General features: G+C 37.2%; 125 protein-coding genes, 1 other RNA gene, 1 pseudogene and 2 other annotated features (2 of these 129 running past the window's edge). Of the genes and pseudogenes, 94 read left to right on the top strand and 33 right to left on the bottom strand.

Annotated elements, in window-relative coordinates; genetic code table 11:
• The 4 genes from glnA to CSE16_RS14575 all read left to right on the top strand — a co-directional run.
• Positions 1 to 1,047 carry the 3' portion of a type I glutamate--ammonia ligase gene (gene glnA, locus CSE16_RS14590; RefSeq protein ID WP_099424581.1) on the top strand. It extends 288 nt beyond the left edge of the window, so only the last 1,047 of its 1,335 coding nucleotides appear in the window; the start codon falls outside the window, past its left edge; the stop codon is at positions 1,045 to 1,047.
• A 211-nt stretch (positions 1,048 to 1,258) separates the two neighbouring features.
• Entirely contained in the window at positions 1,259 to 1,801 is a 543-nt protein-coding gene (locus CSE16_RS14585) for a 5' nucleotidase, NT5C type (RefSeq protein ID WP_099424580.1), read from the top strand.
• A gap of 145 nt (positions 1,802 to 1,946) precedes the next feature.
• Entirely contained in the window at positions 1,947 to 2,699 is a 753-nt protein-coding gene (locus CSE16_RS14580; RefSeq protein WP_099424579.1) for a prepilin peptidase, read from the top strand.
• A gap of 78 nt (positions 2,700 to 2,777) precedes the next feature.
• On the top strand, positions 2,778 to 3,470 hold the full coding sequence (locus CSE16_RS14575) for a gamma-glutamyl-gamma-aminobutyrate hydrolase family protein (protein ID WP_099424578.1): 693 nt from the start codon (positions 2,778 to 2,780) through the stop codon (positions 3,468 to 3,470).
• A gap of 47 nt (positions 3,471 to 3,517) precedes the next feature.
• Here CSE16_RS14575 and lexA read toward each other — a convergent pair whose 3' ends face one another.
• Complete coding sequence (gene lexA / locus CSE16_RS14570) at positions 3,518 to 4,138, bottom strand: transcriptional repressor LexA (RefSeq protein WP_099424577.1); 621 nt, start codon at positions 4,136 to 4,138, stop codon at positions 3,518 to 3,520.
• 169 nt (positions 4,139 to 4,307) lie between these two features.
• Between lexA and CSE16_RS14565 the strand changes: the two genes are divergently transcribed.
• The 7 genes from CSE16_RS14565 to CSE16_RS14535 all read left to right on the top strand — a co-directional run bounded on the left by CSE16_RS14565 (position 4,308) and on the right by CSE16_RS14535 (position 10,316).
• Positions 4,308 to 4,646 (top strand): cell division suppressor protein YneA, encoded by a 339-nt coding sequence (locus CSE16_RS14565; RefSeq protein ID WP_253896274.1) that lies wholly within the window; start codon positions 4,308 to 4,310, stop codon positions 4,644 to 4,646.
• Positions 4,633 to 5,289 (top strand): YneB family resolvase-like protein, encoded by a 657-nt coding sequence (locus CSE16_RS14560; protein WP_099424575.1) that lies wholly within the window; start codon positions 4,633 to 4,635, stop codon positions 5,287 to 5,289. Before CSE16_RS14565 ends, CSE16_RS14560 begins: the two co-directional genes overlap by 14 nt.
• Before the next feature lie 331 nt (positions 5,290 to 5,620).
• On the top strand, positions 5,621 to 6,349 hold the full coding sequence (locus CSE16_RS14555; protein WP_099424574.1) for a glycosyltransferase: 729 nt from the start codon (positions 5,621 to 5,623) through the stop codon (positions 6,347 to 6,349).
• A gap of 235 nt (positions 6,350 to 6,584) precedes the next feature.
• On the top strand, positions 6,585 to 6,821 hold the full coding sequence (locus tag CSE16_RS14550; RefSeq protein WP_099424573.1) for a DUF896 domain-containing protein: 237 nt from the start codon (positions 6,585 to 6,587) through the stop codon (positions 6,819 to 6,821).
• A gap of 139 nt (positions 6,822 to 6,960) precedes the next feature.
• Positions 6,961 to 8,955 carry a transketolase gene (gene tkt / locus CSE16_RS14545; protein ID WP_099424572.1) on the top strand — a complete coding sequence of 665 codons (1,995 nt, stop codon included), beginning with the start codon at positions 6,961 to 6,963 and terminating at the stop codon, positions 8,953 to 8,955.
• Between the two features lie 138 nt (positions 8,956 to 9,093).
• Positions 9,094 to 9,657, top strand: a complete 564-nt coding sequence (locus CSE16_RS14540) for a DNA helicase (RefSeq protein WP_099424571.1) — start codon at positions 9,094 to 9,096, stop codon at positions 9,655 to 9,657.
• Between the two features lie 11 nt (positions 9,658 to 9,668).
• Positions 9,669 to 10,316, top strand: coding sequence for an alpha/beta hydrolase (locus CSE16_RS14535; protein ID WP_099424570.1), 648 nt, complete (start codon positions 9,669 to 9,671; stop codon positions 10,314 to 10,316).
• Between the two features lie 162 nt (positions 10,317 to 10,478).
• On the opposite strand, the gene CSE16_RS14530 is transcribed toward CSE16_RS14535, so the two are convergent.
• Entirely contained in the window at positions 10,479 to 12,653 is a 2,175-nt protein-coding gene (locus CSE16_RS14530) for a putative bifunctional diguanylate cyclase/phosphodiesterase (RefSeq protein ID WP_099424569.1), read from the bottom strand.
• A gap of 220 nt (positions 12,654 to 12,873) precedes the next feature.
• The gene (locus CSE16_RS14525) at positions 12,874 to 13,386 is read right to left on the bottom strand and encodes a 23S rRNA methyltransferase (RefSeq protein WP_099424568.1); all 513 of its coding nucleotides are present in this window, start codon (positions 13,384 to 13,386) and stop codon (positions 12,874 to 12,876) included.
• Positions 13,387 to 13,593: 207 nt separating this feature from the next.
• Here CSE16_RS14525 and CSE16_RS22075 point away from each other — a divergent pair, with 207 nt between their 5' ends.
• The 13 genes from CSE16_RS22075 to CSE16_RS14460 all read left to right on the top strand — a co-directional run bounded on the left by CSE16_RS22075 (position 13,594) and on the right by CSE16_RS14460 (position 26,781).
• Positions 13,594 to 13,722 (top strand): hypothetical protein, encoded by a 129-nt coding sequence (locus tag CSE16_RS22075; protein ID WP_256376294.1) that lies wholly within the window; start codon positions 13,594 to 13,596, stop codon positions 13,720 to 13,722.
• A 675-nt stretch (positions 13,723 to 14,397) separates the two neighbouring features.
• Entirely contained in the window at positions 14,398 to 15,444 is a 1,047-nt protein-coding gene (locus CSE16_RS14515; RefSeq protein ID WP_099424566.1) for a DmpA family aminopeptidase, read from the top strand.
• A gap of 191 nt (positions 15,445 to 15,635) precedes the next feature.
• The gene (locus CSE16_RS14510; protein ID WP_099424565.1) at positions 15,636 to 16,382 is read left to right on the top strand and encodes a M15 family metallopeptidase; all 747 of its coding nucleotides are present in this window, start codon (positions 15,636 to 15,638) and stop codon (positions 16,380 to 16,382) included.
• Complete coding sequence (locus tag CSE16_RS14505) at positions 16,379 to 17,173, top strand: M55 family metallopeptidase (protein WP_099424564.1); 795 nt, start codon at positions 16,379 to 16,381, stop codon at positions 17,171 to 17,173. Before CSE16_RS14510 ends, CSE16_RS14505 begins: the two co-directional genes overlap by 4 nt.
• A 17-nt stretch (positions 17,174 to 17,190) precedes the next feature.
• The gene (locus tag CSE16_RS14500; RefSeq protein WP_099424563.1) at positions 17,191 to 18,267 is read left to right on the top strand and encodes a dipeptide epimerase; all 1,077 of its coding nucleotides are present in this window, start codon (positions 17,191 to 17,193) and stop codon (positions 18,265 to 18,267) included.
• 52 nt (positions 18,268 to 18,319) lie between these two features.
• On the top strand, positions 18,320 to 20,170 hold the full coding sequence (locus CSE16_RS14495) for a peptide ABC transporter substrate-binding protein (protein ID WP_099424562.1): 1,851 nt from the start codon (positions 18,320 to 18,322) through the stop codon (positions 20,168 to 20,170).
• 145 nt (positions 20,171 to 20,315) lie between these two features.
• A complete protein-coding gene (locus CSE16_RS14490; protein ID WP_099424561.1) occupies positions 20,316 to 21,260 on the top strand; it encodes an ABC transporter permease in 945 nt (314 codons plus the stop codon).
• Complete coding sequence (locus CSE16_RS14485) at positions 21,260 to 22,234, top strand: ABC transporter permease (RefSeq protein ID WP_099424560.1); 975 nt, start codon at positions 21,260 to 21,262, stop codon at positions 22,232 to 22,234. Before CSE16_RS14490 ends, CSE16_RS14485 begins: the two co-directional genes overlap by 1 nt.
• Positions 22,235 to 22,247: 13 nt before the next feature.
• Positions 22,248 to 23,294 (top strand): ABC transporter ATP-binding protein, encoded by a 1,047-nt coding sequence (locus CSE16_RS14480; RefSeq protein WP_099424559.1) that lies wholly within the window; start codon positions 22,248 to 22,250, stop codon positions 23,292 to 23,294.
• On the top strand, positions 23,287 to 24,243 hold the full coding sequence (locus CSE16_RS14475) for an oligopeptide/dipeptide ABC transporter ATP-binding protein (RefSeq protein ID WP_099425846.1): 957 nt from the start codon (positions 23,287 to 23,289) through the stop codon (positions 24,241 to 24,243). The genes CSE16_RS14480 and CSE16_RS14475 overlap by 8 nt, the downstream gene beginning before the upstream one ends.
• Positions 24,240 to 25,178 (top strand): S66 peptidase family protein, encoded by a 939-nt coding sequence (locus tag CSE16_RS14470; RefSeq protein WP_099424558.1) that lies wholly within the window; start codon positions 24,240 to 24,242, stop codon positions 25,176 to 25,178. Before CSE16_RS14475 ends, CSE16_RS14470 begins: the two co-directional genes overlap by 4 nt.
• Before the next feature lie 2 nt (positions 25,179 to 25,180).
• A complete protein-coding gene (locus tag CSE16_RS14465; RefSeq protein WP_099424557.1) occupies positions 25,181 to 25,963 on the top strand; it encodes a serine hydrolase in 783 nt (260 codons plus the stop codon).
• 5 nt (positions 25,964 to 25,968) lie between these two features.
• Positions 25,969 to 26,781, top strand: a complete 813-nt coding sequence (locus CSE16_RS14460) for a C40 family peptidase (RefSeq protein ID WP_099424556.1) — start codon at positions 25,969 to 25,971, stop codon at positions 26,779 to 26,781.
• Positions 26,782 to 27,152: 371 nt separating this feature from the next.
• Here the strand turns inward: CSE16_RS14460 and CSE16_RS14455 are convergent, their stop codons facing one another.
• The 4 genes from CSE16_RS14455 to CSE16_RS14440 form a co-directional block, all read right to left on the bottom strand.
• Positions 27,153 to 27,728, bottom strand: coding sequence for a hypothetical protein (locus CSE16_RS14455; RefSeq protein WP_099424555.1), 576 nt, complete (start codon positions 27,726 to 27,728; stop codon positions 27,153 to 27,155).
• 15 nt (positions 27,729 to 27,743) lie between these two features.
• Entirely contained in the window at positions 27,744 to 28,847 is a 1,104-nt protein-coding gene (gene ispG / locus CSE16_RS14450) for a flavodoxin-dependent (E)-4-hydroxy-3-methylbut-2-enyl-diphosphate synthase (RefSeq protein WP_099424554.1), read from the bottom strand.
• Between the two features lie 128 nt (positions 28,848 to 28,975).
• Positions 28,976 to 29,311: a hypothetical protein gene (locus CSE16_RS14445; protein WP_099424553.1), complete on the bottom strand. Its 336-nt coding sequence runs from the start codon at positions 29,309 to 29,311 to the stop codon at positions 28,976 to 28,978.
• Between the two features lie 228 nt (positions 29,312 to 29,539).
• The gene (locus CSE16_RS14440) at positions 29,540 to 30,049 is read right to left on the bottom strand and encodes a DUF1189 family protein (protein WP_099424552.1); all 510 of its coding nucleotides are present in this window, start codon (positions 30,047 to 30,049) and stop codon (positions 29,540 to 29,542) included.
• A gap of 360 nt (positions 30,050 to 30,409) precedes the next feature.
• Between CSE16_RS14440 and CSE16_RS14435 the strand changes: the two genes are divergently transcribed.
• The 3 genes from CSE16_RS14435 to CSE16_RS14425 all read left to right on the top strand — a co-directional run bounded on the left by CSE16_RS14435 (position 30,410) and on the right by CSE16_RS14425 (position 32,314).
• A complete protein-coding gene (locus CSE16_RS14435; RefSeq protein WP_099424551.1) occupies positions 30,410 to 30,889 on the top strand; it encodes a DUF456 domain-containing protein in 480 nt (159 codons plus the stop codon).
• Positions 30,890 to 31,095: 206 nt separating this feature from the next.
• Complete coding sequence (locus CSE16_RS14430) at positions 31,096 to 31,701, top strand: superoxide dismutase (protein ID WP_099424550.1); 606 nt, start codon at positions 31,096 to 31,098, stop codon at positions 31,699 to 31,701.
• 175 nt (positions 31,702 to 31,876) lie between these two features.
• A complete protein-coding gene (locus CSE16_RS14425; RefSeq protein ID WP_099424549.1) occupies positions 31,877 to 32,314 on the top strand; it encodes a DUF1801 domain-containing protein in 438 nt (145 codons plus the stop codon).
• A 294-nt stretch (positions 32,315 to 32,608) separates the two neighbouring features.
• Here the strand turns inward: CSE16_RS14425 and CSE16_RS14420 are convergent, their stop codons facing one another.
• From CSE16_RS14420 to crcB (CSE16_RS14410), 3 genes are all read right to left on the bottom strand, one after another.
• Positions 32,609 to 33,172 (bottom strand): class I SAM-dependent methyltransferase, encoded by a 564-nt coding sequence (locus CSE16_RS14420; RefSeq protein WP_099424548.1) that lies wholly within the window; start codon positions 33,170 to 33,172, stop codon positions 32,609 to 32,611.
• 89 nt (positions 33,173 to 33,261) lie between these two features.
• Positions 33,262 to 33,606, bottom strand: a complete 345-nt coding sequence (crcB, locus tag CSE16_RS14415) for a fluoride efflux transporter CrcB (protein ID WP_099424547.1) — start codon at positions 33,604 to 33,606, stop codon at positions 33,262 to 33,264.
• Entirely contained in the window at positions 33,603 to 33,971 is a 369-nt protein-coding gene (gene crcB, locus CSE16_RS14410; RefSeq protein WP_099424546.1) for a fluoride efflux transporter CrcB, read from the bottom strand. The genes crcB (CSE16_RS14415) and crcB (CSE16_RS14410) overlap by 4 nt, the downstream gene beginning before the upstream one ends.
• A 185-nt stretch (positions 33,972 to 34,156) precedes the next feature.
• Between crcB (CSE16_RS14410) and CSE16_RS14405 the strand changes: the two genes are divergently transcribed.
• The 15 genes from CSE16_RS14405 (at position 34,157) to CSE16_RS14335 (ending at position 48,516) form a co-directional block, all read left to right on the top strand.
• Positions 34,157 to 36,367: a peptidoglycan D,D-transpeptidase FtsI family protein gene (locus CSE16_RS14405; RefSeq protein WP_099424545.1), complete on the top strand. Its 2,211-nt coding sequence runs from the start codon at positions 34,157 to 34,159 to the stop codon at positions 36,365 to 36,367.
• A 109-nt stretch (positions 36,368 to 36,476) separates the two neighbouring features.
• Complete coding sequence (locus CSE16_RS14400; protein ID WP_099424544.1) at positions 36,477 to 36,890, top strand: response regulator; 414 nt, start codon at positions 36,477 to 36,479, stop codon at positions 36,888 to 36,890.
• A gap of 257 nt (positions 36,891 to 37,147) precedes the next feature.
• Positions 37,148 to 38,110: a PstS family phosphate ABC transporter substrate-binding protein gene (locus CSE16_RS14395; protein ID WP_099424543.1), complete on the top strand. Its 963-nt coding sequence runs from the start codon at positions 37,148 to 37,150 to the stop codon at positions 38,108 to 38,110.
• A gap of 75 nt (positions 38,111 to 38,185) precedes the next feature.
• Complete coding sequence (gene pstC, locus CSE16_RS14390) at positions 38,186 to 39,130, top strand: phosphate ABC transporter permease subunit PstC (RefSeq protein ID WP_099424542.1); 945 nt, start codon at positions 38,186 to 38,188, stop codon at positions 39,128 to 39,130.
• 1 nt (position 39,131) lies between these two features.
• Positions 39,132 to 40,010 (top strand): phosphate ABC transporter permease PstA, encoded by an 879-nt coding sequence (pstA, locus tag CSE16_RS14385; protein ID WP_099424541.1) that lies wholly within the window; start codon positions 39,132 to 39,134, stop codon positions 40,008 to 40,010.
• Between the two features lie 81 nt (positions 40,011 to 40,091).
• A complete protein-coding gene (gene pstB, locus CSE16_RS14380) occupies positions 40,092 to 40,835 on the top strand; it encodes a phosphate ABC transporter ATP-binding protein PstB (protein WP_253896273.1) in 744 nt (247 codons plus the stop codon).
• A gap of 20 nt (positions 40,836 to 40,855) precedes the next feature.
• Entirely contained in the window at positions 40,856 to 41,509 is a 654-nt protein-coding gene (gene phoU / locus CSE16_RS14375) for a phosphate signaling complex protein PhoU (RefSeq protein WP_099424539.1), read from the top strand.
• A gap of 129 nt (positions 41,510 to 41,638) precedes the next feature.
• Entirely contained in the window at positions 41,639 to 42,130 is a 492-nt protein-coding gene (locus CSE16_RS14370; protein ID WP_099424538.1) for a sigma-70 family RNA polymerase sigma factor, read from the top strand.
• Entirely contained in the window at positions 42,123 to 43,358 is a 1,236-nt protein-coding gene (locus tag CSE16_RS14365; RefSeq protein ID WP_099424537.1) for a hypothetical protein, read from the top strand. Before CSE16_RS14370 ends, CSE16_RS14365 begins: the two co-directional genes overlap by 8 nt.
• A gap of 95 nt (positions 43,359 to 43,453) precedes the next feature.
• Positions 43,454 to 43,882, top strand: coding sequence for a GatB/YqeY domain-containing protein (locus CSE16_RS14360; protein ID WP_099424536.1), 429 nt, complete (start codon positions 43,454 to 43,456; stop codon positions 43,880 to 43,882).
• Between the two features lie 63 nt (positions 43,883 to 43,945).
• Complete coding sequence (locus CSE16_RS14355) at positions 43,946 to 44,509, top strand: NUDIX hydrolase (protein WP_099424535.1); 564 nt, start codon at positions 43,946 to 43,948, stop codon at positions 44,507 to 44,509.
• Between the two features lie 346 nt (positions 44,510 to 44,855).
• The gene (locus CSE16_RS14350; protein WP_099424534.1) at positions 44,856 to 45,476 is read left to right on the top strand and encodes a nitroreductase family protein; all 621 of its coding nucleotides are present in this window, start codon (positions 44,856 to 44,858) and stop codon (positions 45,474 to 45,476) included.
• 155 nt (positions 45,477 to 45,631) lie between these two features.
• A complete protein-coding gene (locus CSE16_RS14345) occupies positions 45,632 to 45,853 on the top strand; it encodes a phosphate-starvation-inducible protein PsiE (RefSeq protein WP_099424533.1) in 222 nt (73 codons plus the stop codon).
• A gap of 494 nt (positions 45,854 to 46,347) precedes the next feature.
• Entirely contained in the window at positions 46,348 to 47,133 is a 786-nt protein-coding gene (locus CSE16_RS14340; protein WP_099424532.1) for a hypothetical protein, read from the top strand.
• Positions 47,134 to 47,316: 183 nt separating this feature from the next.
• Positions 47,317 to 48,516 carry an iron-containing alcohol dehydrogenase gene (locus CSE16_RS14335; protein ID WP_099425845.1) on the top strand — a complete coding sequence of 400 codons (1,200 nt, stop codon included), beginning with the start codon at positions 47,317 to 47,319 and terminating at the stop codon, positions 48,514 to 48,516.
• Between the two features lie 41 nt (positions 48,517 to 48,557).
• Here the strand turns inward: CSE16_RS14335 and CSE16_RS14330 are convergent, their stop codons facing one another.
• Positions 48,558 to 50,174: an N-acetylmuramoyl-L-alanine amidase family protein gene (locus CSE16_RS14330; RefSeq protein WP_099424531.1), complete on the bottom strand. Its 1,617-nt coding sequence runs from the start codon at positions 50,172 to 50,174 to the stop codon at positions 48,558 to 48,560.
• Between the two features lie 155 nt (positions 50,175 to 50,329).
• Positions 50,330 to 50,570: a binding site (T-box leader), on the top strand.
• A gap of 73 nt (positions 50,571 to 50,643) precedes the next feature.
• On the opposite strand from CSE16_RS14330, the gene hisS reads away from it, so the two are divergent.
• From hisS to ssrS, 5 genes are all read left to right on the top strand, one after another.
• Complete coding sequence (gene hisS / locus CSE16_RS14325) at positions 50,644 to 51,912, top strand: histidine--tRNA ligase (RefSeq protein WP_099425844.1); 1,269 nt, start codon at positions 50,644 to 50,646, stop codon at positions 51,910 to 51,912.
• Positions 51,913 to 51,930: 18 nt separating this feature from the next.
• Positions 51,931 to 53,706, top strand: coding sequence for an aspartate--tRNA ligase (gene aspS / locus CSE16_RS14320; protein ID WP_099424530.1), 1,776 nt, complete (start codon positions 51,931 to 51,933; stop codon positions 53,704 to 53,706).
• Between the two features lie 501 nt (positions 53,707 to 54,207).
• The gene (locus tag CSE16_RS14315) at positions 54,208 to 54,636 is read left to right on the top strand and encodes a MarR family winged helix-turn-helix transcriptional regulator (RefSeq protein WP_099424529.1); all 429 of its coding nucleotides are present in this window, start codon (positions 54,208 to 54,210) and stop codon (positions 54,634 to 54,636) included.
• Between the two features lie 11 nt (positions 54,637 to 54,647).
• The gene (locus CSE16_RS14310) at positions 54,648 to 55,829 is read left to right on the top strand and encodes an MFS transporter (RefSeq protein WP_099424528.1); all 1,182 of its coding nucleotides are present in this window, start codon (positions 54,648 to 54,650) and stop codon (positions 55,827 to 55,829) included.
• A gap of 351 nt (positions 55,830 to 56,180) precedes the next feature.
• A non-coding RNA gene (ssrS, locus tag CSE16_RS14305) (6S RNA) lies at positions 56,181 to 56,384 on the top strand.
• A gap of 207 nt (positions 56,385 to 56,591) precedes the next feature.
• On the opposite strand, the gene CSE16_RS14300 is transcribed toward ssrS, so the two are convergent.
• The gene (locus tag CSE16_RS14300) at positions 56,592 to 56,792 is read right to left on the bottom strand and encodes a stalk domain-containing protein (RefSeq protein ID WP_099424527.1); all 201 of its coding nucleotides are present in this window, start codon (positions 56,790 to 56,792) and stop codon (positions 56,592 to 56,594) included.
• A gap of 117 nt (positions 56,793 to 56,909) precedes the next feature.
• On the opposite strand from CSE16_RS14300, the gene CSE16_RS14295 reads away from it, so the two are divergent.
• The gene (locus tag CSE16_RS14295; protein WP_099424526.1) at positions 56,910 to 57,149 is read left to right on the top strand and encodes a hypothetical protein; all 240 of its coding nucleotides are present in this window, start codon (positions 56,910 to 56,912) and stop codon (positions 57,147 to 57,149) included.
• 55 nt (positions 57,150 to 57,204) lie between these two features.
• Positions 57,205 to 57,507, top strand: a complete 303-nt coding sequence (locus CSE16_RS14290; protein WP_099424525.1) for a YunC family protein — start codon at positions 57,205 to 57,207, stop codon at positions 57,505 to 57,507.
• Positions 57,508 to 57,574: 67 nt separating this feature from the next.
• On the opposite strand, the gene CSE16_RS14285 is transcribed toward CSE16_RS14290, so the two are convergent.
• Complete coding sequence (locus CSE16_RS14285; protein WP_253896094.1) at positions 57,575 to 58,534, bottom strand: c-type cytochrome; 960 nt, start codon at positions 58,532 to 58,534, stop codon at positions 57,575 to 57,577.
• Between the two features lie 300 nt (positions 58,535 to 58,834).
• On the opposite strand from CSE16_RS14285, the gene CSE16_RS14280 reads away from it, so the two are divergent.
• From CSE16_RS14280 to CSE16_RS14230, 11 genes are all read left to right on the top strand, one after another.
• Positions 58,835 to 59,518 carry a response regulator transcription factor gene (locus CSE16_RS14280; RefSeq protein WP_099424524.1) on the top strand — a complete coding sequence of 228 codons (684 nt, stop codon included), beginning with the start codon at positions 58,835 to 58,837 and terminating at the stop codon, positions 59,516 to 59,518.
• A 383-nt stretch (positions 59,519 to 59,901) separates the two neighbouring features.
• Entirely contained in the window at positions 59,902 to 61,509 is a 1,608-nt protein-coding gene (locus tag CSE16_RS14275) for a glutathione ABC transporter substrate-binding protein (protein WP_099424523.1), read from the top strand.
• Positions 61,510 to 61,577: 68 nt separating this feature from the next.
• Entirely contained in the window at positions 61,578 to 62,501 is a 924-nt protein-coding gene (locus CSE16_RS14270) for an ABC transporter permease subunit (protein WP_099424522.1), read from the top strand.
• Positions 62,502 to 62,512: 11 nt separating this feature from the next.
• Positions 62,513 to 63,409 carry an ABC transporter permease gene (locus CSE16_RS14265; protein WP_099424521.1) on the top strand — a complete coding sequence of 299 codons (897 nt, stop codon included), beginning with the start codon at positions 62,513 to 62,515 and terminating at the stop codon, positions 63,407 to 63,409.
• A 22-nt stretch (positions 63,410 to 63,431) separates the two neighbouring features.
• On the top strand, positions 63,432 to 64,427 hold the full coding sequence (locus tag CSE16_RS14260) for an ABC transporter ATP-binding protein (RefSeq protein WP_099424520.1): 996 nt from the start codon (positions 63,432 to 63,434) through the stop codon (positions 64,425 to 64,427).
• Positions 64,417 to 65,397, top strand: coding sequence for an ABC transporter ATP-binding protein (locus tag CSE16_RS14255; protein ID WP_099424519.1), 981 nt, complete (start codon positions 64,417 to 64,419; stop codon positions 65,395 to 65,397). Before CSE16_RS14260 ends, CSE16_RS14255 begins: the two co-directional genes overlap by 11 nt.
• A 3-nt stretch (positions 65,398 to 65,400) precedes the next feature.
• Complete coding sequence (locus CSE16_RS14250; RefSeq protein ID WP_099424518.1) at positions 65,401 to 66,288, top strand: sugar phosphate isomerase/epimerase family protein; 888 nt, start codon at positions 65,401 to 65,403, stop codon at positions 66,286 to 66,288.
• Positions 66,285 to 67,346 carry a Gfo/Idh/MocA family protein gene (locus CSE16_RS14245; RefSeq protein ID WP_099424517.1) on the top strand — a complete coding sequence of 354 codons (1,062 nt, stop codon included), beginning with the start codon at positions 66,285 to 66,287 and terminating at the stop codon, positions 67,344 to 67,346. Before CSE16_RS14250 ends, CSE16_RS14245 begins: the two co-directional genes overlap by 4 nt.
• Before the next feature lie 173 nt (positions 67,347 to 67,519).
• Positions 67,520 to 68,680: an ROK family transcriptional regulator gene (locus CSE16_RS14240; protein ID WP_099424516.1), complete on the top strand. Its 1,161-nt coding sequence runs from the start codon at positions 67,520 to 67,522 to the stop codon at positions 68,678 to 68,680.
• Between the two features lie 186 nt (positions 68,681 to 68,866).
• Complete coding sequence (locus tag CSE16_RS14235; RefSeq protein ID WP_099424515.1) at positions 68,867 to 69,871, top strand: asparaginase; 1,005 nt, start codon at positions 68,867 to 68,869, stop codon at positions 69,869 to 69,871.
• A 395-nt stretch (positions 69,872 to 70,266) separates the two neighbouring features.
• The gene (locus tag CSE16_RS14230; RefSeq protein WP_099424514.1) at positions 70,267 to 71,028 is read left to right on the top strand and encodes a tRNA threonylcarbamoyladenosine dehydratase; all 762 of its coding nucleotides are present in this window, start codon (positions 70,267 to 70,269) and stop codon (positions 71,026 to 71,028) included.
• Positions 71,029 to 71,112: 84 nt separating this feature from the next.
• Here CSE16_RS14230 and CSE16_RS14225 read toward each other — a convergent pair whose 3' ends face one another.
• On the bottom strand, positions 71,113 to 72,570 hold the full coding sequence (locus CSE16_RS14225) for a methyl-accepting chemotaxis protein (protein ID WP_157764834.1): 1,458 nt from the start codon (positions 72,568 to 72,570) through the stop codon (positions 71,113 to 71,115).
• 199 nt (positions 72,571 to 72,769) lie between these two features.
• Between CSE16_RS14225 and CSE16_RS14220 the strand changes: the two genes are divergently transcribed.
• Positions 72,770 to 73,180: an aminopeptidase gene (locus CSE16_RS14220; protein ID WP_099424512.1), complete on the top strand. Its 411-nt coding sequence runs from the start codon at positions 72,770 to 72,772 to the stop codon at positions 73,178 to 73,180.
• Positions 73,181 to 73,348: 168 nt separating this feature from the next.
• Complete coding sequence (locus CSE16_RS14215; protein ID WP_099424511.1) at positions 73,349 to 73,849, top strand: GTPase; 501 nt, start codon at positions 73,349 to 73,351, stop codon at positions 73,847 to 73,849.
• A gap of 58 nt (positions 73,850 to 73,907) precedes the next feature.
• On the opposite strand, the gene CSE16_RS14210 is transcribed toward CSE16_RS14215, so the two are convergent.
• Positions 73,908 to 75,188, bottom strand: coding sequence for a replication-associated recombination protein A (locus CSE16_RS14210; RefSeq protein ID WP_099424510.1), 1,281 nt, complete (start codon positions 75,186 to 75,188; stop codon positions 73,908 to 73,910).
• Positions 75,189 to 75,442: 254 nt separating this feature from the next.
• On the opposite strand from CSE16_RS14210, the pseudogene cymR reads away from it, so the two are divergent.
• From cymR to CSE16_RS14170, 8 genes and pseudogenes are all read left to right on the top strand, one after another.
• Positions 75,443 to 75,862, top strand: a pseudogene (gene cymR, locus CSE16_RS14205) (cysteine metabolism transcriptional regulator CymR).
• A 33-nt stretch (positions 75,863 to 75,895) separates the two neighbouring features.
• Positions 75,896 to 77,035 (top strand): cysteine desulfurase family protein, encoded by a 1,140-nt coding sequence (locus CSE16_RS14200; RefSeq protein WP_099424509.1) that lies wholly within the window; start codon positions 75,896 to 75,898, stop codon positions 77,033 to 77,035.
• Between the two features lie 57 nt (positions 77,036 to 77,092).
• Positions 77,093 to 78,214 carry a tRNA 2-thiouridine(34) synthase MnmA gene (mnmA, locus tag CSE16_RS14195; protein ID WP_099424508.1) on the top strand — a complete coding sequence of 374 codons (1,122 nt, stop codon included), beginning with the start codon at positions 77,093 to 77,095 and terminating at the stop codon, positions 78,212 to 78,214.
• A 140-nt stretch (positions 78,215 to 78,354) separates the two neighbouring features.
• The gene (locus CSE16_RS14190; protein WP_099424507.1) at positions 78,355 to 79,020 is read left to right on the top strand and encodes a tetratricopeptide repeat protein; all 666 of its coding nucleotides are present in this window, start codon (positions 78,355 to 78,357) and stop codon (positions 79,018 to 79,020) included.
• Positions 79,021 to 79,155: 135 nt separating this feature from the next.
• Positions 79,156 to 79,363 (top strand) — a binding site (T-box leader).
• A 133-nt stretch (positions 79,364 to 79,496) separates the two neighbouring features.
• Positions 79,497 to 80,891: an anthranilate synthase component I gene (gene trpE, locus CSE16_RS14185; protein ID WP_099424506.1), complete on the top strand. Its 1,395-nt coding sequence runs from the start codon at positions 79,497 to 79,499 to the stop codon at positions 80,889 to 80,891.
• Positions 80,888 to 81,463: an anthranilate synthase component II gene (locus CSE16_RS14180; RefSeq protein ID WP_099424505.1), complete on the top strand. Its 576-nt coding sequence runs from the start codon at positions 80,888 to 80,890 to the stop codon at positions 81,461 to 81,463. Before trpE ends, CSE16_RS14180 begins: the two co-directional genes overlap by 4 nt.
• A 53-nt stretch (positions 81,464 to 81,516) precedes the next feature.
• Complete coding sequence (locus CSE16_RS14175) at positions 81,517 to 81,837, top strand: DUF5071 domain-containing protein (protein WP_253896093.1); 321 nt, start codon at positions 81,517 to 81,519, stop codon at positions 81,835 to 81,837.
• Between the two features lie 47 nt (positions 81,838 to 81,884).
• Complete coding sequence (locus tag CSE16_RS14170; RefSeq protein ID WP_099424504.1) at positions 81,885 to 82,148, top strand: type II toxin-antitoxin system Phd/YefM family antitoxin; 264 nt, start codon at positions 81,885 to 81,887, stop codon at positions 82,146 to 82,148.
• Positions 82,149 to 82,733: 585 nt separating this feature from the next.
• Here CSE16_RS14170 and CSE16_RS14160 read toward each other — a convergent pair.
• On the bottom strand, positions 82,734 to 82,943 hold the full coding sequence (locus tag CSE16_RS14160) for a hypothetical protein (protein WP_099424503.1): 210 nt from the start codon (positions 82,941 to 82,943) through the stop codon (positions 82,734 to 82,736).
• Positions 82,944 to 83,192: 249 nt separating this feature from the next.
• On the opposite strand from CSE16_RS14160, the gene CSE16_RS14155 reads away from it, so the two are divergent.
• The 6 genes from CSE16_RS14155 (at position 83,193) to CSE16_RS22070 (ending at position 86,863) form a co-directional block, all read left to right on the top strand.
• A complete protein-coding gene (locus CSE16_RS14155; RefSeq protein ID WP_099424502.1) occupies positions 83,193 to 83,582 on the top strand; it encodes a GntR family transcriptional regulator in 390 nt (129 codons plus the stop codon).
• Entirely contained in the window at positions 83,579 to 84,268 is a 690-nt protein-coding gene (locus tag CSE16_RS14150) for an ABC transporter ATP-binding protein (RefSeq protein WP_099424501.1), read from the top strand. Before CSE16_RS14155 ends, CSE16_RS14150 begins: the two co-directional genes overlap by 4 nt.
• A complete protein-coding gene (locus tag CSE16_RS14145) occupies positions 84,265 to 85,095 on the top strand; it encodes a hypothetical protein (RefSeq protein WP_099424500.1) in 831 nt (276 codons plus the stop codon). The genes CSE16_RS14150 and CSE16_RS14145 overlap by 4 nt, the downstream gene beginning before the upstream one ends.
• Positions 85,096 to 85,109: 14 nt before the next feature.
• Complete coding sequence (locus CSE16_RS14140) at positions 85,110 to 86,300, top strand: hypothetical protein (RefSeq protein ID WP_099424499.1); 1,191 nt, start codon at positions 85,110 to 85,112, stop codon at positions 86,298 to 86,300.
• 65 nt (positions 86,301 to 86,365) lie between these two features.
• Complete coding sequence (locus CSE16_RS21440; RefSeq protein ID WP_157764832.1) at positions 86,366 to 86,503, top strand: hypothetical protein; 138 nt, start codon at positions 86,366 to 86,368, stop codon at positions 86,501 to 86,503.
• A 225-nt stretch (positions 86,504 to 86,728) separates the two neighbouring features.
• Complete coding sequence (locus CSE16_RS22070) at positions 86,729 to 86,863, top strand: hypothetical protein (RefSeq protein ID WP_256376292.1); 135 nt, start codon at positions 86,729 to 86,731, stop codon at positions 86,861 to 86,863.
• A gap of 101 nt (positions 86,864 to 86,964) precedes the next feature.
• Here CSE16_RS22070 and CSE16_RS14130 read toward each other — a convergent pair whose 3' ends face one another.
• Positions 86,965 to 87,366 (bottom strand): YuzC family spore coat inner layer protein, encoded by a 402-nt coding sequence (locus tag CSE16_RS14130; protein ID WP_099424497.1) that lies wholly within the window; start codon positions 87,364 to 87,366, stop codon positions 86,965 to 86,967.
• A gap of 263 nt (positions 87,367 to 87,629) precedes the next feature.
• On the opposite strand from CSE16_RS14130, the gene CSE16_RS14125 reads away from it, so the two are divergent.
• The gene (locus CSE16_RS14125) at positions 87,630 to 89,330 is read left to right on the top strand and encodes a methyl-accepting chemotaxis protein (protein ID WP_099424496.1); all 1,701 of its coding nucleotides are present in this window, start codon (positions 87,630 to 87,632) and stop codon (positions 89,328 to 89,330) included.
• 303 nt (positions 89,331 to 89,633) lie between these two features.
• A complete protein-coding gene (locus CSE16_RS14120) occupies positions 89,634 to 90,053 on the top strand; it encodes a pyridoxamine 5'-phosphate oxidase family protein (protein ID WP_099424495.1) in 420 nt (139 codons plus the stop codon).
• Between the two features lie 126 nt (positions 90,054 to 90,179).
• Here the strand turns inward: CSE16_RS14120 and CSE16_RS14115 are convergent, their stop codons facing one another.
• A complete protein-coding gene (locus CSE16_RS14115) occupies positions 90,180 to 90,728 on the bottom strand; it encodes a glutathione peroxidase (protein ID WP_099424494.1) in 549 nt (182 codons plus the stop codon).
• 342 nt (positions 90,729 to 91,070) lie between these two features.
• On the opposite strand from CSE16_RS14115, the gene CSE16_RS14110 reads away from it, so the two are divergent.
• The 3 genes from CSE16_RS14110 (at position 91,071) to CSE16_RS14100 (ending at position 93,210) form a co-directional block, all read left to right on the top strand.
• Positions 91,071 to 91,295 (top strand): helix-turn-helix transcriptional regulator, encoded by a 225-nt coding sequence (locus CSE16_RS14110; protein WP_157764896.1) that lies wholly within the window; start codon positions 91,071 to 91,073, stop codon positions 91,293 to 91,295.
• Between the two features lie 2 nt (positions 91,296 to 91,297).
• Entirely contained in the window at positions 91,298 to 91,600 is a 303-nt protein-coding gene (locus CSE16_RS14105; RefSeq protein WP_099424492.1) for a hypothetical protein, read from the top strand.
• A gap of 299 nt (positions 91,601 to 91,899) precedes the next feature.
• On the top strand, positions 91,900 to 93,210 hold the full coding sequence (locus tag CSE16_RS14100; protein ID WP_099424491.1) for a serine hydrolase: 1,311 nt from the start codon (positions 91,900 to 91,902) through the stop codon (positions 93,208 to 93,210).
• A 108-nt stretch (positions 93,211 to 93,318) separates the two neighbouring features.
• On the opposite strand, the gene CSE16_RS14095 is transcribed toward CSE16_RS14100, so the two are convergent.
• A complete protein-coding gene (locus CSE16_RS14095; protein WP_099424490.1) occupies positions 93,319 to 93,831 on the bottom strand; it encodes a MepB family protein in 513 nt (170 codons plus the stop codon).
• 208 nt (positions 93,832 to 94,039) lie between these two features.
• Here CSE16_RS14095 and CSE16_RS14090 point away from each other — a divergent pair, with 208 nt between their 5' ends.
• Entirely contained in the window at positions 94,040 to 94,543 is a 504-nt protein-coding gene (locus CSE16_RS14090; protein ID WP_099424489.1) for a DinB family protein, read from the top strand.
• A 326-nt stretch (positions 94,544 to 94,869) separates the two neighbouring features.
• Positions 94,870 to 95,358: a metal-dependent hydrolase gene (locus CSE16_RS14085; RefSeq protein WP_099424488.1), complete on the top strand. Its 489-nt coding sequence runs from the start codon at positions 94,870 to 94,872 to the stop codon at positions 95,356 to 95,358.
• A gap of 67 nt (positions 95,359 to 95,425) precedes the next feature.
• Here CSE16_RS14085 and CSE16_RS14080 read toward each other — a convergent pair whose 3' ends face one another.
• The gene (locus tag CSE16_RS14080; protein WP_099424487.1) at positions 95,426 to 95,914 is read right to left on the bottom strand and encodes a TetR/AcrR family transcriptional regulator; all 489 of its coding nucleotides are present in this window, start codon (positions 95,912 to 95,914) and stop codon (positions 95,426 to 95,428) included.
• 221 nt (positions 95,915 to 96,135) lie between these two features.
• Here CSE16_RS14080 and CSE16_RS14075 point away from each other — a divergent pair, with 221 nt between their 5' ends.
• Positions 96,136 to 97,551: an amino acid permease gene (locus tag CSE16_RS14075; protein ID WP_099424486.1), complete on the top strand. Its 1,416-nt coding sequence runs from the start codon at positions 96,136 to 96,138 to the stop codon at positions 97,549 to 97,551.
• A 399-nt stretch (positions 97,552 to 97,950) separates the two neighbouring features.
• On the opposite strand, the gene CSE16_RS14065 is transcribed toward CSE16_RS14075, so the two are convergent.
• The 4 genes from CSE16_RS14065 to CSE16_RS14050 are packed head-to-tail and all read right to left on the bottom strand — an operon-like array spanning position 97,951 to position 100,351.
• A complete protein-coding gene (locus tag CSE16_RS14065; RefSeq protein WP_099424485.1) occupies positions 97,951 to 98,361 on the bottom strand; it encodes a DUF3021 domain-containing protein in 411 nt (136 codons plus the stop codon).
• 5 nt (positions 98,362 to 98,366) lie between these two features.
• Entirely contained in the window at positions 98,367 to 98,816 is a 450-nt protein-coding gene (locus CSE16_RS14060; RefSeq protein ID WP_099424484.1) for a LytTR family DNA-binding domain-containing protein, read from the bottom strand.
• A gap of 60 nt (positions 98,817 to 98,876) precedes the next feature.
• Positions 98,877 to 99,620, bottom strand: a complete 744-nt coding sequence (locus CSE16_RS14055) for an ABC transporter permease (RefSeq protein WP_099424483.1) — start codon at positions 99,618 to 99,620, stop codon at positions 98,877 to 98,879.
• Between the two features lie 11 nt (positions 99,621 to 99,631).
• Positions 99,632 to 100,351, bottom strand: a complete 720-nt coding sequence (locus CSE16_RS14050) for an ABC transporter ATP-binding protein (protein WP_099424482.1) — start codon at positions 100,349 to 100,351, stop codon at positions 99,632 to 99,634.
• A 223-nt stretch (positions 100,352 to 100,574) separates the two neighbouring features.
• On the opposite strand from CSE16_RS14050, the gene CSE16_RS14045 reads away from it, so the two are divergent.
• Together CSE16_RS14045 and CSE16_RS14040 are read left to right on the top strand one after the other, a co-directional pair.
• Positions 100,575 to 100,892, top strand: a complete 318-nt coding sequence (locus CSE16_RS14045) for a DUF5713 family protein (protein WP_256376291.1) — start codon at positions 100,575 to 100,577, stop codon at positions 100,890 to 100,892.
• Between the two features lie 244 nt (positions 100,893 to 101,136).
• On the top strand, positions 101,137 to 101,958 hold the full coding sequence (locus CSE16_RS14040; protein WP_099424481.1) for a sulfite exporter TauE/SafE family protein: 822 nt from the start codon (positions 101,137 to 101,139) through the stop codon (positions 101,956 to 101,958).
• Positions 101,959 to 102,183: 225 nt separating this feature from the next.
• Here the strand turns inward: CSE16_RS14040 and CSE16_RS14035 are convergent, their stop codons facing one another.
• Positions 102,184 to 102,918: a glucose 1-dehydrogenase gene (locus tag CSE16_RS14035; RefSeq protein WP_099424480.1), complete on the bottom strand. Its 735-nt coding sequence runs from the start codon at positions 102,916 to 102,918 to the stop codon at positions 102,184 to 102,186.
• A 134-nt stretch (positions 102,919 to 103,052) separates the two neighbouring features.
• Positions 103,053 to 103,523 carry a glutathione peroxidase gene (locus tag CSE16_RS14030; RefSeq protein WP_099424479.1) on the bottom strand — a complete coding sequence of 157 codons (471 nt, stop codon included), beginning with the start codon at positions 103,521 to 103,523 and terminating at the stop codon, positions 103,053 to 103,055.
• Positions 103,524 to 103,781: 258 nt separating this feature from the next.
• On the opposite strand from CSE16_RS14030, the gene CSE16_RS14025 reads away from it, so the two are divergent.
• Positions 103,782 to 104,633: a DegV family protein gene (locus tag CSE16_RS14025; protein ID WP_099424478.1), complete on the top strand. Its 852-nt coding sequence runs from the start codon at positions 103,782 to 103,784 to the stop codon at positions 104,631 to 104,633.
• Positions 104,634 to 104,684: 51 nt separating this feature from the next.
• Here CSE16_RS14025 and CSE16_RS14020 read toward each other — a convergent pair whose 3' ends face one another.
• On the bottom strand, positions 104,685 to 105,899 hold the full coding sequence (locus CSE16_RS14020; RefSeq protein WP_099424477.1) for an MFS transporter: 1,215 nt from the start codon (positions 105,897 to 105,899) through the stop codon (positions 104,685 to 104,687).
• Between the two features lie 120 nt (positions 105,900 to 106,019).
• Here CSE16_RS14020 and CSE16_RS14015 point away from each other — a divergent pair, with 120 nt between their 5' ends.
• Positions 106,020 to 106,904: a LysR family transcriptional regulator gene (locus CSE16_RS14015; protein WP_099424476.1), complete on the top strand. Its 885-nt coding sequence runs from the start codon at positions 106,020 to 106,022 to the stop codon at positions 106,902 to 106,904.
• Between the two features lie 67 nt (positions 106,905 to 106,971).
• On the opposite strand, the gene CSE16_RS14010 is transcribed toward CSE16_RS14015, so the two are convergent.
• From CSE16_RS14010 to CSE16_RS14000, 3 genes are all read right to left on the bottom strand, one after another.
• Complete coding sequence (locus CSE16_RS14010; RefSeq protein WP_099424475.1) at positions 106,972 to 107,625, bottom strand: hypothetical protein; 654 nt, start codon at positions 107,623 to 107,625, stop codon at positions 106,972 to 106,974.
• A 129-nt stretch (positions 107,626 to 107,754) separates the two neighbouring features.
• Positions 107,755 to 108,237, bottom strand: coding sequence for an endolytic transglycosylase MltG (locus CSE16_RS14005; protein ID WP_099424474.1), 483 nt, complete (start codon positions 108,235 to 108,237; stop codon positions 107,755 to 107,757).
• Positions 108,234 to 108,698, bottom strand: a complete 465-nt coding sequence (locus CSE16_RS14000; RefSeq protein ID WP_099424473.1) for a hypothetical protein — start codon at positions 108,696 to 108,698, stop codon at positions 108,234 to 108,236. The genes CSE16_RS14005 and CSE16_RS14000 overlap by 4 nt, the downstream gene beginning before the upstream one ends.
• Before the next feature lie 165 nt (positions 108,699 to 108,863).
• Here CSE16_RS14000 and rpmG point away from each other — a divergent pair, with 165 nt between their 5' ends.
• The 4 genes from rpmG (at position 108,864) to CSE16_RS13980 (ending at position 112,231) form a co-directional block, all read left to right on the top strand.
• The gene (gene rpmG, locus CSE16_RS13995; protein ID WP_053582877.1) at positions 108,864 to 109,013 is read left to right on the top strand and encodes a 50S ribosomal protein L33; all 150 of its coding nucleotides are present in this window, start codon (positions 108,864 to 108,866) and stop codon (positions 109,011 to 109,013) included.
• Between the two features lie 242 nt (positions 109,014 to 109,255).
• The gene (locus CSE16_RS13990) at positions 109,256 to 109,819 is read left to right on the top strand and encodes a 5-formyltetrahydrofolate cyclo-ligase (protein ID WP_099424472.1); all 564 of its coding nucleotides are present in this window, start codon (positions 109,256 to 109,258) and stop codon (positions 109,817 to 109,819) included.
• A gap of 18 nt (positions 109,820 to 109,837) precedes the next feature.
• The gene (locus CSE16_RS13985; protein WP_099424471.1) at positions 109,838 to 110,050 is read left to right on the top strand and encodes a YqgQ family protein; all 213 of its coding nucleotides are present in this window, start codon (positions 109,838 to 109,840) and stop codon (positions 110,048 to 110,050) included.
• A gap of 282 nt (positions 110,051 to 110,332) precedes the next feature.
• Positions 110,333 to 112,231, top strand: coding sequence for an LTA synthase family protein (locus tag CSE16_RS13980; RefSeq protein ID WP_099424470.1), 1,899 nt, complete (start codon positions 110,333 to 110,335; stop codon positions 112,229 to 112,231).
• A gap of 88 nt (positions 112,232 to 112,319) precedes the next feature.
• Here CSE16_RS13980 and CSE16_RS13975 read toward each other — a convergent pair whose 3' ends face one another.
• The gene (locus CSE16_RS13975; RefSeq protein ID WP_099424469.1) at positions 112,320 to 112,499 is read right to left on the bottom strand and encodes a DUF2759 domain-containing protein; all 180 of its coding nucleotides are present in this window, start codon (positions 112,497 to 112,499) and stop codon (positions 112,320 to 112,322) included.
• Positions 112,500 to 112,817: 318 nt separating this feature from the next.
• Between CSE16_RS13975 and CSE16_RS13970 the strand changes: the two genes are divergently transcribed.
• Positions 112,818 to 113,471 (top strand): MBL fold metallo-hydrolase, encoded by a 654-nt coding sequence (locus tag CSE16_RS13970; protein ID WP_099424468.1) that lies wholly within the window; start codon positions 112,818 to 112,820, stop codon positions 113,469 to 113,471.
• Between the two features lie 77 nt (positions 113,472 to 113,548).
• Here the strand turns inward: CSE16_RS13970 and CSE16_RS13965 are convergent, their stop codons facing one another.
• Positions 113,549 to 113,791, bottom strand: coding sequence for a DUF2626 family protein (locus CSE16_RS13965; protein ID WP_099424467.1), 243 nt, complete (start codon positions 113,789 to 113,791; stop codon positions 113,549 to 113,551).
• Between the two features lie 122 nt (positions 113,792 to 113,913).
• Entirely contained in the window at positions 113,914 to 114,612 is a 699-nt protein-coding gene (locus CSE16_RS13960) for a helix-turn-helix transcriptional regulator (RefSeq protein ID WP_099424466.1), read from the bottom strand.
• A 231-nt stretch (positions 114,613 to 114,843) separates the two neighbouring features.
• Here CSE16_RS13960 and CSE16_RS13955 point away from each other — a divergent pair, with 231 nt between their 5' ends.
• A protein-coding gene (locus CSE16_RS13955) for an ATPase, T2SS/T4P/T4SS family (protein WP_099424465.1) crosses the window boundary here: on the top strand, positions 114,844 to 115,343 show its 5' portion. 1,495 nt of this gene lie beyond the right edge of the window; 500 of the gene's 1,995 nt are visible here — the first part of the coding sequence; its start codon is at positions 114,844 to 114,846; the stop codon falls past the right edge of the window.

Genomic DNA, 115,343 nt, shown 5'->3' with positions numbered 1-115,343 from the left:
TATAATCCAAATGGTACACCATTTGCGGGTGACCCACGTAACAACTTAAAGCGCGTATTAGAGGAAATGAAAGAGCTAGGTTTCACAGATTTCAACTTAGGACCTGAGCCAGAATTCTTCTTATTCAAGTTAGATGCTAAAGGTGAGCCAACTTTAGAAGTAAATGATAACGGTGGCTATTTCGACTTAGCGCCAACTGACTTAGGTGAAAACTGCCGTCGTGACATCGTTTTAGAGCTTGAGGAAATGGGCTTTGAAATTGAAGCATCTCACCATGAAGTAGCACCTGGTCAACACGAAATTGACTTCAAATATGCAGATGCGATTACAGCATGTGATAATATTCAAACATTCAAGCTAGTTGTTAAAACAATTGCTCGTAAGCACGGTTTACATGCAACATTTATGCCAAAACCATTATTCGGTGAAGCAGGTTCAGGTATGCACTTTAACGTTTCATTATTTAAAGGTAAAGTAAATGCGTTTTATGATGAAACAACTGAACTAGGCTTATCTGAAAGTGCAATGCAATTCATGGCAGGTATTTTAAAGCACGTACAAGGTTTTACAGCGATTACGAATCCAACAGTCAACTCGTATAAACGTTTAGTACCAGGCTATGAAGCACCATGTTACGTAGCATGGTCAGCACAAAATCGTTCACCACTTATTCGTATTCCATCTTCTCGTGGTATATCAACTCGTGTTGAAGTACGTTCAGTTGACCCAGCAGCAAATCCATATTTAGCGATGGCTGTTATTTTAGAAGCAGGTCTTGAAGGAATTCGTCAACAATTAACACCACCACCAGCAATCAACCGTAATATCTACGTGATGACTGAAGAAGAGCGTCAAGCAAATGGTATTGATAACTTACCGTCAGCATTAGATGATGCATTAGCATTACTTGCAAAAGATAAAGTGATTCAAAAAGCATTAGGTAGTCACATTTATGCGAACTTCAAGGAAGCAAAAGAAATTGAGTTCGACATGTACCGTTCAACTGTTCACCAATGGGAACGCGACCAATATTTAAAAATGTATTAAGAAGAAAGCGTTGGGGCTACTTGGCCTCAACGCTTTTTATTAATTAATGCCCACATGACTATTCTTCATTACCCACAAGTTCGTTTCTTTTGTAAAAAATTTCTTGAAATGTATCTGTTGTTTTATAAATTGTAAAAAGGTAAGGGAATTACTTGTTTCCTGTCTGCTTGTTGATTACACTTTAACTAGGTAGAAAGAGGAGGGTGTTTTGTTGAAGAAAAGTATTGCGATTGATATGGACCAAGTGTTAGCCGATTTTTATAAAAAGCTACGTGCTACATACAATGAAAACTTTGGCACAAGTTTTACTGATGAAGAATTTTTACTTACAACACAGCGTGACTTACCAAAAGAGGACGCTAAAAAATTGTTTGAGCTCATAAATGAACCAGATTATTTCCGTGATTTAGAGTTGCTAGATCCGGATGCGATTGAGGTTATTCAAGAGCTTCAAGAGCATTATGAAATTTTCATCGCAACCGCAGCAATGGATGTCCCAGGTTCGTTTAATGCAAAATACGATTGGTTAATGCAATATTTACCTTTTTTGAAAACACAAAATATCGTCTTTTGTGGAAACAAGGCAGTCATACATACTGATTATTTAATTGATGATAGCCCAGACCAGTTAGCCGCGTTCAAAGGTACAGGTATTATGTATGCCATGCCTTATAATGCAACAGTAGAAGGTTTTGAGCGGGTGAATAACTGGCAGGAAGTTCGAGCATATTTTATGGGGCAAGTGAATCAATAGTAATTCGAATTATTATTTAATACGAGATGAAGTAAATGCATTTACAGTGGTGCATTCAAATACTGTAACGGTAGACATATAAGTGACACCTTTTTATTATGAAGCTAATAAAAGTACGAGCGGAACTTAGATAGGAGCGTTGCATATGGAGATTACATATACGATTTTTGCCTTCATTTTTGGTGCTGTCTTCGGCTCTTTTTTCAACGTGGTCGGTTTGCGGGTACCTAAAAAAGAGTCCATTATTTCTCCAGGGTCCCATTGCACAAACTGCCAACGTCAACTAACAATAATCGACCTCATTCCTGTTTTTTCGTTTGTATTATTGCGCGGGAAATGTCGGGGCTGTGGTGTGCGTTATTCGCCAATTTATATGATAACAGAGCTTTTAACAGCTAGTTTATTTGCCTTTTCGTATTGGATAATTGGTTGGCAGTCAGAGTTAGCCGTGGCACTATTATTTATTTCGTTACTTATGATTATTACTGTTTCTGATATTGCGTATATGATCATTCCGGATAAAGTATTATTATTTTTCCTTCCATTATTAATCACTGCGCGCGTATTTTCACCACTCGAACCATGGTGGGATAGTTTAATAGGGGCAATAATTGGGTTTGGTATTTTATTATTAATTGCAGTCGTGTCAAAAGGAGGCATGGGCGGGGGAGACATTAAATTGTTTTTCGTCATCGGCCTTGTCCTTGGTACGGTACAGACGCTATTGACGCTCTTTTTAGCGGCGATGATCGGCATGGTGGTGGGTATCATCATCTTAAAAATCCGTAAAAAGGGCAGAAAGACACCTGTCCCATTTGGACCTTCCATCGCACTCGCTGCAATCATTGTCTATTTTTACGGCGAACCGATTTTACAGTGGTATGGATCATTATTTTGATGGGGTAATATTTAAATGTTCACACAAATCTGATAATTAGTGGTATGCTACGATTATCACATTTTTGGGAGGACAATTATGAAACCTGTTATTGGCTTAACGATGCATCCTGTTGAAGGTAAAAAAGAGATTAATAATACATACATTAATGCAATTAAAAAAGCAGGTGGCACGCCCATTTGTTTGCCGGTTATTAACGAAGAAAATATCGAGCAAGTACTTGATATCGTGGACGGTGTTGTATCAATTGGTGGTTATGATGTGAATCCTTTAATATTTGGGCAAGAACCCCATTTTAAGCTCGGTGTCGTCATTGATGAACGGGATAAAAGTGACATGCTTATTATGAAACGCGCATTTGAACGGGAAATACCGATTTTAGGCATTTGTCGTGGTGAGCAAGTGATGAACGTGGCATTTGGTGGGACATTATATCAAGATATTGATACACAAGTGGAAAACGTATTGAAACATACACAAGTTTCGCTGCGCCATGAAGTTACGCATACAGTGGAGCTCGAGCCATCAAAGCTGCAACAAATTGTTGGGGCGGCCACGATTTTAACGAATTCATTCCACCATCAGGCTATTGATGCAGTGGCGGATGGATTTATTATCAATGCCCGTGCAAAAGACGGTGTCATTGAAGGGATTGAGCATCCAACGCATCCGTATTGTATCGGTGTCCAGTGGCATCCAGAAGGGCTTGAAAATGATGCACCATCTGACAAACTATTTAAAAGTTTTATAGATGCTTCTACAAAGAAATAAAAGAAAAAGCAGCAAAACGTTACGATACGTTTTGCTGCTTTTATGTTTTAATGCACGTTGCGGTATAATCCAACGACTTTTCCAAGAATCGTTACTTGGTTGACGATAATTGGCTCCATTGAACTATTTTCAGGCTGTAAACGGAAATATGTTTTTTCTTTATAGAAGCGCTTAACCGTTGCTTCATCATCTTCCGTCATAGCCACAACGATTTCACCGTTACTTGCTGTAGAACTCTTTTTAACAATCACGTAATCACCATTTAAAATACCAGCTTCAATCATAGATTCTCCCATAATTTCAAGCATGAATAATTCATCCTCAGAAGAACCGTATGTATCGGGTAGCGGGAAGTATTCCTGAATATCTTCAATAGCAGAAATAGGGAGGCCAGCAGTCACTTTTCCGATTAGTGGAACATGAATGACGCCTTGTTTTGGTATTGTGGAGTCTCCTTGTTCAAGAATTTCAATGGCACGCGGTTTTGTCGGGTCACGACGAATAAGTCCTTTACTTTCTAAACGAGCTAGATGCCCATGGACAGTTGAACTTGAAGCTAAACCAACAGCTTCACCGATTTCTCGGACAGATGGTGGATAGCCTTTTGTACGAACTTCATCTTTTATAAAAGCTAAAATGGCTTCTTGTCGTTTTGAAATTTTTGTCAACGCTCTCACCTCTTATATAAGTAGATTTATTAAATTAAGTATACCAGTATGCGAACAAGAATGCAAACATAGGTTCTAAAAGAGGTTGACAAAAACGTACGTTCGCATTAATATATAGAACATGTATTCCGAACGTATATTCTAAAAGGGGCGAATTATTTTGGGTAAAATGAAGTTAAATAGCTTTGTATCAATGTTTTTCTTATTTTCAATTATTCTTATTGCATTTATTTTTGTAAAAGATGAACACATTACTGCATACGAACACATTACAATCGAACAAGGGGATACTTTATGGTCGTTAGCAGGGCAATATAGTGGTAAAATGACAGAGCATGAGTGGATTGTTGCGGTAAAAAAGGAAAATGCGTTACGCGATGAAAAAATTGTTAGTGGGCAACTTCTTTTGGTGCCCATCGTAAAAAACTCTAAATATATCGTAGGGCTATCTGAATCACCAGAAATACATATTATTAAAGTAGCGAGTGAAAATAATGAATCAAAATAAAGCAGTCATTTATTGTCGTGTGAGTACCGACAAATCTACACAAGAAACATCTTTAAAACGACAGCAAGAAGAACTGACTCGGTATGCATTGTCACATGAATTTGTAGACCTTCAAGTGTTCAGCGATCAACAGAGCGGGTATGAGGTCGACCGAGATGGCTTGCTCGACATGCTTGATTATATGAAAGCGTACGACATTAAAGCGTTATTTGTTCAAGATGAGACACGTTTAGGGCGTGGGAATGCGCGAATGGCGGTTCTACACCTTATTCAAAAACAGGAGGCAACTGTTTATTCGTTAAATGATGCAGGTCCATTAGCGTTAAATGAAATGGATACGATGCTACTGGAAATTTTGGCAGTTGTTGAAGAATACCAGCGCCGTATGCATAACGCTAAAATTCGCCGTGGCATGCGCCGAGCTGTTGAGAATGGGTATAAGCCGGAAAAAAACTTAAAAAACAGAGGCAATCAAGAAGGTAGAGAGCGTAAAGAAGTGCCAATCGAAGAAATTGTGAATTTACGTCAAAAAGGGTTAACATTTTTAGAAATCGCCAATATGTTAACGGGACTTGGCTATCAGGTGAGCAAGGCGACCGTCCATCGACGTTATATTGAACATATCGACAGACTTGAAGAGTAAACACTTGCTCTTCAAGTCTTTTTTTTAGCGGATTTTTAGCTAAACATCTGGAAATTATCTTAACTGGCATTTTTTGCATGGATATGGCGTAAACCTTGCACAATGATAGCTAGTAGTTTCACAATTTTTGTGTCACGTCTGAAATTATGCTTTTACTAAGGAGATAGGTTCTCCTGATGACTCATCATATTGAAACTAACTTAATAAAATGTTGCGAAATTTGTAACTAAATATGCCGAAAATTGGTAGTTTTTATTAATAAAAAATTCGATTAGCTGCATATAATTTAGTTATGACATTGTTACAACAATTCGAAGAGGAGGAATGAAGTATGACAGAAAATATTAAGTTTTCTATTATTATTCCTGCACACAATGAAGAAAAATATATTGGAAAATGTTTGGATTCAATTGTAGCGGCTTCAAAAGGATATACGAATCAAGTTGAGATTATTGTTGTATTAAATCGATGTACAGACAAAACAGAAGAAATTGCAAAATCGTATCATTGTATTACATTGAAAAATGAAGATAAAAACTTATCTAAAATCCGTAATGCGGGTGCTGCACTAGCAAGTGGCGAAGTAATTATTACTATAGATGCAGATACCCAAATGTCAGTGGACCTATTGTCTAATGTAGAGCGGTTATTAACCTCCGGGAATTACATAGGCGGTGGTGCAAACGGGAAGTTTGAAAGAATGTCTCTTGGAATTGTCGTTTCTGCCTTGTTACTTATTGTCCCTTTACTTTTCAAGTATGGAGCCATTTCAGTGGGTATTTTTTGGTGCTATAGAAAAGACTTTATGGCAATCAATGGCTTTAATGAAAATATGCTTATGGCCGAAGATGCCGATTTCGCCAAACGGCTAAAAGATTACGGAAAGAAAAGTAACAAAAAGTGGGGCACTATAAAAAATGGCATGACTACTTCCTGTAGAAGGTTTGACACATATGGAGACTGGGTATTATTGGAAAACCCAAAAGTAATACTAGCCTATTTAAATGGATCTGATCAAAACTATGCAAATAAAACATATTATGATAACCAGGAAAGATAATAGACCGGTTTGAATAAAATAGAAGCCACTAATCGGGAATGACGTCCCATAAGTAAAATTTGACTATAACCCATTATTTTGCGCATTCGAATAACTTATTTGATGGCAAGCATCAAACTATTAACATTTCAATTGAAATTGTTAGCTATTACTAAGATAATTTACTTGCACTTCGAGTCTTTTTTTCATAACGTTATTATTGTGTATACTTGTAAATTTGAAAGGTGAGAATAAAATGTTATCAAAAGAAAAAATAGCTCGAATTAATGAATTATCAAAGTTAGCGAAAGAGGGCATGCTATCAGAGGAACAGGCGAAAGAACGTACTGCTTTAAGAAAAGAATATTTAGATGTTTTCCGCTCAACAATGCGTGATACGATTGAGCATGTGAAAGTTGTAGATGAAGAAGGAAATGACGTAACACCTGACAAAATCAAGCAAATTAAAGACCAAAATAAATTCATCAACTAACATCATATTAATTAATATGACATAATTATCATTGAGTATGTCATATTTTATAAAACGTTATGATAAAGGATTGTTTTCTTGTCCGTTTTTGTCTAAACTGAAGTATGAATAAATAACGCACGAGAAAGGATGTCACATAATGACACAACATATGGATCAGTTAGCAATTAACGCTATCCGTACACTATCAATCGACGCAATTGAAAAAGCGAACTCAGGTCACCCAGGACTTCCAATGGGCGCTGCACCAATGGCTTACACTTTATGGACAAAGCAATTACGCCACAATCCTCTAAATCCAAAATGGTATAACCGCGATCGTTTCGTATTATCAGCAGGTCATGGTTCAATGCTTTTATATAGCTTGTTACACCTAGGTGGATACGGGTTAGAAATGGATGAGATTAAAAACTTCCGTCAATGGGACTCATTAACACCAGGACATCCAGAATACGGTCATACAGTAGGTGTTGAAGCGACAACAGGCCCATTAGGTCAAGGGATTGCGATGACTGTTGGTATGGCAATGGCAGAACGTCATCTTGCAGCAACTTACAATAAACCAGGTCATGAAATTGTTGACCATTATACATTTGCACTTTGTGGCGATGGCGACTTAATGGAAGGTGTAGCTGCAGAGGCAATTTCACTTGCAGGTCACTTACAATTAGATAAATTGATTGTGTTATACGATTCAAATGATATTTCACTTGATGGTGATTTAGAAAAGTCATTCTCTGAAAACATCCAAAAACGATTCGAGTCATATAGCTGGAACTACTTAAAAGTACAAGATGGTACTGATGTAGCAGCACTGAATGCAGCAATCGAACAAGCAAAACAAAACACAGGTGGTCCAACAATTATCGAAGTGAAGACGGTAATTGGTTTTGGTTCTCCAAACAAATCGGGTAAAGCAGATTCACACGGTGCACCACTTGGTACAGACGAAGTGGTATTAACAAAAGCAGCATATGAATGGGAACATGAGCCATTCCACGTACCTGCTGATGTATATGATACATTTAAAGCAGCAACAGATGTACAAGGTGTACAACCAGAAGCGGCTTGGAATGAATTATTCGCAAGCTATAAAAATGAATATCCAGAGCTGGCACAACAATTTGTCAATGCAATGGAAAATAATTTACCAGAAGATTTCGCATCAGAATTACCTGTTTATGAAGCGGGTAAATCAGTTGCAACACGTTCATCTTCAGGTGATGCAATTAATGCAATCGCGAAAAACTTACCATCATTCTTCGGTGGTTCAGCTGACTTAGCAGGTTCAAACAAAACAACGATTAAAGGCGCTGGAGATTTCTTCGCTGAAACACCAGAAGGTCGAAATATTTGGTTTGGTGTACGTGAATTTGCAATGGGTGCTGCAATGAACGGTATGGCTTTACATGGTGGTGTAAATGTATTCGGAGGCACGTTCTTCGTATTCTCTGACTATGTGCGTCCAGCAATTCGTTTATCTGCGTTAATGGGCTTACCTGTAACGTACGTATTTACTCATGACTCAGTAGCGGTAGGGGAAGATGGTCCTACGCATGAGCCAATCGAGCATTTAGCAGCTTTACGCGCGATGCCAAACTTATCCGTAATGCGTCCAGCAGATGCGAATGAATCGGCTGCAGCATGGAAATTAGCTGTATCAAGCGAATCAACGCCAACAGTTTTAGTACTTTCTCGTCAAAACTTACCAGTATTAGATGCGTCATTAGAGACGGTTTATGACGGGGTTAATAAAGGTGCTTACATCGTATCACCAGCGACAAAAGAAATAGCAGATGCGATTTTAATTGCGACTGGTTCAGAAGTAGGTTTAGCAGTAGAAGCGCAAAAAGCACTTTTAGCAGAAGGAATTGATGCATCAGTTGTATCAATGCCAGCAATGGATCGTTTCGAAAAACAATCAAAAGAATACAAAGAATCGGTTTTACCGAAAGCAATTACAAAGCGTTTAGCAATTGAAATGGGTGCTTCATTTGGCTGGCATAAATATGTTGGCTTCGAAGGTGATGTCCTTGCCATTGATCAATTCGGCGCATCTGCTCCAGGTGAATTAGTAATTGAAAAGTACGGATTTACAGTAGAAAACATTGTAGCAAAAGTAAAAGCACTATAATTACAAGATGCTTTATGATAATGCCATTCGCATCCAAGCGAGTGGCATTTTTTTGGACAATTGGCGTGCTTAAATGAATCGACAATGGTACGATAAAACTTGAAAAAGCAACTTGAGGGTAAGGGAGTGTATAGCTAAGTGCTAACAGATTCAATCCAAAAAGAAATCACAACATATATTGAGCAACAAATTTTCCTTCTTACAAAAAACGCAGATGTGAAAACGTTCGAACAAGTGATTCAGCAAAACGTAAACGACAAACGTCAATCTGCAAAATCAACCGTGGATTTTTATGATCGACTCATGTTAAATATTGCCTACTTTGAAGACAATAAAACGGCGTGGAAACAAATGATCATTGAAACTTACGGAGCTGGCCAAGTACCGAAAATCTCGACCATTGAAAGTGAATTAATGGCGCAGCAAATGCGAATTCGTCAAGATGTCGCTGAAAAAATGGATGATTATACGAAAGCCTTTCATAAACAATATGAAGCGTTAAATGTGACGGATGAGGAAGTCATTTATGATTATGCGTATGCATCGTTACAACACACTCTGCGGATCGATTTTTTAACGCATATTACTGTGAATGAAGCAATGATTTTAACAAAAGGAAATATGGAAGAAACATTAAAAATGATAGATGGCTATATTGCTTATTATGCCGATCAATTCGTCAATCAAATGGAACTTACCTAAAGGAGAAAACAATGAAATCACCATATAATTTTAAACATATAGCCCCTCATGTTGAAGGAGACAAGCATCCAGCGATTTTTCTTTTGCATGGTTTAGGGAGCAATGAGCAAGATTTAATCCAATTAGTGGAGTCTTTTTCGGCACAATGCCATATTTTCAGCTTACAAGGTCCGATTGAACATCGTCCAGGATACGCTTTTTATACGTTTGAAGAGGAAGGTAAACCTGCGCGTAGCATTTTTGACAAAGTGATTAAAGTGACGGAGAACTTTATTCATGAAGCGATTGAAGAATACAAAATAGACCCGACGCAAATTTATGTCGTAGGCTTTAACCAAGGCGCGGCCGTTGCACAATCTTTAGCGGTTGTCATGGGCAATGCGATTCGAGGGACTGCATCGCTGAGTGGTTATTTACCAGAATTTGTTGCACTTGAATACAGCAAAAAAGCAATGGATCAATCAAAAATCTTCATTTCACATGGTGAATATGATTACGATTTCCCACTTGTTTGGGCAGAGCAAAGCGCCGCATTTTTCAATGATTATGGCACGGATGTTGCGTTTAAAATATATCCGGTTGGTCATGGTGTAAACGAACAAAATATCCTAGATTTGATTGCGTTTTTAGCAGCTGATTTACCGACGAACTTAGCCTAACACCCACTGGAAAAACGAATACCATATTCATCACACCGCATATATAATTGCGTGTCTTCTGATGAATGAAATTAAAAAAGCTGTCTCAAAAGTCGTCGGAAATGACTTTTGATGACAGCTTTTTATTAATGAAAAAATAAAATTTTCTCAAAAGTACATGAATTAATTGACCATATGTAAATCAATAAGTTGATCGATTTCTATTATGGGCATCGGCTTGTAAAAATAATACCCTTGCCCCGCTGGACAGCCCATTGACTGGAGCATTTTTAATTGTTCTTCTGTTTCGATGCCTTCTGCAATAGCACGCATATAAATATTTTGCGCGAGCTGAATAATTGTTTGAACAACGGCATAAACACCAGGATTTTTCATAGATTTAATGAAGCTGCGATCAATTTTTATTTCTGAAAACGGCAAATGTGGTAAGTAGCTCAATGATGAAAAGCCTACACCAAAATCATCAATTGAACTTTCGATGCCAATTTCTTTCAGTTGTTGTAAAATGTCTTTTGCTTTTGTGAAATCCACAAGTTCTATACTTTCGGTCACTTCGAATCGGATGTAATTTGCAGGCACATTGAATTGTTCGAAAATGCGTGCAATATCCTTTAAAAAGTCAACGTCATAAAAATAATCGGGTGAAATATTAATAGCAATCGGATAAACTTTTTTTCCTTCGATGACACGTTTTTGTAACCAAGAAAGTACGGTTTTAAAGTTTAAAGAATCGATGTCTTTAATTTTTCCTGTTTTCTCAGCGATTGGAATAAATATAGCCGGTGATACATTGCCTAACACATGAGAGTTCCAGCGCGACAATGCTTCAAATCCTTCAATTTCTAACGTAGTAATATTAATTTTTGGCTGTAAATGAACGGTAAATTCGCCATTTTGAATGCCGTAAACAAGTTGATTAAACGTTTCCATTTCTTCAGCAAGCTTTTTATTACTATCTTCTTCAAACAACGCGACATTTGTACCGTTTATCGAGCGGGCTTTTGTTAAGGCGATGTCGGCTTGATGAATGCAATCTTCCACAACGGACGCATGATGAAAATTACTAACCCCAATTTTTAATGTAATATAGTTTTTCTTTTCGTTAATCAAATAAGGATGGAACGTTAATGGCTGCAATCGAGATTCATATGTTTTCAGATGATGTACAGTTGATTTATTTGCGACAATAATTGAATTAGAAAACCGTGCAATAAATTCCTCGCCAGGAGTAGTTTCTTGTTGCAACCGTTCAACGATTTGACGTAGTAAATCATCCCCTGCTTTTCGTCCATATAAATCGACTAAGTTATTGAACTCACTTGGGTGGATTATTGCGATAAATCCTTCATTTCCGTCATCAATCCATTGTTTTAATGTTTTCTGGAAATAATGGACGTTCGGAATATTTGTATCAATATCATAAAAAGCTAATCTTTGTAATTCTAATTTTTGTTCGGCATAATTAATCGCTAATTGAATGAGTAAAGCTAATCGATTTAAATAATTTAGATCATCTTGCTTTAACTCGGTATTTTCTTGGTGCCATAATGTCAAAATACCAGAAATTTGTTGTTGAGGAGTTAAAATTGGTTTTGTCCATGAAGTTTTAACTAAGTTGAGTTGATGATCTTGAAAAAGTTTCGTTACATTTTCGGTAAGCGATAATTCTTTTAAATAGACGGCCTGCGTGTTGTAACCCATATATGATGCGACCTCAAGTAATTCTAGTTGCCGAATAATATGTAAAGGCAATAAATTGGAACCAATCGATTTAGTTTTGTTTTGATGTTCAATTAGGTGAATTGTACAATATACGTTACGAATATAATAGCTTTCGATTTTTTCTGAGATTAATGTCAAAATGGATTGCAAATTATCCCCGTTATCGATTTCTGCATACACTTCATGCTCAAGTTTCGAAAGCATTTTATTTAATTCTAACTCTGTATGATCCTCGCACGTTAAAAGTAAATATTCCACTGCATTATGTTCATCTCGAATCGGATGTACAATAATTCTGTTCCAAAAGGCAGAGCCACATTTGGAGTAATGTAATAGAGTAAATTTATTAGAAACCCCATATTTTAAGGAATAAAGCAATTCATTATATAAATCTAAATTCGTTTTTTGTCCATTAAGAATAGATATATTTTCCCCAATTAATGCCTCTTTACTATAACCAGTTAGCTGTAAAAAATCATTATTAATATGTAGAATGGGTAAACTTTTATCATGGAAGTCAAGGATCAGAGTACCTTTAGAGAGTTGGTCACTAAAACTTTTTAACCAAATCAATAAGTTATCGCGTGATAGAGGCATCAATGGATTTATGTGCACGAAAGTTCCCCCCTTAGTGGTAGGTCGAATTTTAACTTCAGTATAACAAATTTCCTATGAAATTAAAGTATATTTATAAAATTATGAAAAATTCATTAAAAATGATGAAATTTTCCCATTGTAATTATGGATTAATGCGAAATGTAGAATATAGCAATTCAGCCTATAGTAAAAAGCCATCACTTCCTAAAAAGGAAAAAATGATGGCTTCTACTTTGAATTATTCGGGGATATTTTCTAAATAAAGAGCATAAAGTGCATGTAAATCATCTTTTCCGTGTTGCTCAACGAGTTTCTCCTGATGTAAATACATGCTGATTACAGTCTTCTCCTCGTTCAACACGTTATTTTCAAAAGATAAAATCACTTCGATATGCCCGTTTACAGTAAGCTGTTTTTTCATTGTGTCATCAAAATTGTGGCTTGCAAAAAGACCATTTTCGTTCCACGTACCCGTAATTTTTAATTCATTTTGATCGTCTTTTTTTTCATAATGCCACTGTACATCACGTAAAATACTTTTAAAAAGGTCGTTAATTGTAAATGTTTGATGATCAAATTGGATTTCAACGGCGCGAACGGAATGAACATCTAATGAAATCGATGTTGCCGCTTCATTAGCTTTAGAGTTGATGCCGGCCGCCGCATTTTTAATATCGCCAAGTGCTTGAGTACAGCCTGCTAACAATAATGATAAAAAAAGCAGGCCGCAAATTGTAAGGAAATTTCGCATAACAGTCCCTCCATCGTTCATATGTATACATTCATCTTACTAAAATGAACGCACTGTAACAGGATGATTTCGGGCATGTTTGTGAACGATTTACAACAATGAAGCTTGTATTAAAAAAGGGAATTACGGGTATGTTAGAACTAACAGCGAATCGAAATGGGGAGCACGACATTATCGCTCAAAGTTGAAAAAGAAAGGGTTGATACGATGAGAATTAATGATGAAATGTTAGATAAACTGGGGACTTATTTCGTCTATCATGAAGTGTATAACCGTTATGGGATCACATTTGAAAGCTTCGTAGATCGTTGGTCAAGAGGAATTATAGATATTTAATACATGAGAAATTTTGCGTTCAAGAAGATGATAGTTGCTCAACCACTACACCTATTTCTCGAAAGCTGACTAGAAAGCGCACCTACTTAAGGGACGCTTTTTTTTGTTTTGAAGACAAGCGAATCATATTTTGTTGTTGGTTTACATAGTTATACATTAAATTTTATGAGTTAACACTGTTATATAGTTCCTTAAAAAAACTTGATGTTATATAACAGTGTTGATATAGTGTGAATAATAAAAAAATTAGTAAGGGTGAGAGAATGATTACATTTTTGGTTTGTATTATTCTGTTAATTGTTGGATATTTCACGTGCGGTAAATTTGTCGAGAAAGTATTTGGGGAATAAAGCATAAAAATCATTGGAGTTGCGACAATTCCAGCAATATTTATGACGAGTATGTGTTTTGTGTATATTATTTATGAGACTAATATGGGCTTTGGTCAGTCATTATCGATTTCGTATAGCGTTGGGTCTGTCCTCACATTAGTAACAGTTACCATCTTTTTTATGGCGGCATTTAGAAGCGTGGCGTAGATTTAGAGTTAGATATAGACGTATCTGATTACGTTACAAAATAAACGATTCATCATTTTAGGAGTTGCCACATTTGATGGTAGCTCCTAATTTAACTAGATTTCCAAATACATAGGATAAAGGAGTGTTGAATTTTATGAAGGTAAGTGAGTATGGTATAAAAATTGGGCAGCTAAAGCCCGGGAATAAGAATTGCATTACAGACGTAGCTGGTGTAAAGGTTGGTCATGTCACTTTAGATCATCCGATTAATGAAAATGGTGATGTTGCTTGTACAGGTGTCACGGCGATATTGCCACATGGTGGAAATTTGTTTCGTCAAAAAGTAACGGCAGCGAGTTATGTTTTGAATGGTTTTGGAAAAACAACGGGGCTCGTGCAAGTGAATGAGCTGGGCGTAATTGAGTCACCGATTATGTTAACGAATACATTTGGAGTGCCTGCTGTAACTCAAGGAACGCTCAATTATTTATTAAGTCAAAATGAAGAAATTGGGTTAACAACCGGCACAGTCAATATAGTAGTAGGGGAATGTAATGATAGTTATTTAAATTCCATTCGCCATTGCCCCGTGACCCCAGAGCACGCGATGGAAGCAATCAAATGTGCAATGGAAGAAACGGCAGAAGAAGGAGCAGTAGGAGCAGGGAAAGGAATGATTTGCTTTGGCTATAAAGGGGGAATTGGCTCATCTTCTCGTGTGGTTGCACTAGAAGATAGCAGTGAATCTTATACAATTGGTTGCCTTGTACTGAGTAATTTCGGTACGAGTAGTGAATTTTTGAAAGAACACTATAAGAAAAATTCAACACAAGAAAATTCTACCATTGCACCTACAGATGGGTCGATAATGATCGTACTTGCAACGGATGCACCACTAAGTAGTCGACAACTGAAGCGTGTTATAAAACGTTGTGGTATCGGGCTTGGACGAACAGGTAGTCATTTTTCTAATGGTAGTGGTGATATTGTCATCGGCTTTACCACGGCACATGAAATCCCACATCAAATAGCAGAGCACATTGAATCTCGTGTGCAAATCCGGGAAGATCACCCGATTATGAATCAATTATTTACGGCGGCAGCCGAAGCGACAGAAGAAGCCATCATCAATTCGTTAGCACAAGCCAAAACAACAATTGGGCGCCACGGAAATCAAGTCGAACAATTTATTTTTGAATAATTAAAAGGGGGAAGTTCGGGAATTCAATCTAATAAACTTCCCCTCTTTAAGGATAATTAAATGTAAACAGGTATTTCTACCATCATTGGACAAATTTAAAGAAAAAACTTCCAAAATCGTCAAAGATATGATAATTTAATAAAATAACTGAAAACTCTAAAACTTCTAAATTTTTTATATTTTCTTAAGTGATGAGGTGCACAACAATTTCAGAAAATTTATTAAAACCAATACAACATCTACATTCAGCTGATAAAAAACCAGTCATTAAGGAAACACGAGAACCGTTAGTTGCGTTGAAGTCGATAAAAAATCGATTATTTATTCGATCCAGCTATTATGATCAAAAAATACCGAATAGTTTACAATCAATTTATTTACGCCAAGGTGTAACGGAGCGATTAAATCAGGCATTAGCTGAGTTACCCAAATCCTATAGCTTCATCGTGTATGACGGCTATCGACCTTTACAAGTTCAACAGTTTTTATTTGATCAAGTGCAGCAAGAAATTGCCTTGACCAATCCTAGTTGGAGCGAACAAGAAGTACAAAAAGAAACATTAAAATATGTGGCCTATCCAAGCATTGAAGAAGGCTACCCGGCACCCCATTTAACGGGAGGGGCCGTTGATTTAACGTTGGGTGATTCATTCGGAAACCCACTCGACTTAGGGACAGCCTTTGATGAAACAAACTCGAAATCTGCAACAGCTTATTTTGAGACAAATGCTGATGAAAATCCGGAAGCATTCAAAAATCGCAGACTGCTGTTTAATTGCATGACTAGTGCAGGCTTTAAAAATTATTCAGAGGAATGGTGGCATTATGATTTTGGAAATGTGACGTGGGCAAGGAAAGCACATGAACCGGCAGCCTTTTACGGAGCCATCATTGCGACGATTGAAAAAAACGAATTAAAGGAGTATCGATACAAATGAAAGTATACATTAGTGCAGATATTGAAGGGATTACAGGTACGACACATTGGAATGAAACGGAGTTAAACTTAGCGGATTATCATTATTTTCAAAAGCAAATGACAAAGGAAGTACTTGCTGCAATTGAAGGTGCGGTTGCAGGGGGCGCGACGGAAATTTTACTAAAAGATGCGCATGATTCAGCACGCAATATTCTTTTAGAGGATTTACCTGAAAACGTTAAAATCATTCGTGGTTGGACAATGGATCCGATGTGCATGGTCGCAGGATTAGATGCAACATTTGATCGCGCTATTTTCATTGGGTACCACAGTGAGGGAGGTAGCGAACGCAATCCATTAGCACACACATTAAGCATGATTGCTGATGTGAAAATTAATGGGCAGTATGCAAGTGAATTTATGATTAATACATATGCTGCCGCACTCCATAAAGTACCGGTTGCCTTTGTCAGTGGGGATCAGGCATTAACAGAGCATATTGCAAAAATAAATGACCAAATTGTCACATATGCAACAAAGGATGGAATTGGCTCGGCTACGATTAATGTAAGCCCACAAAAAACTTTAAAAGAAACAAAGAACTTAATCGAACAAGCAATGCATGTGGAACGTGAAAAAATCCAAGTAGAGCTTCCAGCGAAATTTGAACTTGAACTTATTTACAAAGATCATATTAAAGCGTATCGCAATTCATTTTATCCAGGTGCAAAATTTAAAGCACATAATATCGTGTTATTTGAAACAACTGATTTTTATGAAGTTTTACGAATTTTACAGTTTTTAACTTAAATGCAGCAGGTGAGAACATGAAAATTACAAAAATAAAAGTCGGCATAGTGGAAGCACCACTCATCACACCATTTAAAACCGCGTTACGTACCGTGCATACAATAAAAAACGTTGCGGTGCATATTTACACGGATGATGGGCAAGTAGGTATGGGGGAAGCAGCTCCGACCGTGGTCATTACGGGAGAAACGCTTGCATCGATTACACATGCAATTGAGCATGTTTTTGCACCGATCATTATCGGAATGGAAATTGAAGAACTAGCTAGCATATTGGACCGCATAGAGCATAGCCTATATAAAAATACGAGTGCAAAGGCAGCGGTAGATATGGCACTTTATGATTTATGGGCAAAAAAATATAAAGCACCACTTTACCAAATATTAGGTGGGTTTCGCCAGCAATTGACGACGGATATTACGATTAGTGTTAATGATAGCGAAGAAATGGTACGAGATAGCTTACAAGCCGTACATCGTGGTTTTTCAATATTAAAAGTAAAGGTCGGAAAAGATGCACAAACGGATGTGGATCGTGTTGTTGCGATTCGAAAAGCCGTTGGACCGGATGTCGTTTTACGGGTAGATGCAAACCAAGGATGGACGCCAAAGGAAGCGGTTCGAATTATCGGTCAGCTGGAGGATAAAGGAGTCAATATTGAGTTGGTAGAGCAGCCTGTTCATTACAGTGATCTATCGGGCATGCACTATGTAACAAATCATACGCGAACACCTATATTAGCGGATGAGAGTGTTTTTTCACCAAAGGAAGCACTGTCACTCATCCACATGCGTGCTGCGGATTTAATCAATATTAAGCTAATGAAAACCGGGGGTATCTTTCAAGCGCAAAAGCTATGTAATATTGCAGAAGCGAGTGGGATAGAATGCATGATTGGATGCATGCTGGAAACGAAAATTAGTGTTAGTGCCGCAGCTCATTTTGCAGCGGCAAACAAAAATATCACAATGGTGGATTTAGATGGACCGAGTCTTTGTGTTGAAGATCCAGTTGATGGCGGACCGATTTTTGAAGGCGAAAAAATTCAAATGACCGATCAGCCAGGATTAGGGTTTTTAATAGAAACTTTGTAAGGGTTATTAACTTGCAAAGCGTATATGAAAAGAGAAAATAGGGGGTTTTTGTGTGAGAAAGTATTTATTGTTATTAACATGTATGTTTGTGCTTGTTTTAGCCGCTTGTAGTGATAAAGCAGACTCAGACACAAAAGGGGATTCAAAATCAGATTCAAAGCCAGTTGAGTATAAGACGGTTTATTCTGGTGAAATCAAAACACTCAACTACTTAAAAACGTCAGAAACAAATGAATTTGCAGTTGCAGCAAACTTAGTAGACGGTCTGATCGAATATGATGAGTACGGCATTGTAAAACCAAGTCTTGCAGAAAGCTGGGAGTCAAATGCGGATGCGACGGTTTGGACATTTAAAATTCGTGAAGGTGTAAAGTGGGTATCACATGACGGCAAAGAATATGCCGATGTAGTCGCACAAGATTTCGTAGACGGATTAAATTATGTATTAGATGCAAAAAATGAATCATCAACATCTTGGATTGCCACGGTTGTTAAAAATGGTAATGCTTTTAATACAGGTGAAATAACAGATTTCTCACAAGTTGGTGTAAAAGCATTAGATGAATACACACTTGAATACACATTAGAGGGATCAACGCCTTATTTCTTATCCATGTTAAACTATGTATGTTTCTTCCCAGTAAACGGCGCATTTTTAGCTGAAAAAGGGGAAGGTTTTGGTACGACACGTGAAAACTTCCTATACAATGGCGCGTATATTTTAGACAAATTCGAGCCGCAAAATGAGCGTGTATTAGTGAAAAACGCAACTTACTGGGATAAAGATCAAGTGAAAATTGACCGCATTCGATACAAGTACAATAAAGAAGCTGCGACTGTAGCACCAGAGTTATTCTTACGTGGTGAAATTGATGCAACAAGTGTACCAACTTCGATTTTAGATCAATGGTTAAATGATGAGGACAAGAAAAACTTAGTGCGTCAAAATACAAACAATTTCTATACGTATTTCTATGCATTAAACTTCAATCCACAATATGATGCACAATTTGAGCCGGAAAACTGGAAAATAGCAGTAAATAATAAAGATTTCCGTAAATCAATTTACCATGCGTTAGACCGTGTATCCGCGTTGTTAACGATGGAACCATACAATCCAAAAGACTTAGTAACAAATACGGTAACGCCAAAAAACTTCGTGGATGTTAGTGGTGTGGACTATACACAATTAGAGCCATTAAAAGCGATTACAAACAATGATTCATTTAATGCAGATTTAGCTGCAGAGTATAAAGAAAAAGCAATGGCAGCATTAGCTGGAAAAGCAACATTCCCAGTTAAAGTAGTAATGCCTTATAACTCAGGTAGTCCAGAGTGGGCAAATCGTTCTCAAGTTGTTGAGCAACAAGTGGAAAAATTATTAGGTACAGACTATGTAGACATTGTGATTGAAGCAGGTCCAGCAACTGGCTTCTTAGGTGAAGTTCGTCGTCCAGGTAAATTCTCAATCATCGAAGCAAACTGGGGCCCTGACTTTGCAGATCCATCAACTTACACAGATCCATTTACAGAAGGTGGAACATATAATAAGCCAGAGCTTGCTGAAGGTTACCAAGAAGCAAACGGTAAAAACACATACCAAAACTTAGTAGATGCAGCAAAAGTAGAAGTAGATCCTGCAAAACGTTATGAGTTATTTGCAAAAGCAGAAGCCTTTTTAATTGAAGAAGCATTCGTTATCCCATACGCAGTAGGTGGCGGTGGCTATGTCGCATCTAAATTAAATCCATTCGAATCACAATACTCACCATTTGGTGTAACATCAGAGAAATTTAAAGGTCAAACACTCCTAGAAAAGCCAATGAGCAATGAAGAATATAAATCTGCTAAAGAAGCATGGGAAAAAGAACGTGCTGAAGCTTTAGCAAATGCTTCAAACTAATCACAATGAATGATTTGATTTCGTTGTAAGGACAGGAGATGACAGAAAATATTTTCTGCATCTCTTTTCTTATTTTAGTAGACAATAGCGCATACGTTATGTAGAGAACCAACAAAAGAAAAATAGTAACGAGGAGGAGCTTACGATGCTGAAATACATAGGAAAAAGATTAGTACAATCCATTTTCACACTATTTATCATTATCACAATTGTTTTCTCCCTATTACGATTAATGCCTGAGGAAGGTTATTTAGGGGCAGCGGCTGAAAAAATGTCAGAGGCTCAACAGGAAATTTACTTAACTAATTTAGGGTTAAGAGATCCATTAATTGTACAATTGGGGAATTTTTATAAAGGTTTATTCCAAGGGGATTTAGGGAAATCCGTTACGTATCGTACGGATGTACCAGTAGTAGATATTATAGAAGACAAAATGATGTATTCGATTTTATTTGGATTAGGTGCCGTTGCGCTTTCTTTATTAGTCGGAGTACCACTTGGTATTTTAATGGCCCAGTTTAAAGGGCGGTGGCTAGATCGATTAGGGACAGGCTATATTGTATTCATTGTGGCTGTTCCGGCGATGGTATATTTTCTTATGATTCAAATGTATGTTACGGGTTGGTTCGGCTGGCCGATGTTATTTGATGAATACAATCCAATTAGTTGGATCTTACCGCTCATTTCAATGGCACTTGGTCCGATTGCGTCCTATGCGATGTGGATGAGACGTTACATGGTGGATGAGCTAAATAAAGATTATATTAAACTAGCTCGTGCAAAGGGCGTGAAGGAACGCACAATTATGTTCCGCCATGTATTGCGAAACGCCTTTATTCCTATGGCGCAATATTTGCCAGCTACCATTTTATTTACGATTACCGGCTCGATTTATATTGAATCATTGTATTCGATTCCAGGAATGGGTGGGCTATTAGTAGATGCGATTCAACGTCAAGATAACACAGTTGTACAAGGGCTCGTTATCTTCTTTTCATCACTCGGAATTATTGGCTTAATTTTAGGTGACTTATTAATGGCCGTTGTAGACCCTCGAATTAAATTAGGGAAAGGAGACAGTGTACGCTAATGGGCTTATATACAAAAGAGATTCAGAATATTTCGGATAAATCGAATGAAACATTATTTGACTTTGCTATGGCGGATGATACAAAGGCAGAAGAAACGGCCTACTCAAATTATTCCTATTGGCGTTCTACATGGCACTCTTTTCTAAAAAATAAAATAGCAGTCTTCTTATTGTTTATGGTTGTCTTTATTATCGGCTTTACGCTTATTCAGCCGTATTTACCGAATCAAAAGTCACCTACTGAGATTTATATTAATCCAGATACAGGCATGCAAGACCGAAATGTAGCACCGAATGAGGAATATTGGTTTGGAACGAACTCCATCGGGCAGGATTTATGGTCGCGCATTTGGGAAGGGACACGAACTTCATTATACATTGGCTTTGTCGTTGCAATGATTGAAGTAATTGTCGGCTTTACGATTGGTGCGTTATGGGGCTTCTCTAGGAAACTCGAAATGCCATTTACGCAGCTTTATAACATCGTCGATAATATTCCAACAACAATCGTCCTTATATTAATGTCGTATATTTTAAGACCAAGTGTTTCGACAATTATTATTGCAATGTGTATTACGGGCTGGGTAGAAATGGCACGCTTTTTACGAAATCAGATTGTAATTTTACGTGACCGTGAGTATAACTTAGCATCGAAAACATTAGGAACACCCGGATATCGTATTATTTTGAAAAACTTATTGCCGTATTTAATTTCGGTTATTATGTTACGCATGAGCTTAGCGGTGCCATTTGCTATTGGGGCAGAAGTATTTTTAACGTATATCGGACTAGGGCTACCAGTAAGTGTACCGTCATTAGGAAACTTAATTAATGAAGGGCGCGTACTGATGATGTCACCTGATTTACGCTATCAATTAATTTTCCCTAGTATTGTCCTAAGTGTTATTACAATTGCCTTTTATATAATCGGTAATTCATTTGCAGATGCTGCAGATCCAAAAAATCACGTGTAAGGGGTGGCGAACGATGGAACAACAGCCTATATTATCTATAAAAAATTTAGTCATAAAATTTAAATTGCGCGGTCAAACATTAACGGCCATTCGAGATATTTCACTTGATTTATATAAAGGAGAAAGCTTGGCAATCGTAGGGGAATCAGGTTCGGGGAAATCGGTGTTAGTGAAGTCGATTATGGGCTTGCTAGATAAAAACGGCTATATTGATTCGGGGAGAATTTCCTATAACGGGCATGATTTAACGAAATTCAAGACGGAAAAGGATTGGTTAAAAATTCGCGGCAAGCAAATCGCGATGGTTACGCAAGATCCGATGACGAGCTTAAATCCATTGAAAACAGTAGGGAAGCAAATCGAAGAAAGTGTCGTGCTACATCAAAATTTAAAGGGCAAAGAAGCGTACGAGAAAACATTGCAGCTATTACGAGATGTCGGCATTCACGAAGTAGAACGACGCTATAAACAGTATCCACATGAGTTTTCAGGTGGGATGCGTCAAAGGATTGTTATAGCAATTGCGGTCGCTTGTAACCCAGACGTATTAATTTGTGATGAACCAACGACGGCGCTAGATGTTACGATACAGGCGCAAATATTACAGTTATTAACGAACTTACAGCAAAAATACGGGTTGTCGACAATATATATTACGCATGACCTTGGTGTCGTTGCAAAAGTAGCGGACCGCATTGCTGTCATGTATGCAGGAGACATTATTGAAGTCGGAAAAACGGATGAAGTATTCTTTAATGCCAAACATCCTTACACATGGGCATTAATTTCTTCGCTTCCTCAATTAGGGGAAAAGGGGGAAGACCTATATTCGATAAAAGGGACACCGCCGAATTTATTCAAGGAAATAAAAGGGGATGCCTTTGCGCCGCGTAATCAGTATGCATTAAAAATTGATTTTGTGGAACGTCCTCCATTCTTTAAAGTGACCGACACCCATTTTGCGAGAACGTGGTTGCTTGATTTAAAGGCACCAAAAGTTGAGCCTCCTAAAGTGTTACAAGCTTTTTTTGAAGAAGGGAGACGCTATGCCAATGAGTAAACCGACGAAAGAAAAATTAATCGAAGTAAAAAATATTGATATTATTTTTGGCAGTGGAAAGAAACAGTTTAAAGCTGTGGATGATGTAAGCTTTGATATTTACAAAGGGGAAACGTTTGGATTAGTTGGAGAATCGGGCTCAGGTAAAACGACAATTGGACGTGCGATTATGCGAATTAACCCCGTTTCCAAGGGAGAAATTTTATTTCATGGTCAAAAAATAAACGGACGTATTCCGAAAGCGTGGGATAAGGAAATTACACAAAAGATTCAAATGATTTTCCAAGATCCTGGTGCTTCACTCAATGAACGTGCAAAAGTGGATTACATTATTTCAGAAGGGTTAATTAGCAATAAGCGCTTTAAGTCTGAAGAAGAACGCATGCAAAAAGTGAAAAACGCACTGCTTGAAGTCGGCTTATTGCCAGAGTTCGCATCTCGGTTTCCACACGAGTTTTCAGGTGGGCAACGTCAGCGTATCGGCATTGCGAGATCGCTTGTGATGGATCCGGAATTTATTGTGGCGGATGAACCGATTTCTGCCCTTGACGTTTCAATTCGTGCACAAGTGTTAAATTTACTTTCAAATTTGCAGGAGCAAAAGGATTTAACGTATTTGTTTATAGCCCATGATCTTTCGATTGTTCGATTTATTACTGATCGTACAGCGGTTATTTATAAGGGGAAAATTGTTGAGCTCGGTGAAACTGATAAGCTCTTTAATAATCCACTTCATCCGTATACAAAAGCATTGATGGCAGCAGTTCCTGAACCGAATCCGCATAAAGAGCGCCAAAAGACGTTGCAAGTGTATGATCCAACGCAGCATCGTTATGAGGAAGATCCACCCGAATTTGTGGAAATAGAAACGGGGCATTTTGTTTTAGGGAATAGTGATGAACAGGAGAGCTATCGTCAACAATTAGAAAAGAGGGGGAGTCTTGTATGACAATGGTCATTCCAAAATCATTAAAAAAAGGTGATACAGTAGCGTTAGTCAGTGCTTCTGGAGCGACGCCACCGGATAAACTGCAGCCTGCGATTGAAGCGGTTGAAAAACTAGGATTTAAGGTCGTTGTAGGTGAAACATGTCGTGCGCGTCATGGGTATTTAGCAGGGAGTGACGAATTGCGTGCGAGGGAACTGAATGCGATGTTTGCCAACCCTGAAATTGATGGGATTTTCAGTATTCGTGGTGGCTACGGGGCAACAAAAATATTACCGATGCTTGATTTGGATACGATTAAGCAAAATCCAAAAGTATTCGCAGGATATAGTGATGTAACGGCATTACATATCGTGATGAATCAGCAATGTGATTTAGTTACGTACCATACACCGATGCCATCGACCGAATTTATTCGTGAAAAAATGGATGACTACACTTGGGATTATTTCATTAACAGCGTGACGAATACACAGTGGAGTGACTATCAATTAGCGAATCCTCCTGGTGAGGATTTGATCACAGTTGTTCCGGGTACTGCGACAGGGCAATTAGTAGGTGGAAACTTAACACTCGTGGTGGCCTCTTTAGGTACGCCGTATGAGATAAACTTGCATGGTAAAATTTTATTTTTAGAAGATGTTGAGGAAAATGAACAGCGCATTGACCGCATGCTGACTCAATTGCAGTTAACAGGGAAGCTTGAAGGCTTAGCGGGCATTTTGTTAGGAGGGTGGACGGATTGTGGTCCTCCAGATCCAGAGCATCCAGAAAATAGTTTGCGTTTAGAAACGCTTGTGGATGAAATTTTAACACCATTAAATATTCCGATTTTAATGAATGTGACTTGTGGGCATGTATTACCAACGATGTCGTTACCACTCGGGAAAACGGTGAAGGTCGATGCAACTGCAAAAATGATTACGGTCGTAGATTAGTCATGTATAAACAACAGTTGGCGCAGCTACTTGATCAAATTCCGTATCGTGTGCATGTTATCATCCAAGATTATCGAACGAATGAATCACTTATAGAAAAAAATACACAATCCGTTTTTTCAAGTGCGAGTGTCATTAAAGTGCCGATTTTGATGGCGGTATTACATCATCTTGAGAAAACGAATGGACAGCTTTCACAAGTTGTACCGATTACTAGTGACAATGTCGTTGATTTTAGCGTGTTAACGGAGCAAAAGCAAAAGACGGCTACGCTGCATGAGTTACTGCTGTGGATGATTATTACAAGTGATAATACGGCAACAAATATGTGTATTGATTTTATCGGGATAGAGACTTTAAATTATTATTTTCAGCAAATCGGGCTAAAATCGACGTCTGTTCAGCGGAAAATGATGGATTTTGAGCGCCAACAAAAAGGCTTTGATAATGTCACAACAGCTCGTGATATGCAGCATTTATTTCATCAAATTTATGCAGGAAAACTGCTGGCACATGAATGGAATGAAGTGGCCTTAAATATTTTATTGCGTCAACGAAGTCATGAATCGCTTAAACGATATTTAGTCGATGATGTCAAAATCGCTCATAAAACGGGTGGTTTGGACACCGTCGACCATGATGTCGGCATTGTTTTTACCGAGCAAGTGGATTATTTTATCGGCGTGTTCCTGACAGAGGTCACTGACAATGAGAAGGCGAGGCAATACATCGGTCAAATTTCAAAAATCGCATATGCGCATTTTCAAAGGGATAGGGGGAACTAAATAAAATGAATGCTCTTATTAAAGTAGCCATTGCTAATTTGCAAGCAGAACCGAATACGCAGGCGGAAATAGCGGATGAAGCGTTGTACGGTATGCCGATAGAAATAGTGGAACATGTCGATGAGAAATGGGCAAAAGTCCGCACTTTTTATCGTTATGAAGGCTATTGCTTAAAGGAAAATATTGAAGTCGATCAAGCATTAAAAAACACATGGATTGAACAAGCAAAGCATGTGGTCATTCAAAGTTTTGCAGATGTTTTAGTGAATCCAATCATTCAAAGTGCCAAAATTATCACTTTACCACGTGGTTCTTTTATTCATGTGATAGAAGATGCCGACGTAGAAACAAACTGGTCAAAAGTGCGTTTAGTTACAGGCGATATTGGTTATGTACGAAGTGATTGGGTGCAAGAACGCATGCATGTGTACACTTTAAATCAAGCTTTATTCCGTGAACAAGTAGTCGAGGCAGCCTTTAGCTATTTAGGGACTCCTTATCGCTGGGGTGGGAAAACGCCAGCTGGGATCGATTGTTCAGGACTTTGCTCGATGGCGTACATGTTAAATGGTGCGTATATTTACCGAGATGCAAAAATCGTCGACGGCTTCCCGCTAAAGGCCATCGACCAAAAAGATATGCAACGAGGGGATTTACTCTTCTTCCCAGACCACGTAGCAATGTATATTAGTGATGATTGCTACATCCATTCTTCACTTGGTGGAAATGAAGTGAATATCAACAGCTTAAACCCCGCACACGAAAATTACCGAGAAGACTTAGCTACGACGATTACTGGGGTAGGGAGTCTGTTTTAGGCCAACATGAAGTTGGATACAAAGCAGTTCTCACAGGATGTTTTGCTTACAGTTAACCAAGGAAACGCACTTTATGGCTCTATGCTATTGTGCGTTTTTTTGTGTTCGAATGAGGAAGTTTCGTGGTTTTTCACATTAAATTGTGATTTTAGAAATTAAATTTCCAACAAATATCAAAGTTTTTTAACTTAGGTTAAACATTGATTTTCACGTGTAAATTTACTATGTTCATAAAGAAGGAAGATAACAAGAAAGAGTACAAGTAATATGAAAAATAATTATCAGTTTAATCGAAACTGGATTTACAAAATCCAAAACAAAAAGAAACACCTCAAGTTCAAAATAACTTGAAGTGTTTGTTTCTTTGCGTATTAAAAGTTTCTAGAAATCCAATTATTTGCCTCTAACCAATTATTTACGCGGATGACGTTAGTTGGAACGGTTTGCTGATTATAAGGAGTATTAAATAAAATAACCGGAATGTTTAATTGTTCTGCGATTTCCACAGCGTTGTCATGCTTATCCTCGAAAAATGCCTCTACTTGATACTTTTTGGCCATCGCAATTTTATCATGCTTGCCAATCAGCTCAATATGATCGTATGGCACATCGAATGCATGGAACCAGTTTTGTGTAATTTCCAGAACATTTGTCCCGCGAGCTGAAATATAATACAGTTCATACTTCGGTTGCCACTGCTGTAAAATTTGCCGCGCATTTTCAGCCAGCTCACTTACCTCGTACATAAATGGCTCATTTTCCTTAAACCAAGCTTGGAATTCATCACGGTTAACAGGATACGGAAACCCACTTAAAAAATCATATTCTGTTACATCTGCTAATGTCATATTAATGTTATATTGCTTATTAATATGTGGAAGTAACGTAGCAGGACAAGTAACCGTCCCGTCAATATCAATGCCGAATCGATGTTTTAAAGTCGTCATTTCCTCGTCTCCTATCTACGCATTTGCTTCCGCTTCACGTTTTTTTACCATTTCATCTGCTAATTTATCAATTTCTTTTTTTAGTTCCTCTACCATAGTTTCCTCAGGCACTTTACGAACTGTTTTGCCCTTCATGAATAATAGTCCTTCACCACGTGCACCAGCAATGCCGATATCTGCTTCACGTGCTTCACCTGGTCCATTTACTGCGCAGCCAAGTACAGCTACTTTTAAAGGCACATCCAATTTAGAAATATATTCTTCTACTTCATTGGCAATAGAAATTAAATCAATTTCAATACGTCCGCAAGTTGGGCATGAAATTAACGTCGCCATATTAGAAGCTAATGCGAATGATTTTAATAATTCACGAGCTACTTTGATTTCTTCCACTGGATCAGCAGAAAGGGAAATACGTAATGTGTTTCCAATTCCTTTTGATAAAATGGCACCTAAACCAGCTGCGGATTTTACCGTACCTGCAAACAATGTACCTGACTCTGTAATCCCTAAGTGAAGCGGGTAATCGAATGCTTTAGCTGCTTTTTCATAAGCTTCAATCGCAAGGTTTACGTCAGATGCTTTCATCGACACAATAATATCGTGGAAGTCTAAGTCTTCTAAAATTTTTATGTGATGAAGTGCTGATTCGACCATTCCATCCGCTGTTGGGTAGCCATATTTTTCAAGGATATGACGCTCTAAAGAACCAGCGTTTACCCCAATACGAATTGGAATACCTTTTGCTTTTGCAGCATTGACAACCGCTTCAACTTTTTCGCGACGTCCAATATTCCCTGGGTTAATACGAACCTTATCAATGCCGCCTTCGATTGCTTTTAATGCTAATTTGTAGTCAAAGTGAATATCCGCCACAAGTGGGATATTGATTTGTTTTTTTATTTCTGGAATTGCATCTGCTGCACGCTCATCAGGAACAGCTACGCGTACAATTTGGCATCCAGCTTCTTCTAAACGTTTAATTTCAGCGACAGTCGCTTCAACATCATGTGTTTTTGTCGTACACATACTTTGAATTACGACTTCGTTATTGCCACCAATTGTTAAATTACCGACACGCACAGGACGCGTTTTTGTACGGTGAACGATTTCACTCATGAAAATTCTCTCCTTCTCAGGCTTTTGAATGTGTAGTTGAACCTACTCAACTATTCTTTTTGTAAGCCGTCACTGTCACTTATTTTATCAGTGTCTGATTGTAAGGACAAGGAAGAAACGCTACGATTTCAATTTGTGCAATTTTTTAACGGATTTGTTTGCATAGGCAATAATATTTGTTCACCTGGAACGAGTGATTGTAGTTGTAAGTGTGGGTTCAATTTATAAAATTTCGCAAGTCGATCAGGGTAGGTCATTTTTATCGGAGAAGGGGTAGCTGCAAATAAGCTGTACATCGTATCACCTTCCATTACTTGAACAGTCACATAAGTAAGTTCTTCGTCATTTTGGCAATCGGTTTTCGGCTGATAAAAGGATGCGAGTGGCAATGTGCCTTCCTGTAAATCGACCTTGATCACAAAGGCAATGGCAACGATAATGATCGAGGCAATTAAATATCGCAAAAAAATCCCTCCGTCTCTAATCAATTACGCCTCGGTGTAATTGCGTCCAGATTTTTTCGAGCTAGCTCGAAAAGTTACCCTAAAAAATCTGTGACATCCGCCGGGGCATTAACTTGATTCAGCTGGGGTTTGAACCTCCACTTGTAAAAGTAGGGGACTTCTGCTGAAACAAGTTAAACATAGAGTAAAATCTACTTTCTAATCTATATGTGAGACAGAGGGAAACATTCATTTTTTTTCGAGGGGATATTTTGTTAAAGCGAAAATAATAAACGCCATCGTAATAAAAATGCTGATGAGCGTAATAATCGTAGACGAAAACCGGAATAGACTACCAAACATAGAGAACAATGTTGCCCAAGTACTAGCAAAAACTGCCGTCCGCCAAACTTGACGATATTCACCGCGACGTTTCATTGGCTTAACTAAAAATTGCCCAGCAAGTGCGTATAAGCTAACTTTAATAAAAAAAATGGCGGTACTCATCACAAATAAAAAAACAATCGCAATCGGATAAACAATCCATTTCACGTCCGCTGCATATTGTTCAATATCACCATAGCTAAACACAGCATCAGCACCGGTAGTTACGAATTGACCAAACGAAAAAGCTGTTAGTATTGCGATAAGTAAAAAAGCATACTGCATGACTTTTCCGATAGATAGAATACGGTAAGCTCCTAATTTTTTCGGGTCGGTTAAACTATCAATAAATAATTGCATGTGAGAAATTTTCATATGTAATAGCTCCTTTGAAATGTATCTTAACATGAAAAATCATAGTTTTGTAGAGTGAGGAGGGGGAGTTAGATGGATAAGAACGCTCCCCATATTAAAAAAGCTTATGTAACTAACTGAGTGAGCTAGTTGAAGAAATTCATATGATAGTTGATATATTAATTAGTATGTCAAGGAATTGGGATTGCTAGTTCACCCTTTATTAAAATTAAAATAAGAAAACTTCCAACAACTTAATCTATAGAAGAACCCTAAAAACTGAAACTTTTCCCCAAGTTATACGTATATTTTCTAATAGCAAAGAATTTATGAAAAGTTACATAAATGCAGGTTGCAAATATTGAAAGGAAGTGTTGCCGTTTGGACATTTTAGCATGGACAATTATCATTGCGTTATTTGCCATCGCATTTATTGGACTCGTTTATCCAATCATCCCATCGGTTATTTTTTTACTAGGCGGTTTCATCGCTTACGGATTATTTTATAGCTTTGCCGATTTACCATGGTGGTTTTGGTTAATCGAAATTTTATTCGTCATTTTACTATTTGTGGCTGATACAATTTCTAATATAATCGGTGTCAAAAAGTTTGGTGGATCAAAAGCGGGCATGTGGGGAAGTACAATTGGCTTGTTAGTCGGTCCCTTTGTCATTCCATTTGCAGGAATTATAGTCGGTCCATTTTTAGGGGCCATTATTGGAGAGCTTATTGTGGAACGCACATCGATTCAACAAGCGATCAAAGTAGGAGTCGGATCGGTTATCGGATTTTTAACTTCAGTTGTTACAAAAGGTATCGTTCAAGTAATTATGATAATAATATTTATTGTTTCCATCTGAGGTGCGATTATTTGAAAAAACTATTCGCTTTGTCGTACACTGAATATGGTAAACATTACTAGATTACACGATAGAAAAGAAATACAGTGCTTCCGTCAAAAGACTGAAATGTTATATTTACTATTTTTTTCGTTGTATGGGGCGCATAAATTTGATAACCTAGTAGTGTAATCAACATTAATTTTAGTTCCAGGGAGGAATTCACAATGGCTTTTGAATTACCACAATTAACTTACGCGTATGATGCATTAGAACCACATATCGATGCAAAAACAATGGAAATTCACCACACGAAACACCACAACACGTATGTTTTAGGTTTAAACGGTGCAGTAGAAGGTACTGAATTTGAAGGCAAAGATCTTATCGAGTTAATCTCAAACATCGATGCACTTCCAGCTGACAAACAAACTCCAGTACGTAATCACGGTGGCGGACATGCTAACCACTCATTATTCTGGGAATTAATCGCTCCAGGCGGTTCAACTACTCCAGTAGGCGAAGTGGCAGCTGCAATCGATGCAAAATTCGGTTCATTTGACGCTTTCAAAGAAGAGTTTGCTAAAGCTGCAACTACTCGTTTCGGTTCAGGCTGGGCTTGGTTAATCGTTGACGGTGACTCAGTTGCTGTAACTTCAACTCCAAACCAAGACTCTCCAGTAATGGAAGGCAAAACGCCAATCCTAGGCTTAGACGTTTGGGAGCACGCTTACTACTTAAACTACCAAAACCGTCGTCCAGACTACATTGGTGCTTTCTGGAACATCGTAAACTGGGATGTAGTAGAAGCTAAATTCCAAGCTGCTAAATAATATAAATTGCTTATGCAATTTTGATTATTTCTGTATCGAAAGCGAAGCGGCAGGTACAAAATATAAGAATCATTCAAACGCATGTTAAGTATGACTTAACATGCGTTTTTTCTATGCCATATTTTCCTGTTATACTGTAAAATATGAATCAAATAATCGAAAATGAGGTGGCTCTATGTTTGAAGAATTTATCGCTGAAATAGATGAAAAATGGCATGATGCATTTGTTAAATTAATGACAACTGTAGATGAAAACTTACCTGAAGGATTTGAAAAGACACGGGATCGAAATATGATTGCTTATAGTGTACCGCTCACGACTTATCCAAAAGGTTACCATTGTACACCGGGTACACCTTTACCATTTTTAAGTATCTCACCACAAAAACGCCATTTAGCCCTTTATCATATGGGTATTTACGCCGACCCTGAGTTGTTGCACTGGTTTCAAGAGGCCTATCAAGAAATCGTACCTACGAAATTAAATATGGGGAAAAGTTGTATTCGGTGGACGTCTACAAAACATATACCGTACGAATTAATCGCAGAACTTTGCCAAAAAATGACGGTGGAACATTGGATCTCACTCTATGAACAGCAACTCGCTAAATAACGATTTTACAACAATCCTTTCAATACCAATAGAAACAGACAGGGTATTATGCCTACTGTGATGTACTAGCCTACAGAAATATTTAAGTGTTATTAAAAAAGATTAATTAAAATTTGCCGATAATACTCAATTTTTGGATAAAATAAACCTCGTATTTTGAACAAATTTTATTCAAAATACGAGGTATAAACTGTTTATCGCTATTCATTTTTATATTAGGCTTGATTATTTCGGAATACGAATATTCAACTAAAGTCGTTATTACTGTAAGTCCATTTCTTCACAAACTTTAAATTATATTGATTTCATGGCATCAACAATCAAAGAAGGAAAAGCAAGATCGTCTCCATGGTTTCGAGGGTCATACTTTTTGGAACGAAAAATTACACCATCCACACCATCCCAATTATTTTGATAAAAATGCCCTTCTTCATCACAATACTCTAGTAAATTAACCTTATATCCAACGGTTTCAAACATTTTCATCAACGTTTTATAATTGTAAACTATTTTATGACTCGCTGCTGGATGTTCTTTAGGTCCAGGGCCACCTACCTTAACTGTATTTTGGTAGGAAGAGTCAGGAAAATAGCCATCTGGTACTGCACACCGAATATACCCAGAAGGTTTTAGATATTTAAAACATATTATTGCTGCCTTTAAACCTTCTTCGTATGTAAGATGCTCCCAAACGTGTTCAGCTAGAATAGCCGAAATTGAATTTTTATCAAACCTATTTTGCCGTGTATTTTCGTCTAATAAATTTAATTCTTCTTTCTGAGTATGTAACCATCCAGGGTTATTAACATATTGTTCTGCTCCGATAACCACCTTATTAGCATTCACAATTTTATTCATTTAGTTATCGTATATTAATTCTATTAGAGGCTTTTATTATCCTTGTTCTAACAACCAACCGCCTTAGTTTGTGGACATTTCTAGCTAGTCTATTGACTTATTTGAAACCCAATAAAAGCCATTATAATGCCAATCAAAATGGAGCTTAGCAAATAAAGGAATGCCATTTTCGCCTGTTTTTTTTCAACTAATTGAATGACTTCAAATGAAAATGTGGAAAAGGTTGTAAAAGCTCCTAGAAAACCAATGACCGCAAAAAGTTGAACCGATGTTGAAAAGCCTTGTCCAACTGCAATGCCGATGAAAAATGAACCGAAACAATTAATAAAAAATGTAGCAAACGGATAGGTTGTATTAAAAGTGGTACGAATGAATTGGCTTAATCCGTAACGCGCAATGGCTCCGAAAAAGCCACCTAGTGCAACATAGATCATCTTTGTTCACCCCTTTTAGCGAATCGAAATCCATAATAACTTGCCAGTACGCAACCAATGCTACTACAACCGACATAAATAAGGGCACTTCCATACATTTGCTGCTGTAAAAACGTCAAAGCTTCTAAACTAAATGTAGAAAAGGTCGTAAAGCCGCCTAAAAAACCAGTAGTCACCCCTAATTTTAGGAGTGGACTTTTTAAGATTGTTTGGCGTAAAAGTAAATAGGCGAGCAAAAAACTCCCTACTAAATTGATACTTAATGTAATGTATGGAAAGCCGTTTGAAACGAGCATCCATTCGCTTAATGAAAAACGCAACAATGCACCGAATGCGCCACCGATTCCAACTGCTAAAAAAGCCATTTTTTCACCTCAAATGAAACATTTTATTATCATTTTGACCGAATCAATCTAAATTGGAAACCTTTATTTTTTTCAAACCGTCTTAATGTAAACTACGCCCTTTTTTCAAAGCAATCACAGTGTTATACTAATAAGACATGACTATGTTAAGTTTAAGGGATTATAAAAAGTAAGGGGAGTTTATATTGCGAAAAATACCGCAAAATCGTACATCGAATCCGAAGGCAACACATCGTGCCAGTTTAACTTTTCGAATGAACGTCCTTTTCTTTTCAATATTTGTACTGTTTTCTTTATTAATTTTCCGACTTGGCTATTTACAAATTGTCAAGGGAGACGATTATGTACGTAAATTAGAGCAAAAAGAAGAAGTACGAGTAAATACAAGTGTACCGCGGGGACGAATTTTTGACCGCTATGGCCGAATTTTAATTGACAATCAACCAGAAAATGCGATTACTTACACGAAAATGCAAACGACGAAACAAGCGGATATGCTAGAAGTTGCGAATAAGTTAGCTCATTTAATCGAACAGCCAACTGATAAAATAACACAGCGCGATAAATTGGACTTCTGGATACTACTAAATAATGAAGAAGCGAAAGCAAAAGTAACAAAAAAAGAAATGGACGAATTCCAAGAACAGCATGAAGAACTCGAAAAAAAGGAGCTCAATGCCGAGTATGACCGACGAATTCGTGAGCGGATAACAGATGCAGAGTTAGCTCAGATGACAGATTTTGACCTGGAAGTTTTAGCGATTTATCGCGAAATGATGACCGGCTATAATTTATCTCCACAAATTATTAAAGGTGAAAATGTGACGGACGATGAATTTGCACGTGTTTCCGAAAATTTAACGGACTTGCCAGGTGTGAATACGACAACGGATTGGAAGCGCGTTCGATTATCACCGTTAGCGGTTTTAGGAAGAACGACTGTGCCGAGTAAAGGGGTTCCGAAATCCGACTTAAATCACTATTTAGCACGCGATTATTCGCGAAATGATCGTGTTGGCGAAAGTTATTTTGAAGCACAATACGAAGAAATTTTACAAGGTGAAAAATCAATAGTCAAAAACTTAACGAATAAAAAAGGTCAGGTTGTCGAAACCGTTACAACATACGACGGAGAACCTGGAAAAGATTTAGTTTCTACGATTGACATTGAACTGCAACAAAAAGCGGATGAAATTTTAGAGCGCCAGTTATTAGATTTAAAGTCTAAAGGAGGATCTGAGTTATTAGATCGTGGCTTTATGGTTGCAATGAATCCAAAAACGGGTGAACTGCTTTCAGTAGTAGGAAAGAAAATCGAAAAGGATGAAGAAACAGGCAAGCCATATATTGTCGATTATTCTTATGGTACTTTTACAACGGCTTATGAAGCAGGTTCTGTAGTAAAAGCTGCGACGGTTTTAATGGGCTATAACGAAGGCGTCATTACACCGGGGACGGTTATGCTTGATGCACCAATGAAAATCGGGAATATTACACTAAATACATTATTTAATAAGAATGGCAGCGTTATGTTGGATGATTTAACAGCATTAGAGCGATCTTCCAACGTATACATGTTTAAAATTGCAATGGGTATCGGAGGAAGAACATATTCACCAGGCATGCGATTTAGTTTAGCAGATGGTACATTACAAACAATGCGCAATGAATTTGCCCAGTTTGGATTAGGTGTACCTACTGGTGTTGATTTACCTGGCGAAGCGGTTGGTTATCAGGCCGATCCTGATACGGATGTCAAATTACTAAACTTAGCGATTGGTCAGTTTGATACGTATACAACCATGCAATTAGCGCAATATATTTCGACGATTGCTAACGGTGGCTATCGTATACAGCCGCGCATGCTGAAGGAAATTCGAAAACCTTCTAAAGATGGTGAAAATTTAGGTCAAGTAGTTGAGGAAGTAACACCAACGATTTTAAACCGTATTGAAAATAGTGAAGAAGAAATTAAACATGTTCAAGAAGGCTTACGCCGCGTTTATTTTGGCTCACATGGGTCAGCACGTAAACAGTTTGCAACAGCAGATTACACAGGTGCTGGTAAAACAGGTACTGCCCAAGTAGTTTATTATGGGCCTCAAGAGGAAAAATACGGTACGGATACGATTAATATCGTCCATGTAGGATATGCACCTTTTGAAGATCCAGAAATTGCATATGCGATTATTTTCCCATGGGCAACGACGATTTTTGAGAATAACTACTTACCACATGCGAATTTAGCAGCGAGAGAATTAGTTGATGCATATTTTGAGTTAAAGCAAAAATATGCGGAGGAAGGATTGTCTTCTAGTAAAGTAGATAAACCAATCATTAAAGCTTCTGATGAAAAGCTAGATGAAGATGAAGAAGTAAAAACGGTAACTGAGTAAAATTTAATCCCGTAGTTAATAGCTACGGGATTTTTACCTTTATTTAAGAAAACCTGCTTAAAAGTAGAAAATTTTTATAGAAAGCTATTACTATATGAGGTGATTGATAATGAGAAATAAAATATCGCACGGAATCGTTTTTTTAGGTGCTATTAGTAATGCCATTATTCTAGCATCCATGAATATATCAATATGGGTGATCATTTTAACAACAGTTGTATATGTTTTTATTTTTGAATTAATTATCTATTCATTAGGACCAAGATTAGTCCGTGCTGAGCGTGAACGAAATGTCAATAAATATCCTTTTTTACGAGAATTAGTGAGCGCTAAAAAAGCGACCGTAACATTAAAGGACGGTACGATTATATATAATGCTAAGTTTGAAGGCTATGCAAAAGAAAAAGATGCAAAAACGATTTTATTACATATTGCGACGATCAAAACAAAAAAGGAACCATCTAAAATACAGGAACAAGAAATCAAACTGGCCGATATTGCTAGTGTTAAGAAAGTACAATAGAAATTTTTATGTAACTACTAGAGTCCTAAATTAAAAATCCACCACTTTGCACATACAAAGTGGTGGATTTTTAATATGCGTGAAACGAATTACCATGATAGCGGATTGGTTCCAATAACAATCTACCCCCTCTCAGTTTACAATTCGAACAATCCTTTACATATCCTTTACGAATCAAATACATCCTCTCAACAAATTATCATTATAGTGAGAACTGTAAGAAAAATTAATTTTAAAAACAAGCGGAGGAATTACAAATGAAAAAGTGGCAGTACTTAACATCAACAGCATTACTTGGATCAGCATTACTATTAGGTGCATGTGGTGGAGAAGGTGATACAACACAACCTGCAAAAACTGGTACAGATCAAGCACAAGCAGGCGATGCACAATTAGCAGGTACAGTTGCAGGTGATGGTTCATCTACGGTAGCCCCAATTACAGAAGCGTTAGTTGAAGAGTACGCAGGTGTACAGAAAGATGTACGCGTATCTGTTGGTGTATCGGGTACAGGCGGCGGATTCGAAAAATTCATCAATGGTGAAACAGATTTCTCAAATGCATCTCGCCCAATTAAAGATGAAGAAAAAGAAAAATTAGAGGCAGCAGGCATTGATTTCACAGAATTTGAATTAGCCTACGACGGTTTATCAGTAGTAATTCACCCAGAAAATACATGGGCAAAGGATTTAACAGTTGATCAATTAAAGAAAATTTGGGTTGAAGACGGCACAACAAAAAAATGGTCAGATATCGATCCTTCTTGGCCAGCTGAAGAAATCGTTTTCTACTCACCAGGAGCTGACTCAGGTACGTATGACTACTTTGATGAAGTCATTTTAGACGGTGAAGATATTGTGAAAAGTGCGACATTATCTGAAGATGACAACGTATTAGTACAAGGGATTACAGCAGATAAAAACGCGATTGGTTACTTTGGTTATGCGTATTACTTAGAAAACCAAAACAAGTTACAAGTCGTATCTGTTGATGGCGTAGAGCCGACGAACGATACAATCGAATCAGGTGAATATTCACCATTATCTCGTCCACTATTCGTTTATGTTAAAAACAGTGCAATTAAAGATAATGAAGCAGTTTATGACTTTACGAAATTCTCTTTAGAGCATGCAGGGACAATGGCTGAAGTAGTTGGTTATGTAAGTCTTCCAGAAGAAAAATATGAAGAAGGCTTAAAAACATTAGAAGGTTTAAAATAATATTGCTAGAAAAGCGTGTGGGGTAGATGTCCTGCCCCGCATTTTTTCTTCTTAACTATGGAAGGAGTTTTACCCATGACTTCTAAGCAGCAAGAGTCATCACCGATACAGCAGCTAATTGCCAAGTCTCGCAATCGCAAAGGAAAGAAAGTAATCGAAAAAATAATACCTATGGGCCTATTTTTAGCAGCATCCATTTCGGTACTTACGACTTTTGGGATTGTTTTCACATTAATATTTGAGACAGTAGAATTTTTTACTCGTGTTTCCATCACGGATTATTTATTCGGTAAGGAATGGCTTCCGTTTTCAGGTAAAGAGCCACTTTACGGAGTATTACCTCTTATAATAGGGACATTTAAAGTGACATTGATCGCCATATTAGTTGCAGTTCCATTTGGTTTAGGTGCAGCTATTTATTTAAGTGAATACGCATCAGAGCGCGTTCGCAAAACGATTAAACCAATATTAGAGGTGTTAGCAGGTGTACCGACCATTGTTTACGGATTCTTTGCATTAACATTTGTTACACCCATTTTACAAGCCATTATTCCTAGTTTAAAAATATTTAATGCAGTGAGTCCGGGGATTGTCGTTGGCATTATGGTATTACCGATGATTGCTTCGATGTCTGAAGATGCGATGAGCTCTGTCCCGAAATCGATTCGTGAAGGAGCACTTGGTTTAGGAGCTACGAAACTAGAAGTATCGTTAAAAGTCGTTTTACCAGCTGCATTATCGGGTATTATTGCATCGATTGTTCTTGCCGTATCTCGTGCTATTGGGGAAACAATGATTGTATCGTTAGCAGGCGGCTCGACACCGAGATTTGACTTTGGTGTGACGGATTCGATTCAAACGATGACAGCCTACATCGTACAAGTAACGACGGGTGATGCAGGATATGGTACGACGATTTATTACTCTATTTATGCTGTAGGTTTCACATTATTTATCTTTACATTAACAATGAACTTATTAGCTGGCTATATTTCAAAACGATTCAGAGAGGAGTATTAAAATGCGCTATTTACAACAGGAACATGTGATGAAGCGAATGAATAAACGCCTCGTATGGAATCGAGTTTGGAAAGGTGTATTTATTGCAGCAACGAGCTTTGCATTAATCGCACTGGCCATTTTATTATACCGAATCTTTTCACAAGGAATAGGCTATTTAAACTTTGACTTTCTAACAAACTTTGCATCGCGCATACCTGAAAATGCAGGGATAAAAGCGGCATTAGTTGGATCGCTCTATTTAATGTCAGTTGTAGCACCTGTTTCGATTATTTTAGGGGTAAGTACAGCCATTTATTTAGAGGAATACGCAAAGAAAAATAAATTGAATGATTTTATTCGCATGAACATTTCAAACTTAGCAGGTGTTCCTTCGATTGTATTTGGATTACTTGGTTTAACGATATTCGTTCGTATGCTCGGTATGGGGAAAAGTATTTTAGCTGCAGGACTAACAATGAGTTTGCTCATATTACCTGTTATTATCGTAGCGGCACAAGAGGCGATTCGTTCTGTACCGAAAGAGCAGCGGGAAGCTTCGTACGGGATGGGGGCTACAAAATGGCAAACGATTATTCGTGTAGTAATTCCAGCAGCCATTCCAGGAATTTTAACGGGCAGTATATTAGCATTATCACGTGCGATTGGGGAAACGGCACCGCTTGTTGTTATCGGGATTCCGGTCATTCTACAATTTTTACCGACAGGCATGCTAGACACCTTTACCGCATTACCGATGCAAATTTTCGACTGGGCAAAACGTCCACAAGAAGAGTTCCAGTACGTAGCATCAGCGGGAATTATTGTTTTAATGGCGGTACTGATCTTTATGAACTCCATTGCGGTGTTCATTCGAAATAAATTCCAAAAACGTTATTAGGAGATGGAAAAATTGGTTCAAATCTTAGAGAAACAACAGTCGAAAAGTCCAATTATTCAGCTAAATGAGCAATCTACTGTCATGGAATCGAAGGGTTTCAATCTTTGGTACGGCGAGCATCATGCGCTTAAGGATATCAATTTAGATATGAAGGAAAATGAAGTAACGGCAATTATTGGTCCTTCAGGCTGTGGGAAATCAACGTATATTAAAGCGTTGAATCGTATGGTAGAGCTTGTTCCGATTGTCCGTACAAATGGTGAAGTGAACTACCGTGGTCGCAATATTTTTGAAAAAGGCTATGAAGTAGAGGAATTGCGTACAAAAGTAGGGATGGTGTTCCAAAAGCCGAATCCGTTCCCGAAATCAATTTATGACAATATCGCCTATGGACCACGTATTCATGGGATTAAAAATAAGAAAATTTTAGACGAAATTGTTGAAAAGTCATTGCGAGGGGCAGCGATTTGGGATGAAGTAAAGGATCGTCTGAATCAAAATGCATATGGCTTATCAGGTGGTCAGCAACAGCGTATTTGTATCGCACGTTGTTTAGCGATTGAGCCAGATGTCATCTTAATGGACGAGCCAACAAGTGCACTTGACCCGATTTCAACATTAAAAGTAGAAGAGCTTGTTCAAGAAATGAAAGCAAATTATTCGATTGTCATCGTTACGCATAACATGCAGCAGGCGGCGCGTATTTCAGATAAGACTGCATTTTTCTTAAACGGCGAAGTAATTGAATTTGACCAAACCGATACAATTTTCTCAACTCCGAGTGATCAGCGTACGGAAGATTATATTTCTGGTCGATTTGGATAAGGGAAAGGTGAGTGGAAACAATGGTTCGTGAGCGTTTTGAACATGATTTAATTGCGGTACAGCAAGATTTAATGGAGCTGTGCGATAAAAGTGTCGATGCATTAGAGCTTTCATTTAAAGCATTTTTGACAAAAGATATTGATTTAGCACTGACTGTCATTGATATGGATACGCAAATTAATCATTTAGAGGAAGCGATTAATGACCGTGTGATTTTATTACTGGCTAAGCAGCAGCCGGTCGCTACGGATTTACGCCGTTTAATTGTTGTTATTAAAGCAGCGTCCGATATGGAGCGAGTAGGTGACTATGCAGTAAATATCGCGAAAGATACGATTCGAATAGGTAAAGATTCGTTTATAACAAGTGTAGAACCGATAGAAGAAATGTTCCATAAAACCGTGTCTATGCTTCGCCATATTATTGAAGCATTCATTGAAGAAAATACGGTAAAAGCAAAGGAAATTGCCGAGCTAGATGACCAGGTCGATGAATTATACGGCAGTACGATTAGTCATTTATTGAAGCTGAATGTTTCGAATGAGCATGTCGCGCAAATTACGAATTTATCGTTTATTTGCCGCTATGTAGAACGTTGTGCAGATCATGCAACGAATATCGCCGAGCATTTATTTTACTTAGTCAAAGGTAAGCATTATGAATTAAATAATTGATGGACTCGAGTATAAGAGGATTTTTCTTCTTATGCTTTTTTGTTTTTCATGTAAAATAATAGAAAATACAATTTTTTGAAACGTACAACCTGTGACAATCGTTTATCAAGTGGGAAGGGGGAGAGGGATTTGGAATTAGAGCAAATTATCGAGGAATACAGCAATCATTTATTACGACTTGCCTATTTTTATTTGAAAAATCAAGCTGCCGCGGAAGATGTCGTACAAGATGTGCTAATCAAATTTTATCAATCCAATTACGAAGAACGTGGTCAAATAAAAGCTTATTTAACGATGATGACCATTAATAAAAGCAAGGACTACTTAAAAAGCTGGGCATATAAAAAAATCCAATTACAAACGAAATGGTGGATGAAAACGTCGGACCCAGATCATGTTGTGCAGCAAGAGGAGCGTTCAAAAATTGGGGCAGCGATTTTAAAACTGCCATTAAAATATCGTGAGCCCATTATATTGTACTACTATGAAGAGCTGTCAATTCAGCGGGTAGCGGAACTGTTAGAGATACCAGAAAACACAGTGAAAACCCAATTACGACGCGCACGAGAGCAGTTAAGGCCAACATTAGAAGGGCAATGGGAGGTGCTGAATCATGAATGATTATAAACGTGCTTTAAATGAAGTGACAGGGGATATGAAAGAGAGCGAGCAACGATTAAAAAATAAATTACTGTATCACAAATCACCAAAACGAAAAAAGCCGTTTTTTCTTATTCCAGTGGGTATTTTATGTCTGTTTATGATGCTAATGGCAAGCTGGTATATGACAGAGTTCAGCGTTGATACGAAACAGGCGAGGTCAAGCATTGAAAAAAATGAGCTATTGTATGAGTTTTATGTAGCGAGTGAGCAAATCTCGTGGAGAAATAGTGATTTTAATAAAGAAAATGGCTTTTACAATTATTTACAAGCGCTCGGTGTTTTGGAACTCGCAAAAAAGTATGATCTAACATATAGCGCTGAAGAATACAAAGAGCAATTTGAAGTTTATAGCCAATACCCAGACCAAGAAAATTTAAAGCAGCAAACATTAGAGAAGGGCAATATTAGTCAAAAACAATTTAATGAGCAGCTATTATTAACGATTATTGAACTACAAATTTATCGAACAAAATTAAATGATGAATGGTATAAAAAATTTCCGGTCATGAACGATATTATTGCAAGCGAATACACAAATCAGCAAGCAACACGTTATATGGAACAGCATTTTGCAAAAGAAATCGAACAGTTTCAGCAGAAGCATCAAATTAAAGTAATGAATGATTCAAGTCAAATGCCAACAACTGGTGTCGTCGCATCGGTGAATGGAAGCATGTTTTATTTTATTGAAAATATGACAGCGCAGGAACTAACGACACTTACAGATGAACAAATTTTTAATCAACCAGAAGAAAAATACGCCTCATGGATACTTAATGGTGACGAAGTACCTGTACAAGTAGGCGATTATATTAAGTTGAAAAATTTAGGTACGAGTGTTGTTGATGAATTAAATGAGCAGGCAATTTCATTATCTGAAGACATTGAAGTACTTTTACCGAATGAGCGGGCGAGTGAAATTCAAGAAGTGACATTTGCGGATGATGCACGCCAACAAATGGAGCACTTACTTGAAAATGCAGCGTGGGAAGCCAATATGTTTATCAATATAAATTATGACAAACCATTATACATTGTCCACGTCAATGATACTTCCTATACGATTTGGGAAAATACAAGGAAACAATTAATCATTATGCCATTTGGTCAGCCTGAAGTTTGGATAATGTATCAAAGGAGTAGTAAACAATTGAAAGCATTAATCGAAGAAAATGTCACAAAGTAATTTATTCCATGTTTACTTCCGTGATACAATGTGAATGAGTAAAGTAAAAACTGATTATGATTATTCAAAATCCATAAGTAAAGGAGCAGTTAAACATGATGAAAACAGTAGTATTTGAACAATTAAAGCAAGCGATGAGAGATAAGGATGTCTTAGCAAAAGGTGTTTTAACATTAGTAAAATCGGCATTAGATTTAGCGGAAAAGGAAAAGGGTGCCGTGCTTTCTCCGGAAGAAGAAATCGCTATTATTAATCGTGAAATTAAGCAAACAAATCAATCACTTGAAGGCGCACAAAAAGCAGAGCGTGCAGATTTAATTGAAAAAGAAGAAGCGAAATTAACGATTTTAAAAAGTTTCTTACCGAAGCAATTTTCTGAAGAGGAAATCCGTTCTGCACTACAAGAAGCAGGCGTTTCAGCGGGCATGAATATGGGCGATGCAATGAAAATTGCCAAGCCATTATTAGTTGGAAAAGCAGATGGTGCCGCGATTTCAAAAGCAGTCAAAACTTTAATTTCTTAATTAGAACGAAGGTGGGCATAACTTTCTGAATCGTAATGATCATTCATACAAGGGGGGTTCCTTATGAATTTACATGACCAAATTGAATTATATGAGCCGTATAATGAGCAGGAGCAAAAGGATCGTGACATAATTTTACGTGTAATGACTACATTATCCGATGTGTTAACGCGCAATAATGAAATTCTCCATTTTACGGCATCTGCGCTCGTATTCAACCCTGCACGTACGCATGTACTCATGGTGTATCATAATATTTATCAATCATGGAGCTGGGCAGGCGGGCATGCGGATGGCGAGCCTGATTTACTAAAAGTTGCGCAAAAAGAAGTGATGGAAGAAACGGGTGTTTCAAAAGTCCATGTGATTACAGAAAATATGATTGCTTTAGATATTTTGACAGTTATAGGCCATATGAAAAATGGAAGTTATGTATCACCTCATTTACATTTCAATGCGACATACGTATTTGAAGTATCAGATGAGGAAAGTTTACACGCAAAGCTTGATGAAAATAGCGCAGTCGGTTGGATTCGAATTGACGACTTAGCCGAAAAATGCGCTGAGCAGCATATGGTGCCAGTGTATGAAAAAATCATTGAAAAAGTAAAGAAATACGAGCTTTAAACAAAAAAAGGTATTTTGACTCAAAATCAAAATACCTTTTTTACATTGTTAAGAAGAAAACTCTCATTTTTATTTACTATGAGCTAAATACACGCTTAAAGCTGATTCAGGCTTTAATTACGCCTCGGCATAATAGTTTTATGTATGTATTTACTCTTCAAAATAAACATCACGAATGCGCTTTTAATCATGAAAGCGTCTCACAAAAGCATAAAGTTCATGATAAATAAGAGGTGTATAACTGGCATTCATTCATCATCCTGTTGAAAGGGTTTAACTTCTATGGTAAAATTATCTTTAATTAAAGATAAATAGTATCGAGATAAATGAAAGTAGGGATGGAGTTATGGAATTTTCAAAATTAATCGATAAACGACGTTCGGCAAATAATTATATAAAAGGGGTCAAGCTTACAGCAGCAGATTTAAAGCCAGTCTTTGATGAAGTCAAACTCGCGCCATCAGCATTCAATCTTCAGCATACAGAATATGTAGTTATTTTGGATGAGGAAACAAAAGAAAAAATTCGTGAAGCAGCTTATGGGCAATATAAAGTACATTCCGCTTCTGGAGTTATTATAGTAATAGCGGATCGTTATGCTTATAAACAAACCGCTTGCATTAATCAAGGTATGGTAGATTTAGGTATTATAAATGAAACACAGTTACAACAAATGATCGAAGAAAATACAGCGTTTTATGAAGGGCGCGGCGAAGAATTTATGAAAGAGGAAGCGATTCGAAATGCGTCACTTTCTGCCATGATGTTCATGTTGGCTGCAAAAAATCGCGGCTTAGATACATGTCCGATGATTGGCTTTGACAAGGACAAAGTTCGTGAAATATTAGAAATTCCAGATACGCATGAAATTGCTTTAATGGTTACGATTGGTAAAGAAAAAGAGAGCAGCAGAAATTTCCGAGGTTATCGCAAGCCAACAGAAGAATTTGTATCATTTATTGAATGATCCTGAATTGCTCGAAAAAGATTTGATTTTCTCTTGCTACTAGGTTATTTGCATAAATAGGATAAAGGTTAAATTGAAATTAAAATTATTTTTACAAAACTTCATATGCCTGTGCTAAAATAACGTTGTATAAACAAAAGGGAGGCTGTTTTTAAATGGCGAAAAAAGTAAAAGAATATGCAATCGCACCTGAGCGTGTAGAAGAAGCGTTAAACGTTCGTGACCGTATGGTTATTGAATTATTAGTGCAAGTATTAGATGAGCAATTAGTAATTGAGCGCCCAGTTTTACATGAGCGTTTACAAAACTTAATCGAGCTTTCTGGGCACGATCGTGAATTAAAAGATACATTACACGGTTTAACAAAGAAACTTTAATTTAATGCATTAGGGGCTAACCCCTGATGAATTAAATTAATGCCCCCAGCGGATGTCACAGATTTTTAAGAGAGGCCTGCGTGATGCAGGTCAGTTAGCCGTTGTCGCATGGACGCGACGAACTTAGGCTAACATCCCCAATGAGCGAGCTCGAAAAAAATCTGGACGCAATTACGCCTTGGCGTAATTGATTTTTGCATCAGCGAAAAATCCCTATTTCTATAAGTTTTAGGGTGAGTGGCAAATAGGGATTGAATTCAGCGGGATTCAATCCGAAACGTAATTACATACACGCAATTTGTATGGAACGGCATCTGAATTTTGGGTGCCGTTTTTTTGCATGTGATCAAATTACACGGATACCTGAGTGGGACATTTCACATTTTTGATGTAATTCGCTTATTTTCGCTCACTTTCGGTTTGAATTGCTATTTTTCGGCGCATTACTTCGGTATACTAATTTTGTTTCATTAAAAACTGTAGGAGGGTTTCGCATGACAGAGAATATGAATACACAATTAACCGATGAGATTCTTCATTTTTTATATAGCCATTTCGCATTTCAGGCCTTACATGAGCAGGAACAGCAACAATTTATCGCCCATTTTCAACACAATGCGCAATTTAAAGAAATCGTAGTAATTGCCAGTACGTTACAAGAATCGATTGTTGAACTCGAAGCAATGATGCCTAAAATCCAAGATAAGGACGTTTTATTACCACCGGAAACCTATAGTCAATTGATGAAAGAGCAAACAATTGTATCTGATAATATTTATTATGTACCGTTTGGGCAAAAAGGAAAAATGTATTCGCCCATCGTCATTGCGCTCCAGCAATCGGATGCGATGAAAACTATGCAAGCCTTTTGTAAAGCGACAATTTTGCCGATATTTAATTTGTGTGCACGTCAACAGCGTGATTTAGTGGTTATTCCATTTGGTCAAACCGTTGGAAAGCCGCTCTATTTCCACCATGCCCACTTACAACCGCAACTTTTTTCCGATTTTATTGATGGGAATAAGGGAGGAGAGGCGCAAATTTTACCTGCATTAATGAAAGCACGGGAATTATTGCAGAAATGCCCAATTCAAAACGACGCAGAACTCATCATTATTACGGATAATCATTATACAGATGTGGCAGCCCTTTCTAAAAACGACATCGGAAAAACACTCAAACAATTACGTATCGATGTATCGGTCATTGCAATGAGTGAAAAAGACTTCGAAGACCAGCCCATCTCATTTGCCGATAAAGTATTATTTGCAGAACAATAAACTAAGCGAATCCATCATTTACGTGGATTCGTTTTTTTACGTCCAAAATGCCCAATTCTGATGAGGACGATTAACCAAGTAATGAGCGTTTATGTCTAAATTTAGCGAATGGAAAGTATTGATAATAGTGAGGAATTAGTATATAAAAAAGTAAATACTAATTTTTGGAAAGGTGCGGATTATATGTATCAAACGTATTGTAGAACTTTTCAAAGCTCCATGAAAGTAGGGATGAAATTATTAAATTGGCGCAAGCCCGTACTGTTAGAAGGTCCAGATAGCCTGTTAAAACTACCAGAATTAGTAAAAGGTCTCGAGTATAACCGTGTATTGATTGTAACGGATAAAGGAATTACGAAATTACAGCTAATGGACCCACTTCTAGAAGCATTCAATGCAGATGGAATTCACTATACGATATACGATGAAACGGTACAAAACCCAACGATTCATAATGTGGAAGAGGCATTGATGCTGTATCACGTTGAGCAATGTGAAGCGATTATTGCATTTGGCGGAGGTTCACCGATAGACTGTGCGAAAGCGATTGCAGCGAGAGTTGCGCGACCAGATAAAGAGCTCTCACAATTGAAAGGCTTATTCAAAGTTCGAAAAGACATGCCAACGTTAATTGCCGTACCAACAACAGCGGGAACTGGAAGTGAAGGAACGATTGCTTCAGTCATATCAAATAGTGAAACATATGAAAAATTCGCCATTATGGATCCGGTACTCATCCCTCATTATGCTGTGTTAGATCCATTATTAACGATTAATTTACCAAAAGGCATTACATCGACAACGGGGATGGACGCCTTGACACACGCCGTGGAAGCATATATAGGACGTAGCAATACAGAAGAAACGAGAAAATTTTCACGAGAAGCGGTCAAAATAATATTTAACTATTTATATAAGGCTTACGAAGATGGGAGTGATTTAATTGCTCGAACTCAAATGCAGCGGGCATCGTATTTAGCGGGGTTGGCCTTTACGCGTGCTTATGTTGGCAATGTACATGCAATTGCGCATACATTAGGCGGTTTTTATAATGTGCCACATGGACTTGCGAATGCCGTCATCTTACCGCATGTTCTAAAATTTTATGGTGATTCAGCAGCGAAGCCATTAGCGGAGTTAGCCAATATAGTAGGCATAGGGCAATTTGGCGACAGCGAAGAGAAAAAGGCTAGTCTTTTCATCGAGGCAATTGAGCAATTAAATGAACGAATGGGCATTCCAACGAAAATTGAAGGCATTGTGAATCGCGATGTCCCTTTAATGGTTGAACGTGCATTGAATGAAGCGAATCCGTTATATCCTGTACCGAAAATTATGAATAAAGATGAAATGTTTTATATTTATCAAACGATTCAAGCGTAACGAAAAAAGCCCCTTTTAATTAATAAAAAGGGGCTTTTTGCTTATTCATCTAATTGTGCATCAAAGTAGTTCAGTAATCCTTGATAAATTCCGAGTGTCGCTTGTTCACGATAATAATCCGTCGTAATCGCACGTTCCTCTGTAGGATTACTTAAATAACCAAGCTCTAGTAAAATCGCATTTTGTCGGTTTTCTCGTAGCACTAAATAATCGCCAAAGCGTGCGCCTCGATCCTTTAAAGTGACTTTTGAGGCAATACCCGCATGCACATATTCAGCTAATTCTTTTTGATAGCCATTTGTGTAATACGTTGTAAATCCGTGTACAGAGCTATCTTCCAACGCATCATAATGAATACTAATAAAAGCATCGGCGTCTGCTTGATGAGAAACGGCAACACGCTTTCTAAGGTCAATGAAAACATCTGATTCACGTGTCATAATGACGTCTGCACCAGCAGCTTGCAGCTTAGATTTCAAAAGTTCGGCTGTCTTGATCGTAATATCCTTTTCATCGGTGCCTCTTGCGCCTGTTGTCCCGCGGTCATTGCCACCATGTCCTGCATCAAGAACAATAGTTAACCCTTTTAGTGAACCCTTTTTACGCTTTGCTTTATCTTTTTCCTTATCGCGTGAAGTTTGAATGACCTCTGTATTCGTCGTGACAACCCAATTGGCAACGTACGCTTCTTGTCCATCTTCTAGTGCAATTTTGTACCAATCATCTTGTGTTTCGATAATGGGGTACGTTTGCCCTGCATCTACACGAGCCACGACATTGGACGCAGTAGAGGTTGCTTCGCGTAAATTGGTACCATTATAAATAATCGTAACTTTCTCGGCTTCTTTCGTTGTGCTCTCCAAATCTTGTTGCAAATCTTGCTTTGTAAACGTGCCGTAAAAGCTGTAAACCCAGCCTTTCTTCTTATTTTCATACTCAATTTGAACCCAATTATGATCGCGGCTAATCACTTTAAATTGCTGACCAATTTTTGCAGTTCCTAATTTTTTGGACGTTAAATCCGCTTTTTTTCGAACATTTACTTCATTGACCGTAATCGTAAACGTATTCGGATCATTTTCAGTCAATGTTGATGTTGTTGAGGCATTTTTAGGCTCTTCTTTTTGTTCCGTTTTTGAAGCAGGCATTTCTAACACCGTGGCATCATTGATCGTCACATAATTGGCCGAAACCCAGCCGGTATACTCACCGTACTGAATTTGAACCCAATCTTGCTGTTCTTTCAAAAATTGTGCTTCTGTTCCAGACGCTAATTTTGTTAAGATAGCAGCAGAAAGGGAAGGCTCTGCACGTAAATTTAACGAATCCACCTGCGCTATGACCGTTTTTTGAATAGATGCCGCGGTAGGTTTTTCGGATGATTTCACAAGCCATGAAGCGACCCAACCTTCCAGCTCGCCAGCCCGTACTTGAATCCAGTCATCTTGTTTAGAAAGCGCTGTTAATGGTTGTCCATCTTGCAACGTCTCAATAATCGGATAAGATAAACCAGGTCCCTCACGTAAATACAAAATCTCAGCATTGACAATGAGATCCTCGTCATTTGCGAATACATTATGTATCGTCGGCATGCTTGGGAAGAGTGTTGTCAATAAAAGTAGAAAGATGAGACTTATCATTAATTTTCTTTTACGCATTTTTATTCTCCTAGAATATAATTTTTTTATCATCAATTTTACTTATATGGTCTCTCTATTATAAAATCAAAAGTACTAGAAAATATATAGTTTTTTTAAAATGGTTGACAACTGGTGCGGACATCATTAAGATTAGTGTTAATTTAACAAATGAAACAATGCCAATGACCAAAAAAGTAGCAGTTACCAAAGCTGACAAGAGAGGGAAAGACACAGGCTGAAATCTTTCCTACAGAATGTAACATGTGAACAACACTTGAGAGGCGTTTTCCCGAAATTTCAACTTTGAAATCGTAGGGAAAGACGGAATCGGCCGTTATCCGAATTCGAGAGGATGTAGCAATACATCAATTAGGGTGGAACCGCGGAAGTTATCATTGAGCTTTCGTCCCTTGCAATTATTTTGCAAGGGGCGAGAGCTTTTTTTAATGGATAAAATCATGAGGCATAGATGAAAGGGGAGCTTGCAATGAGCTTTAAAGTACCTAGAGGAACGCAAGATATTTTACCGGGACAATCAGAAAAGTGGCAATTAGTTGAAGAGAAAATTCGACAGTTATGTCATGTATATCGATATAACGAACTGCGCACACCAATTTTTGAGTCGACAGAGCTTTTCCAGCGCAGCGTTGGAGAAACGACAGATGTAGTTCAAAAAGAAATGTACACGTTTGAGGACCGTGGTGGACGTTCATTAACATTACGTCCAGAGGGAACGGCTTCGGCAGTACGCTCTTATGTCGAACATAAAATGTATGGGCAAGCGGATCAACCTGTGAAGCTTTATTATTCAGGTCCAATGTTCCGTTATGAGCGTCAACAAGCAGGTCGCTATCGTCAATTCGTTCAGTTCGGTGTAGAGGCGATTGGTTCAGCGGATCCAGCGATTGATGCAGAAGTGGTTGCATTAGCAATGGATGTGTACAGTTCAGTCGGGCTAAAAGATTTAAAGCTTGTTATTAATTCATTAGGTGATAAGGAAACACGCGATGCACACCGTACAGCATTGATTAAGCATTTTGAGCCGTCTATCGGAGAATTTTGTTCAGATTGCCAAAATCGCCTAGCGAAAAATCCACTGCGTATTTTAGATTGTAAAGTGGACCGTGATCATAGCTTAATGTCAACAGCACCTGCATTAACGGACTATTTAACAGGGGAATCAGCACAATACTTTGAGCAAGTAAAAAGTTATTTAGACGTTTTAGGTATTTCTTATGAGGTGGATCCAAACTTAGTGCGCGGATTAGATTATTATAACCACACGGCTTTTGAAATTATGTCGACTTCATCTGGTTTCGGTGCGATTACGACGCTCTGTGGTGGTGGTCGCTATAATGGTTTAGTGGAAGAAGTTGGTGGTCCGGATATGCCGGGTATTGGCTTCGCATTATCCATTGAACGTTTATTATTAGCACTTGAAGCAGAAGGTGTGACATTAGATATTCAAGCTGGTTTAGATATGTATGTTGTCGCAATGGGCGAAGAAGCGAAAACAAAAGCAGTAGAGTTAGTGAGTTCATTCCGTGCAAAAGGGATTTCAGCGGATATGGATTATTTAGACCGCAAAATGAAGGCGCAAATGAAAGCAGCCGATCGTGCCAATGCAAAATTTGTTATTGTGCTGGGTGAGTCAGAGATTGAAGAGCAAGCAGTGAATGTGAAAGCAATGGCAACTGGAGATCAACAAAAAATTGAGTTTGGTCACCTTGTTCAATATATTTTAGAAAACAAATAGTAAGCGGAGGAATAAAAAATGGCACAAAGAACACATGCGTGTGGCGAAGTAACGGCTGCACATGAAGGGCAAGAAGTAGTATTAAAAGGTTGGGTGCAAAAACGCCGTGACCTAGGTGGATTAATTTTCGTAGATATGCGTGACCGTGAAGGGATTGTTCAAATCGTATTTGGCGACCAAGCAAAAGACGCATTAGAAGTAGCGAATAAAATTCGTAATGAATACGTAATTGAAGTGACTGGTAAAGTTGTATTACGTGATGCATCTCAAGTAAACCAAAATATCAAAACAGGTGAGATTGAAATTTCGGCGACTTCATTAACGATTATTAATGAAGCGAAAAATCCTCCCTTTGCGATTGATAATAATGTGGAAGTATCGGAAGATTTACGTTTAAAATACCGTTATTTAGACTTACGTCGTCCAGTTATGTATGACACATTTAAAATGCGTTCAGATGTTACGCGTACAATGCGTAACTTCTTACAAAATGAAGGTTTCCTAGAAGTGGAAACACCGATTTTAACGAAATCAACACCTGAAGGAGCGCGCGACTATTTAGTTCCATCACGTGTTCATAATGGCGAATTTTATGCATTACCACAATCTCCACAATTATTTAAACAATTATTAATGGTCGGCGGATTTGAAAAGTACTTCCAAATCGCACGCTGCTTCCGTGATGAAGATTTACGTGCAGACCGTCAACCTGAATTTACACAAGTTGATATTGAAACATCGTTCTTATCAATGGATGAAATTATCGAAATGAATGAGCGTTTACTGAAGCAAGTGATGCAAGATGTAAAAGGTATCGAGGTGCAAACACCATTCCAGCGCATGAGCTACACAGAGGCAATGGACCGTTTTGGATCGGATAAACCAGATGTGCGCTTTGGCTTAGAATTAAAGCAACTATCGGATATCGTCAAAGAAAGTGCATTTGGTGTATTTGCAAATGCAGTAGCAAATGGCGGCGAAGTAAAAGCGATTAACGTAAAAGGTGCGGCGGCGAACTATTCTCGTAAAGACATCGATGCGTTAGGTGAGTTTGCAGCGGTTTATGGAGCAAAAGGCTTAGCTTGGTTGAAAGTGACTGAAGAAGGATTAAATGGTCCAATCGCGAAATTCTTTGAAGGGGAAGCAGCGACTGCAATCGTGGAAGCAACAGAAGCAACAGCGGGTGACTTATTATTATTCGTAGCAGATAAATCTTCTGTCGTGGCGGATGCATTAGGTGCATTGCGATTAAAACTTGGTAAAGAATTAGAGTTAATTGATGAATCAAAATTCGAATTTTTATGGATTGTAGACTGGCCATTATTCGAATACGATGAAACAGAAGGCCGCTATTATGCAGCACATCATCCATTTACTCGTCCATTCGATGAAGACCTTGAATTAATGAACACAAACCCACAAGCAGTACGTGCTCAAGCGTATGATATCGTGTTAAACGGTTATGAGCTTGGCGGTGGATCATTACGTATTTATGAACCAGATTTACAAGCGAAAATGTTTGAATTACTTGGATTCTCTGAGGAAGAAGCGAAATCACAATTCGGTTTCTTATTAGAAGCATTCGAATACGGCGTTCCTCCACATGGTGGTTTAGCAATGGGTCTTGACCGCTTAGTAATGCTATTAACAGGACGTACAAATTTACGTGACACAATTGCCTTCCCGAAAACAGCGTCTGCAAGCTGCTTACTAACAGCTGCGCCATCAGGTGTTTCAGATGCACAATTAGAAGAATTAAGCTTAGCAGTAACAGCTGTAAAAGCAGAGAAATAATTTATACAAAGCGCAAAATCACATTGTTGATTTTGCGCTTTTTTTTTTCTGCACCGGGTACACAAACTAAAACCTGTAACATACCGATTAACCAAAATAAATTTCACTCTTGCTATTCAGATAGGAAATCTCAATTAGAAAGTATTGCCTACCATAGTAGCGACGTACTTTTTACAGAAAGCACCGGAATTCCGAATTATATTAGTGGAACTTAGGATAATATCGCCACGTACTGCGGCAACGCATGAGTGACCAGTGTCGTGTTATCCTTGCGCTTGTACAAGGACACGGATGGTAGTACAACTTGTACAACAAAGCTGTGTCCCTCAAGTCCTTGAGTCAGAATAACCAGCCTAATACTTTATAAGAATCCTTTATTTCATTTGATATAATCATGCTCATGTTTTGAAAAAGTGTTGCCTTAGCAATAAAATAGGTCTATAATTTCCACATAACATTTATTTGTCAGTGACAATCTTTTTAAAAAGTGAGGCGTTTTTCTTGAATATTAGAAAGAAAGTATTCTTTGATATTATGTTAACCTTCCATCCTTTTGGTAAGCAGTTGAATCAATTTTTAGAGGAATATGAATTACGCAGACCAGAGTGGGCAATTTTTTATTACTTAAATTCCGAACCACAATTAATGCTCTCTGAAATTGGGCAAATATTAAATTTTGATCCTGCAAACGTAACACGCGCCATCAAATATTTAACGAAAATCAACTTAATCGAAATTCAACCATCCTCCAGTGATCGTCGAAAAAAAGAGATTCAAATTACTACAATTGGACAGCAAACTTTTGAGGTGCTACAACAAAAAATCAGTCAATTTGAAGAAGAATTAGTCAGCGGTTTTTCACAGGAGGAATTAGAAATTACGCATCGAACGCTTGAAACCATTCGCCATCGATTACTAGAGAAAGAGTAGGTGTTCCAATCATGAGTCATGAAAAAGAAAAATTGTGGACTAAAAATTTCATCACGGTTGCGCTCATTAATTTCATCATTATCGTTATTTTTTATTTATTAATGGTAACGATTGCAGCGTATGCTGTGAATGAATTTAATGCGACAACTGCACAGGCAGGTCTTGTATCCGGCATTTATATAGTTGGGGCACTTTTTGGTCGACTCATTACAGGCCGTATTATTCAAAGTGTTGGATCGAAAAAAATATTATTAATCGGGCTAGCTTTATTTGTCCTTACACTACTTCTATACTTTATACCAGCAGGCATTACAGTATTAATGGGGATTCGCTTGTTAAATGGAATTGCGGTAGGGGTTGCATCTACTGCAACAGGGACGATTATTGCGCAAATTTTACCGATCGAGCGTAAAGGTGAAGGAATTGGCTATTACAGTATGAGCTCGACGCTTGGGACAGCTATTGGACCATTAATCGGATTGTTACTTATTCAGCACACAACCTATTTTGTTATTTTTGCAATGTGTGTTGCACTTGCAGGTATTTCTCTATTTGCCGCACTTACAACGAATATGCCACTGATAGCTAAATTGACAGCTCCTGCACAAAAAGGCTTCCATATTTCACAATTTATCGATTTAAAAGCGTTGCCGATAGGTATTTTAATTATGCTGTTCGCACTTGGTTACTCAGGAATTTTATCGTTTATTAACTTTTTTGCAGAGGAACGTGACGTCGTTTCGGCCTCTAGTATGTTCTTTCTAGTTTATGCGATTTCACTTTTACTTACACGTCCGTTCACGGGTCGTTTAATGGATGAAAAAGGTGCGAATATTGTGATGTATCCCGGCATTATTTTATTTGCGATTGGACTTGTTTTATTAAGTACGACACAGTCTTCATTTACGCTTTTACTTGCTGGGGCTATTATTGGGATCGGTTACGGAAATGTTGCTTCTTCGTTCCAAGCACTTGCCATTAAAGTGACATCACCCGAGAAGATGGGGCTCGCAACATCTACGTATTTTATTGGTCTTGATATCGGGTTAGGCTTCGGACCTTATTTTCTTGGCTATTTAGAGCCTATATTCGGTTACGGTAAATTGTACTTTGCGCTCGGCATTTTTATTTTCTTCTTTGTGTTCTTATATTATTTTTTACACGGACGAAAAGACCATCTCCTTGCACAATAGTGCTGTTAATGGATAGTGTGTACAGTGCACATAAACTAAATAAAGATTTTACAAAAGGAATAAGAGACAAGGCTATTAACGTGAAGTTTTACCACGACGAATTTACTTTTTAGTTGATAAAATAAAAATTGACTGTAAATTTTATTGTGGAAAAAAATTGTATTTTTGAAACAAATGAGGGGAAAAGGACATAATTATGTGCAATTGGGTAAAATTATCTACTTTCTAAATAATGCAGGAATGTCCTTTTTAACAAGAAATATGTTTTAACTAGTAAAAAAATAATATTTTTAAAAGTAACATATTTTAAGATTGAATTTTCTGAATAAGAGTGCTATTATATTTTTAACACGAATCCTAAGATGTTCGATTGAAATGTTATTTTACGCTTTTGACCGAACAATATATCGTTGGGAGCTTCTTATTACCGCTGTAGCAAACATGCCCCATTAGTTTTTACGGAGCGGGAAGTTTAACGCAGTGACTAGGGCACCCACCTACAAGAATGTGGGATCAAAACGATGTTGGTAACATAACGGCATAATTGGGATTCGTCAATTTCCTTGTCTAAACCTTTCTAAAAATAGAAGGGTTTTTTTGTTTGAATTAACGATGAGGTTTAGATAAGTTAAGCTAGATAAAAAAATGTGAGACAACACGCTTAAAGGCAATGGTCATAAAAAAGCTGTAAATGAAAACTATAAAATTTAGATAGCAAAAGCAGCACCCAAAAATGATGCTGCCCGGTTGAATGCCTGATAATTAATTTTTTGTAATATATACAATCGATAATGCTTCATCAAACGTAATCGTTGAACCGAGTGATTGGCTTACAAAACGTAAGGGCACCATCGTTGTTCCTGAATAAATTTCAGCAGCATGTGTTAGATCGATTGTTTTTTTAATACCATTTGATTCAATATAAGCTTTTTTATTTCCAACAGCGTCCCTTAGCGAAATCAATAGTTAGTAAAAGTATGATTAGCAAATGTTAATAATTTGTAGCAACTTATTGAAGTTTTAAATGATACATAACTCCTACTGAATCCGTACATCCTATGTTTCGAGGAGGTGTTTTTGATGAACGAGCCGAATGTCACGAAAGCAGGTACAAATATTGATGCGGTCAAGAAACTGAATGCTGCGTCAGGTCTTTCCTATAATGATGTGAAGGCAATGTTGGCACAGGCATCACAAGTAGAAACAGCAGATGAAATTCCACTTGAAGAATTAAAAGCGAATGCGGCAGCGGAAAGTAACAACTATAGATTAAATCAAGCGACTGGCAGTATCCATTTAAAAAAAGATGGGTTAAGGTAATTTAGAGTCATCCACTCACACTTTGTCATATGTATAGAGAGAAGGAGTGAAGTGGATGATTTCGTGGGAAAATATTGAAGTGCAAGGGCGTAAATTTTCGGCTGTTACAGTGAGACTTCCGAAAACGACATTACTTACCGTTTCGAATCATGTTGGTTATATTATGTGCGGCGCTTTAGATGTTAACCTGTTAAATGAAAAATTGTCGGATCGTAAAATTATCGCTGGGAGAGCAGTCGGTGTAAAAACAATTGAAGAACTGCTGGAAGCCCCATTAGAATCCGTTACAACAGAAGCAGTATCACTCGGTATTGTCGCGGGTATGCGCGGTGTCGAAGCACTGTTAAAAATGAAATAATATTTTTCACTGAATGAATAAGGAAAAGTCACAGCTCCAAATACAGAGCTGTGACTTTTTGATGTGGTTATTTATAATCTGCTAAAACTTCATCCCAATTAAGCGTGCCATTTTGCGCTTGCTTACGACGTTCTTCTGTCATAATATCGGAAGGAGCACCGTTTGCCCAATCTTTATGATGGTTTTTCCATACTGGTCGATCCTGCGTTAAAATGTAAGCTGCTAAATTCGCTGCCTCTTGATCAGATAACGACTTTTCATTGCCGATTGGCATGTAAGCTTGGATATAACCAGCCATTTTCGACATACGCGCGATGCCTGCCCCATCATTAAATGAAGTTTCTCCCCATAAAGCAGGACCTACGTTTGGACCGTTACCTGAACCGTCCGCTGCGTGACAGGCGATACAAGATTTTTGGTAAAGTGCTTCACCATCTGAAATGCTAGGGGTAGGAATAACTTTCATATCCACTGATTTTGCATACGGACGCTCGCTACCAATTTCGACGCCTTCAGAAATATATTTAAAATAAGCGACCATAGATTCTAATTCTTTACTGTTCGCTTCAAACTTTTCACCGTTCATACTGCGAACCATACAGCCATTAATGCGTTCTTCGATTGTTACAATGTCATCTGGTCGTGGTAAATATTTTGGATAGTCTGCCATTACCCCTACAAGAGTAGCGACTTCTGTTAATCCTGCGCCAGCGTGACAGCTCGTACAAGATAAATTTGCTCCAACTTTATCGGAAGCCGTGTTATGCGTTTCATTTACTAAATCATACCCGTATAATATTGCTTCTTTCATAGGCCCATCTGGAACATCGTCCATACTAGGAGGGTTAAATGCCGTATTATTTGATGGAGCTCCGGCGTTAACCTGTTCATTAGTGACCTCGGTGGCTTCTAAATTAGCTGCTTCTTGATCTGTAGTAGAGGAAACAAATTGATTGTAGACGAAAATGCCACAACTTATTGATATAATGATTCCAATGATTGACATGAATAATGATTTGATATTCATGTGACTCACTCCCTTCTTGTTACCCTAATATTATGTTTTATGCTAAATATTTGCTGTGATAAAAATCACACTCCGACGTTTATTTAGGGTAGAAAAATGAAGTTGATACAAAATATACACAATTAGGAATGAGTAGGTAATTATTTTTATATTATAAAAAAGACGTTAGAATAATAGAAAAGGGATGAATTTAATATACTGATATATTTTCATAAAAACTTAACATTCATTTGTTATAATGAAAGATAAACGAAAAATAAAAAAGTGAAAATATCAAATAACTATTAAAAGGTGAATAGAATGCGGCAAAGAGTTTTAGTTGTAGAAGATGATTTATTATTACAAAAAATGATTCAAGATGAATTAACACTGGCTGGTTTTGATGTTATAACGGCTAATGATGCTGAAAATGCGATGGATTTATTCTTAATGGAGTACCCATGTTTGATTATATTGGATTTAATTCTCCCGGGGATGTCAGGTGAAAAGTTTTGTGAGTGGGTACGCGAGCAGGGGAGAAATGAAGTATCTATCATTATAGTTTCGTCCAAAAATAAAATAGCCGACAAAGTGAACGGATTAAAGATTGGCGCAGATGCTTATATTACGAAGCCTTTTGAAATGATTGAGTTAATCGCTAAAATGGAAGCGGTTTTGCGTCGGACAGGCTTATACTGTCAAAAAATCGTGGACCGAGGTTTATGTATTAAACCGAGGAAAGGTGAGGTCATTTTACACGACGAGGTAATCCATTTTACGAAGCATGAATTTTTGTTGTTGTATCATTTTATGGAACATCCGAATATGATTTTTAGTAGACAAGATTTAATTAATTATTTATATGATAACCACGAAAAAGATGTCCTAGATCGAACAATTGATGTCCACATAAAAAAAATTCGCGCAAAAATTGAAGATAACCCGAGCAAGCCAACACGCATACAAACCGTTCGCGGCATTGGTTACAAATATGTAAATGACTAACTTTAAAAGAGGCTGATCAACATAAACAAAGTTGATTAGCCTATTTTTGATGTCGGAAAATTACTACAAAATATTATAGATGAATTGATAATTATAGAGAAGTTTAAATGTAATAGCAGAATAATGTTGCAATATTCAGAAAAAAGGATTACATTTTAAAAAATAAAGTGAATTTTCAATATAGCGAAGGATATACCAGTTGTTTGTTAGCCTTTTCGAATCGGGCATTTACGGGAAGTACATGATCATGCAGTTCAAATTTTTCAATGGGAGATATATTTTTTAACTACTTATTTTCACCATTGGAGAAAATAAAAGATAGAACTATTTTCTTTCATCAAAAAGGAAATATTTTTATAAATTTTACAAAGGGAGCGAAACGAATGAAGGGAATAAAAAATTTTATATTTCTTTTTGCGATGATTTTTGTGTTAGCAGCATGTACAAATGATGATTCAACAGACCCAGTGAATGAACCAACAAAAGAGCCAACCAATTCTAGTACGGCTGGAGATAATAACAAATCAACTAGTGAGAAAGCTCAAGAATTAGTAATTGCCGTAAATGAGAACTTTATTTCAATGGATCCTCATAATACAGGGGATACGAATTCAAACTCCGTTCAATCAGCAATGATGGAAGGCTTATTAGGTTTTGATGCAGAAGGTCAAATTATTAAAGTGTTAGCCGAGGACTATACAATTAGTGAAGATACATTGACTTATGTATTTAAGTTAAAGCAAGGGGTTACATTCCATGATGGGGCAGCATTTAATGCGGAAGCTGTTAAAACGAATATTGAACGAATTACAAATGATAAAAGTCTTCGTTTATATTCACGTGGATTTAACTTAGTTAATAGCATTGAAATACTAGGAGATTACGAGATAAAAGTGACGATATCTGAGCCATATGGTCCAATGGTAACTCGTTTTGCCTCGGCGAAAATGATTAGTCCAAAAGTTATTAAAGAAAGTAGTGATCAAATTCCAAAAAGTCCAGTTGGAACTGGACCATACAAATTTTCAAAATGGGTACAAGGGGATTATTTATCAATTGAGCGTTTTGATGGTTACTGGGGTGGCAACGACCGTGTTGAAAAAATTACGTTTAAACCAGTATCTGAAAATGGATCTCGTGTAGCGATGTTAAAAACAGGAGAAGCCCATGCCATTTATCCTGTACCAGCGCAAAATCAGGAAGAACTTTCAAAAGCAAAAGATGTAACGGTTAATTCTGTTCCATCAACAATTGCACGTTATGTATCATTAAACACGTTTAAAAAGCCACTTGATGATATACGAGTTCGACAAGCATTCAACTATGCGGTAGATAAAGATGCATTTTTAAAAGTAGTTAACTCTGGATTAGGGGAACCACTTGATTCAATCATTACATCTAAAACGATTTACTATAAAAAACAACAATTATATAACCAAGATATTGAAAAAGCGAAAGCATTATTAGCCGATGCAGGGTACGCGGATGGACTGGAAATTGAAATTTGGGGAAATACAAACTCCGATACAATGAAGGGTATGCAATTTATCCAACAACAATTAAAGCAAATTGGTGTCAAAGTTGAGATTAAATCAATGGAAGAAGCAACACTTTCAGATGAAATTTATGGTGCCCAAACACCAGAAGAAGCCAAATTAAAAATGTGGTATGTAAGTTGGTCGGCGTATGCATCTGACGTAACAAATGCAACGAAACCATTATTCCATAGTGTATCTTTCCCACCAAATAGTGCAAATACAGCTTATTATAATAATCCAGAAACAGACAAAATGATGGATGAGGCAAACTCCATTTCGGATGAAGCAAGAAAAACAGAGCTTTATGCAAACTTACAAGATGTTATTTATAAAGACGCGCCATGGATTTTCTTAGGTGTTGATGAAATATTATATGGCGTTCGTTCGAATGTAAGCGGTGTTATTGTAAATCCAGGTGGAGGGTTGGACGTAGCAAACGCCAAAATCAACTAATAGAAAAATAGGTGGCTTAACTAAGTAGTAATGCCACCATATTTTTTTAGTTGGAAAGGGGAGAAAAGATGCTGAAATACATTGTGAAAAGAATTGTTGAAATAATTCCGATATTAATCGTTGTCTCCATATTGACATTTTTATTCATTCATCTCATTCCTGGGGATCCTGCTCGATTAGTTGCGGGAAAAGATGCCACTTTAGAGGAAGTTGACAACGTTCGAAAAAGCCTAGGTCTAGATAAGCCGGTTGTTGTACAGTATTTCAACTTTATGAAAAATCTAGTGACCGGGGATTTAGGAACTTCTTTAACGACAGGATTACCAGTAATTGATATGTTTAAAACGCGATTTATGCCATCGATTTATTTAACATTTTTATCGATGTTTTGGGCCACAATTATGGGACTTTTCATCGGCATATTTTCAGCCATTAATAAAAATAAATGGCCAGATTATTTAGGAATGATAACGGCAGTATCGGGCATTTCGCTTCCTGGTTTTTGGTTAGGATTAATCTTAATACAAGTTTTTTCTGTCTCTTTAGGTATTTTACCTACAGGTGGATTAGATGGTTTAAGTAGCTATATTTTACCTTCTATCACGTTAGGTGCTGGGATTATGTCGATGATTGCCCGGTTTACAAGGTCTTCGATGTTAGAAACGATGCAATCTGATTATGTTCGTACTGGCCGCGCAAAAGGGTTAAAGGAACGAACAGTAATTCTTCAACATGCATTAAGGAATTCGCTCATTTCCGTTGTTACCGTAGCGGGACTTCAGTTTGGCTTTTTACTAGGGGGCTCCGTTGTGGTAGAAACAGTGTTTAGTTTTCCTGGAATGGGTAGGTTATTAATTGATTCAATTTCATTCCGAGATTATCCAGTTATTCAATCATCCATTTTACTATTTGCCGTTGAATTTATACTTGTAAGTCTCATTGTGGATATTTTATACACTGTCTTGAATCCAAAAATTCAACTTAACACATAGGAGGAGAGAATATGCAATCTTCATCACTTGTAAAACAGGACACAAATCACGTGAAAAATGCAAAATACTCTCCGATGAGAGAATTTTGGAAAGCGTTTAAAAAACAAAAGGCAGCTTTAGTTGCAAGTATTTTCATTTTACTTTTAATTATTATTGCATTTATCGGACCATACATAGCACCGTATGATCCTTTTGAGCCTGATTATAATGCAATACTAGAAACACCAAGTGCCAAGCATTTAGCAGGTACAGATGAATATGGACGGGATATTTTCAGTCGCTTAATCGTAGGAGCAAAAATTTCCTTAATGGTTAGTTTTAGTGCGGTTAGTTTAGGTTTGATAGCCGGTACTATTATAGGTCTAATTAGTGGGTATTTCGGGGGCTGGATTGACAAAATCATTATGCGAACGTGTGATGTTTTATTTTCATTCCCAGACTTGTTATTAGCCATTGCGATTGTAGCGATATTAGGACCAGGAATTAATAACGTAATTATTGCTGTTATGATTTTTAGTATCCCTTCGTTCGCGCGCCTAGTTCGAGGAGCGACATTAAATGCGAAAGAAAATGTGTATGTAGAAGCAGCTAAATCGATGGGCGCTTCCCATAGTCGAATTATATATAAACATATTTTCCCAGAAACGATGAATGAGTTAATTATTTTTGTCACAATGCGTGTTGGTACAGCTATTCTTGCTGCTTCAGGCTTAAGCTTTTTAGGATTAGGAGCAAGTCCTGAAATGCCAGAGTGGGGCGTAATGTTAAGTAGCGGAAGAGATTATTTAGGCACTGCAACTCATGTTGTATTAATGCCTGGTATTGCTATTTTTTTAACCGTGCTTGCTTTTAATTTAATTGGCGATGGTTTACGAGACGTATTAGATCCAAAAATAAAAAATAATTAAAATGAGTCGGGAGGTGGGACAAATGAGCGATAACGTTTTAGAAGTGACAGATTTAGAAACTATTTTTAAAAGGGATCAACAGGAAATCAAAATATTGCGCGGTGTCAATTTTTCGATACAAAAAGGTGAAGTACTAGGACTAGTTGGAGAGTCAGGTAGTGGGAAAAGTATTACATCGTTATCCATCATGAAATTATTTCATGGAACGACAGGAGAAATAAAAAAGGGTTCCATTTTATTTCAAGGAACCGATTTAACGAAGTTGGATGAAGCAGAGTTGCGTCAGTTGCGTGGGAAAAAAATGAGCATGATTTTTCAAGAGCCAATGACTTCATTAAATCCCGTCTTAAAAATTGGCAAGCAATTAACAGAATCCATAGAAATGCATATGAAATATACACGAAAACAAAGTATAGAGCATGCGGTAAAAATATTGAAAAGTGTTGGAATTGGTCGGGCAGAAGAGTTGATGAATGAATACCCCCATCAGTTATCTGGTGGAATGCGTCAAAGAGTCATGATTGCGATGGCGATGGCATGCGAGCCGGAATTATTAATTGCAGATGAACCAACAACAGCACTCGACGTGACCATTCAAGCGCAAATATTAGAGCTTATGAAACAATTAAAAGAAAAGAATGACACGGCGATTTTGTTAATTACACATGATCTAGGGGTTGTAGCCGAAATGTGTGACCGAGTTGTTGTCATGTATGCCGGGCAAGTCGTAGAGGAGGCAGATGTGTTTGAGTTATTTGCCAATCCGAAACATCCGTATACGAGGGGCTTGATCAATTCGGTTCCTAAAATCGGTGATCGAAAAGAAGTATTAGAATCGATTCCCGGAAATGTCCCATCCCCGCAAAATATGCCAAAAGGTTGCAAATTTGCACCAAGATGTTCGAATGTGATGGGAGTATGTCAAGAAAATGAACCCCAAATCGAGAAGATTACAGATTCCCATATTTGTAGTTGCTGGTTATATGCAAATAAGGATGTGGCCGTTCATGTCAAATAAACTTTTAGAAGTAAAAAACTTAAAGAAATCGTTTCAAATTGCTGGTGGAATGTTTGAAAAGAAAGAATATGTGAATGCGGTAATTGATGTATCCTTTGAAATTAGAGAAGGAACGACATTTAGTTTAGTTGGGGAAAGTGGTTGCGGTAAATCAACGACAGGAAGACTTATAACACGATTAATCGATCCGACTTCTGGAAGTATTGAGTTAAATGGTCATGAGGTGGCCAATTTAAAGCAATCGGAATTAGGAAATTTACGTGAAAACGTGCAAATGATTTTCCAAGATCCATATGCTTCATTAAACCCTAGAATGAAAGTAAAAGAGATTATTGAAGAGCCATTAATTATTCATACGAAACTTTCTAAATGGGAACGTGAGAAACTCGTTTTCGAGATGTTAAATATCGTTGGGTTGAATCCGGAATATGCGAATCGTTATGCGCATGAATTTAGCGGCGGACAGCGACAGCGAATTGGAATTGCACGGGCGTTAATTACAAAACCAAAGTTAATTATTGCCGATGAGCCCGTTTCAGCACTCGATGTATCGATTCAATCTCAAATATTAAACTTATTAAAAAAGCTGCAACAGGAATATCAGCTATCCTATTTATTTATTTCACATGATTTGAGCGTCGTGGAACATATAAGCAATGAAATTGGTGTGATGTATCTTGGTTCAATCGTTGAAATCGGAACGAAGGAAGCTTTATTTGCAAATCCATTACATCCTTACACGAAGGCGTTAATTGCTTCTGTTCCTGTGGCGAATCCTTTATTACGCCGAAAAAAGAATACGTTAAAGGGCGATATTCCGAATCCAAAAAACCCTCCGACTGGATGTACATTTCATACAAGATGTCCATTCGCACAGGAGCTATGTAAATTAGAGGTTCCAAAAATGAGAGAAATTACGGAACAGCAATCGGTTGCTTGTCACTATGTAGAAAAAATAGAAGAGGTGTAGATAATGAAAATTGGATTAAGTTCGTATAGCATGGTTAAAAAAATGAAAACAAATGAAATGTCTGTATTGGATGTATTAGATTGGGTTGCGGAAAATGGAGGGGAGCATGTTGAATTAGTCCCTTACGAATTTTCTGTTGTCGATAATTATGAACTCGCTACTGCCATTCGCGACAAAGCAAATGAGTTAGGACTTGAGCTTTCGGCGTATTCGTTACCTGCCAATTTTATACAGGAAACAGAAGAGGAATTACTTGCTGAAGTGGAAAGACTGAAAAAGCATGTGGATGTCGTGCATCATATGGGCATTAAAATCATGCGCCATGATGTCACTTTATTTACAATGCCAAAAGAAAATATGACCATCCATTACTACGTAGAGCATTTTGATAAAATGGTGCGCGGAAGTCAGCTATTAGCGGATTATGCCAAGCAATTTGGGATTACGACGACGATTGAAAATCATGGATTTAATGTCCAAACGAGTGACCGAGTACAACAACTTATTCATGCAGTAAACCGCGATAATTTTAAAACGACGCTGGATATAGGCAACTTTTTATGTATTGATGAGGATCCATTAGTTGGGGTAAAGAAAAACTTACCTTACGCAGCAACGGTTCATTTTAAAGATTTTTATATCCGTCCTTTTTACGAGCATCCAGGTGGTGGTGAATGGTTTACAACGGTCCATGACAATTTTATTCGTGGTGCAATTGTAGGTCATGGTGATTTGAATATTCGCCAAATTGTTAGGCTAGTAAAAGAATCGGGCTATGACGGCTATTTGACAATTGAGTTTGAAGGAATGGAAGATTGCCAAACTGGTTCAAAAATTGGGATGGACAATGTTCGTAGATTTTGGGAAGAATGCGAGGGCGTGAATTCATGAATCGATTAAATGTATGCGTAATTGGTGTAGGCTCGATTTCAGATTTCCATCTAAAGTCGTATAAAAAAAATGAATCAGTTCATTTATATGGTGTTTACGATTTCTCTCTAGCCCGTGCACAGGAAAAGGCAAATCAGTATGGCATTGAGAAAGTATTCAATTCGATTGAGGAATTTTTATCAGATCCTAAAGTTGATGCGGTCAGCATTTGTACATGGAATAATACCCATGCAAAATACGCGATGGCAGCGCTCGAAAACAACAAGCATGTATTAGTAGAAAAACCATTATCCATGACATATGAAGAAGCATTAGAAATTCAAAAAGTAGCTCAAAAAAGCAACAAAGTGTTTCAGGTCGGATTTGTTCGCCGATTTGCAACGAATACAACCATTTTAAAAAAGTTTATTGACAATGATACGCTCGGCACGATTTATTTTGCAAAGGCAACATGTCTTCGCCGCATAGGGAATCCAGGCGGCTGGTTTTCGGATAAAGAAAAATCAGGAGGCGGGCCATTAATCGACCTCGGTGTGCATATTATTGATATTTGCTGGTACTTAATGGGGAGACCGAAAGTGAAGCGTATTGTAGGTCATACGTATCATCATTTAGGGAATCGAAGCCATATTGAAAACTTGTCGTTTTATAAAACAGCAGACTATGATGCTACCAAAAATTCAGTAGAAGATATGGCTAATGCACTCATTACCTTTGAAAATGGCGCGTCATTACTTGTAGATGTATCTTATACGCTCCATGCAGCTAAGGATGAACTGGCTGTTAAACTATATGGAACGAATGGTGGGGCAGAGCTAGAGCCTGAACTCAAAATTGTAAGTGAAGCAAATCAAACGATTGTCAATATGCATCCGCAGGTGGACCATTTATCCTTTAATTTTGAGCATGCCTTTGAAACCGAAGTAAATGCCTTTGTTAATTGCTGTCTAAATGGAAAAACGTCAGAAGCCCCTGTTGAAGATGGTGTGGAAATCATGAAAATTTTGGAAGGTATTTATGAATCTGCACGCCTTGGGAAAGAAATTGTTTACGAATAATGGAATGTGCGTCAATAGACAACAACTGCGAGAGAATCATTTGCAATTGCAACAAAGCTGTGAGAAACGTACCACCCATGATAAAATAGCGGAAATGGTTGAGAATGGTTTATTTGTTAGCAACATTCCACTTTCAACCTAATTACTAAGCGACTTTATAGGGGTGAATCAATTTGAAGAAGCAAGATCAAATGCAAATGAAAAAACAAAATAAATATATAGTTTTAGATGCGATTCGCCAAATGGCACCCGTTTCCAGAATTCAATTATCCAAATATACAAAAATGAGCCCAACAACAATAACGAGAATTGTACAAGAATTAGAACTAGAGGGGTTCTTGTATGAGGGGCAAACAGAAGAAACGTTAATCGGAAGAAGACCAACACTCATTCATCTTCGTGGCGATGCCTTATTTACAATTGGCATCGAAATTGATAGCTTTGTCATTAAAATAGGAATTGTCGATTTTATCGGTGAATTAATTGACTTTACAGAAGTTAAATGTAACGTAAAAAATCGGTATGAAGATGCGCTTGATATTATTCAGCATTGTGTCAATGAATTGCTAGAAGCGAACGCCATTTCCAAAGAAAAACTTCAAGGAATAGGGATTGGTATTCCGGGGGTCATTAATCATGACGAAGGGATCGTTCTTTCCTCTGAGCAATTGCTTTGGAAAAATTGCAAAATTGCTAGTGATTTAAAGGAAAGATTTGATTGTGATATAGTCGTGGATAATGAATTAAAAATGCAAATTTTGGCTGAAATCGGCGATGTGTATGCCCCTACGTTTACCAATTGTATTTTAGTTGGCATAGGTACTGGTATTGGGGCATCGATTTTATTAGATGGAGAACTTTATCGGGGGACGCATAATCGCGCAGGTGAAATTAGTCATATAACCGTCAATTTAGATGGAGAAGGTGAGCAGTGTCATTGTGGCAAGCGAGGCTGTTTATCCTTATATATTTCTGAAAGATCCCTCTTAAAAAGGGCGCCTGAAAATATCGATTCAATCGAACAATTAGCGATGAGTATGATCTCGAAAGAACAATGGGCGCTTAAAATTCAGCAGGATGTGGCGAAGTACTTAGCGGCAGCTATTAATAATTTGGCGTGCTTGTATGAGCCGGAAGCCATTATTGTGAGCGGTGAAATGGTAGAACATAACGAACTTTTCCAGCAAGAACTTCGCGACATGTGCTCACAGTATATTTGGTCAGAAATTCATCAACATTTTGATTTGCAATTTTCTAACCAATCGAAAGTTGGTGTTGTGAAAGGGGCAGCACTACAAATTCAAAAGCAAGTAATTAATTACGCCTCAGCGTAATTACGTCCAGATTTTTTTCGAGCTCGCTCGTCGGGGATGTTAGCCCTAAATTCGTCGCGTCCATGCGACAACGGCTAACTGACCTTCATCACGCAGGCCTCCCTTAAAAATCTGTGACATCCGCCGGGGCGTTAACTTACTTCTGCTGAAGCAAGTTAACTATTGAATAGAGGGTTGTGATGTAAAGTGAGTTTCCAAACTTTTTTAAAAGAATATCGCGGTGGTGTTTTAGAAAATATTCACATTGGTCAGCTTAGCTGTATTAATGAAGCGAAAGTAGAAATTTACTCAATTGGGCAAAATCATGAACCCGTTTATTTTCGTTCTGCAGCCAAACCATTTCAAGCGATTCCCATTTTTTTAACTGGAGCGATTCAGAAGTGGGGCATTACGTCAGAGGAAAGTGCACTTATTATGGCTTCACAGCGAGGCGAGATATATCATCAAGAACGATTACAATCATTGTTGGAAAAACTACCATTTAAAGAAGAACAGTTAATTTGCGCAGCTTCTTATCCATTGAATGAAGGCGCAAAAGAACAGTATATACATGAAGGACACCAAAAAAGGAAGCTATATCATAATTGTGCAGGGAAACATTTAGGTTTTTTAACGGCCTGCTTAGCAAATGGTTATCCATTAGATAATTATTGTGATATCGAACATCCATTACAGCAACAAATAAAAAACTGCATCATGGAACTGAGCGAAGTAGTGGAAGAGCAGTTAATTATAGGCGTGGATGGTTGCGGGGCACCGAATTTCGCTATCCCACTGCGAAATATGGCCATTGCCTATTTAAAGCTAGCAACCCCCAATTTAATAGAAAATGAAAAGCTGAGAAGCGCGGTTATTCAAATTGTAGATGTGATGAATAGCTATCCAAATATGATTGCGTCTGAAAACTTTATATGCAGTGCATTGCTTATGGATCCAAATATTGTTGCAAAAGGTGGCGCGCAAGGTGTATATTGCTTTTCATTAAAAAAGGAGAAATTGAGCTTTGTATTTAAAATTATGAATGGCTCTGAATCACCGTGGCCGCTTGTGATTGCGAATTTATTAGAGCAAATTGATTATGCGAATAAAGAGACAATCGAAAATGTGAAAGCAATTCATTCAACTCACATTAAAAATGATGCAGGTGATGTTGTCGGGGAAATCGTATCATCCATCCAGCTCGTTACGTAGGGGGATTGCATGTATATTTTAGTGATTTTAATCGAATAATACGGCTATAGGTAGTTCTTCACTGTAATTTGGGGTTGCTATTCATTTTAGTACGGACACTTTTCGCGAGAATAGTTCTAATGCGTTATGCTTGCGAGAGCCTTATTTTATCTGCTCCAATCAATTTGTCAACCTCAACTTATGGAGATGATCCATAGTTATGTTTTTTCCCCCTAATTTTTGCGATTAGACGAAGCACGCGGCTTACTCTAATCGCTTTTTTCGTTAGTTGGATTTACTGTTGTTCAGGAATGTTGAATTTTTCAAAACCCTAGGGCTAGTTAATCTTTACTTGCAACCAAGAATCGATATCGTTATAATTCCTAGTAGTATGATATAGATTGAGGGGTTAAAGGATGTTACATCAATTTTCGCGTAATGAACTTGCGATTGGTAAAGAAGGTTTAGCGCAATTACAAAATACAACAGTAGCGATTTTAGGGATAGGCGGCGTAGGATCTTTTGCGGCGGAGGCTTGTGCACGTAGTGGTGTGGGGCGTATCGTATTGGTCGATAAGGATAATGTCGATATTACGAATGTCAACCGTCAACTTGTTGCTTATTTATCGACAGTAGGTAAATCAAAATCGGGAATTATGAAGGAACGTATCGCGGATATTAATCCAGCTTGTGAAGTGATTGACATGCATATGTTTTATACAGATGAAACGTATGAGCAATTTTTTGAGCTAGGCATTGACTATGTAATTGATGCTTCTGATACGGTTATGTATAAAATACACGTGATTAAAGAATGCTTAAAACGTCAAATTCCAATTATCTCAAGCATGGGTGCAGCAAATAAAATGGATCCGACACGCTTTAAAATTGCGGATATTTCGAAAACGCATACTGATCCACTTGCGAAGGTTATTCGTACAAAGCTTCGTAAAGAAGGCATTCCAAAAGGCGTTCCTGTTATCTTTTCAGATGAGTCACCGATTGTCGTTCGTCCAGACGTTGTAGAGCAAGTAGGAAAGCCGGATGCACAAATTCGTAAAGCGCAAATGCCACCATCATCAAACGCATTTGTTCCGTCCGTAGTAGGACTATTTGCGGCGAGCTGGGTAATTAACACCATTTTAAAAGAAGTCAAAATAACACGCGTACAAGATTAACTAGATAGTGAAATAGGAAAGGCAGAAATGTGATTAAACCAACATTTCTGCCTTTTGCATACAAATTATTGCGGAAGTATTATATTAAGCAATGATTTTAAGTGCTTGCTGATAAGTGTCCTCGATATTTTGTGTAATCATATGTTGATCCTGATTGATTTTTTCTAACACGATATTAAGCTCATCAATCGAAACTGAGCTTTGTTCAATAATCGCAGCAAAATCATTCGTTGCCATTTCAATGGATTTACTATTCATTTCAATTGAGTGGGTACCGCTTGAAAATTGCTCAAGTCTTTGTTGTAAATTTTCCATAGCACTAAACAAATCGGTAAACGTTGTATTCGAATGAGTTACCATTTGCACCTGGTTGGTTATATGCGAGATTCCCTTTTGTAGACGATGCAAAGTTTCTTCATTGAATAAATTTACTTGCGCTAAGTTTTGGTCAATTTTGCTGACAGTTTCATCTGTAATACCCGCGAGTTTTCGAATTTCTTCAGCCACGACAGCAAATCCTTTCCCATGTTCTCCAGCTCTAGCCGCTTCAATTGATGCATTTAATGCAAGCAAATTCGTTTGCTCAGTAATTTTTTGAATGGACGTGGCAAAATTATTTGTTTCCGTAATTTTTTCTGAGAGGGACTGGAATGACGTATTTAACTCGCCAAAAAAGTCGGTAAATAAATCGATTTCATTTTTTAATCGGTGCATGACATCTGTACCGTCCATAGCCCTTTTACTTGCATGTTCAGCATCATTAATAATGCCACGAAGCTCTTCTACAATAGATTCAATTTCGGATGTAGTGGCCGCTGTATTTTGAACGATAGATCCAACATAATCTGATTGTTTATGAGAGCCGACACTCACTTCTTTAATGGATGCCATCATTTGTTGATGTGAAGCGCTGGAGTTATTCGAACTATCTGTAATCAGCGCTAATTTTGATGTAATCCCTTGTACGGAAGCTTCTAGCCGCTGATGTAATGCAAGTTCATGAACAGCGCGCTCATTCGCATTTTCCATGAGCCCCTCTACATTGACAAGCATTTTCTTGTTTTGGCGAACTTGTAAAAGAAGAGCAACCGCCATTAATGTTTGTGTAACAAAAACATTTGCAAAATCGGCGGCAAAACTGCCTGTATCCAGTGTGAAATTAAAAATTAAACCGATTGTCGAGCCAATATAGCCAAATGCTAAAACGGTCAATTTGTTATGAATGCTGCCTAAAATAAGGACAAAAAAGCTTAAGATAATAGTAGCGAGCGTCACTTTATTTGTGACAATCGTACCATAAATCGTGACAATCCCAGCAAGCAAAACAACGTATGGGAAATACGGTCGTAATAAATAGAACTTTCGCTGTAATACAAAACAGATGAACGCAATAAAAACGGGAATAAATAGGAAGAGTGTCACGCCGATTGGACGACCGAGAATAAATTGTGCGAGACCTCCTAAATTTGCAGCAATCCCATAGACAATCATTAGAATAGTGTTTTTTTCGTATAAGTCTTTTTTCTTAAGTTCATCAATCACGTTAATCGCTCCTTTTTCAAATATTACTACGGACATTTACTCGAATAAATTTAATTATTTAAATTTTCCATTTTATTAATTTATACAGTAAAATCATTGTTTTGTCACGTGTTTTTGAATGGTCATTCATTTTTTGCGTATGTTAGTTATTTATTATTGTGGTAAAATATATTATTCATAAGTTAAGGAGAAATAATCAATGAATTATAACGAATTAGAATATAAAGGTTTGAACTTAATGGATAAAGTAGGCACTGTGGAACTTGCAATCAATGCAGATTTAAAAGTGATTCATGTGTTTGATACGCAGCAAATCGTTGACCCAGAATACGATTTCCAAACGAAAAATTACCGATTAAGTGATGGTTTTTTCAAAATGGCACATGTTTTAATGCAAAAATCATTTTTGGAAAAAAGTATTGAAGAACCGCTACATTCATGGGTGGATTCGATTACATGGTTTTTTTATGGTTCTAAAAATGCCGTCAAAGCATATAAAAATAAAGTAATGCTTGTTGTGCCATTCAGTGAGTTTACACATTTAAATGAGCAGCAATTAATTGATAAAAGTTATTATCCAAAATATGTATCTCGTTTATTGTCAGAATAATGAAAGATTGAAATGCATGAAATTTCTATTATAAGGTGAAAAATGGTAAGAAAAATACTGTATTTTAATGAATTGCCCGTTTTTTTAGAAAGTCGTTTTTTTTTTGATATAGTAAAGATACGTTTCGTAATGATACGTAGGGGATGTAGATATAGGGGGAATCGATGGATGAACGTTGAAATGAAAAATGAATTACTTAATTTGCCAAGCTTGAAATTTACGATTGATGAAATTGTATTTGATCATATTGACACAAAACCAAATTGGTCAAAAGCATACGAGATGTTAGATGAAATCTTACGAAAAATGGCAAACAACTATAATGTGACTATTCACAGAAATAATGGCGAAATTCCTAAAAGCTCTACTTATTGGGTGCTATATATGGATGTTGCGGCAAAGCTTATTTATTTTACAGGCTTATCACAAGCTCATTTAATTGATGAACATGATGTTGAAGCGAAAATGCAAATTATCAAATTGTATCAAAAAAGTGCGGCTTGTTTACCAAATGCTTCATTAGAAATGAATGAGGAGTTTGTTGAAGAACTACTAAAAAGCATCGAACAAATTTGCCCTCAAAATGATGTGACATCTGAAATTACTACAAATCACTCGATTGAAGAGTGTTTATCTGAATTTTATACATTAACAAAAACATACGAATAATAAAAAACCCATTTTCCGTTTGCTGGAAAATGGGTTTTAAACTTCTCTTAATCTTTTCCTACTTTTTGAAGGCTTTCAATTTTTCATAAATGGCAGCCATTCGCTTTTCTTCTCCTGCAATGACCGGTTTATAAAACTCCATACCTACAAGATCATCAGGTAAATACTGTTGATTGACCCAGCCACCGAATGTCCCGATTGGGGTATTATGCGGATACTGATAGCCGACATGTCCTAGTTCCGTTGCCCCAGCGTAATGTGCATCCTTCAAATGGTTTGGGATTGTGCCTGTTTTGCCCTCATGAATCGCTGAAATGGCTGCATCTAACGCTTTATAGGCCGAGTTGGATTTGTCGGACAAGCACATTTCAACAACCGCAGTTGCCAATGGGATTCGTGCCTCTGGAAGGCCGAGTTTGACCGCTGCTTCCGTTGCTGCTTGAACATTTGTACCGATGGCTGGGTTGGCTAGTCCAATATCTTCATACGCCATGACGAGTAAACGTCTGCAAACGGCTATTAAATCGCCATTTTCTAATAGATGGGCTAAATAATAAAGCGCGGCATTGACATCACTGCCACGGACTGATTTTTGTAACGCTGATAATAAATTGTAAAAATGGGAGCCACCTTTATCCCCGAAAACACCGATTCGTTTTGCTAATGCATCGATTGCATTATCGTTTAATCGTGTTACGCCGTCCACTTCATCGGACGCATAATAGACGGATTCTAGTAAAGTTAACGCTTTTCTTGCATCGCCATTGGAAGCATTGGAAATTCGTTCGAGCTGCTCGTCTGTTACGTCAATCGCGATTTCACCAAGCCCGCGTTTATTATCTTCAAGCGCTAATTTTAATAAATCAAGTACATCTACCGTCGTTAAACGTTCAAGCTGTAAAATCTCACCACATCTTGATCGAATGGCAGGATTGACATCGTGAAAAGGATTTTCTGTCGTCGCGCCGATGAGCACGATCGAACCATTTTCCACATGGGGAAGTAACGTATCTTGCTGAAGTTTATTGAAACGATGGATTTCATCTAAAAATAAAATGACTTTGCCGCTCATTCGTGCATCCATCACAATTTGCTCGATATCTTTTTTACCAGCATGTGTCGCGTTCAATGAAAAGAAGGGCAAATGGGAGCTTCCTGCAATGGCATTGGCAATCGACGTTTTTCCGACTCCGGGAGGACCATATAATAGCATAGAAGGAACATGTCCTTTTTCAATCATTTTAAAAAGTGGGGTCAAAGGACCGATAATTTGCTGCTGTCCTACGATTTCCCGTAAATTGCGCGGTCTCATTTTGTATGCGAGTGGCTCATTTTGCATTGCTTTTCGCCCCTTTTTGTGATTTCTTGCATTAATCATAAAGTATTTCCGAGTGGAATAAAAGGAGTTGTGCTATAATAAAGCAAATCAATTACGCCTTGGCGTAATTGCGTCCAGATTTTGAATTGCGCTAGCGCAATTAACTCCCTTCAAAATCTGTGACATCCGCCGGAGCCTTTATCTTCATTCATCTCACCAACTATAGTGGTGAGATGAATGAAGATAAAGGGACTAGAAAAAATAGAGGTGTTTCCATGAAAATTTCGACAAAAGGCCGTTATGGTTTAACAATTATGATTGAATTAGCAAAGCATTATGGAGAAGGACCGATTCCACTACGTCAAATTGCCGCTGATAAAGATTTATCAGAAGCTTATTTAGAACAACTTGTGTCGCCATTAAGAAATGCGGGACTTGTTAAAAGTGTTCGTGGTGCTTACGGGGGCTATATGTTAGCGCATAAACCTACCGATATTTCTGCCGCAGACGTGATTCGCGTATTGGAAGGACCGATTCAACCCGTTGAGGGAATTGAAAATGAAGAAGCGCCTCAGCGTGAGTTGTGAGGTCGAATTCGTGATGCTGTGAAACATGTATTAGATACGACATCTATTGAAGATTTAGCAAAATATAGCGATTCCGATGTAATGGATGGCTATATGTTCTACATTTAAAAGAAATCAGCACTGAAGGAGTTTTCACGTTTGATGAACACAATTTATCTTGATCATGCCGCCACATCTCCAGTTGCACCAGAAGTAATTGAAGCATTTACAGCTGCGATGGCGGACATACACGGAAATGCATCAAGTATCCATACAGACGGGCGCAATGCACGGAAAGTATTAGATGAGGCACGCACATCATTAGCTAAAAAAATTAATGCTAACATGACGGAAATTATTTTCACAAGTGGTGGTACGGAAGCAGATAACACAGCTATTTTTGGAACAGCATATGCTCGTGCTACGGAAGGCAAACATATTATTACGACGCAAATTGAACATCATGCCGTATTACATGCGTGTGAAAAGCTAGAGCGTGAAGGGTTTGACGTGACGTATTTACCAGTTGATGCAACAGGTCGAGTACGTATCGAGGATGTTAGGCAGGCTCTCCGCGAAGATACGATTTTAGTCACAATCATGTTTGGTAATAACGAAGTCGGAACTATTCAACCTATCGCAGAAATTGGGGCACTGCTACACGAGCATCCCGCAACATTCCATACGGATGCCGTACAAGCATTCGGTTTAGAAGCGATTGATGTACAAGCGATGCATATTGATTTATTAAGTGTATCTGCCCATAAAATGAATGGACCAAAAGGCATTGGCTTTTTATATGTAAAGCAAGATGTGAAGTTCGCAAGCTTTATGCATGGCGGCTCACAGGAGAAAAAACGTCGTGCGGGTACAGAAAACGTCCCAGCTGCAGTCGCATTTGCGAAGGCAGCAGAGCTCGCTAGTCAAAAAGCAGCAATACGGAACGAGCAATACAAGCAATTTAAAGCGATTTTAATCGAAGAATTTCAAACGGCAGGCATTTCTTTTCAAGTGAATGGTCATCCCACGGAAGCATTATCGCATGTATTCAATGTGACCTTTCAAGGAACAGATGTTGAATCTTTTTTAATCAATCTAGACATGGATGGTGTGCTTGTATCAAGTGGTTCGGCTTGTACAGCAGGTGCCATTGACCCATCACATGTATTGGTAGCGATGTTTGGCAATGATGCGCCAGAACTTCGTAGTTCCATTCGCTTCAGTTTTGGGTTAGGCTTAACAGATGAACTCGTTCGTGAAGCAGGCAAGCGTACAGCAGCCATTGTGAATCGACTAGTTTAATAAAGTAAAGACTTCGCGCCTTTTACGCGAATTTGTCTAAGAAAAGGTGAATAGTAAATGGTAGAAACAAGAGATCCATCACAAATCCGAGTAGTCGTAGGTATGTCAGGTGGGGTAGATTCCTCTGTAGCCGCATACTTATTAAAGCAACAAGGCTATGATGTTATCGGAATTTTTATGAAAAACTGGGACGATACAGACGAAAATGGTGTATGTACAGCAACGGAAGATTATGAAGATGTTATCGCTGTATGTAATCAAATCGGTATCCCTTATTATGCAGTGAATTTTGAAAAACAATATTGGGATAAAGTATTTACTTATTTCCTTGAAGAATATAAAGCAGGGCGTACACCAAATCCGGATGTAATGTGTAATAAAGAGATTAAATTCAAAGCGTTTTTAGAGCATGCGATGAATTTAGGTGCCGATTATTTAGCAACAGGGCATTATGCACGCGTAGATCGTACAGAAGATGCGGTATTTATGTTACGCGGTGTTGATAATAATAAAGACCAAACATATTTCTTAAATCAATTGACACAGGCACAACTTGAAAAAGTGATGTTCCCAATTGGGCATTTACCAAAGCCTGAAGTACGTAAGATTGCGGAAGAAGCTGGTTTAGCTACAGCTAAGAAAAAGGATTCCACAGGGATTTGCTTTATCGGAGAGCGCAACTTTAAAGAATTTTTAAGTCAATACTTACCGGCACAGCCAGGCAATATGGAAACATTTGATGGGCAAGTAAAGGGCAAGCATGATGGACTAATGTATTATACTTTAGGGCAACGTCACGGTTTAGGCATAGGTGGAGACGGCGAACCATGGTTTGTATTAGGAAAAGACCTTGAACGCAATGTATTATATGTAGGACAAGGTTTCCATCATGAGACACTCTATTCAGAAGCATTATCAGCAGTCAAAATGAGCTATTCAACGAAAGTGCCAAAAACAGGTACGTTCAGCTGTACAGCAAAATTCCGTTATCGCCAAGAAGATTCCTCAGTAGAAGTAACAATGCGCGAAGATGGTACAGCCTATATTGTATTTGCTGAGCCGGTACGTGCGATTACACCTGGACAAGCAGTTGTCCTATACGACGGAGACATTTGTTTAGGCGGCGGTACAATCGACGAAGTATTTAAAAATAATGAAAAATTAACATATGTAGGTTAACTTAGTGCCAACACAAAGTTGGTCACTCACGCGTTGACGCACGACGTTGCGTTTTTACGCAATTTAGCCGAGGCGTAAATGATAGGTAGATAGACGTTCTTACCCATAAGAACGTCTAAATTTTTGTTTGAGGTGACAGTATGAAATTAGATTACAACGAAATTGGGATTAAAGCAATCCAAGAAAAAAGCTATGAGGATGCAGCGCAAGCATTTACAAAGGCAATTGAAGAAAACCCAGACGAAGCAGTCGGCTATATTAACTTTGGTACATTATTAGCGGCCATGAATGATGTAGAGCGTGCGGAGCGATTTTTCCAAAAAGCGATTACGGTCGATGAAAAGGCTGCAACTGCTTTTTACGGATTGGCCAACCTTTATTACGAAGCGGAGCGCTTTATAGAGGCAGCCAAATTATATCAAAAAGCAATTGATACTGGGATCGAAGGCGCAGATGCTTACTATATGTTGGCGAAATCTTTGGAGCGTGAAGAGCAATACAAATTAGCCCTACCATTTATGCAACGAGCAGCTGAATTGGCACCGAAAGATATTCAAATTCGTTTAGCGTATGGTATTTTGCTATGTACATTAGAAATGTTTGATTTTGCAAAGCCAGAGCTTGAATTTGTCATTGAAGAAGACTGGAATAATGCGGATGCACATTATAACTTAGGTGTCCTTTATGCCGTTTCGACACAAGATACAGAAAAAGCACAATATCATTTAAAGCAGGCTTTTACACTACAGCCTGAATTTGATCAAGCACGATATATTTATGACATGATTAGCCAACGATTAAATTAATTGAATATTTATCAATAATCCATCCTTTCAGAAAGGATGGATTTTTATTTTTCAACAGCTAATAAAAGTACGATTTAGTTGGAAGTAAAAGAATAATTTGAAAAATTAACCTTCTTAACGTAAAATGGTCTTATAGTAAAAGCGACGATGAAAAAGAGTAGTAAGTCATTGATTTTTTAGAGAGCTAACGGTTGGTGAAAGTTAGTAAACAATGCTTATGAATGGACTTTCTAGCTGCACAGAGGAAATGCTGTGCCGTAGCACTCACGTTACGAGTAATGAAGTGGACTATTGTTACAATCAGTAGTCAATGAAGGTGGCACCACGGCTCTCCGTCCTTTAGTAGCGGATGGCCTTTTTGCGTTTAGAAAAGTTGAGAATTAGAACATCCACAATGAATATGCATTCCTTTGCCGAATATGGCGTAAAATTTGTTTGCAAATGTGGAAAAACAGTCGAGCTGAGGAGAGATTTTTATGGTAGTAGAGAAGCAACAATATTTTATTATGAAACAAATTATGGGAGATACGCTCACACCGATTTCCGTATATACCGCTTTGAATGGAAAAAATAAAGTGCTGTTTGAATCGAATGCAAAATTTAGTGAGAGTGGTCGATATTCCTTTATTGCAGTCGATCCGGTTGGGGAGCTAAAAGGAGATCAACATCAAAGTACTTTTTTTGATAAAAACAGCAGCGAGCAAGTGTTTGAACAGCCAGTCCTTCAAACATTAAAAAACCTGTTACCGATTCGCGATAATGAAACTTATCCTTTTGCCTTTTTCGGAGGGGCAATTGGCTATTTTGGTTATGAAACGGCCTATCATTTTGAAGCAATCGGCGACATTGTCAATGATGTTTATAATATGCCAGATGTGCATGTCTTTTTTTATGATACGTTTATTGTAATCGATCATTTGCTTCAACAAGTGACGATTGCGGCGATTGATTTATTTCAAGATGGGCGGACGCAAGAAGAGATGCAGCAGGCAATTGATGCGATTGAAAAAGCAATTCAACAACCGATGATGGTAAGGCCGCCCGAGTCGACAAATGTCCATTTTACACCGACGCTTTCAAAAGCACATTTTATAGATATGGTCGAAACGGCAAAGGAACATATTCGCAACGGGGATATTTTTCAAGTCGTATTATCACAAACATTTGAAGCGAATTTTGATGAACAGCCTCTCGCGCTTTACCGCAAGTTGCGCACGTCCAATGCATCCCCATATATGTATTTTTTAGATTTCGGAGCGTATACGATTTTAGGGACATCTCCTGAAAGCTTAGTAAAAGTACAAAATGGACTCGTAACAACAAATCCAATTGCAGGCACAAAGCCGCGTGGAAAAACGGAGCAAGAGGATGCGGAAATCGCGGCTTCCTTATTATCAGATGAAAAAGAAATTGCGGAACATAAGATGCTCGTTGATTTAGGGCGCAATGATGTGGGACGTGTTGCGCATATTGGTTCTGTTCAAGTGACAAAATACATGCAAATTGAGCGCTATAAATATGTCATGCATATAGTGTCGGAGGTGACAGGGAATCTGCGAGAGGAAGCGCATGTGATGGATGTATTAGCCGCAAGTTTACCTGCTGGAACGGTATCTGGTGCGCCGAAAATTCGCGCGATGCAAATTATTAATCAATTAGAACAGCGGAAGCGCGGCATTTATGCGGGTGCAATTGGATATATTTCAACAACGGGAAATATGGATTTAGCTTTGGCAATACGCACGATGCTTGTAAAGGACAAAAAAGCTTATGTGCAAGCGGGTGCAGGCATTGTATTTGATTCTGTTCCAGAACTTGAATATGAGGAAACGCTGAACAAAGCTCGTGCGTTATTGGAGGTGCGCGTATGATTTTATTAATCGATAATTATGATTCATTTACGTATAATTTATACCATCAAATTGCCGCAACTGGAGAAGAAGTGAAAGTGGTACGAAATGATAAAATTACGATTCCAGAAATACAGGCACTCAGTCCAAAGGCAATTATTATTTCCCCGGGACCTGGAACACCAGTAGAGGCGGGAATTGTAATCGAAATGATTCAATCCTTGTATAAAGAAATTCCGATACTTGGTATTTGTTTAGGTCATCAAGCAATTGGGCAAGCATTCGGGGCAACCGTAAGTCGCGCCAATCAAATTATGCACGGAAAAACGAGTGAACTAAATTATGTAAATCAAAGCTTATTTGCACAATTGACAGGGGCGATAGAAGTGATGCGCTATCATTCACTTATTATAGAAAAAGAGACATTGCCGAAAGATTTTGAAGTCTTCGCAACCGCCAAAGATGACGGAGAAATAATGGCAATTCAGCATAAAACTTATCCGTTGTATGGTGTACAGTTTCATCCGGAATCGATTGGGACGGAGAACGGTCACGAAATGATTCAAGCTTTTATTAAAAAGTTAGAGGTGTAATGATGGTTCCAAAAGACAAATTTGATTTAGAGGCAGTGAAGGGATTATAGCAAATGTGTGCAAGTGAGGTGATCCCATTACTGCCACAGCTGCTCGAATGGATTCAAGATATGAATTGGCCAGTAGCAGAGCCGGTGCTAGAAGTTTTGTTACAATATCCGACCAAACTCATACCGCATGTAGAAGAGGTGCTACTCGGAAACGATGACATGTGGATTTATTGGTGCTTAGTAAAAGTCTTCCCAGCACTTCCAGATTTCTCGAAGCAGGTACTTGTCAATGCGGTGGAACAATTAGCAATGCAAAAAATCACGCCATTTAATGAGGATATTGTAGAAACAGCAAAAGAAGCCCTTCAAAGCTGTCACTTTTGATTTAAGCTTAGATTATATTGTAAGGTAAAAAAAGGAGTGTTAGCGTTATGGATGCAGTACATTATTCTGTTCTACGAGATAACTTAAAAAGCTACATGAATCGTGTAACGGATGATTATGAAACACTAATAATTACACGTAACAATAATAAAAATGTTGTAATGATGTCACTAGATCAATACAACAATTTAATGGAAAATTTACACCTGATAGGTAATGAAGTTAACCATGCTGTATTAATGAAATCAATGAAGCAATTGGAACAAGGGCGTTTGGTTAATCAACCTGTACTTGATATTGAGGTTGATTAAATAAAAATCATATAATTTATAGGTTTGCTCAGAGTATACATCTGGAGAAGATGATAAGAGATTCCAACAGAGCAGTAATACATTTATTACTAAAAGATAACTGTAGTATGTGAAACCCTAACCCTTTAAGCAATGAGTTCTTGGGTACTGGTCATGCAAAAATTATGAAATACAAAGTTTTTTAACACTTTAGATTTATACATCACTTATATTATTGCTTTTACGGTTTGTGATAAAAAACAGCGATGATGCTAAAAGCTTGTGGAATCATCGCTGCTTTGATTTGATTATTTCGTGAAGCAAATCTTCAATTAAAGCACCCATTACTTGAATAGCACTTATAGTGTCCCCTTAAATTTCTTTGGATTTTTTACATAGCTTTCGATTATAAATCCACATTCAGTACAAATAATCTCAACGATGGACTATAAATCCATTGGTCTGGTCCCATATCCATAATATCCTCAATGCTTTCTAGTATTGTAAACAAGGATGTCTTTACCAATGGGTATTTATATATCCCAACAATAAGGTAAACAGGAACTGAAGTGTCCAAAGATTGATTAGATAGGACGGTAGGGATATTCAATATGCCTTCTTTAGTAAGAATAATTTTTTATTTACCTTTTCCCAATCAATTCTTCCCCAAAATTCAATCGGAAAACAATCTGTCACTTTACTTTCAATCTTATCAGATTCGCTCTCATCTAATATATCCACTTTGTCCTTTTCTGGGAAAAGCTCTAAAATCTCCGAAATTCGTTTCTCTTTTTCTAAGTTTTCTTCCCTATTCACAGGATATTTTACCTCTCAAATAACTGGAAATTTACATAATTATTTCCATAATTTTGGTTGACATGAAATGTGTACCAAGCATATAATACTTTCAAGGAGTGTATTACGCCATTAATACATTTTTTTGAGGGGAGTGTATTAAGTGGTTGATACGTATATTTATTCTCTCTAAAAGGGATCACCTATTTTTATGTCTAATGTGTATTAAGTGATTAATACACAAAAATGAATTTCAAGGAGTTGAGTGTATTGGATGTAAAGTTTAATAATCGGGATCCTGTTTATGTACAGGTGATCCGGCATTTTAAAGAGCAAATTGCCAAGGGGTATTATGAGGCTGGTCAGGAAATTCCATCAAGAAGGGAACTAGCTAATCAGTTAAAAATTAATCCAAATACTGCACAACGAGCTTATAAGGAAATGGAGGAACAACGATTGATTTATACTGAGGGAAATTTACCGAGCTGCATTACGAAAGATAAAAAAGTGCTTAAAAATGTTCGTGAGGAATTAATTATTGAAGCTGTTGACTTATTTGTCAGCTCTATTAAATCGATCAATGTGCCGTTATCCGAAGTTTTAGAACTTGTGAAGAAAACGCATGATGCCGAAAGCGGAGAAGCGGAGGAATCCAAATGATCGAAGTAAAAAATGTCAAAAAAAAATACGGCAGGAAGCAAATTTTAAAAGGGCTTTCCTTTACCGCAAACAAAGGTGAAATTACATGCTTAATCGGTATAAACGGCGTAGGAAAGACGACCATTATGAAGTCGATTATGGCGCTCACTCCAATCAATAGCGGTGAAATTTTAATTGATGGAGAAAAAATACGGAAAGAAAGCTTTGAAAAAATTACGTTTATTCCCGATACAATTACGATGTTGCCACAAATGAAAATTAGCGAAGCTTTCCGATTTATGGCGGATTATTATAAAAGTTGGAATCCACAAAGGGCACAGGAGTTACTGCAATTTTTTAAGCTCGATGCGAATGACCGGATTGCCAATTTATCAAAGGGAAACACGGCGAAAGTGAATATGTTGCTAGGCTTGGCGCTGGATGTAGATTACTTGCTGTTGGATGAGCCATTCTCCGGTATTGATATTTTTTCTCGTGAACAAATTGCGGAAGTATTTACAAGTCATTTAATTGAAGATCGTGGTGTCATTATTACAACCCATGAAATTAATGATATTGAGCACTTAATTGATAAAGTAGTGTTAATTGATGACGGTGAAGTTTTGAGAGAATTTTACGTAGAAGAAGTACGCGAGTATGAAGGGAAATCAGTAGTTGATGTGATGCGGGAGGTGTATCGCCGATGAAAAATTATTTGAAACTTGTTCATTTTGAGGTGAACCGATTTTTTAAACTGTACGTCATCATAATGGGATTGACGATTGTCAGCCAAATTATTGGGGTTATTTTTGAATCGAAAGCATATTTAGAAAATACGAAGCGGATCATGTTTGAAAATCAATTATCCTTTAGTGAATTTATAGGTGAGGGATATAGAGGTTCTCCATTTGATCAATTTGTGAATTCTGGATGGGCTTTGCTTCCAGTATTCATGTGCATCGTCATTCTCATGCTGTATGTATTTTTCATTTGGTATCGGGATTGGTTTGCAAAAAATACATTTATTTATCGATTATTACTATTGCCGACAAACCGGTTGACTATTTATTTTGCGAAAATGACGACAATTTTGCTGTTTGTATTTGGCTTAATTGCTTTACAACTTATCTTAATCCCAATAGAACTTCAAATTATGAATGGCATTATACCAGTAGATTACCGAACGAACTTTTCGATTTATGAGCTATTTTATTTTGATTTATGGACAATGCTGTATCCGACAACATTTATGAAGTTCATCCTAAGTTATGGAGTCGGCTTAATCTGTGTAGCCGTGCTCTTTACATCTATTTTAATAGAGCGTAGTTTTCGGTTAAAAGGTATTTTCTTTGCAATTGTTTATGGGGTGTTGTCATTTTTCGTCTTGATTGTTCCGATATTTCTAATGAGCCTTTATCCGAACTATTTTTATCCACTTGAACTATTGACCATTGCATTCATAATAAGCAGCATCGTTTTAGGAATTGCCATTTGGCTAGCGTCCTATTTGCTAAAATATAAAATTACAGTTTGATAGGAGGAATGACAATGAAACGATATTGGAAAACGCTACTGATCAGTTTTGTCAGCGTAATGGTAATTGGATTTTACTATATCCAAGTAGCAATAGCGGCAAAAGGAGATTTTACTTTTAAAATTGAAACTACGAGCGGAAATGAGGCTGAAATTGATAATATTAGTCTTGCAGCATATTATCAACGAGCTTTTTATCAGCGTCAGTTAAACATTTCAAAGGATGGTTCGAATTCTATTAATGTGAATAGGTCTCAGATAGACTATATGTTCGGTCAAGAGCTTCCTAAAATCGTGAAAGAATATATAGAAGAACACCGCCAATTTATGCGTGGAAAACAATATTATGAAGAGAACTATTTTAAAGATGAGGATTATTTAGTTTACGCGGCGATTCAAGATTTTGATCAAGTACGCCCTGGGGATCTTTTAACGGTAGAAGTTGATGTTCTCGAACTAAAAACAAATGAGCGTTCATCATTTGAAATCCAAACACCGGCACAAGAAAGCTATAATTGGATGGGTGTAAGAGATGTCTTTATGCAAGATGGAAAAATAAAAATTGTAGCAACTGGTTCTCTCGTAAATAGCGGGGAAGAATTGCGCATATTTACGGTTGATGAAAAGAGTAAAGTATTGCAAGAGGATAAGCTAATTGTAAAAGTAGCGTCGGAAGCAGGGATTGTTACAAATCTTTATTTGCATACTAATTCCAATGAATCACTAAATGACAACTATTATTTGTATGAGATAAAGAAATATAAAAAGATGGAGTACGGTGGTCCTTCAAACGAATATCTTTCTCATCAATTGTATGTGTATAATAAGTTGAAAAATGAAGTAGAGGAAATCGTTATTCCTGCAGAAATAAAACCGAAAATGACTTTCCTTTATGGCGCACAAGTATTCATGCCGACTTATTCAGCAGATGGCATTGAACTAAATCATTATAGTATTGAAACGCAACAATGGGAGGAACCTTTACATTATGATTATACAATTACCGTTAATAAGGAAGAACCCCCTTTAGTACAGCTAATGGATGAGAAGCTTTATATAGTGAACCGTGTTGCAGGGGAGCATTTATTGTATATCGGTGATTTACGTACAGGGGAATCATTATATGAAGGTAAAATTACTGCAGAACATAATGAGCTCAGTTCAAATGGTAAACTTCATATTGCAAGTGTACTTAAAAATAATTAAGAAGATTTCAACTAGATAACTTGGCGTCTAATCAATGTATTAACATTTGATTAGACGTTTTTATATTGGTGATTTTACATTCTTTACTAGAACCATTAAATGATATTTTAGCAGGCTGGCTATTGTTGCTCGGTATGGTCGATGCCCGCAAGAAAAGGGGTTATGAAGGAATTTATAAAGAGTTGGAGGGACTCGAGATGTAGGATGAAAATCTATCAGAAGCGTTCACTGTGTGGGAAAACATGAGTCAAACCCCTGAAACGATATTTGCCTACCAATACCGATAAAATATATGTTAGATGAAGAAGCAAAAATCGCCGATACACTTGGGGAAGAATGAAGGTATTACATAGGGCATTGAAATTGGTAGAGAAGAAGGGAAAAAAGAAGGGGTTGAGGAAGGGAAAATAGAAACGATTCGAAATGGTTTGAGAAATGGATTCGATTTAGAAGCGTTAGCATTATTAACAGGCTATTCGCTTGAAGAAATAAAAGAAATTATTAATTGGTTAGAAACAAGTAAATGTCCACCAATAAACAATCTACCTTATCAAAACGTATAAAAGAAAAGATTTCCCTCGTCCATTCCTATCCATGGATGAGGGGAATCTTTTTCGTTCACTAGGAAAAGCAGAATCGCAATTTATCAAGATGTCATTAGCTCTTACCATCCTAAATTGACAGTCAATCCACAGCATGCAATTTCAAAGAAACGAACTTCAATGCCGCTGGGTGTGAATTTTGTTTCGAATTGAATTGTAACGCCGATCGAGGTGATTAAACGATCTACTTCTTTTTTATTTGAAAGTTGGGCAGCATTCATAAGGTCATGTGAAAATTGTTCGGAAGCAGCAATTTTAGTAGTAAGCAATTGAGCCTGTTGCATAATTGATTGCATGCTTTTAACTGAAGTTTTCAGCTTATGTGTATCGACAGGTGGATATGGGCTATTCGTTGTCGGCATAGCTGTATGCTGAGGTAATGGCGAGGGAGAAGGTTGGTTTACCGCCATCCACATTGGATAATGTTGTGCATTTACATAATAAGGATGATAATTATAATACAATGGAATTCCTCCTATTCAAGCTAATATCCTATCTTATGAATTATTATGATTTGTGGTGTATTGATGAGTGGGGGCAAAACTGGATGTACATATCAGTTTAAATAAAGCAATAAACAATTCAGTTATTCAGAAGCCCTTTATGAAAAATTTGGTTGTTAAATAGTTCTTTTTAAATGGTAAACATTCAACATTTTTTGTCGATGTATCAAAAGTAATAATAAAAAAATTTTATTACTTTTCAATATACTTAGGAGGAACAGGTCATGAAGTGGACAATAGGTAGAAAATTAGGGGTATCGTTTTCGATTATTATGCTAGTAATAATTTTGATGAGTGTACTATCAATTAGAAGTGCCATTACGTTGAATTCAAATACAAAAACATTAAATAGTGATGTTATACCAGAAATAAACTTACTCAATAAAATAAATGCTGAAACGGACCGCATGTACATTATTACTCAGCAGCATCTATTATCTAAAAATCAATCCAGTAAAGAAAAATATACTAAAGAGTACGAGGCGATAAAAAAGCAAGTTGACGAATCTTTGCAATCATATGAGGTTTATGTGGTATCAGAACAGGGAAAAGCCAATTATGAAACGTTTAAATCGAACTGGATGAATGTAGTTGAGCTAAGTAATGAGGTCATTCGTTTAAACAATACTGGTCAAATAAAACAAGCTACACAGAAAACTTATGAAGCCATGACTTTTTATGAAACAGTACAAGAAAATATCAATGGCTTACTCACTTTACTAGATAAACAATCAGAAAACATTCACAAAGAAGGAATGTCTGAATTTAAGACTACAGTTATTATATTAGTTGTAGGAAGTGTTTTAGCCTTATTATTAATAATTAGCATTGTTATTTTCTTTATTCGCGTAATTAAAAAACCAGTTGAATTGCTTTCAAATCAAGTAAAGCAATTAGCGGATGGTAATTTAACGATTGAACAAGTAACAATCAAAAATCAAGATGAAATCGGTCAATTAGGGACGGATTTTAATAGTATGCTAGCCAATCTGAAGGGCTTGATTGGTGGATTACAAACCCATATACAAACGGTTGCTGCAACTTCTGAAGAGCTATCTGCGAGTGCGGAAGAAACAAGTAAAGCAACCGATCAAATTACTGCTGCTATGGTAAATGTTTCGGAAGGGGCAGATCAACAAGTACTGGGCGCAAGAACGAGCAACGATGCGATTTCAGAAATGGTGACAGGGATGGATCATGCTACTTCGTCTGTTCAGTCAGTATTTGATTTAGCAGTTTCTACAAAAGAATATACATCTGTTGGGGCATCTATGATGGATCAAGCAATGGAACAAATGAAGACTATCCAAAACACTTCTGATGCAACATCGAAGATTATCCAATCATTAGGAGAGAAATCAACAGAAATTAGTCAAATTGTAGGTCTTATTACAACAATTGCAGATCAAACAAACTTACTGGCATTAAACGCAGCGATTGAGGCAGCAAGGGCTGGGGAATACGGAAAAGGATTTGCGGTAGTAGCAGATGAGGTTCGAAAATTAGCTGAAGATTCTTCAATTGCGGCCAATCAAATTCGTGAGGTCATTGTATCGGTTCAAAAAGAAGTCATGGAAGCGGTCAATGCGATGGAGAAATCGACGAATAATGTCAATGAAGGGATTGTACTTGTGAAAAAATCAGAAGATAATTTCCAAGGTATTTCTTCGATGATTGGCAATGTATCCACACAAACAGAAAATATTTCGGCTATTATTGAACAGCTAAGTGCGAATACAATAAGTATAAAAGGACAATTAAACGAGGTCTCTACTTTATCTGAGCGTTCGTCTGATCAGGCACAAACGGTTGCGGCTGCTGCAGAAGAGCAAAATGCAACGATGGATGAAATTACGAAATCTGCCTATGCACTAGGTCAGTTATCTTCGGAGCTACAAGAAATGGTGCAACAATTTAGACTGTAAATTAAATCCATTGTAAAAGGCACTACATGTCGACGGCTCTCACAGTGATGATGAACCGATGGATGTGTAGTGCCTTTTATTTAGTATCGAACGCCTTCTGCACCTAATGCGCAAACAATCATATGTGCATTCCCATCCTTTTTGAATCATAGAAATGCGCCATTTTACGCCATTTTTCATCTTTTTCATTATAAAAATGCTCGCTTCACTATCCTTACATTCATTTCTTATTTTTCAAACAAAACCGTTTAATATAGGAAAGGAAGGGCAAGTTAATATTGAAACATGAAAGGATGGGATGAAATGGCTTCTGTACGTGATGAAATACTAGAGGTATTAAATCGTGAAAAAATAGGGACGATGGCTACTGTAAGGAATGGTAAACCTTATTCTCGCTATATGACATTTCAGCATGAAGACTTCGTATTATATACGGTCACAAGTAAACATTCTGAAAAAGTAGAAGAGCTGCAAAAAAATCCGTATACACATATTTTATATGGCTATGAAAATAACGGATTTGGTGATGCATATGTAGAAATTGAAGGAAAAGTGACAGAGTTTGAAGATGAGAGCATAAAAAACAAGCTCGCAGAATTATTTTCAGGCATTTTTATCGGCACTAAAGACGAAATGTTAACGCTGAAAATTGAACCGATTCGCATGCGATTGATGAATAAGAAAGGCGAGCCACCGAAAGAATTAGAATTTACACCTAAATAGTTAGAGAAAAAACGACCATTGTAAAGCTATTTTTTATTGGATCTTTACTATGAATTACCCTACGGTGTAAATGATGACATTGAAAAAGTGAGCTACTCCGTATATGGGCAGCTCCTTTTTTGCAAATCAAGCGAATAATTGTTGAATCGCATTTTCAATATCAAGCATGGATGCATCTGGCTCAAATCGAGCAATCACTTTGCCATGTTGATCTACTAAAAACTTTGTGAAATTCCAACGAATATTATGTCCTAGTAAATAATCAGGGTACTGTTCTTCAATTCGGTGGTACAGCAATTTTTGCTGCATCGTGTCTTTTGACATTGGTTGTGCGTCCACTTCATGCTTTAAGTAATTAAATAATGGATGCGTCATTTCACCATTCACTTGCACTTTGTCAAAAATCGGGTAAGTTACTCCGAATTGACCCATGCATTGTGCTGCGGATTGTGCACCGCTTTCGGGATTTTGATTGCCAAACTGATCGCAAGGGAAGGACAATATCTCAAAATCATGTGCTGCGTATTTTGCATAAAGCTTTTGCAAATCTTCATATTGGTATGTAAATTGACATTGGCTCGCTGTGTTCGTGATTAACATAACTTTTCCACGATACGTCTGCATAGATAAAATGTCACCGTTTGCCTTTTTCGCTAAATAATTATAAACACTCATAAAACACCTCTGTATAAGTAATAATATTCTATTATAGCGAAAAGAATATTGGAAGTCTAAAAGTCTGTTTTTAAATTAGGATTTCCTAATGCCTCAGGTGACTGAATTATAGTGAAGATTGACTATAATTCGTTGGTATTCACAGAGTAGTGTTTGATGAAAGGTTGTCTCATGTGAGAAATTTCGCATGAGGCTTTTTTCTGGTTATTTATTGGACAGGGTTTGTGAACTTTGATTGACGAAGTCGGAAAATTAGAATTTTCAAATTATTAGGTAATATATTCTTTACATAAGGTAAAAAATATATTACATTTAATTTGTCAGGAGGAATCGAGCATGCTAATAAATGGCGAGAGAAAAATTCAAAATAGAATTGTTGTGTTAAGGGCTGAAAGGGGCTTATCCCAAAAAGAGATGGCTGATAAATTGGGGGTGAGTAGACAAACAATTATTTCTCTTGAAAAAAACAGATACAATCCGTCGTTAAAATTAGCATTTGAAATCTCGCTCATGTTTGGAGTGGATTTACACGAAGTTTTTCAATATGAAGTAGAGGAGGAAAAGTAAGTATGGCGATTATTACAACGAGTTTGTCTCTTATTTATGTATTAATATTTTTTATTGCCGTGTTTATTTCATTAAAATTTGAATGGGGTGAGGAGAATAAAGATGAGCGCGGAAAAAGCATTTCAAGTAAATCGTACGGTATCGTATTTCCTTTAATGCCTTTTGGATGGTTTTTAATTGAGTTATATGACAGTTATATTGGCACGCTAAGTTATGATGCATACAAGTTAGCCATTTGGTATTTACTCACAGGATTAATGATTCTTCAAGCCATCATCTTAAGCGTTTTAAAAAGGAGATATTAACTTGTTTCAGCAGGTGTCCCATCCTTCTAGAAGTGGGGATGAATGTCAAATATGCAATTTTATTCAGTGGAGATTAATAATCTAGCTGAATAGGGTATTCAAGCTAAGAACACCGCATCGTGCAGCACCGCCTGAGTGACCAACATCGTGTTGGCTCAATGCCTCGGCGGATATCACAGATTTTTAAGGGGAGCTTTTCGAGCGAGCTCGAAAAAAACTGGACAAAAGTTAGCCGAGGTGTAATTGATAATAACAGTTTGTCTTCATAGGGTGAAATAAATAACTGAAGGAGCTGCTGTATGAATATTTACGCGTGGGTAGGGATGTTGGGAATTATTTTTCTTACACTCCTGCCGTTCATTAAAAAGGAGAACAGGTCTAAAGGAGAAATTAGAAAGGCTATCATCACGGTAGTCATTGTACTTGGGATCATCGTTGCAGTGTTAGTTTTTAATGTCAACTATCCACTTGCGCTCATTGCTGGTTTCGTAGCTATGATCCTATTCAATAAAAAAACATACACGAAGAAACGTTTGCTCATTTATAGTTCGATACTTGTCATTATTGGTATTGCAGCTTTTTCCGTTTTTCGAGATAATCCTGATTATGTTTTGAACCATTTGAAGGAAAATCCACAAACAACTTCCCTTTATGTAGCGGAAAATGGAATGGAATTGATGACTTATCAATCAGATGTAGTGAGACCGTTAGCAAGCACAGTGAAGATGCTCATTGCCGTTGAATATGCAATGCAAATTGATGCAGGCATTCTTTCTAAAGACAACACCGTGTCGCTAGACGATTTAGAACGTTTTTATTATAAGAATACGGATGGCAATGGACATGAGTCATGGTTGAAAAGGATGGAAAGCGAAGACAAAATTAAAAATAATGTCGTTACGTTACATGATGTTGCAATAGGAATGATCACATACAGCTCAAACGCCAATACTGATTACCTCATTGATTTACTTGGGATAGCTAACATTAATGCGCAAGCAAAGTCTCTAGGTCTTACACAACATGAGGAAGTCTATCCGATTGTCAGTGCACAATTAATTCCGAAACAATTAGATAATACTTCGATAAGTGAAAAACAGTTAATCCAAAAGCTCGAAGAAATGCCAATGGAAACGTATCGTTCTACAGCGATAGCAATAAGTGAACAAATGAGGGAAGGAACAATCAAGGTTGAAGAAATTTCTTCTGATATATCTTTGAAACTACAAAGAGTATGGTCGGATCGCTTAATAGGTGCATCCGCCAATAATTACGGTAAGTTGCTAGCAATCATTTCGAATGACGAACTTCCGGGTGCGGCAGCAGGCATCGTGAGAGATTTACTCGAGTGGCCAATGCAACATAACAAAGGGAATCATGAGCGCTTTGCCCACCTTGGTGCTAAAGGTGGCTCGACCGTATTTGTATTGAACGACGCTATGTATGCAGAGGATCACATTGGGAATAAAATCGAATTCGTTATTTTGACAGATAATCTGAACTTCTGGCAAGCACAAATGCTCCGATATAATATGAATTCTTTTGAATCAAAATTACTTGGGGATAAAGATTACCGTCAGAAAGTCCAAAAAGAACTTTCTGAATTATAAATCTTATCACTTACTTTGAATGGTTCATGCTGGCACACAATACAATCCCAAAATAAGTATACGGGGTAATTTACCCATGCTTGGCACATAGTGTACTTTCAATTACTATTAATTCGTGTAAAGACTAATCAGCTCTTGTACATTAAAGCTGTTTTGGGGATCCACCACGACAAAATAAGGCAGCTGCCATTTTTGAGTCGCGGTTGCTTGTTTACTAGTAGGCGTATCCCAACTCGGGTAAACTCTTATGGCCATTTTCCCTTTAGTAGTAGCTGACTTTAAAATTTTGTGTTTTACAAGCACTTCTTTAGGAAAAACGAATTGCCCAAAAGATTGCTGATCATGGGAAAATGTATTGATTACTAATAAATCCGGAGCGTTTTCTGCTGAAAAGGCTTGGTTTTTATTCGTCCCATCTTTCTCCCAAAAGGCAACAAATTGCCCAATTTTGGTAGGCGTTATTTTGGCCACTCTAAATCGAACAGATGTACAATTCAACTGAAATACCCCAGCGCCATATTCTGAATTCTGCGTTTCTTCCCGAACATCAGTTACAGTAAGGTGATTGGGCTCATAAAAAACTTCATTTATGTAGGTGAATGCTTGAGAAAATTGATTCATGGTCAAACTCCTTCTATATTATGCTAGTAAACCTTTACTAAATAGAATAGGTTATTATTAATCTTCCGTCAAAGTTTGCTTAGTATAGAGAAAATCAATAATCTACTAAGTTGAAAAAAAGCTCAATAGAATAATTTTCATTGTAAAGAATATATTGAGTAGAGTAATCTTTGAGTACTCTTTTTAAAGATGGGATGGGGGAATTATCATGAGTAAATTAGGAAATGACACACTGACTGAAACGAGAAATCATCTAATAAACGAGATTACTTTATTAAGTGATGCTCAATTTAATTGGCAACCTGATCGGGAGAGCTGGAGTATCGCCCAAGTTTGCCATCACCTAGTTTTGGTAGAAGAAGCGACGATAAAAGCGATTACCTGGGGATTAAAAGCGGGTGAACCTACGCAAACAGAGCGTATAAATGTAGAGCTACTCATATTGGATAGAACGAAGAAGTTGATAGCCCCAAAAATCGTTGAGCCTGATGTGAAATCATTTGAAATGCAGCAAATATTCACGTTGCTAAATGATTCGCGAAAAAAATTAATGACGTTACTTAGCTCAGTAGATGATAAATCCATATTGGCGAAAAAATCAGTGAAGCACCCTTCTCTTGGGGAATTACCACTAGATCAATGGATTGAACAAATCTATTTGCATGAGAAGCGACACATCGAGCAAATAAAGGAGATAAAGGGCCTTTTATGAAGAATTATGTATGAAACTTATTCATAGTATAGAGAGCGCATGCATAACAATAATTTTCGCAACATACATTTTCCAAGTTTCATACATTAATATATACAACATTACTTTTATTAAGTGTCAATTTCCCATAAAACGAAGGGAATACATTTATACAGGTATGTTGTATTTTTTGGTTATCGTCTTAAAAAGTGAGCGAGGAAGGGGCCTTGTATAAATAAATCTAACAGAACATGAACGTACATTCGGAATGTATGTTCTCTTTTTGTCGGAAGTGTGTTAAATTTAGAGTGTAGAATTTATCAACAGGCAAGGAGAATTATGGACTTATGCTAGGGAACACACACATCGTAGGAGGCATCACAGCAAGTCTTGCTTTTGCACAAATTTCAAATGAAAATCCACTTTTATTGGTAGGAGCAGGCATTATCGGTGCATTGTTGCCGGATATTTGCCACGGCGGGAGTAAAATTGGGCGGACATTTCCCATCAGTTCAAAAATCGTCAATAAGCTGTTTGGGCATCGGTCGTTCACACATAGCTTGCTCTTTTTATTTTGTGTAGCGATGCTCATGAATGCTTTTGTACCATACAAGCCAATTACAATCGGTCTGCTATTAGGAATGGTCAGCCATTTGATCCTCGATATGGGGACAAGGCAGGGAATTAAGTTATTTTTCCCAATTAAAATTAAAATACGATTCCCCCTCACAATTAAAACAGGTGGCAAAGTGGAGAAATTCATTTTTGCAGGGCTATGCATGCTGTCGTTGTATTTTGGCTTTGAAATGATTATGGATACCGTGAACAAGACGTAAAAAATAACCCTTGCATGAGTATTATTTCATGCAGGGGTTTTAATAATACTTCCAGGTAAATGCACAATTAAACGAATATTCTATGAAACTCCATTTCAACGGTGATAAATGGAAGAGCAATTTCCTCTAGTGGAGATGTTTCTACATTTTGAATGATGTCCCATTGATAATTTTCATTTGTAAAGAACCATGATCTAGCCACTAATTCAGCTTTTAATATTTTTTCATTCGTTTTCGCCATATTTAGGAAAGCGGTAACCTGTTTTAAAATCAGCTGCTTAGCTTCCTCTTTTGATTTTGGTAAAAAAGGAGTATCAGCTATTTCTAAAAACTCTTGCAAAACATTTTCCATTAACATAATTAAAATATCATCTTTGCCCTTGAAGTGTACATAGGCAGTACCGTAACCTGTTTTTGCTCTTTTAATAATTTGTGAGATTGTTGTTTTTTCAAATCCAACTTCATAGAATAATTCACGAGCTGCATAAAGTAATTTCTGGCGTGTCAATATAGAACGTAAACTTCTACCGTCAATTGTTTTCTCGTCAACTTTCATATGAGTAATACCTCCTCATAGGGTGTCGGGTCCATGGATAATCTCGTACCGGGCACTTTTAACTAATAGTAGCTCCTATCGCATTTTACACTTCCTACGAAGAAGTATGGCAAACGATCCAAACAATCAAGAAAATAGTAACAGAAAAGCAATATGAGAAATTTGATAAGAAACGAAATGTTGTCTCGTAAACTAATTGAGAACTGGGGGAGTAGTTAGTTATGAAAAATGACAATGGTTTTCAGGATATTTTCGAAAGGGAGAAAGGGTTAAATCGTAGTTTGACGACTGGTCAACTGACGATGATTGCCATTGGTGGAGCAATCGGAACAGGGTTATTTTTAGGGAGTGGTTTGGCAATTGGTTTGGCAGGTCCGAGTGTCATAGTCAGCTATGCCATCGGTGCATTGATTGCGCTACTGTTAATGGGTTGTCTGGCAGAAATGACGGTGGCCCATCCCGTGACAGGTTCGTTTGGGGCGTATGCAGAACGCTATATTAACCCATGGGCAGGTTTTACCGTTCGCTATTCTTATTGGTTTGGTTTAGTTTGTGCCATTGGAACAGAGGTAACGGCTGTTGCGGTTTATATGAAGTATTGGTTTCCAACAGTTCCGGCAATTGTGTGGATTGTATTATTTGCAGCCATTCTTATGTATGTCAATTTGACTTCTGTTAAGATGTTTGGTGTTGTTGAATATTGGTTTTCGGTAGTAAAAATTGCAGCGATTGTTGGATTTATCATCTTAGCCGTTTATGTAATAGTTGGTGCGGATAGTTCATCAACAATCGGTATCCAAAATTATACGAATAATGGAGGATTCTTCCCGAATGGACTTTGGGGAATGTGGATTGCAGTATTTATTTCGTTATTTAGTTACTTAAGTATCGAAATGATTGCAGTCAGTGCTGGAGAAGCAAAGGATCCAGAAAAAGCCGTTCCGATTGCACTTCGTTCAGCAGTGGTCCGTCTTGTGCTATTCTACCTGTTAACACTATCACTTATGCTAATGATTGTTCCTTGGGGTGCTGCAGGGGTTGATAAAAGCCCATTTGTAAAAGTTATGGAAATTGTAAATATTCCAGGTGCAGCAGCAATTATGAATTTCGTTGTCCTTGTAGCGGCACTTTCTGCTATGAATAGTCAATTATACATTTCAACACGTATGATGTTTTCATTATCTCGTGGTGGCTTTGCGCCTAAAGTACTTGGAAAACTAAACAAGAAATCCGTTCCTTCCATTGCATTACTCGTTTCCGTTATTGGGATTGTCTTTGCAACAATTTTCACTGTGGTAAAACCAGATTCGGCTTTTACCCTAATGATTTCACTTTCTAGCTTTGGCGCAATGTTTGCTTGGTTTATGATTTTTGTGACACACTTATTTTTCAGACGGAAATGGAACGCAACGAATGGACGCCAATTACCAGTAAGAATGATGGGATTCCCTTATTTAACGATATTAGGGGCTGTTCTTCTAGCTTCTGTTGTTTTATCAACGTGGTTTTCACCTGATTTTAAAGCCACATTAACACTCGGATTCCCGTGGCTACTATTCATCTCAATCTGTTATTTTATTTGGAAGAAAGTGAATACGAAAAAAGAGGACCAGGTAGAAGATGGGGAAGCATCCTAATTTAGAATATTTTGTTCTTTAGTATTAGTTTCCACATAAATGAATTAATTGCTTTTTTCTGACTCTAAGAACATTCACATATTTATAAAAAAAGATGATTTCAGTCACTGAAGTCATCTTTTTTATATTTTGTAGATTTAAAATATTGTATTCTTCTGTCCTGACAATACAATTTTAGTAGAAGATACACCGTAAGGCATCGCTTGATCGATAAACAGCTCGAGTGTTTCCACGGATGCGGTTGCGACTTTTGCAATAGAAGTGGGAGGCATTAGTAAAGAAGGGCACAGCTTTTTTTATTCCTTGGACGATTAATTTGAATGAGTGAGGAGAAATCCTGTATGTTGGTTGTAAATATAAACCCCAATACAGGATTTTTTAAACTTATTTCAGCAAAAGTCAAAGTAAATTCAGTTCTTCATTTAATTTTTTCATTTGATGTTTAAAGTATAAATAACAGACTGTCCAGCTGACCGAGTATATTAAAACAAAGATAGCAATCGCAAGTAAGACGCTAGTGAAGTTAAATGGAATCCAACCGATGCCAAATGCTAATATGAAATACAAAATAATGACAGTTACAAAGTGAAATACGGTCTGTTGAATTAGTCGCAAATTTTGATTTTCGAAATAGAGTGAGCTAACAGAGAATAGCCAACCACATAACATAAAACCAATCGAATTTTTCGTGTAAAGTTCACCTTCTAACATACTTTTATCACTGAAAAGTACGATTGAATTTGTCAAAATAACGGTGAGAAATGCGCCGAAGAAAATTCCAATCATACTTCTAAATAAAAAGTTTTTCATACGCTTTATCTCCTATTCATTTTTAAAGCTTCTTTCACTGTATTGACGTATGTTCGAGAGACATATTCTTTTGCCCCGGATTTAAAATATACACAGAGTGTCCCGTTAAACGATGCTTCAAAACGGCTCAGTTCATGCAAATTAACAATAACTGATTTTGATAATCGAATAAATTTATTGGCAGGGAGAATTTCCTCTAATTCATATAGTTTCTCTTTCAATTTGTAGGTGCCTGTTGCTGTAACAGCTACAACACTTTCATTTTCTGTATGGAAATAGTGAATGTCATCGGGCTTTAAAATATGCTGCATTTCTCCATCTTTACCAATCAAAAATTCGGTTTCCCGCCCTTTAATAAAATCTAAAATTTCTTGAACAGAATTGTCTAATTCAGGCGTTTCAATCGTGATTTTGGCTTCTTTAAAGTCACTGTCAATATTCAATGAGACTTTCAATGTACAACACCTCTTTCGAGAATATTGTATCTGTTTCTTAGAGTTAAGTCTCCAATTTTGTTAAATTTTTCTTTTATTCATAAATCCAAGTATGAATAACGAGACAATAGCAAGCGTTAAAATGTATGCAAATGAAAGGATTGTGCTTTCATTCAATGCAAGCTGTCCGTTCCAAACTGCAATAAATAAATTATTCATATGGTACAGTGGATTAAAGCTCGCAATCGTTTGAATAAATTCTGGCATCAAATTGATTGGCATTGCAAAGCCACCTGTTAAAATAACTACTTGCAAAATGACGATAGAGAAAACGAGCGCACTTTTCATGTTGTTGAAAAATGAGTAAACAGCAGATGAAATAACAAGTAAAAGTGCATTTAGTACAATGAAGAATCCATATGATGTGAAAAGTTCAACGGCATTAAATGTCACATTGTACATGGCCATACCAATGACAAAAATCAAGATGAAGCCAATACTTGTGATGATGATTGAACGAATGATGCTGGAAAGTAAAAGTGTATTTTTTGATACAGGGGAAAGGCGGATTCTCTTTTCAACCCCTGTTGTTCTATGTGTCACTTGATCAAATCCAAAAGCGAAAAAGATAACGGTAAATGTGATAAGTAAAATAAATGAAGGGGTATATGTTTGAGCATAGCTTAAGTTACCAGCGTACGTAGCATCTCCAAATAATTGTCCCATAAAAATATACGTAACAGGTGGTACAAAGATAGTGAAAACTAAATAAAATAATTCCCTGGAAAACATTAGTAAATCATATTTTAATTGTGTGATTAACATCATAATCCCCCTTAAATAGTTACTTTAGAAAGGTAAAATTCGTGTATAGATTTATAACCTTCTTTTAAAATTCCCTCAGTTGTATCAAAAACTTCATTCACCCCGTTATTGATAAGCAAAACTTTATCGCAATATAATTCGATTTCATCCATATTATGTGTCGTTAAAATAACAGTACCACCCGTTTGTTTATTGTAATTTGTAATGTATGACCAAAGGATGTTTCGCATATGTGGATCGAGTCCGGTAGTCGGTTCATCTAAAATGAGCAGTTTAGGTTCTGATAAAAAGGCAATCGCTAAGCTTACGATTTGCTTCCATCCACCAGAAAGCTTGTCAAAATACTTTTTGCGATGCGGCTCTAATTTGAAATCAGCCATTATCTTTTTTACTTCGACTGGCGATTCGTAATAAGCTTTGAATAATTTCAGCAACTCTTCTACTTTTAAATTTGCATAAAACTGCGTAGGCTGCAAAACGACGGAAATATTTTTTCGTACTTGTTCAAGCTTGTTAAGAGAAAGAGATTTAATATCCTCTTCCATCACGACAACATGTCCTGCATCATATTGCTTGATTGTCATTAAAATTTCTAAAAAGGTCGATTTTCCAGCGCCGTTCTTCCCAATAACGCCAATCACTTCCCCTTCGCCAGCTTGGAAGTCTATCCCTTTCAGCACATTTTTCGACCCGTAAGACTTTTTTAAATTGTTCACTTCAATTACATTCATTTTATTCCCTCCAACCAATGTTCTTTGTAACCAAAGTATATGCTGATTTCCCGGGGGAGTCTGCCAATTTCCGGTAACTTGCATTGATTAACGGGTGACTTGCAGTAAAAGGGGGGTGACTTGCTGGAGGGGAAGTGAAGATGTAATAAAAATGGATTTGCAGTAAATTCGCAATATTCTTGTGTTATTATAATAATAGATACAATATATTGGAGGGATTGCGTTGACAAAAGATATTAGTTATTTAGTGGATATGTATAGAGATTCATACTTCCCAGATTTTTTAGTAGACAAGGTCAAAGCAACAATTGAAGGAGTCGCACACTTTCTGGAAACGGAAACCTATACAAATGAAACCGTGCAACTAAAATTAGATGAGATGACAGATGAAATTAATAATTTAGCAGAAGTGTTTGATGAGCATGGTAGTGAAATCGAAACGGTAGCGAGAGAGTCAATAGCAGATACGGTCTTCTTAATGCTGAAGGCATATCAGATCGATATTGATATTGAGGAAGCGATTCGAAATAGGGATTGGTAAAAAATAGTAACTCTATATTGTTCAATAAATCGCTAAAGTATTGCTTATACGATAGCGATTTTTTTATTTATCTTTACGGACGATTTAAATTGATGATTCAGAAAACTTCTGACTTATAGTATTCTTTAACACTACGCTAAAAGTCAAAATAAGGTGTAGAACATTAACAAAGTACAGCTGGATTTATTACATTCAAATATCTTTTAATTTAGAAACGGGAATTTATTAATGAGGGAGGGGCTTTGTGTTTGGTTTAAGAGTTTTCCATATCGTTTTGAGTAGCATTATTGTAATTAGTGCAACTGGGGTTCAAGCATTAACTGGCTTTGGCTTCGCACTTGTTGCAATTCCGTTATTACTTTATATCTATCCAAGTTATGTAGCCGTTTTAATGACCATGGTATTATCGTTATTTGCTCTTCTACTGGGAGCTAGAAAAACAAAAAATTTAGCTCGTTGGGATTTAATTTGGCGACTGCTCGCAAGCGGTTTACCTGGATTGCTGTTAGGAATACTAATTGGTGGTGAAATAAATGCTATTTATTTGAAAGGGATTGTAGGGGTTACAGTGTTAAGTTATGTTTTTTTTCAATTGATGTCAGCAAGACGAAAAAAAGAAGATACTCAAAATGCTTTTACTTTGGAACAAGCATCCGTTGACCTAGAAGCGTTGCCAATTGAAAAAATGAAATTACCATTTACATTTTACTTCGCTGGAGTTTTGTCGGGAATACTAACCGGTGCAGCAGGTATACCTGGCCCACCAGTCATAGCGGTATTAATTCATTTATTACCTAAAGATATATTCCGAGCTACAATTGTGAATTTTTTTATTATCAACTATTGTTTAGCGTTGGTTTTGGCGATAGGGATTTCACAGCAGAGGTTAACGTATGATTTAATAAAAACGATAGTAATATTATTAATACCATTAGTAATCGGCCATTTTATTGGGAATTATTTGCGAAATTTCGTGAATGAAGGCAATTTTAAAAGACTGGTTTATGTTTTATTAATTATTGTTGGTGTAACTTCAATCGGGCAAAGCCTTGCACATATCATCTAAAAAACATACTCATATTGTAATGAAATTTTTTTAACATACGCAGTTAGGAAGTCGTTGGGTATTAAATAGCCGATGGATTTCTATAAGCGTTTTTTTGTAATGATGATTTAGTGAAAAAACTGTGAATTGATATTTTTATAAAGGCAAAATAAAACAGCCAGTTACCGAAATAAATCGATAACTGGCTGGAAAATGAGCTAAATTTTTAATATCCTACAACTTCAATTATTGAGCTGAAATTCCGCCGTCAATAATAAACTCAGAACCAGTAGAGTAGCTAGAATCATCAGAAGCTAAGAATAATACCATGTTTGAAACTTCTTCAGGTTGTGCAACGCGTTTTAATGGAATATGTTTAGCGAATGCTTCAACAGCTGCTTTAGTATCTTCTTGAACAACCATTGGTGTAGCGATAACACCTGGGTGTACAGAGTTTACGCGGATGCCCATTGGCGCTAAGTTAATTGCAGCTGCTTTAGACATACCACGAACAGCGAATTTTGTATCTGTGTAACCGATTGCACCAGCTACTAAACCATTTAATGAAGAAATGTTAACGATTGAACCACCGCCAGCTTTCATCATTGAAGCTGCAACTGTTTTCATGCCTAAAAATACTGAAACTTGGTTAATTTCAACGATGCGACGGTATTCTTCAACCGTAACTTCTAACATGTTTTTAGCCATTGTAATACCAGCATTGTTTACTAAAACATTCACTGGACCGAATGCTTCTTCTGCTTTTGCAACAACTGTCGCCCAATCTTCTTCACTTGCAACGTTTTGTTTAACGAAGATTGCGTTCTCGCCAAGTTCAGCAGCAAATGCTTGTCCTTTTTCTTCATTTAAGTCTGTTAAAACTACTTTTGCCCCTTGTTCTACGAAAAGTTTTGCGTGAGCAGCACCCATACCTTGTGCTGAACCTGTAATAATAGCTACTTTGTTTTCTAAACGACTCATTAATAAACACTCCCTAATTACTATATTAGTATATGAATTTCTCTCCAATAAAGAAGATAAGCTCATTATAGTATACGTGTAAACTATCGTCAAACATTGAGCTTACAAAATGAAAGCGGTTTTAAATTTTCGTCTTATAATAATTGGACAATCTCTTTTTCAGCTACAAAGGGAGTATCGATAGGAGCATAACGTTTTATAACATTCCCTTCACGATCGACTAAAAATTTTGTGAAGTTCCATTTAATCGCCTGACCTAAAAATCCTTTACTTTCCGAAGTTAAGTGCTGGAATAGTGGATGGGCATTTTCACCGTTTACCTTGACGAGTTCATGCATCGGGAATGTTACACCGTAATCAAGGCGGCAAAACTGTGCGGCTTCTTCACTTGATTGGAACTCCTGCTTAAATTGGTCTGAGGGGAATCCTAAAACGATGAAACCTTTGTCTTTATATTTTTGAAACAGTTCCTCTAGTTGGGTAAATTGCTTCGTGAAACCACATTTACTTGCGGTATTAACGATGAGAAGTACGTTTCCTCTATAATTTTCTAATAAATAGGACTCGTTGTTTTCCGTGCGCACGGCGATTTCATAAAGATTCATGTCATCAGCTCCACCTTTATCATTTTAATTGGTTGAATTTCTATAGCAATTCAACTATTATCTACTATTGTAATGAACTTACTATAATTTGTAAAAGTATAAACCGATTAAATAGAGTCAGTGTTGAAACGTGTCGAAAAAAAGACAATGATAGGGAAAAATCTTTAACGATATGACAAATGTCACTATGGAACAATAATGATTTCCTATACATTTTTGTGGAGATAAAAAATATTTATTCAAGGGGTTTACTATTAAATGGGTAAAAAGGTAGCTTGGGTTACAGACACAGCGGCATTATTAACAGAAGAGTTTATAAGAAAACATAATATCCATGTATTGGCATTGAACGTCGTTTTTGAAGAAAGCGCTTTCCGTGAAACGATCGATATGACACATGACGAATTTTATCATAAATTACGCAATTCAAAAGAACATCCAAAAACTTCTCAGCCTACATTTGGTGAGCATGTTGCTTTATACGAACGATTGAAAGAAGAGGGCTATGATTATGCAATCGCAATTCATACTTCTGAACAATTATCGGGCACTGTCGTCAGTTCTCCAATGGCGGCTGAGCAGGCAGGATTCAAAAACTTCGCGATCGATTCAAAAATAGGTTCTTATCCAATGCAGGTAATGTTGGAAAAAGGGCTGGAACTTGAAAAGCAAGGCCTTGAACCAGAGCAAATTGTGCAACAGATTGAAGCGATGTGTGATAAAGCTGATTTGACGTTTATTCCAGCAAGCTTAGGGCAATTACATAAAAGTGGCCGGGTATCTGGAACCGCGATGTTATTAAGTAATCTTTTAAATATTAAATTAGTCATTGGCTTCAATAAATTGGGCAGTCCAGAAGTGTTACAAAAAGTTCGAGCAGACAAACGCGCAAAGAAATGTGCAGTCGAGCGTTTACAAGAAGCTATTGCAAAATCGCCAGTAACAGAAGTGGCAGTTATTAACTGTAACAATGAAGCAGGTGCGGTAGAGTGGAAAGAGGAATTGGAAGTTCAATTCCCAACGATCAACTTTATCCCAACACCTCTTTCAGCTTGCGTAGGCGTACATGCTGGTGAAGGAACGCTAGGACTTACTTGGGTTCGACAATAATTAGATAAAAGCAGGCTCATTCGAATTAGTCGAATGAATCTGCTTTTTTGTTTAGGCTTGAGCTTTTGTAGCAATGGTTGCATGGGAGTGATTAATAAAATGGATGACGGCGGCAAGTGTGAAGGTGATAGCTAACGCGCTTGTAATATACACAATAATGCCAGTCCATCCGTAGCGTACCCAGAATACACCACCTAAAGTTCCCCCAACACTCGACCCGAAATAATAGGCGAATAAGTAGAGTGATGAAGCTTGAGCTTTGTTTTTTAAAGCGCGTCGACTTACCCAACCACTGGCAATCGAGTGCGAGCCAAAAAATCCAAATGTAAACATAGTGATCCCAATAATTTTTACAAGTAGGCTTTCTGGTAATGTAAGCAATCCACCGGTCATCATAATAAAAATGCCAATGTAGAGCACGTGCTGTCGACCGAAGCGATCGGATAAGCTACCAAACCATGTGGAACTCCAGGATCCAACTAAATAAACGACAAAAATCCAACCAACAACGGTTGCACTTAAATTGTACGGTGCATCGAGAAGCTTAAATCCAATATAGTTGAACATCGTGACAAAGCTGCCCATAAGCGTAAAAGCAATGCCGAATAAACAAACGAGCCCTGGATCTTTTAAATGCTGGAATAAAGATTGGGTCATTGCTTTCAATTGAAGTGGACGCGGTTTAAAATGTTTCGATGGTGGTAAAGCCCAAATGAAGTACAGGCAAATGACTAAGCTTAATAATCCTAAAACGAGCATCCCAATCCGCCAGTTAAAGAAGTCGGTCATCATGCCCATAATGACTCGCCCAGAAAGTCCTCCAATCGCATTTCCACTAATGTATAAACCCATTGCGGTCCCTAAGCTTGCCGGCTCCATTTCTTCACCTAAATAGGCCATTGCAATAGCTGGAACGCCTGCAAATACAAAACCTTGCACGACTCGAAGCATTAATAACACTTCAAATGTTGGTGCAAAGGCGAGTGTAATTGTTAAAAATGAGGCAGCGATGATTGAGATGGTCATTAATTTTTTTCGTCCCCATGCTTCTGATAGAGACCCGAAAAGGATTAAACTAAAGGAGAGTACACATGTAGCAACAGAAAGAGATAAGCTTGCAACAGCAGGAGAGACACCGTAATCATGTGCAAACTGTGGCATTAAAGGTTGTGTTACATAAAGATTCGCGAATGTAATAAATCCAGCAGCAAATAGTGCTAAGTTCGTAAGTGTAAATTGTTTTGTTCCTTTTTGTATGTAATTCATCGACGAAAACCTCACAAGTCGTACTAAATTTGATATGCTATTTCCATCAGTATAAGGAAAGTGCCATAATAAAGATAATTCATTGTTTTTATGTCGCTTATAAAAAAAAGTTATAAGGGGATGTGCAAAGTGGAACTTTTACCGTTAATCTACTTTAAAACGGTTGCGCATTATGAAAATATGTCGCGTGCAGCAGAACAATTACATATGACACAACCAGCCTTAAGCAAATCGATTTCCCAATTAGAAGCAAGTCTGGGTGTTCAATTATTTGATCGGCATGGTAGGGCAATCCGATTAAATCGATACGGTCGTTTTTTTCTAGAACGCACGGAGCAATTACTGCGCGATTATGATAAGGCACGTGAAGATTTACAAAACATCATTTCACCAGGGTTTGGTGAAGTCGCAATCGGCTTTATGCATACGCTTGGACTAAAAGTAATTCCTGCTTTAATGAACGATATTCGGACCGTATACCCACACATGAAATTTCAATTGACGCAAAGTAATTCGGGGGTTTTACTGGAAAAATTGGAGGATGGTCAATTGGATGTATGTTTAATATCCCCTCTTGAATATAAATCGTATATTTATTGGGAAAAATTATGGGAAGAGGAATTGTTTTTAATTGTTCCGAAAAATGATGTCCTTAGCAAAAAGGAATCGATTAAGGTGGAGGAGTTTGCCGAACGCCCTTTTATTTCGATCAAAAAGGGCAATTCATTGCGTAAATCGGTTGATGAACTGTTTCTACAAGAAGGCTTTCCATTAAACGTGGCATTTGAAGGGGAAGAGGTACATACGTTGGCAGGGCTTGTGGAAAGTGGGCTAGGTGTTTCTTTAATTCCTTCTATTAAAGGAATAGAACAATATGAGGTGAAAATGATTCCGGTGGATGCGGTAAATTGCAAACGGGAAATAGGTATTGCCTATTTAGACAATCAAAAAAATTCTACAGCAACCACGCAATTTATTTCATATGTGAAGAATTATTTTAAATGAAGAAAAGACGGATCCGAAATGATAGTTTTCGAATGCGTCTTTTTAACATGCTGCGTAAAGAACACCTCTATAAAGTGCGAGAAGCTTTCCCCTCTATTAATTTAAAATGAATATTGCTTGAGGAACCACTTTCAACATGGTTCGGGACATTGGTTAAATTAAGTAATTCCTTCATATGAATGGATTTTTTGTGATTGGCCTCAATCGTAATCGTATGTGGACCCGCTACATTCATGAGCGATTCCATTCGTATTCCGTCGTCCATAAAAAATGAATCTAAAAACTGTAACTCAAATGACACTGCTTCATTACTCCGATTATGTAATACAAAGTTGCATTCACCAGTTAACTTGTCTTCACTTACATTCTCAAAATCGCACTGACCTTTGCCATCATATGAAATCGCTGAAATGCCACTTGCGAATGTTTCTTGGTACAAGGTAATCAGTTGGTTTGGTACCAGTGCGAATGCGATTAAAACGATGAGTAATATTCGGAAATGATACTGCTTTACGCCGATAAAAAGTAAAATTATCGCGATTACAAATAAAACAGATCCAAAGATGCCGACTGTAATATAGCCATCTTGATTTTTAATTGGAAAAGACATGAATGTGGCACGTGCGTCTAACATTCGATTGTTAGGAAATGGGAAAGATAAAAAAATGCATACGCATAAAATTACAAAGGAACTTATGAGTGCTGCTTTACTTCGTATCATTTGAACACTTCCTTTCATATTTACTTATTCACCAACTATTCACATTGGCCTATAAAAAATAACATGCGTACCTTTCTTTCATACGCATGTTTAAAAAGATTATTATCCGATTTGAATTTGTAACATGTTCTATTCTGCTTCCGCTTTTTTGCCTGTCAGTGTTTTAGCAATTTGGTTGACTGTCATATCGGAGTGTAATTCAAAGGCGCCTTTTTGGATGGAACGAGAAAACTCAGGCTTTGACAAGTAGAGCTCGATTTCGCGGCCATTTTTTACGATTTGCTCTGCTTCTAGTTGCTGACCAATATCATAAAGTGACATATTTTCATATATGTATATGGTACGTGTTACGACATCCTGTTCATCGGATGAATCATTCGGTTGTTCGCTTTTCGGCGCATTGTTCTTCGTCTCTTTTGTTGCAACATTTGGCTCATTTCCAGTTTTAAGCTGTTGTTTTAAACTTGCGATTTGCTTTTCATAGGCCGCAAGTTGTTCTTCGTATTGTGAAACATCTTGTATGGCTCCACTCGGACCAAACTTTTCATACAACGTAAAGCTCGCGCCTGCTATAAATAAACCGATGCCAAATGCACGAAAGGAAGTTTTCATAAACGGCCCCCCGTAGCGATAATTAATTGTATTTGCGCATGTGTTAATGTAGAACGCTTACTAATTTCTTCAATAGAAAGTCCTTGTCCATTTAACGCGAGAACTTGGCTTACTAAAATGCCATTAATAGGCTTTGCTATTTGCGCAGGTGGCGCAGGTGGCCTCACTTGGGAAGTATATGCTTGAGCGGCCTTCACTTGAGCAGCGACTTGGTGAAAAGTCTCCATTGCGTCCTTTTGTTTCGCAGGTAATTTATTTGGCGATTTTACTTGGAAGTTGGGTTCTACTAAAAGTTCCTCTTCCACCATTTTGATGCGGCGCTTTAGAGCGTTCGTTTCCTGATAAATATTAATTGATAAGTCTTCTAAATCACTTTCAACTTTATTTGATTTATCCCTTAAGAACATGGAAATAATAATAAAAACGATTCCGATCAACATAATAATCGATGCGATATCCATTCTGAATCCTCCTATTTTTGAATGTTTCTTGCATCTATTTTATCATATAAAACAAATTATTAAATCATACTGGATTTTTTATTAAAACATGTTATAATGGGTAAGTCGTATAAATCATGCTCAATTTTAAATTAGAATTCTTGAATTAGAGTGGGAGGGTTAATGATGCGCGTAAATATTACTTTAGCTTGCACAGACTGCGGCGAACGTAACTATATTTCTAAAAAGAACAAGCGTAACAATCCAGAGCGTCTTGAACTTAAAAAATATTGCTCTCGTGAGAAGAAATACACTACTCACCGTGAAACAAAGTAATTGCTCAATTAGCCAGAACCACTTGTTGGTTTTGGCTTTTTACTGTTATTTTGTCTAGTTTTGGCCAATATTCTAAATCGAAAAATATACAAATCTATAGTTATTTACATAGAAGAAAGGAATCAACTCGCTAAATATTGCACGAGTTGAATTTTTTTGATTTTTACATAATGCAGGGGGCTTGCAATTTTTCATGTATTTTAACAAGCTTTTGTGTAAATATTCGAAGGTAGGGGAATAATATGGAAAAGAAGCAGCAACGCGTTAGGGTGTTACAGCAATTAAATAATTTATCCTATAGCGACTATCGAAACCGCTCGCTTAGGATTGCCAAAAAATTATTGGACGAGCAGATAATTCAAGACGCAACAACGATCGCCATTACAATTGGCAATCGACCTGAAGTGGATACTACAGCAATTATCGAGCAACTTTGGCAATTAGGAAAACAAGTAGTTGTTCCGAAATGCGAGCCGGTAGATCATACGATGGAGTTTTATGAAATTGACAGTTTTATTCAAACAGAGCGTGCCTTTAAAGATATTTTAGAGCCGATCCCTGCGTGTACAGAACTTGTGAAAAAAAATGAAATAGATGTTATCATAGTACCTGGTGTCGTTTTTGGTACGGATGGTTATCGCATAGGCTTCGGGGGCGGGTATTATGATCGTTACTTGCCAGCATTTCAGGGTAAGTTGATTTCGCTTGCTTTTGAAGAGCAGCTAATGGACAACATCCCGAGAGAACCACATGATATCCCTGTTCATATACTAATTACGGATAAACGACGAATGAACTGTCAATAGTTCACGGGAGGAACAATGATGCAATCGATATTAGATATTATTAGCTTATTAAAAAATTATGGTATTTATATATACACGCGTGACCGTATAGGTGATTTATATTTGATGGAAGATGAAATAAAAGAACTATACAAGGCGAATGTATTGGATATTAAAGATTTTCAAATGGCGTTGTTAATTTTGCGTCAAGAGGAACGAAAGATAAAAGAAGCAAAATCAAATCAATTGTAGTATAATAAAGGGTATCGTTTTAATACTTGCTTATTTTCAGTGGATTTGAAACGATTAAACGAAAGTATAACTTGAAAACAGCGGAATTTGCCGCTGTTTTATATTTTGCCATGAAACTTTTTTGTAAGTAAAACGTACTTATTACTAGTGTGATTTTCAAAAAACAAATTGATTGATAAATTAGGCGAAAAATATTAAGATATATTTTGTTTCATTGAAAGTTATTATTTTTATATAGAAATATAATAAAAACAAATTTAATTAATAGGAGGATGTTAGGATATGAAATCTTTTAAATGGCCTAAACATTCGATATTAGCGATTGCTATAATAGCAACTTGGATTAAAACGGTTATTGTATATGAAACAAGTTTTGATATGAAGTTAGAAAATATGATGCAAGTCTTTATTTTGATCATCAACCCGGTTAGCTTCTTATTATTCTTCTATGGCTTATCATTGTTTTTCAAAACGCAAAAGTCGAGAAATCGCTATATCTTAGGTGGAAGCATTGTGCTTGCTTTCGTATTATACGGAAACGTTGCTTTTTATCGTTTCTATAATGACTTTGTAACATTGCCAGTACTGTTCCAAACGAGTAACTTTAGTGGACTTGGAACGTCAGCAAAGGAAATTATTAATCCGATAGACATATTATACTTTATCGATGTATTCATTTTGTTAATCGCAATTAAATTTATTCCAAAAAATGAGGCTGGATTGTTACCAGTTCGTAAAGATGCGCGTAAAGCTTATTTTGTGATGGCAGCAGCAGTTTTCTTTTTAAATTTAGGTTTAGCAGAAACAGAACGTCCACAGCTTTTAACACGAAGCTTTGACCGCGAATTATTAGTGAAAAATATAGGGACGTACAATTACCATCTTTATGATATTTACATTCAATCAAAATCATCTGCTCAACGTGCATTAGCGGATGGCAGTGAATTAGTTGAGGTAAATAACTATATCCGTGCTAATCAAGCAGAGCCAAATGCCCAAATGCTTGGTAAATACGAAGGACGTAATGTCATTGCTGTATCACTAGAATCATTACAAACATTTGTTATTAACCAGGAAATGAATGGAGAAGTAATTACACCTTTCCTTAATTCATTAACACAGGACAAAGACACGTATTATTTCAATGATTTCTACCATCAAACGGGATTAGGAAAAACATCTGACTCGGAATTTATTTTTGAAAACTCATTATATGGTTTAGGTCGTGGTGCGGTATTCTTCACACATGGTGGTAATACGTACAATACGTTTGCCGAACGATTAGGGGAAAATGGATACTTCACAAATGTCATGCATGCCAATAATAAGTCGTTTTGGAACCGTGATATGATCTATCAGTCATTTAACATTGATAAATTTTATGATGTTGAGTCATATGAGGTAAAAGAAGAAGAGTCTGTAAACTGGGGACTAAAGGATATTCCATTCTTTGAACAGTCTGCAAAGCATATGGCGGAAATGCCACAACCATTTTATAGTCGTTTAATTACATTAACAAACCACTATCCATTCTATTTAGATGAAGAGGATGTTTTAATTCCAGAGTTTGATTCAAATTCGGGTACGTTAAATCGTTATTTCCAAACGGTTCGCTACTTAGATGAATCTGTTAAAAACTTCTTTGACGATTTAAAAGAGCAAGGCATCTATGAAAATTCGATTATTGTAATGTATGGGGATCATTATGGAATTTCTGAAAACCATAATAAAGCAATGGCGCAATATTTAGGTAAGGAAGAAATTACACCGATGGATAGTGCTTTATTACAATCGGTTCCATTATTCATCCATATTCCGGGTTCTAATGATGGACAAGTGATTGATAAAGTATCTGGACAATTAGATTTACGTCCGACGTTATTACACTTACTTGGTATTGAGACGTCGAAGGATATGCAACTAGGGGCAGATTTATTTTCAGAGGAACATGAAGACTTTGTTATTTTCCGTGACGGTCGTGTAATTACAGACGAGTTAGTATATGCGGGTGACGTTTGTTATGACCGTGGTACAGGGGAAGAAACTGAAATCGAAAACTGTCAGCCATTTATTGATCGTGCGACGAAAGAATTAGAATATAACGATGCGATAATTAATGGAGACCTACTTCGTTTCTATGATGAAAAGACAGGGAATTTAAAAACAGATTCTGTTAAATAAGAAAAAGCGTCTCTATATTGAGGCGCTTTTTCTTATTCTATGGAAAATAAAAAACATACCGCTAACATAAGCGATATGTTTTTTGCGATTAATGATGAGTTGGTGGATAGCCTTGGTTTAAAACCGTCATGATCACGAACCAACCAAAAACACCTGCAGCTGCTGCGTTAAAAGCAATTGCTAAAATGTTTTTTTCTTTGATTGATTGGAATACGCCAACTACGCCAAAAATTGCAACTAAACCGAAAATAACCATTAATAAGTTCATTAAAATTGACACTCCTTTTCGACATTAACAAATAATGTCGCTAACAATATTCCTCCTTTATTGTAAAGGTTTCCAGTTCGTTTGTCGAGGACTAAAAATGACGTTTATATGAACGAATGCTATAACTTATTTCAGCGGATATTCAAATATCCGCTGAAATAAGTTAAGCCTCCGGCGGATGTCACGGAATCGGAAAGGAATACTTTGTGCAAGAACAAAGCCGATTCCGGACGCAATTATGCCGAGGCATAATTGATTGGAAATAGAAAGTTGGTATAATGGAAAGGAAACAATTACTTAAAAATAGGAGGAATTATGATGGTTAACTATAACGTCCGTGTTTACCCACTTGGACCAATCCAAACAAATTGTTACATAGTGAGCAATAAAAAGAAAGAGTGCTTAATTTTTGATCCAGGTGAAGATGCGAATTTTATTATGAGTACGCTTCGTAAAAATGGGTTAAAGCCTCTAGCGATTTTATTAACGCATACTCATTTTGATCATATTGGTGCAGTTGACGCTGTGCGAGAAGGCTTTGAGAATCTGCCGCTTTACGTGCATGAAAAAGAAGTGAGCTGGCTGGCAGACCCGTTAAAAAATGGCTCAGGGAAATATGCAGAACTCCCAAATTACATGGTAAAAGCGCCAAATGAAGAGCATATTCTACGTCAAGAAGGACCGCTTACGATTAGTGATTTTACATTTGATGTAGCCTATACACCAGGGCATTCTCCAGGAAGTGTATCGTTTATTTTTAATGAGGATGGCTTTGCAATAGTGGGGGATACGCTATTTGAACGTAGCGTCGGGCGCACGGATTTAATCGGTGGATCGATGAAAACGTTAGTGCAGTCCATACATGATAAGCTATTGTCTTTACCAGAGGATACAATCATTTATCCAGGGCATGGCAATTACACAACGCCGGCAGCAGAAATGGATGCAAATCCGTTTTTAAATGGTTTTTAGACCAACACAACGTGACGGGCAGAACTCCGAAAACAAAAACCGACTAGCCCATTGACTAGTCGGTTTTGTTTTTCGTATTAGTGTCCTCCACCCGGTGTGTGTAAGAACGTTGTGTAGTACGTAAATCCTGCAAAGAAAACCGTTAAATATGCACCGAAAATGTACATGTACATGCGCTCTGAAAGATTTAAGAAGCCTAATAATAAAAATAAACCAGTATTACCTACGAATAATAGCGAAACCTCGTTCATACCACCAAGGTAGAACAAAACGGCGAAAATAGCAGTCCAGAATGCCATAACTTTATACATATTGCTCATTGAAGAATTCCCCTCCTTATAAATAGAATCGAATAATCTCTCATCTATTATAAAACATGAAGCGCTATAAAGTAAACTGCAACTTATGGAATAGTTGTGACAAACAAGTGGAATTTATTGACTTATTTTTGAATCGCGATTTTATAATTGCAAAAATCACATGAGTTTAGCATGCTTTCGAATTGAGAAAAAACTTCTGTTTCAAATAACATCTCTACTTGACCACGTAAATATGATTCGTGTAACGTACAAACAATTTCGCCATGGCGGGTAATTTGATCGTGGAATGGACAATTATAAATCGAGAAAATAAGCGTTTTTACGCCTTCGTTTTCAGTTACTTCCGGAATATAGCCGATAAGCTGTGCTGAATTTGTTAAAAGCTTGACTTTTTCATCAAATGGAAGTGGTAATCGATGTTTTCGTTCGATTAATAATTCATGGATGAATTGTTTGCCATCCTCATAACTGAGCTGCTTTGCTTTTTCTAAAGCAACATCACCTAACTCTGCAATTAAATCCAACGACCAATTTAATAAAAGAGAAGGATCACGTCGGGGGAAGCTTAATGAGATGCCGTCTTGTTTTATTTTATATACACGTCCTGGACGGCCACCTTTTCCTGTTTTTAAATATTCCGATGAAATTGCGCCAATTTCAGCTAGTTTCGTTAAGTGTAGTCGGGCTACGTTGGAATGAATTTTAAATTCTTCAGCAATATTTTGTACAGTAAAGTGTTTTTTATGTTGTAACATATACTCATAAATAGAAAATCTCGTCTCATCTGCTAATGTACTAGTTATTTTAATAGGATGTATCATTTTAATCACCTCAACCGTTCGTTGTTATTTATGTATGTATAATCTAAATTGATTTGAACCTTAGGATTATTTTACCTTATTTTGTAGTAAAAAGGTTGATTTTAATAGAAAACATTGTCCAAAAAGAAACTTTCTAGCTTTCGATAGGTTTTCAATATTTTTCAATATATAATAACGCTAAGATAGTTTTGCGGTACTATTCTTGAAAAAATGATGAAAAGAGGCGTCTTTATGGAACAAGAATCCATTATAAAACATAAGTGTGAGCAGTTACTGTTAAGGGCGAGCCATTTTGATGCATCAGATTTGCACTTATTACCAGGGGAACACCAGTACAAAATTATGTTTCGAAAGTATGGGCAATTTATTCATGCTGGCGAACTACAAAGTGATGTTGCAAACAGAATGATTTCTTATTTCAAGTTTTTATCCTCCTTAGATATTAGTGAAAAGCGAAAACCTCAAAGTGGTGCTTTTCAAAAACAGCTAAACAAACATTACTATTCCTTCAGAATTTCTACTTTACCATCTGCCTTTCAAAAAGAAAGCTTAGCCATCCGATTATTACGTCAAAATTATACACTTCCTATTGCAACCCTGTGCTATGATACCAAAACCGCCACGGAACTTTGTCAGCTTGTAACACAGTCGCAAGGTTTATTATTAATAAGTGGTGCAACCGGATCAGGTAAAACGACTTCATTGTATTCCCTCGTGCAATATTGTTCAAA

This window comes from Solibacillus sp. R5-41 (genome assembly GCF_002736105.1).
GTDB lineage: Bacteria > Bacillota > Bacilli > Bacillales_A > Planococcaceae > Solibacillus.
This window is presented reverse-complemented; position numbering and strand designations above follow the sequence as displayed.

Excerpts from the sequence above, each read along its gene's own strand:
- CSE16_RS14020 (WP_099424477.1), bottom strand. The coding sequence starts at position 105,899 with ATGAATTACATACAAAAAGGAACAAAACAATTTACACTTACGAACTTA.
- CSE16_RS14250 (WP_099424518.1), top strand. The coding sequence starts at position 65,401 with ATGAAAATTGGATTAAGTTCGTATAGCATGGTTAAAAAAATGAAAACA.
- tkt (WP_099424572.1), top strand. The coding sequence starts at position 6,961 with ATGACACAACATATGGATCAGTTAGCAATTAACGCTATCCGTACACTA.
- CSE16_RS14280 (WP_099424524.1), top strand. The coding sequence starts at position 58,835 with ATGCGGCAAAGAGTTTTAGTTGTAGAAGATGATTTATTATTACAAAAA.
- CSE16_RS14470 (WP_099424558.1), top strand. The coding sequence starts at position 24,240 with ATGACAATGGTCATTCCAAAATCATTAAAAAAAGGTGATACAGTAGCG.
- CSE16_RS14355 (WP_099424535.1), top strand. The coding sequence starts at position 43,946 with ATGAATTTACATGACCAAATTGAATTATATGAGCCGTATAATGAGCAG.
- CSE16_RS14090 (WP_099424489.1), top strand. The coding sequence starts at position 94,040 with ATGAGTAAATTAGGAAATGACACACTGACTGAAACGAGAAATCATCTA.
- CSE16_RS14220 (WP_099424512.1), top strand. The coding sequence starts at position 72,770 with ATGAATTATAACGAATTAGAATATAAAGGTTTGAACTTAATGGATAAA.
- CSE16_RS14365 (WP_099424537.1), top strand. The coding sequence starts at position 42,123 with ATGAATGATTATAAACGTGCTTTAAATGAAGTGACAGGGGATATGAAA.
- CSE16_RS14275 (WP_099424523.1), top strand. The coding sequence starts at position 59,902 with ATGAAGGGAATAAAAAATTTTATATTTCTTTTTGCGATGATTTTTGTG.
- CSE16_RS13975 (WP_099424469.1), bottom strand. The coding sequence starts at position 112,499 with ATGAACTTATTAATGGTTATTTTCGGTTTAGTTGCAATTTTTGGCGTA.
- CSE16_RS14100 (WP_099424491.1), top strand. The coding sequence starts at position 91,900 with ATGAATATTTACGCGTGGGTAGGGATGTTGGGAATTATTTTTCTTACA.
- CSE16_RS14260 (WP_099424520.1), top strand. The coding sequence starts at position 63,432 with ATGAGCGATAACGTTTTAGAAGTGACAGATTTAGAAACTATTTTTAAA.
- trpE (WP_099424506.1), top strand. The coding sequence starts at position 79,497 with ATGGTAGTAGAGAAGCAACAATATTTTATTATGAAACAAATTATGGGA.
- CSE16_RS14485 (WP_099424560.1), top strand. The coding sequence starts at position 21,260 with ATGGGCTTATATACAAAAGAGATTCAGAATATTTCGGATAAATCGAAT.
- CSE16_RS13985 (WP_099424471.1), top strand. The coding sequence starts at position 109,838 with ATGCAATCGATATTAGATATTATTAGCTTATTAAAAAATTATGGTATT.
- CSE16_RS14190 (WP_099424507.1), top strand. The coding sequence starts at position 78,355 with ATGAAATTAGATTACAACGAAATTGGGATTAAAGCAATCCAAGAAAAA.
- CSE16_RS14010 (WP_099424475.1), bottom strand. The coding sequence starts at position 107,625 with ATGATACGAAGTAAAGCAGCACTCATAAGTTCCTTTGTAATTTTATGC.
- CSE16_RS14075 (WP_099424486.1), top strand. The coding sequence starts at position 96,136 with ATGAAAAATGACAATGGTTTTCAGGATATTTTCGAAAGGGAGAAAGGG.
- CSE16_RS14465 (WP_099424557.1), top strand. The coding sequence starts at position 25,181 with ATGTATAAACAACAGTTGGCGCAGCTACTTGATCAAATTCCGTATCGT.
- crcB (WP_099424547.1), bottom strand. The coding sequence starts at position 33,606 with ATGATCTATGTTGCACTAGGTGGCTTTTTCGGAGCCATTGCGCGTTAC.
- CSE16_RS14400 (WP_099424544.1), top strand. The coding sequence starts at position 36,477 with ATGAGAAATAAAATATCGCACGGAATCGTTTTTTTAGGTGCTATTAGT.
- CSE16_RS13960 (WP_099424466.1), bottom strand. The coding sequence starts at position 114,612 with ATGATACATCCTATTAAAATAACTAGTACATTAGCAGATGAGACGAGA.
- CSE16_RS14005 (WP_099424474.1), bottom strand. The coding sequence starts at position 108,237 with ATGAAAACTTCCTTTCGTGCATTTGGCATCGGTTTATTTATAGCAGGC.
- CSE16_RS14175 (WP_253896093.1), top strand. The coding sequence starts at position 81,517 with ATGTGTGCAAGTGAGGTGATCCCATTACTGCCACAGCTGCTCGAATGG.
- CSE16_RS14095 (WP_099424490.1), bottom strand. The coding sequence starts at position 93,831 with ATGAATCAATTTTCTCAAGCATTCACCTACATAAATGAAGTTTTTTAT.
- CSE16_RS14525 (WP_099424568.1), bottom strand. The coding sequence starts at position 13,386 with ATGCGAAATTTCCTTACAATTTGCGGCCTGCTTTTTTTATCATTATTG.
- CSE16_RS14285 (WP_253896094.1), bottom strand. The coding sequence starts at position 58,534 with ATGAATATCAAATCATTATTCATGTCAATCATTGGAATCATTATATCA.
- CSE16_RS14150 (WP_099424501.1), top strand. The coding sequence starts at position 83,579 with ATGATCGAAGTAAAAAATGTCAAAAAAAAATACGGCAGGAAGCAAATT.
- CSE16_RS14255 (WP_099424519.1), top strand. The coding sequence starts at position 64,417 with ATGTCAAATAAACTTTTAGAAGTAAAAAACTTAAAGAAATCGTTTCAA.
- mnmA (WP_099424508.1), top strand. The coding sequence starts at position 77,093 with ATGGTAGAAACAAGAGATCCATCACAAATCCGAGTAGTCGTAGGTATG.
- CSE16_RS14505 (WP_099424564.1), top strand. The coding sequence starts at position 16,379 with ATGAAAGTATACATTAGTGCAGATATTGAAGGGATTACAGGTACGACA.
- CSE16_RS13980 (WP_099424470.1), top strand. The coding sequence starts at position 110,333 with ATGAAATCTTTTAAATGGCCTAAACATTCGATATTAGCGATTGCTATA.
- CSE16_RS14270 (WP_099424522.1), top strand. The coding sequence starts at position 61,578 with ATGCTGAAATACATTGTGAAAAGAATTGTTGAAATAATTCCGATATTA.
- CSE16_RS14145 (WP_099424500.1), top strand. The coding sequence starts at position 84,265 with ATGAAAAATTATTTGAAACTTGTTCATTTTGAGGTGAACCGATTTTTT.
- CSE16_RS14575 (WP_099424578.1), top strand. The coding sequence starts at position 2,778 with ATGAAACCTGTTATTGGCTTAACGATGCATCCTGTTGAAGGTAAAAAA.
- CSE16_RS14500 (WP_099424563.1), top strand. The coding sequence starts at position 17,191 with ATGAAAATTACAAAAATAAAAGTCGGCATAGTGGAAGCACCACTCATC.
- CSE16_RS14015 (WP_099424476.1), top strand. The coding sequence starts at position 106,020 with ATGTGCAAAGTGGAACTTTTACCGTTAATCTACTTTAAAACGGTTGCG.
- CSE16_RS13990 (WP_099424472.1), top strand. The coding sequence starts at position 109,256 with ATGGAAAAGAAGCAGCAACGCGTTAGGGTGTTACAGCAATTAAATAAT.
- CSE16_RS14345 (WP_099424533.1), top strand. The coding sequence starts at position 45,632 with ATGGCGAAAAAAGTAAAAGAATATGCAATCGCACCTGAGCGTGTAGAA.
- crcB (WP_099424546.1), bottom strand. The coding sequence starts at position 33,971 with ATGGCTTTTTTAGCAGTTGGAATCGGTGGCGCATTCGGTGCATTGTTG.
- CSE16_RS22075 (WP_256376294.1), top strand. The coding sequence starts at position 13,594 with ATGAGAATTAATGATGAAATGTTAGATAAACTGGGGACTTATTTCGTC.
- CSE16_RS14395 (WP_099424543.1), top strand. The coding sequence starts at position 37,148 with ATGAAAAAGTGGCAGTACTTAACATCAACAGCATTACTTGGATCAGCA.
- CSE16_RS14475 (WP_099425846.1), top strand. The coding sequence starts at position 23,287 with ATGAGTAAACCGACGAAAGAAAAATTAATCGAAGTAAAAAATATTGAT.
- CSE16_RS14425 (WP_099424549.1), top strand. The coding sequence starts at position 31,877 with ATGTTTGAAGAATTTATCGCTGAAATAGATGAAAAATGGCATGATGCA.
- CSE16_RS14265 (WP_099424521.1), top strand. The coding sequence starts at position 62,513 with ATGCAATCTTCATCACTTGTAAAACAGGACACAAATCACGTGAAAAAT.
- CSE16_RS14030 (WP_099424479.1), bottom strand. The coding sequence starts at position 103,523 with ATGAATCTTTATGAAATCGCCGTGCGCACGGAAAACAACGAGTCCTAT.
- phoU (WP_099424539.1), top strand. The coding sequence starts at position 40,856 with ATGGTTCGTGAGCGTTTTGAACATGATTTAATTGCGGTACAGCAAGAT.
- CSE16_RS14535 (WP_099424570.1), top strand. The coding sequence starts at position 9,669 with ATGAAATCACCATATAATTTTAAACATATAGCCCCTCATGTTGAAGGA.
- CSE16_RS14140 (WP_099424499.1), top strand. The coding sequence starts at position 85,110 with ATGAAACGATATTGGAAAACGCTACTGATCAGTTTTGTCAGCGTAATG.
- CSE16_RS14555 (WP_099424574.1), top strand. The coding sequence starts at position 5,621 with ATGACAGAAAATATTAAGTTTTCTATTATTATTCCTGCACACAATGAA.
- CSE16_RS13965 (WP_099424467.1), bottom strand. The coding sequence starts at position 113,791 with ATGAGCAATATGTATAAAGTTATGGCATTCTGGACTGCTATTTTCGCC.
- CSE16_RS14170 (WP_099424504.1), top strand. The coding sequence starts at position 81,885 with ATGGATGCAGTACATTATTCTGTTCTACGAGATAACTTAAAAAGCTAC.
- pstA (WP_099424541.1), top strand. The coding sequence starts at position 39,132 with ATGCGCTATTTACAACAGGAACATGTGATGAAGCGAATGAATAAACGC.
- CSE16_RS14510 (WP_099424565.1), top strand. The coding sequence starts at position 15,636 with ATGAGGTGCACAACAATTTCAGAAAATTTATTAAAACCAATACAACAT.
- CSE16_RS13970 (WP_099424468.1), top strand. The coding sequence starts at position 112,818 with ATGGTTAACTATAACGTCCGTGTTTACCCACTTGGACCAATCCAAACA.
- CSE16_RS14515 (WP_099424566.1), top strand. The coding sequence starts at position 14,398 with ATGAAGGTAAGTGAGTATGGTATAAAAATTGGGCAGCTAAAGCCCGGG.
- CSE16_RS14080 (WP_099424487.1), bottom strand. The coding sequence starts at position 95,914 with ATGAAAGTTGACGAGAAAACAATTGACGGTAGAAGTTTACGTTCTATA.
- CSE16_RS14050 (WP_099424482.1), bottom strand. The coding sequence starts at position 100,351 with ATGAATGTAATTGAAGTGAACAATTTAAAAAAGTCTTACGGGTCGAAA.
- CSE16_RS14115 (WP_099424494.1), bottom strand. The coding sequence starts at position 90,728 with ATGAGTGTTTATAATTATTTAGCGAAAAAGGCAAACGGTGACATTTTA.
- CSE16_RS14340 (WP_099424532.1), top strand. The coding sequence starts at position 46,348 with ATGACAGAGAATATGAATACACAATTAACCGATGAGATTCTTCATTTT.
- CSE16_RS14215 (WP_099424511.1), top strand. The coding sequence starts at position 73,349 with ATGAACGTTGAAATGAAAAATGAATTACTTAATTTGCCAAGCTTGAAA.
- ispG (WP_099424554.1), bottom strand. The coding sequence starts at position 28,847 with ATGAGTGAAATCGTTCACCGTACAAAAACGCGTCCTGTGCGTGTCGGT.
- CSE16_RS14105 (WP_099424492.1), top strand. The coding sequence starts at position 91,298 with ATGGCGATTATTACAACGAGTTTGTCTCTTATTTATGTATTAATATTT.
- CSE16_RS14035 (WP_099424480.1), bottom strand. The coding sequence starts at position 102,918 with ATGAGTCGTTTAGAAAACAAAGTAGCTATTATTACAGGTTCAGCACAA.
- CSE16_RS14335 (WP_099425845.1), top strand. The coding sequence starts at position 47,317 with ATGTATCAAACGTATTGTAGAACTTTTCAAAGCTCCATGAAAGTAGGG.
- CSE16_RS14440 (WP_099424552.1), bottom strand. The coding sequence starts at position 30,049 with ATGAAAATTTCTCACATGCAATTATTTATTGATAGTTTAACCGACCCG.
- CSE16_RS14460 (WP_099424556.1), top strand. The coding sequence starts at position 25,969 with ATGAATGCTCTTATTAAAGTAGCCATTGCTAATTTGCAAGCAGAACCG.
- CSE16_RS14295 (WP_099424526.1), top strand. The coding sequence starts at position 56,910 with ATGAACGAGCCGAATGTCACGAAAGCAGGTACAAATATTGATGCGGTC.
- CSE16_RS14245 (WP_099424517.1), top strand. The coding sequence starts at position 66,285 with ATGAATCGATTAAATGTATGCGTAATTGGTGTAGGCTCGATTTCAGAT.
- CSE16_RS14200 (WP_099424509.1), top strand. The coding sequence starts at position 75,896 with ATGAACACAATTTATCTTGATCATGCCGCCACATCTCCAGTTGCACCA.
- CSE16_RS14580 (WP_099424579.1), top strand. The coding sequence starts at position 1,947 with ATGGAGATTACATATACGATTTTTGCCTTCATTTTTGGTGCTGTCTTC.
- CSE16_RS14125 (WP_099424496.1), top strand. The coding sequence starts at position 87,630 with ATGAAGTGGACAATAGGTAGAAAATTAGGGGTATCGTTTTCGATTATT.
- CSE16_RS14455 (WP_099424555.1), bottom strand. The coding sequence starts at position 27,728 with ATGACGACTTTAAAACATCGATTCGGCATTGATATTGACGGGACGGTT.
- CSE16_RS14560 (WP_099424575.1), top strand. The coding sequence starts at position 4,633 with ATGAATCAAAATAAAGCAGTCATTTATTGTCGTGTGAGTACCGACAAA.
- CSE16_RS14310 (WP_099424528.1), top strand. The coding sequence starts at position 54,648 with ATGAGTCATGAAAAAGAAAAATTGTGGACTAAAAATTTCATCACGGTT.
- CSE16_RS14550 (WP_099424573.1), top strand. The coding sequence starts at position 6,585 with ATGTTATCAAAAGAAAAAATAGCTCGAATTAATGAATTATCAAAGTTA.
- aspS (WP_099424530.1), top strand. The coding sequence starts at position 51,931 with ATGGCACAAAGAACACATGCGTGTGGCGAAGTAACGGCTGCACATGAA.
- CSE16_RS14000 (WP_099424473.1), bottom strand. The coding sequence starts at position 108,698 with ATGGATATCGCATCGATTATTATGTTGATCGGAATCGTTTTTATTATT.
- pstB (WP_253896273.1), top strand. The coding sequence starts at position 40,092 with ATGGAATCGAAGGGTTTCAATCTTTGGTACGGCGAGCATCATGCGCTT.
- hisS (WP_099425844.1), top strand. The coding sequence starts at position 50,644 with ATGAGCTTTAAAGTACCTAGAGGAACGCAAGATATTTTACCGGGACAA.
- CSE16_RS14120 (WP_099424495.1), top strand. The coding sequence starts at position 89,634 with ATGGCTTCTGTACGTGATGAAATACTAGAGGTATTAAATCGTGAAAAA.
- CSE16_RS14490 (WP_099424561.1), top strand. The coding sequence starts at position 20,316 with ATGCTGAAATACATAGGAAAAAGATTAGTACAATCCATTTTCACACTA.
- CSE16_RS14290 (WP_099424525.1), top strand. The coding sequence starts at position 57,205 with ATGATTTCGTGGGAAAATATTGAAGTGCAAGGGCGTAAATTTTCGGCT.
- CSE16_RS14085 (WP_099424488.1), top strand. The coding sequence starts at position 94,870 with ATGCTAGGGAACACACACATCGTAGGAGGCATCACAGCAAGTCTTGCT.
- CSE16_RS14230 (WP_099424514.1), top strand. The coding sequence starts at position 70,267 with ATGTTACATCAATTTTCGCGTAATGAACTTGCGATTGGTAAAGAAGGT.
- CSE16_RS14360 (WP_099424536.1), top strand. The coding sequence starts at position 43,454 with ATGATGAAAACAGTAGTATTTGAACAATTAAAGCAAGCGATGAGAGAT.
- pstC (WP_099424542.1), top strand. The coding sequence starts at position 38,186 with ATGACTTCTAAGCAGCAAGAGTCATCACCGATACAGCAGCTAATTGCC.
- CSE16_RS14420 (WP_099424548.1), bottom strand. The coding sequence starts at position 33,172 with ATGAATAAAATTGTGAATGCTAATAAGGTGGTTATCGGAGCAGAACAA.
- CSE16_RS14480 (WP_099424559.1), top strand. The coding sequence starts at position 22,248 with ATGGAACAACAGCCTATATTATCTATAAAAAATTTAGTCATAAAATTT.
- CSE16_RS14180 (WP_099424505.1), top strand. The coding sequence starts at position 80,888 with ATGATTTTATTAATCGATAATTATGATTCATTTACGTATAATTTATAC.
- CSE16_RS14210 (WP_099424510.1), bottom strand. The coding sequence starts at position 75,188 with ATGCAAAATGAGCCACTCGCATACAAAATGAGACCGCGCAATTTACGG.
- CSE16_RS14430 (WP_099424550.1), top strand. The coding sequence starts at position 31,096 with ATGGCTTTTGAATTACCACAATTAACTTACGCGTATGATGCATTAGAA.
- CSE16_RS14565 (WP_253896274.1), top strand. The coding sequence starts at position 4,308 with ATGAAGTTAAATAGCTTTGTATCAATGTTTTTCTTATTTTCAATTATT.
- CSE16_RS14330 (WP_099424531.1), bottom strand. The coding sequence starts at position 50,174 with ATGCGTAAAAGAAAATTAATGATAAGTCTCATCTTTCTACTTTTATTG.
- CSE16_RS14350 (WP_099424534.1), top strand. The coding sequence starts at position 44,856 with ATGGAATTTTCAAAATTAATCGATAAACGACGTTCGGCAAATAATTAT.
- CSE16_RS14065 (WP_099424485.1), bottom strand. The coding sequence starts at position 98,361 with ATGAAAAACTTTTTATTTAGAAGTATGATTGGAATTTTCTTCGGCGCA.
- rpmG (WP_053582877.1), top strand. The coding sequence starts at position 108,864 with ATGCGCGTAAATATTACTTTAGCTTGCACAGACTGCGGCGAACGTAAC.
- CSE16_RS14025 (WP_099424478.1), top strand. The coding sequence starts at position 103,782 with ATGGGTAAAAAGGTAGCTTGGGTTACAGACACAGCGGCATTATTAACA.
- CSE16_RS14055 (WP_099424483.1), bottom strand. The coding sequence starts at position 99,620 with ATGTTAATCACACAATTAAAATATGATTTACTAATGTTTTCCAGGGAA.